Origin of the sequence: Viridibacillus arenosi, assembly GCF_001955655.1 — a bacterium.
Classification (GTDB): Bacteria; Bacillota; Bacilli; order Bacillales_A; family Planococcaceae; genus Viridibacillus; species Viridibacillus arenosi.
Genome location: NZ_MSPW01000012.1, coordinates 57672 through 147873, shown reverse-complemented (window position 1 = coordinate 147873; position 90202 = coordinate 57672). Strand labels below are relative to the sequence as shown.

Genomic DNA, 90202 nt, shown 5'->3' with positions numbered 1-90202 from the left:
TCATATTAGGTGGGATTATGTTTTTAGTAGGACTTGTATTTTTTTGTTTTTGTGTTTATAAACTCCTTAAGAAATTTAACTAACGGGTGCTTTAGTAGAAGCTCTATGAGCTGTTCAGAAAGCTCTTTTTTCTTCTTCAACTAACGGGGCAGTTTAGTTGAAGAGTGTTGTTTAACTTATTGTTCAACAATCGGGCCAGATTATGGAGTGACTTTATTAATTGTTTCGTTAAGATTGTGAAGAAATGTACTTATGCTAACGTGGCAGTTTAGTTGAAGAAGGAAATTATCTGTAATACGGCGAAATTTATATAAAATATATTTGGAGGAGAATAATTTTGAGTAATATCCTAAAAATTAAAGCCTTAAAATTTCCAAACGTCCTTCATTATGAATGGGAAGGAGAAATTCTAGAAAAAACGAATAATTACATACTTGTACTTTGCAAATCAGGAAGAAAATTAATACATCACTCTAAAAATGACGTATATACAATAAATAATACCTCGATAGAGTATTTTTCCTTGAAAGAATGGTATACAGCAGCAATGGAAGTTGAAGAAGGAGTAGTAGTTTCAACATATTGCAACATAGCAATGCCTTCTGTTTTAAATCTCAATGAACTTAGTTTTATAGATTTGGATTTAGATTTAATAAAAAGAAAAAACAAAAACTGGGAAGTTATAGATGAGGATGAATTTGAAGTAAATAGTATTAAATATCAATATCCAGAAGAACTGAAAAATGAAGCATTAAAGGCATTAGAAAGATTAAAACAGAAAGTTGCAAAAGGTAGCTTTCCATTTAATAATGAATTCAATTCATTATTAAATAAATGAAAAATAGTTCAATTTATCTTCAACTAACGGGTGCTTTACTTGAAGATCATTGAGTTGCATATGCAGCTCTTTTTTCTTTATTGAACTAACGGGGCAGTTTAGTTGAACAAGGCATCAATAAATAATGTTAAAGTATTCCTAGGAATGGAGGTATTATATGATTTTCGAAACACTAACAGGACAACTTTCGGTCGTAATTACACTTGCTTTTGGTACGTTGTTAATTGTTCTATATCCCTTAATAAATAAGGAAAATAAGTATTTTGCATGGTTTAGTGTTGTGATGGGAGTAATAGTTTTCTTGCTTTTAATATGGTTTACATTTGGCAATGAGGTAATCAGAGAACAGATTCTAAGATATGGACTTCATTAAAAATCCTATTGAAGTAACGGGTAGCTTTACTTGAAGATCATTGAGTTGCATATGCAGCTCTTTTTTCTTATATAACTAACAGGGCAGGTTAGTTGAAGAAGGATTAATAATTCTTTTCTAATTGGAGATAGTAATTAGAAAAGAGGTGAATTTATCTTAAAAAAAATGTATGTACTGATTTTAATCATATCTTTATTTACTTTGATATCATTTGAAGCTTATGCACAGCCTAAAAATTGTCCTGTATTAAGTGAATTAGAGAAAACATCGCTTAAGGATAAAAAAGAGGTAATAGAAGCGTTAAATACTTTAATACCAAAAACTTATGGAACTGGATTAGATGATTTACCTGACCTATATACTAAGTGGAATGTAGTAACTGCCAAACCTTTTCCTAAAACAGTTGGTAATAAAATAGAAGAAGACTATTTTGGAATGGCTAAAACCTTTTGTGGCAAAGAAATTGCTGAAAAGTCATGGCTTGTACGTTTAGATTTCCCCAAAGCACCTGGAGCTGACTTAGCCCAAGGTCAAATATTTTTAGCTAAAAGTAAGGAAAAAGGATGGTTTGTTTGGTTTCGATACCATTAAACTGCTATTCCTTATTCAACTAACGGGTGCTTTACTTGAAGATCATTGAGTTGCATATGCAGCTCTTTTTTTCTTTCTTGAACTAACGAAGCAGGTTAGTTTAAGAAGGAGTTTACTTCTATTTGTAGAAGTAATATCAAGATATGCAAAGGTAAGGGGGAATAAAGATGACGAAAAGAAGTATCCAAGTATCCCTAAGAAAAGGAAACATAAATGATGCAGAAGCTGTGTTAGAACTACAAAAGGAGGTTCTTTCAGAAGGTGAATTTATGATTTCGGTAATAGAAGAGTATGAACAAACATCGGAGCAACTAAGAAACTGGATCGAGAAAATTTTAGAGAACAATAAAGAAAAGCTAATCGTAGCGGAATGCAGAGGGCAGATTGTTGGTATGATTGTTTTTCGCTCAAAAAGTACTAAAAGGCTTTCTCACACTGGTTCTTTTACGGCAATGGTTAAAAAAGAGTATCGCAATCAGGGCATTGGTAAACTTCTGATAAAAGAACTTTTAAACTGGGCGGAGAATAACACATTAATAGAAAAAGTTAGTTTAGGTGTATTATCAACAAACCAAAGAGCTATCGAATTGTACAAAAGTATGGGATTTGTTGAAGAAGGACGTAAAATTAAAGAAGTTAAGTTCAGTGATGACTTATATGTGGATGATATACTAATGTATAAATTTGTTTAACCTTTTTTTGTTCAACCTTTTTCAAACGGGGTGCTACTATATTTGGTTATATTTTTGTTTGTGAAGAAATGTACTTAAACTAATGGGTGCTTTAGTTCAATAAGGCTCATTAAAATGAACTAACTCTTTTATATAAATCCTATAGATTAACATCATTTTAATCAATATTCTAAAATAAAGAGAGAGGAAGTGTTACCGCCCTCTCTATATTTGATTTAAGAAAGATAACCCCAATACAGTAATAAAAATATAGAATTAGTACAAAGCAATAAAATAATAATTTAGGAGGGTTAATATGAAGAAATTATTTTTAACGGTTGCTTCCATTTTACTTCTTGCAACTACAGGTAACGTAGCAAATGCAAGTGAGTTAAAATCGGAAAATAAACAAAAACTAATAAGTAATATATAGTAACTGGAGCTGTTACAAAAGTAAACTTCTGTTAAGGGGAGCTTTTGAAACAGCTCTGTTGTTCGTGAGAAGAGAAAAAAATATAGTGATCAAGAGTATAAACTAGCCGTTAGCGGTTTTAATAATTCGGGGTTTGATGATTTCTTTGATTAGCAAGAAAGTCATGGATCCCATACGGTTATTGACCATGAAAATTAGCTAGATAATAGTAAAAAGAATGCCTCAGGACTTTTAGAGGTGCAATTTGAAGTCTAACTAAAAAATAATTCCAGCTCGATAAACCCTACTCTATCTAATGGAGTCGGGTTTTGTTCTACGTAGATAAGGAATAGAAAGTGGATGAAGTCAAGAGTGTGTTTTGAATTGTTCAATAAAATGGGTATTATAGGAACAGGACTTCTGAAGAAAGTGTGGGTAGTTTTGTATATAGCCTGATTGTTAGTAGTTCACCGCCCTACACCGCAAATATCAAAGGAGGAAAAACAGTATGAAAATTATTGTTACCAGTTTATTCGTAAAAGATCAAGACAAGGCACTGAAGTTTTATTCTGAAACCTTGGGTTTTGTAAAAAAGCATGACGTTCCCCAAGGGAAATTTAGGTGGATAACGCTTGTTTCTTCTGATGACCAAGACGGAACAGAGATAGTTCTAGAACCTAATGAGAATCCGACCGCCAAAGAATATCAAAAGAATTTATTTGCACAAGGTATCCCAGCAACAATGTTTGGCGTTGCAGATATTCGTAAAGAGTATGAACGATTATTGAAAAACGGCGTGAAGTTTACTATGGAGCCTACAAAAATGGGCGAAGTCACAATAGCTGTCTTCGACGATACATGTGGCAACCTTATTCAGATAATACAGCAGTAACTATATGTAAAGCCTGTCCTAATTTTAGGGCAGGGTTTACGCTTATATCTTCACGAAACTCATTAGTATGATTATGTTAATCTTCAACTATAGTAGCAGGTTAATTAAATCAGGAATGATATAATAGACACTACAAAAGAAGGTGGTCATTCAAATGAAAAACTGGCTTGAACTAACCAATGCAGAGGATGAAAAAGTGTGGAATAAAATATATGACGAATTGAAGTTTGAACCAAGTACTACCAATCTCCCATCTTTTAAAGTACCAACCCCTTTTATTACCTACGATATCTCACTATACTTTGGCAAATATAAAGGTTTGGATGCCTATGATGACTTGGAAGAAAAAGCATTACTTGTTTTTCAAGAATGTACGTCAGTAGATGAATTTATTTATGCACTAGATTGGCAGCATGAATGTTATTGGATAAATCCCTATCTAGAATTTCAAAAAAACGAATTCGATGAATGGACAGTACCGATTTTCCCAAATGGCGATTATTACTTCTTTATTCATAAAGATTTTGAATGGGGATATTTAGGACACCCTTGGGAAAGAACTATAACTGTTTTTGGAAAAGAATTGATAAAGGGTTTTGAAAAACATCGACCAAGAATGTTTCAAAAAATATTAAGGCAGGGATAACGAGACTTTGTTCATCGAGCTAACAGGTGCTATAGTAGAAGTTTATTGAGCCCTTCAGACGGCTCATTTTTTTATTCAACTAAAGGAGCAGGTTAGTTGAAAAGGGTAATGAAGTTTTTAAGCAAAATCTAATTAGGATAGAGTGAATTTAAATGATAAGGGATCAGGATTGTCATAAAAATGTTTATCACTTAATGATGTGTTCGACGACAGAAGAAGACGACGAAATTCTAACCAAACAAAATAATGAAAAAGAAATGGTGAAGCTATGATTCGATATGCTGTAGGAGGCATTATTAAATCGGAAGATACCATCCTGTTAGTGAAAAAAAGAAAAGTAATGGACATGGAAAAACCGATGGAAGTCAAACCTGAATGGGATTTTCCAAAGGGAGGCATAAAAAGAGATGACCTGAATATTCAGGAAGCGTTATTCAGGGAGCTCGATGAGGAAACCGGGACGAGCGATTTTCGGATTATAGACGAACTAGGCACGCTTGAATTTGAATTTCCAGCTGCTATGAAAGAAAAGCTAGGTTTTGAACGGCAAGTCACATATATGTTTATCTTGGAGTTTTTAGGTGATAGGGCTCAGTTGCAACCAAAAACGGAGGAAATTAGTGAAGTTGTGTTTGTAAAGATTGATGAAGTGGATGAACTTCTGAAGCTAGCAGAGACGAAGGAGTTTTTTCTGAATAATTTAGATGAGATAAAATCATGGATTGTTTTGAGGTAGAGAGTGAGTGAGTTAAGAAGAAAGAAACTAAATTAAGGTTATTAGAGAAAGGTATGTGGGGAACTTATGTTTAAGTATGTTGATAATAGTTAGTTATAGCACTATTTAAAATGAGGGATTAGCTAACATAAGTGTTATCATTGCGGGAAAAGATAGATTGGTGCCCAATAGCGAGGCTCCGCGATGCAGGCTTTAGTCAGTCATAGAGTAGAAAGAGTTTTGAATGCCAAAATCATTACATAATACACTATTTATTCTATTAATAATAGTAAGTATGGGATGTATTTCTCATAGTATTGAATGGAATTCTAACAAGATAGATTTTGAATTAATGTACTTAAACTAACAGCTGTTTTGAATAAGAAACTGTATAGAATCGACTAATAAATAAAGGCTCTTTTCTTTATAAATAGGTGCGAATCTTCAGTATTAACCTTACCAAAACAACTATCTTACCACATACATTCCCTACATTTTGAGGAGATGGTTTTGATGACAAATAGTAAGTTTTGTTATAGGATAAATGTAATGGATTCGAAGGGATTAAGTATCAAGGGGGTAAATCTCCAAAAAGAAGGAGGTGCTAAACGATGAATCTACAAACTGTTATGCAGGAGCTTGAAGCCCTCAGCAAGGAACGAACAAAAAAAATGTATATATCTAATGGTGCGCACGAACCTCTATTTGGCGTGGCTACAGGTGCAATGAAGCCAATTGCAAAGAAAATAAAAATAAATCAATCTTTAGCTGAAGAGCTTTATGCCACAGGAAACTACGACGCAATGTACTTTGCAGGCATTATTGCAGATCCTAAAGCAATGACTGAGTCAGATTTTGACCGTTGGATAGATGAGGCATATTTTTATATGTTGTCAGATTATGTTGTAGCAGTAACTTTAGCCGAAGCAGATATTGCACAAGTCGTAGCTGATAAATGGATTGCAAGCGGTGAAGAGCTTAGAATGTCAGCAGGCTGGAGTTGCTACTGTTGGCTTTTAGGGAATCGCTTAGACGTTGAATTTTCGGAAAGTAAGATTGCCAATATGATTGAAATTGTGAAAAATACGATTCATGTTTCACCAGAACGAACGAAATCTGCTATGAATAATTTCCTATATACCGTAGGGGTTTCATATTTGCCCCTCCATGAAATGGCAGTCGAAACTGCAAAGACAGTAGGTCCAGTAGAAGTCAAACGGGACAAGAAAAAAAGTAGTTTCCTACACGCTTTCGAAAGTATTCAAAAGGAAGTAGATAGAGGAAGGCTTGGTTTCAAACGCAAATATGTAAGATGTTAAACAATAATTTTGCATCACGAACAATCTTTAATTTTCAAGGGCGTTAATCCAAGGAGGATTAACGTTTTTTTTGTCGAAATAATTAAAGTAACATAGCAGTTTAGTAAAACAAGGTTTATTTAATTGAAAATAAGGAATTAGGATAATTTTAATAGATTATTTAAAAGTGCGAAAAGGGCAATTATTCATTTGATATATATATTATTGGATTTAGGCATGGCCATTATTTTGGCATTTCCTTATCGGGTTTCAGCCTAAATATCCGATTAGTTAGGAGTGACTATGAATGCGTATCGAAAACGAGAAAATATACCCTGATTGCCCGGTTCTCGCCAGAACAGTAGAGGTTGGAGGAATTACGAAATCGCAGCTTATCCAGAAATTGCAACAACACTCTATTTTGATGAATGAGTATGGAGAGAGGCTAATAGCTGATGAAAAATTTACGACCTCTGATACAAAGTACAGCCTGCAGACTGTTGAACTAACTGTTAGCAACCTTGGCTTTCCTGATGGAGCTAGTACGACTCAGATTTTTAAAAGAGCGAGCGATCTTGGTTTGGAATTGTGTCCACTTGAGTTAGGAGCTCACTTAAGACTCGAGTATCTGGATCAGCCTGAAGGTTATTCGGGGAGCCCTATACAGCGACATCAAGCTCCTTCCGGCTCCATCACAATTGCATCGGAAATACTAAAAGAAGACGATGATTTTCCGAAAGGCTTTTATCTTAGACAAATAAACGGCGTGTTGTGGCTTCGCGGATACCGTGCTGATCATCTGCACATTTGGAATCATGATGATCATTTTATCTTTTGTCAAACAAAAAAGACCTCAAAGAAATGAGGAATGATCAGGGTGAAAAAATTGGTAGCTAACATGGCGAACCACTAATGGACTTATGTTAGAAAAAGTATTCCCCATTTTTATTCAACTAAAGAAGCAGTTTAATTAAAGAAGTTAGAAATTGAATAAAGAAAATAATTTAAAAGCATTCAGGGAAGGGTTCCTTGAATGCTTTTTCACTTTTTTTATATAGTGCGAATTTCCTGTACAGCTCTAATCTGACCATCGATTATCTTGACTTTGATATCGTGGCGATAGATGCCCGATTTTGTCAGCTCATTAGACACCCATTTTTCTACGGGTATTGCTAGTCTTTTTCGTTTGCTGACTTTTCATTTTTTTTGTTGATAGGTCGGCATTCTTTGTCCCCTTATTAGGAGAAGACTGGTTCTTTTTGTTTTCAAGCTGCTGCTTCACTGCCTCTTTTAGGCTGATTTTCTTTTTTGGTGCTTCGGATTGATTATTCTCGGTCATAGGAAATTCCTCCTTTTTAAATATGATAGTCAGTTCAGTATAATCTATTTTCCCTTATTTGTGAAACATTGCCCTTAAACTAACGAGAGCAATAGTAAAAAGGTCAACGGTTTTAAGATACTACTCTTTCCATTGGTTAAACGAATTTCTGATAAACTTCTTTTCTATGCCTCCCACTTAATTGAACATAGATTCAAGTTGTTTCCCTTTTTACGTTTCCCATTAAACTTTGTATGACTTCAATTGGTGCTCCATTATATAATAATAGAGTCGCATAGTTATATCTTAATTAATGTTATTCTTTTTTAAGAAACTAATTTTCAGATCCTAAACCCTGGATGGAGAGTATTTTGACCATAACAAGGTAAGTCATTTCGCCAATTCCCATTTCTATGACGAAGAAATGAGGATAGAGTACTGCATAGCGGCGAAGACCGGCTATTTACATCAAACAGAGCAAATGAAAAAGATCCAAAGAAAAACAATTCATTTTTCTTTGGATTATTTATTTTAGAGTTTTTGTCTGAGTGGTTAACTAGTGGCTGATACTTGTATCAGCTTCATTTTTTAAGCATTTGTTCTTGTGCCAATCTTACCAATTCTTTAACCATATTGCCGCCAATCGGTCCACCTATTTTTCCGGCCTCTTCAGAAGTAAGTTTTCCGTTATATCCCTTATTCAGTGGAATATTTAACTCATCTGCAATTTCGTATTTTACATTATTAGGATTGTTGCTATCTACAACATAACCCATGTCTTTCATAACTCGAGATTTTAATTTGTCTAATTCTTCGCGAGCGTCAGGTACTAATATTTTCTTTTTCGCCACTTTTCTTCACTCCTTTGTAATGTAGTCTTTCCCGTTAGTGAAACATTACTCGTGCAATTCTGTGTTGATTTAGAAACGTTGGGAATGAAAAGGGATTTGAGCGCTACATTTTAACTATCCAATTTTATCAAATTGTTCCAATGACTATGCATTATCCTATCAATATGATTAACTATTTACATAGACATTGTTTTTACTTTGAAAATAATGTCTTTAATAGGAAGAAAAAAATATACAAATACCTAAGAAGGAGAGTGCGTTATGTCAAAAACTACTTTTGCATTAATTGGTACTGGAGTTGTAGGAGAGCGAATTATTAATCAAATTTTGGCGCATCCTAATTGTGAAATCGTGTCTGTATTCGATGAAAATAAAACAAGACTAGAAGAAGTTTCAACAAAATATCAGCTTCCAGTTGCAGAAACATTAGATGAGCTTTTACAATTAGATCCAAACTGGGTTTATATCGGGACGCCCCCAGTAAGTCATGCTCCTTTGGCAGAACAAATAGCTAAACGTGGTTTGAATATTCTTTCCGAAAAGCCTCTTGCTCACGATGCACAAGATAGCGTGAGAATGGTAAATGCAGCTGCAGAAGCAAATGTCAAAACAGCAATGCATTTCCCATTAATGTACAGTCAGGCGATACATAGTCTTAAAGAAGCGATAAATACAGCATCACTTGGCGATATTGTTCGTATTGAATTACATACATACTTCCCACATTGGCCAAGGAAATGGCAACAAAATCCGTGGATTGCCTCTAGAGAACAAGGAGGTTTCATAAGAGAGATATTTCCACATTATTTTCAACTTACGCATCATCTATTTGGTGATTTTTCGATTACTTCTCACGAGACGACATATCCAGCAAATGAGGATTTATGCGAAACAGGTGTGACTGCTTTGGCTAAAACAGATAGTGGAATACCAATTGTATTGAATAGCTTGTCCGGGATTGGGCAAGAAGAACGTCTAGAGTATAAGGTTTTTGGAACAAAAAAAGTGATAACACTCCGCAATTGGTCAGAACTATGGGTTAGTGAAACGGATCAGGAAGAAGTGGTAATTGTTCCAGAATCTCAGCCGGAAAGCCTAATGGACGCGTGTCATAATTCGATCATTGGTAGGGAGTCTCTTATTGTATCGTTTGAAGAAGGTTTGAAAGTACAAGAGTGGATTGATCAGTTGTTAAAATAGGGACGAGATTAAAAAGTAAATAAATATTCAATATTTTTATTGACGATTTTATGAAACAATACTAAGAAAAGCATCACTTCATATGAGGTGGTGCTTTTTCTGACTATTTAAAAGTTAAAGGAATCGATGAATTGAATCGAAAAATGTGATAAGATAATGCTACATGCATATTTAATGAAACACTTTACATTTCGGGTTTATTTTGTACATTTTATCCCGTTTTACTTAGGGAATATGTCAGAATCTCCCCAATGTAGTAGTATAAAGGAGAACTATATAAATGAAGCGACGAGAAGCGCGTGAAAAAGCGATACAAGTACTTTTTCAACTAGAAAATACAGAATTAACAGTTACAGAAGCAATTGAACATATTGTAGGTGAGGAGAGTTCACCATTCTTCGAGCAAATAGTACAAGGTACTGTTTTACACATGGAAGAAATCGATAAGTCATTAGTTGAGAAATTAGAAAATTGGTCATTACCTCGCTTAGCGAAAATTGAACGTACAATTTTACGTTTAGCGGTTTATGAAATTTTATATACACCAGAAACACCTAAGAATGTTGTTTTAAACGAAGCAATTGAGTTGAGTAAAACATATGGTGATGAGAAATCTAGCCGCTTCGTAAACGGCGTATTATCAAAATACGCAAAATAATAAATTCTAAGTTAAATTTGGGAGTGTTACTAATAATGTCAGGTAAGCTAATTAATGGTAAAGAAATCGGAGATTTGATTCGACAATCTATTCAACATGAAGTGAATGATTTACAAGAACACGGTATTACACCAGGACTAGCAGTTATATTAGTAGGGGACAATCCTGCTTCTAAAACATATGTTTCTAACAAACAGAAATCATGCGAACAAATGGGTATTTACTCACAACTTATCGAGTTATCAGCAGATATTTCAGAAGAAACATTATTAAGCGAAATTGACAAACTAAATGCTGATTCTGCAATTGACGGCATTTTAGTTCAATTACCACTTCCAAAACACATTGATGAACAAAACGTCATCGCGGCTATCTCTCCTGAGAAGGATGTAGATGGCTTCCATCCAGAAAGCGTAGGAAAAATGATGCTAGGTCAACCAACATATTTACCTTGTACGCCTTTTGGTGTGATGAAGTTATTAGAATATGCGAATATTGATGTAGCAGGTAAACATGCTGTCATCATTGGACGTAGCCATATTGTAGGTGTTCCAATGGGACAACTACTATTACAAAAAGACGCTACAGTGACTTATTGTCACTCTAAAACTCCTAATTTAGCTGCCATGACAACACAAGCTGATATTTTAGTAGTAGCAACAGGCCGTGCGAAAATGATCGGTGCTGAGCATGTAAAAGAAGGCGCTGTTGTAATTGATGTAGGTATTAACCGCGACGAAAACAATAAACTTTGCGGCGATGTTGATTTTGATTCAGTTATTGATAAAGTATCAGCAATCACTCCTGTACCTAAAGGTGTTGGCCCAATGACGATTACAATGTTGCTATTCAATACATTGCAATCAGCGAAAAAGAAGGTTTCCTCAAGACAAATGAGCTCAAAACAGGTAAAATAGTAACGCAGAAGCTGTTTTTCTGATGAAAGACAGCTTTTTTTATGAAATTAAATTTCTTATAAAACGTTCGGATAAGGAGTCTGAGGCTTTTGACAAGTACACCTTATTTATCTGTCCAAGCATTAACAAAATATATTAAAAAGAAGTTTGATGCTGATCCTCATTTACGTGATGTATTTGTAAAAGGAGAGCTTTCAAATGTCAAAAAACATACGGGTTCTGGCCATATTTATTTCACATTGAAAGATGAAAAAACACAAATTGCAGCAGTCATGTTTGCGAAGAGTGCTAGTCGTCTGAAATTTGTTCCTGAAAATGGCATGAAGGTTTTTATTCGTGGAGATATTAACGTCTATGAAGGTAGTGGACGTTATCAGTTATATGCAGTAGCAATGGAACCGGACGGTGTAGGTAGTTTACATATCGCCTTTGAACAATTACAAGCAAAACTTTTAAAAGAAGGATTGTTTGATGAAAGATATAAAAAAGCGATACCAACATTCCCTCGTAAAATTGGTGTTGTTACAGCACCAACTGGAGCAGCCATAAGAGATATCTGTACAACTATTACGCAGCATTACGCTCTTGCAGATGTTTTGATTTTCCCTGCACTCGTGCAAGGAGAACAAGCAGCGCCTAGTATTGTAAAAGCAATTCAGCAAGCAAACCGTATGGACGAAATTGATGTTTTAATTGTCGGACGTGGTGGAGGTTCCATTGAGGACCTTTGGGCGTTCAATGAAGAAATTGTTGCCAGAGCTATTTTTGAAAGTGACATACCTGTTATTAGTGGTGTCGGACATGAGACAGATACTACGATAGCAGACCATGTTTCGGACTGGCGAGCAGCGACTCCTACAGCCGCTGCGAAAAAGGCTGTACCGAATAGCGAAGATTTAATGAAGCATTTATTGACGCGTAGGTCGCAAATATTTCAACTGACACAATCGCGTATTCGACATGAAAGAAGTCAATTAGAGGGGTTACAGAAATCCTATCCGATTGCATATCCAGACCGTCTATTTCGTCCATTTGTCGAGAAGTTAAGTCGTACAGATGAACAGTTACAAACACAAATGACTAATTATATCAAAGACAAGCAGGCGGTATTGCAACAATTAGCAAATCGTGTACAAATGAATACGCCTCTTCAAGAAGTGAGATATAAACAGCAACACGTTGCGAGATTAAGCACGCAACTTGATAAAAGTGTTGTGCAATCAATCAATAAGCACCAAGATGCATTCAGGTCCATCATTCGTACTTTAGAAGCATTAAATCCTTTAACAATCATGAGCCGTGGATATAGCATCGTTTATCAAGAAGGAAAAGTAATAAAATCAATACAACAAGTAGAAGAGAAACAAAATTTGACTATTCATTTTCCAGATGGTCAGGCGAATGCTGAAATTACGTCCATAACAATGAAAGCGAGGGGAGAAGAATAATGGCTGAAAAGAAACAATCCTTTGCAAAATCAATTGAAGAACTAGAAGAAATCGTTCATCAACTTGAACAAGGGGAAGTACCTTTAGAAGATGCTATAGATTTATATAAAAAAGGGATGAAATTATCCCAGTTTTGCCACGATCAATTACAAAATGCAGAGCAGCAACTGATCTCGATTATGGATGACAATGGCAACGAAAAGCCTTTTAATCCAACAGGGGAAGAGGGACAAGGTAAATGACTGAGCTTCTAAAAGAATTTATGGCAAACAATATTCCGACAGTCGAAAAACGTATGCAAGAACTCGTTGAGAATATTGAAGCCCCAGCAGTATTAAAAGAATCTATGTTGTATTCATTAAACGCAGGCGGTAAAAGAGTAAGACCACTATTTGTGCTTGCAGTTATGGACCATTTCAATGTTCGCAATGATGATGGATTTACGGTAGCTGCTGTCATTGAAATGATTCATACTTATTCATTGATTCATGACGATCTACCAAGCATGGACAATGATGAATACCGCAGAGGCAAACTAACTAATCATAAAGTGTACGGAGATGCATTTGCCACACTTGCAGGAGATGCACTTAATACACTTGCATTTGGTATCCTTGCTCGCATGCAACAAATTCCACCGGTATCACGTTTATTATTAGTAGATAAATTAAGTGAAGCGGCTGGAGCTGAAGGTATGGTTGGAGGACAGATCCTAGATATCGAAGGCGAAACAAAACAGTTAACATTATCAGAACTAGAAAACGTTCATGTCAATAAAACAGGAGCGCTTCTTCGTTTTAGTATTGAGTCAGGTGCCATTATTGCAAATGCCACAAAAGCAGAACGTGCAATCTTAGTGGAATATGCGCATCATATCGGTCTTGCATTCCAAATTCAGGACGATATTTTAGACATTGAAGGTACAACAGAACAATTAGGGAAAACAGCCGGTAAAGACGTTGCCAGCGATAAGAGCACTTACCCCGCACTCCTTACATTAGTAGGCGCTAAAGAAAAGTTGCAAGATCATTACAACCTTGCGATAAAAGCGCTTGAAAAACTGCCCTCAGAAAGCAGTCTACTAAAAGACTTAGCTGATTATATTGTTCATCGTAACAAGTAATGGCCGTTTTAGTTTGTACAATTGATTAACACTGTTATAATGGGTGAAACATTGTACGATGAATATTTTAATGAAAAGGTGTGTGATGGCGATGGATTTAAACAAAATATCTAGTCCATCCTTTTTGAAAGAATTAAATACGAAACAACTTCAAGATTTAAGTGAAGATGTTCGAAAATTTTTAATCCAAAAGCTATCTGTAACAGGTGGTCATATTGGACCGAATCTTGGTGTAGTTGAGTTAACTATTGCTTTGCATCGAGCGTTTAATAGTCCTCAAGATAAGTTTATTTGGGATGTAGGACATCAAGCATATGTCCACAAGATTTTAACAGGCCGTGCAGATCAATTCGATACGCTACGTCAATATAAAGGGTTATGTGGATTCCCAAAACGCATTGAAAGTGAACATGATGTTTGGGAAACAGGACATAGCTCAACCTCGCTGTCAGCAGCGATGGGTATGGCAGCAGCAAGAGATATTAAAGGCGATAAAAACTTTGTTGTACCTATTATTGGTGACGGTGCTTTAACAGGCGGTATGGCATTAGAGGCACTAAATCATATTGGTCATGAGAAAACAAACATGATCGTTATTTTAAATGATAATGAAATGTCAATTGCCCCAAATGTAGGTGCATTGCATAATGTATTAGGTCGCTTACGTACGGCAAATAATTACAACAAAGCAAAAGATGAATTAGAACAGCTATTGAAAAAGATCCCTGCAGTTGGTGGTAAATTAGCTTCCACAGCAGAACGTGTAAAAGATAGCTTGAAATATTTACTCGTGTCAGGTGTATTCTTTGAGGAACTAGGTTTCACTTACCTTGGTCCAATTGACGGTCATAACTTTGAGACATTAGAAGAAACATTACAAAACGCAAAAAGAATGCAAGGTCCTGTTTTAATCCATGTTATTACGAAAAAAGGGAAAGGCTACTTGCCAGCTGAAAACGATACAGTTGGAACTTGGCATGGTACCGGACCTTATAAAATGGAAACTGGCGATCTTGTAAAACCAAAAACAACTGCTCCAGGGTGGTCTAGCTTAATTGCTGAAACTGTTCGTAAATTAGCTCGTGTCGATGAACGAATCGTAGCAATTACACCTGCCATGCCGGTTGGTTCAAAATTAGAAGGTTTTGCTAGTGAATTCCCTAATCGTATGTTTGATGTTGGTATCGCTGAGCAACATGCAGCTACTATGGCTGCAGGTATGGCAGCAGATGGCACGAAGCCGTTTTTAGCGATATACTCTACATTCCTTCAACGTGCTTATGACCAAGTATTACATGATATTTGTCGTCAAAACTTGAATGTGTTTATCGGAATTGACCGTGCTGGTTTAGTAGGTGCTGATGGCGAAACGCATCAAGGTGTCTTTGATATTGCCTTTTTACGTCATATGCCGAATATAGTAATTATGATGCCAAAAGACGAAAATGAAGGCCAACACATGGTGAAAACAGCTATTGACTATAATGAAGGCCCGATCGCTCTTCGTTACCCGCGAGGTAATGGCTTAGGAGTACCTATGGACACTGAGCTTAAAGCTCTTCCAATCGGTAGTTGGGAAGTACTTCGTGAAGGTAAAGATGCAACAATATTAACATTCGGTACGACTATTCCAATGGCACAAGAAGCAGCTGAAGTATTAGCAGATCAAGGCATACAAGTTGAAATCGTCAATGCACGCTTTATTAAACCAATGGATGAGGCAATGTTACATCGTTTAATGCAAAGTAAAAAGCCAATCCTTACAATTGAAGAAGGCGTATTGCAAGGCGGCTTTGGTAGCGCAGTGTTAGAATTTGCGAATGACAATCATTATTCTACAATTCAAATTGATCGAATCGGTATACCTGATATGTTCATTGAACATGGTAGTGTTGATATGTTACTTCAAGAAATTAACTTAACTGCAGAAGAAACTGTATTACGTATTCAAGAATTAGTAAATAAAGACAATAAAGAGCAAGCAGGTTTAAAAGCATAATGACAATAAAAATTCAAAAAGAGCGTGTCGATATTCTTCTTGTTGAAAGAGGACTGTGTGAAACACGCGAAAAGGCAAAACGTACAATCATGGCAGGGCAAGTGTATTCAAATGAAGTACGCCTAGATAAACCGGGTGAGAAAATACCGATGGACTCTGAGCTTACTATTAAAGGATCACAGCTACGCTACGTAAGTCGTGGAGGCTTAAAACTAGAAAAAGCATTAGATATTTTTGATGTTGCTGTACAAGATAAATTAATGTTAGATATCGGTTCATCTACTGGTGGGTTTACTGACTGTGCCCTACAAAATGGTGCGAAGCATTGCTACGCACTAGATGTAGGCTACAATCAGCTTGCATGGAAAATCCGTCAAGACGAACGTGTAACTGTTATGGAACGTACAAATTTCCGTTATGTCACAGCACCTGACTTGGCAGAAGGTTTACCTGAATTTGCAACAATTGACGTATCCTTCATTTCTCTAAAACTGATTTTACCTGTATTAAAAACGTTGTTAGTACCTGGTGGAGATGTTATTGCACTAGTGAAACCTCAGTTTGAAGCAGGGAAAGACAAAGTTGGGAAAAAAGGTGTCGTTCGTGAACCGAAAATACATTTAGAAGTATTAGAATCTATTGCAACATTCGCTGAATCAGTTGGATTTGTGGTAAAAGATGCTTCCTATTCTCCAATTACAGGCGGAGAAGGGAATATTGAGTTTCTATTCCATCTGTACAACCCACACCAAGGAGAAGAGCTGCAATCATTTACAGACTTCAATACCTTGGTGAGTGAGGCACATCAACAACTTAAATGACGCGGCCCATTCTTTTGGGTCGTTTTTTTTCTTGTGATTTTACATAATCGATGTTACGGTTATAAAAAAGAAGAGCATAATTATTCATAGAGGTGAAAAAAATTGAATAAAAGCCAACGCCATATTCGAATACGCGACATGATCGCTAATAATGATATTGAAACACAGGATGATTTGGTCGATTTACTAAAAGAAGCAGGATATCATGTAACGCAAGCGACAATCTCTAGAGATATTAAAGAATTACATTTAATCAAAGTACCTCTTCAAGATGGTCGTTATAAGTACAGTTTGCCAGCAGATCAACGCTTCAATCCAATTCAAAAACTGCATCGTGCTTTAGCAGATGCGTTTGTGAGCATTGATGGTGCTAGTCACTTCTTAGTGATGAAGACTTTACCGGGAAATGCACATGCAATTGGATCATTACTTGACCATTTAGATTGGACTGAAATATTAGGTACTATTTGTGGAGACGACACGATTATGATTTTATGTCGTGAAGATTCTCAACGCGAATCAGTGAAAAATCGCTTACTTGAAATGTTGTAATCCGAGGTGAGTTGTCTTGTTACGAGAACTATCGATTAAAAATTTTGCAATTATTGAAGACTTAACAGTAGGTTTTGTTGAAGGTTTAACGGTTTTAACAGGTGAAACAGGTGCCGGGAAATCAATTATTATTGATGCGGTACAGCTATTAGCTGGTGGTCGAGGTTCTCAGGAATTCATCCGTCACGGTGCAAAAAAAGCCGAACTTGAAGGACTCTTTGCGATTTCTTCTGAAAACCACTCTGCTTATCAGAAATGTGCAGAAGCTGGGATTGAAATTGAAGAGGGAATGGTTATTTTACGCCGTGATTTAAATGACAATGGGAAAAGCGTTTGTCGTGTTAACGGGAAACTTGTTCCACTTTCTCTTTTGCGTGAAATAGGTGCAACATTAATCGATGTTCACGGCCAGCATGAGAGCCAAGAGTTAATGGATGATAAGAGACATATCTCCTTGTTGGATCAGTTTGCAGGTGAAGACATTGATCCATTGAAAGAACGTTATAGTAAGGAATACTCTGCTTATCGTGAATTGAAAAAGGAACTTGCTGCAATTTCTCTTGGTGAACAGCAAGTAGCCCAAAAAATTGATCTTTTTTCATTTCAAATTAAAGAAATTGACGCTTGCCAATTTCGAGCAGGAGAAGAAGAGGAACTAGCTGAGGAACGTCGCAGGTTGATGAACTTCAACAAGATCTATGAACGATCCAACACGGCACACGAAGCCATTCTGGGTGAATCTAGAGGACTTGATTGGATTGGTCAAGCTATGACCGATTTAGAAGAAGTTGCAACATTAGATCAAGATTTTAGAGAGCATTCAGATAATGTATCAGCTGCCTTTTATTCTTTACAAGAAGCAGCATTTCAAATCAAAAACATATTAGATGACCTTGAATTTAACCCAGAGCGTTTGAATGAAGTAGAGCAACGTTTAGCTCTAATCCAATCGATGAAGCGTAAATATGGTGCTACACTTGAGGACATACTAACATATCGTGAAAAAATTGGAGAAGAACTGGAATCTCTAATCAATCGCGACGAAAATATGCAAAAAAACGAACAACAATTAAATGTACTGAAAGAAAAATTACTACAAACAGCAGAGAAATTAACTGCAGTTCGAAAAAAAGCCGGTCGTAAGCTAAGCGATGCCATTATGCAACAACTTCGAGCGTTATATATGGAAAAAGCAGACTTTAGTGTGCATTTTGAACCTATAGCTGCCGATCAATTTGATCATAATGGGTTGGATCGCATTGTATTCTATATTGCAACCAATGTTGGTGAACCACCGAAACCATTAACGAAAATTGCTTCAGGCGGGGAATTATCTCGTATGATGCTGGCATTAAAAACCATCTTTTCTTCAACAAATGGTATTACATCAATTATTTTTGATGAAGTAGATACAGGTGTCAGTGGACGTGTGGCTCAGGCAATTGCTGAAAAAATTTCAGCTATTTCGATGCATTCTCAAGTGCTTTGTATTTCACACTTACCACAAGTTGCAGCAATGGCAGATCATCATTATTATATTAAGAAACAAGAAGAAGCACATCGAACAGTTACGTCACTCACTGAAATTTTCGATAATGCGCGAATCGATGAAATTAGCAGAATGATGTCTGGCGCAGAAGTGACGGACTTAACATTCCAACATGCAAAAGAATTGGTAGAAATAGCTAACGGTCGCAAAAAAGCAATGACCATATAATTAGAAAACTGTCTGTCCCAACCAATTGGACGGGCAGTTTTTTACGTATGTATTGTTTTGAAAAAAACTTCAATGTAAAACCTTCCACCTTCTCCAATCATCCAATTCAACTCAAATATTTACCGTACATAACATGCTAAAACAAAGCCATAGTAAAAGGACGATGAGGAGGTGAAAAATGAAAAATCAAATGCGTTATGTCATGCAGTTTGTCGCATTATTATTTGCCATTTTGCTACTACCATTTGGTGTTTCTGCCAAAAGCTTAATTCCGATGGGACATTCAATAGGTGTAGAACTTCAGCTTCAAAATGTCTATTTAACAAATGATGTGCTCCTGAAAAACGGTACTTGGTTGAAGGCTGGAGATACTATTCAAGCAATTAATTCTCAACAAGTTAAAACGCTTGAAGAAGTTAAATCCCTATTTATCAGTTCTTCAGGTAAATTAATGGATGTGAAGCTAAAGCGTCAGCAAAAAACACAACACATTAAGATCATGAAGGAAGAGCTTGAACCGATGTTATCTTTCTTTAGAGATCAAACTGACGGTATTGGTACATTAACCTTTATTGACCCAGAAACAAAGGAATATGGAGCATTAGGTCATCAAATTATCGACTCGGTTGTTTCAGCACCGCCTAAATTTTCGTCCGGATCAATTTTCTATGCATCCATCGAACAAATAAAAAAGAGTGTACCTGGAGAACCAGGTTATAAAATTTCATCAATTGAACATAATGCTGGACAGTTAGGAAGTATAGCCGAAAATAATGTGTACGGTATATTTGGAAAATGGTCGAATACTTTAGAACAAGGTTTACCTAAACCTATGGAAATCATGCAACCTTCTGAAATAAAAGTCGGAAAAGCACAATTGCTAACGACTATTGAAGGGAAAAAAGTAGAGGCATTTGATGTCAAAATTACCAAAGTTGATGACAAGACAATGCAATTTGAAGTGACAGATGCGCAGTTGAAAAAGAAAACCGGAGGCATTTTACAAGGTATGAGCGGAAGTCCGATTATACAAAACGGACGATTTGTAGGAGCTGTTACACATATGTATATCGAAAGTCCTGAAAAGGGAGCAGCGATTCCTCTAACTGAGATGTTGAAAAGGCAACCATCTTAAAGAAAGGGATTTGCTTTTATAAATCCATTAAAATTACGCTGCACCGGGGAAGCTGGTGCAGCATTTTCTTGAGGAATTTTCAGATTGAAAAGAATATGTGATAAAAAGCATTCTTTTTCTCTGTTACTTTTGTTACAATAAAAGTGACAAATAATCGACAAATTGTTTAGAATGAATGAATACTGTCGAAATACATAGTATCTCTATGTCTACATACTTATTTTTTTAAGAATAAAAGGTATTCATGCAAAAAAGTCGAATTATCCACTTTGTATCAAAAACGAGTTTACTTTAATTCATCTTGTCGGTTTTGATCGTGTTTAACGGAAGCGCAAGCACAAAGGAGGAAATAATAATGCGAAAAGTAAAAGTTGCAATTGCAGATGATAATCGGGAACTAGTTCGTACATTAGAGATGTATCTACAAAATAGCCCAGAGATTGAAGTAATCGGAACTGCCCCTAACGGCAAACTTTGTTTGAAAATGTTAGAGGAACAAGTACCAGATGTTCTATTATTAGATATTATCATGCCTCACCTGGATGGTTTAGCGGTTTTGGAAGTTATGCATGAAAACGAAATTTATAATGATGTTCAAGTGATAATGTTAACGGCATTTGGACAAGAAGATGTTATGAAACAAGCAGTGGACTTAGGGGCATCTTATTTCATGTTAAAACCTTTTGAATTCGATCGCCTTGTTTCAAAAGTTTTACAATGTGCAGGTCATAAAACAGAAAAAACAAAACGTGTAAGCGTTCTGCAAGGGTCACAGCCACAACAAATGGATCAACGTCAACTTGATGCAACGATTACAGGTATTATAAAAGAAATTGGTGTGCCAGCTCATATTAAAGGGTACGCATACTTAAGAGAAGCTATTCAAATGGTATATATGGATGTCGAGTTACTTGGTTCGATTACTAAGATTTTATATCCAGATATAGCGAAAAAATTCGATACAACATCATCACGTGTTGAACGTGCAATTCGTCATGCCATTGAAGTCGCTTGGAACCGAGGAAACTATGAATCTATTTCGAAAATGTTCGGTTATACTGTCCATCACTTAAAGAGCAAACCAACAAATAGCGAATTCATCGCCATGATTGCCGATAAAATTCGTATTGAAACGGTTGCTAGCTGAAAGGGTTAGGACATTGATAACTCCACAGATTGCTCATATTTTAAGTAGTATGTTTACAGGAAATGTGAGCAATAATCAGGGGGTTATGAACAATATATAATATGGGAATTTTCAATGAAAAGAGACACCTCTAAGTTTATTGTGCTCGAACACAATTATCTTGGAGGTGTCTTTTTCGTATGATCAATTTGAGTTATAGGTGGACTTATTTCGGCTGCAAATTGATTATGACTGAAAATAAATATATTCGTATCACTAAATCTGACAAAATTTAATGCGTCTCGAAGATAAATGGAAATCAGTTTAATTTCTGATATAGGAGTGAGTGTTGGCGAATGCTGTTTTATGATGCTGGGATACATTGATTTTAATAAAAAATCAAATTTAAAATAAATCCTAAGAATGGCAATTAACAAAGATGAGAGGAACACGATTTAAAAGACTTCACAGTGTATATGTAAGTGAGTTCCCGGTTAAATGGAGTACTTTCACTCATTTCAGTGCAGGCGCTTATATAGGGCATAAATGAGCGATTTGCAGTTGGAGTAAATGGTAGAAGAATTAGGACGAAAATCATGTAACCGATTGCGAAATACAATATTTGTTCAGTGCGAAAAGCACTATGTTCAGTTAATACTGACTTGCGATTTAACCTTGGACAAATTCAGCCTTGTTAAGGCCGACTTTACAAGTATTACGACTTAGTTGCTTTTTAACAACTACACTGTTATTAATTTCGAAAACTACCTTTTTAAACTCTGACTGTTTGTATAAGTTATAGCAATCTTCCAACGCTGGAACTAATTCTGGTGTTACAACTGCTAAGTCTTTACAGTCTAATCTCAATATATAATTGGAACAATTAATTGAAGCGACATTACGATTGTAGTCACTTCTATTGAATTGAAAAGTAATTGTAGATATATTAATAATTTGTAAAATGATAAGCGAATATTCTAAAAACATGGTACTATTACACTATGTATATCTATTTCCCTAATTATCTACTGGTCTACCTTCGCAACTTTCTTTTGGATATATTATAAATGTATAGAGAGTCTATTTATTTTCCTGATATAATAAAAACCAGGATAGGGTCTATTTATCTAGTATATTAAAACGATTCTAACGAACGTATACCTATAAAATGATTATTATGCTATCAAGCTTAGTTTTGAAAGCGGTTTTTTTTGCTTTATTCTGTAAAAAAACAATTTGAAATCGATAATAAGTATAGACATTTATTATCGATTTGAAGGATGGGGAGAAAATGTGCTGATTTTTGAAAATGATTATATTGTTTTAAAAGAAGAAAATGAAAAAGTATATTTAAAGACCATAGGGGAAGGATTCCCGCTAAAGGAATTCGACAGTATTTTGAAAAAATATCCACGTATTAAACTGTCGAGCTTTGCTATTTTAAGAAAAGTGACTGCCACAGTGACAGAGCAATTTGAGGAAATTGGTATTTGGCTACCACCTATAGAAATTGTGACTTCTCGTGATCGCATGACAGCAACCATGTATGTCCACGAAGATCCGAAAACTGTGTTTACAGATGGTACTAAAATGCAGGAACAAATCAAAGAATTTGCTAATAATATAGGAATAGTGCATGGTTTTGTAGATTTGACTCTAGATACTGTATTAACAGGAAAACCGACTGTAGTTGCAATAGGAACGCCAGCTAAACCAGGGAAAAACGCAAAAATTACATATATAGAACAGGCAGAGAGAAAACCATTAATTCGTGATGATGGTAAAGCGGATTATTTTGATATGAATTTTATCACTGAAATAGAAGCCCATGAATGGTTGGGAGAGAAAATACCAGCAGATTCAGGCGAGCCAGGGAAAAATGTATTTGGTGAAAGTATTCCTGCTTTACCTGGTAAAGACTCGCCAATAAAATATGATCAGAAAACTGTGTATGAAAAAGTTGATGAAGACGGAAAAGTAACCATCTATGCAACTGAGGGTGGAGTTTTGGATGATTCAGATGGATTCTTGTCAGTTCAAAAACATCTACCTGTTCCAAATGATGTTGGAGTCGGAACAGGAAATCTAAATTTCGATGGATCCATTAGTATTAGAGGTACGGTACTTGCGGGCTATTCAGTAGTAGCAACAGGTGATATTTCGATTGATGGTCCCGAAGGAGTTACGAGTCCGAAATTAATCGAATCTCTAAATGGTGATGTTTACATTCGTGGGGGTATCTTTGGTAACGGTGAGTCGGTCGTACGCGCAGGTGGGAATATCTTTGTTAAACATACAAATGAAAGTACGTTGACTGCAAAAGGCGACATTCAAATTGGGTCATACGCACTTGGATCCAATTTAAAAGCGAGTAGTATACTAGTTAATGAGTACAAGGGGAAAATTATTGGTGGACGTGCAGAAGCAACAAGTACTATTACTACTGCGATTTCTGGAAATCGCTTAGAGCGCAAAACGGAATTAGTTATTACAATGCCTGATCGAAAAGAGAGCATGCAAATAGTGAAAGAAAAAGCCGAAGAGATGAAATCTTTAGAAGCTGATATTGTAAATATTAAAGCTCGCATTACGCCATTATTAGATTTCGTCGATAAGATGAATGGTGCTCAGCGAAAGGCATTTGAGGATTCAAAAGTATCGTTACTAGAAAAAGAAAATGAATTAACTAAGATTGATAAAGAGGTGCAAACAATTTTGCAATCATTAAAAAGTATGGGAACGGAAAAGATTCAAATTACGAAGGAAGCTTATCCAGGAACATATATTCAACTTGGTAAAAAATCCACGACATTAAATACGCAGACTTGTGGTAATTTTAAATTGGAGCAAGGCGAAATCAATGCCTAGACCCTTAGTTTTTGCACATCGAGGCGCCTCTGCTTGTGAGATGGAAAATACACTCAATGCATTCAAAAAGGCCGTTGAACTAAATGCAGATGGTATTGAGTTAGATTTGCAAATTACTAGGGATGATGTTCCTGTTGTGACACACGATTTAGATTTACGTCGCGTTACAGGAAGACGCAGGTTAGTAACAAATGTTTCATTAGCAGAAATAAAAAGATTACGCGTAGGTAGACCATTTACTCGTAGATACTCGGGTCAAGAAATGCTGACACTGGATGAGCTAATAGCTTGGGTAGAGAAAAATCCTATCGCATTGAATATCGAATTGAAGGAATCCTTTATTGACAATCCTTTTGTATTAGAAATTGTTATAAATAAATGCGCCCACTTACCAAATGTACATTATTCATCTTTTTTCTTGGAAGTGTTGGAACAAGCTAAGAAAATAAACAAACATATTGAAACTGCACTTATTGCCACGAGAAAGCTCAATTGGCATCAGTTAAAAAACCTTCCATATATCGATGCTATTCATGCTAACAAAACATGGTATTATAAATCTGAATATTTGGATGCATGTGTAATAGCTAAAAAGAAGTGTCGGTTCTATAACATTACTGGTGATGAAGAGTATCTCAAAAATCCACATAAAGCCGTAGTTGGCTGGATTACAGATTTTCCTGGAAGAGTTAGACGTATACAAAAAAAGGACGCTGACCATTAACGGTCAGCGTTCTTTTGATTTGCAAATTTAGCTGAAACTTTCCCTTTTTTGCGATCTCGATGCAATAGAAAACCTGCAAAAAAACCAAATCCAATGACGAAAAGGGCAATACCAATAATGAATTGTAACCAAAGAAATGGTATTGGATCCACAAGCTTAGCAAATAATGTGTCGCGCATTAATTTTATTCCACCTGCAGCCATTAAACCAGGTATAAGTAATACGATAAACGCTGCAAAACGTGCCATATACTTTCACTCCTCTAATCTATACTCATTTTTACCTGTTGGGGAAGCGTTGTCAAGGAAAGAAAGTTCAGATATGATGAACCTACATTGAAATATGCAATAAATTGCACAATATTGTGAAGGGAAGTGAAGTTCCTTGCAAAGAATTCTAATTATAGGTGCAGGTGCTGGAGGTACAGCTATATTGCAACTATTAACCAAGTCTGAGCAACTGAGTACAGTAGCAATTGTAGATATACGTAAAGATGCACCTGGGCTTGAATTAGCTAAGGCAGCTGGCATTGCTACGGGACAGGATTGGCGAGCTGTTTTAACTGATGAAATTGATATGGTGGTGGATGTCACAGGAGAGTCTTCTGTATTTGAAGAATTACTATTGGCATTGCCGAAACGTACAGTACTTATCCCAGGGGCAATTGCTTACTTAATTGTTCAATTGTTGAATGAAAAAGATTTTTACATAAATAAAACACAACATGCAGCATATAAACAGCAAATCATCTTCAATTCAATAGAAGAAGGCATGATTGGCATCGACCCTCAAGGTCAGGTTATCTTCTTTAATAGAAGTGCTGCGCGAATGACAGAGGTTACTGTCAAAGAAGCGGTTGGTAAACACATTAACGATATAATAATAAATAGTGCTTTGCCACGTGTGTTTGAATCAGGTGTAGCAGAAATCAATCAAGAGCTAAAGTTGTCTAATGAGAAGAAAATTGTCACGTCTCGTTTTCCTATGATTGATGGTAGTGGGAATCGAATTGGTGCATTTGCTGTATTCAAAGATATATCAGAGGTCGTCAATTTAGCGGAAGAAATAACAAATTTAAAAGAAATTCAAATGATGTTAGAAGCGATTATTCAATCAAGTGATGATGCCATTTCTGTAGTTGATGAGGAAGGTAGAGGGATACTCGTTAACCCTGCGTATACTAGAATTACAGGATTAAAACCGGAAGAAATTTTAGGGAAACCTGCTACGATAGATATTTCTGAAGGTGAAAGTATGCATTTAAAAGTTTTACAAACAAAAAAGCCTATTCGTGGTGTGAATATGCGACTCGGTCCTAATAAACGCGAAGTTATTGTGAATGTTGCACCTGTTGTCGTAAATGATAGCTTAAAAGGTAGCGTAGGAGTTATACATGATATGACAGAAATGCGGTCCTTAACAAAAGAATTAGATCAAGCGCGCACGATTATACGAAAGCTGGAATCTAAATATACATTTGAAGATATTATTGGCGATTCAGAGGAAATGCGCATTTCACTAGAACAAGCGAAATTAGCTGCAAAAACACCAGTCACGGTATTTTTGCGCGGAGAGTCAGGGACTGGTAAAGAATTGTTTGCTCATGCTATACATTCTGCAAGTGATCGTATATACAATAAGTTCATTAGGGTAAACTGTGCGGCGATTGCTGAGCACTTACTGGAAAGTGAATTATTTGGTTATGAAGAAGGAGCTTTTACTGGAGCGAAACGTGGTGGAAAGCGCGGGTTATTTGAAGAAGCTGATAAAGGAAGTATTTTTCTTGATGAAATTGGAGAAATGTCTTTAAATACTCAGGCAAAACTATTGCGTATTTTTCAAGAAGGTGAAATTGTCAGAGTTGGTGGAACAAAGCCGATTTCGATAAATGTTCGTATTATCGCAGCTACGAATGTGAATATGGAAAAAGCATTGTCAGAAGGTACATTCCGAGAGGATTTATATTATCGATTAAATCGGATGCCTATTCATATCCCGCCATTGCGTCAAAGGAGAGAAGACATCCCTCCTTTAGTAGATCGCCTTCTTGTTAAATTGAATCAAGAATATGGACGTAATATTCATAAAGTGACCTCAAACGCATTAATGCTATTAATAGGACATGATTGGCCAGGAAATGTGAGAGAGCTTGAAAACGTCTTAAGCCGAGCAATGATTTTCATGCAATCAAACGAAACTATTTTAGATGAGAGACATTTACCCAAAACGCTTTTCCATTCCTTACATCAGGAGGTTAACGTTGAAAGGCATTCTTTTGATGGATCACTCGCCGAGCAGTTAGAACAAACAGAGAAACAAATTCTGCAACAAGTATTAACAGATAGCCAAAATAACAAAATGCAAGCTGCAAAAATATTGGGAATATCAATCCGGAGTTTGTATTATAAATTAGAAAAATACAATCTTGCATAAATTTGCGTGCAAAAAACTGCACGGTGTGCAAAATCTTGCATGAATGAAAAAGACAAAATGTTGTCAAATACAGCATTTTGTCTTTTTATATGTTGGCACGCTTTTTGCTAATAATATAGTGACCTAGAAAACTAGGGTAAAAGATGACTAAGTTCTTTTTTAAAAGATTGGTCAACATATCAAAGGGGGCACCACAATGGAAATTTTCAAATACATGGAGAAATATGATTACGAACAATTAGTGTTTTGTCAGGATAAAACTTCAGGACTAAAAGCTATAGTAGCTATACACGACACAACTTTAGGACCAGCACTTGGTGGTACTCGTATGTGGACATATGCTTCAGAGGAAGAAGCGATTGAAGATGCTTTGCGCCTAGCACGTGGCATGACTTATAAAAATGCAGCTGCGGGGTTAAATCTCGGTGGGGGAAAAACAGTAATCATCGGAGATCCTTTAAAAGATAAAAATGAAGAAATGTTCCGTGCGCTAGGAAGATTCGTCCAAGGTTTGAATGGTAGATATATTACAGCAGAAGATGTTGGTACAACTGTAGCAGATATGGATTTAATTCATGAAGAAACAAATTATGTAACAGGTATTTCTCCTGCATTTGGTTCATCGGGGAACCCATCGCCAGTAACTGCATATGGTGTATTTGTGGGTATGAAGGCAGCTGCTAAAGAGGCATTTGGTAGCGAGCACTTAGAAGGTAAGAAAATTGCTGTACAGGGCTTAGGAAACGTAGCATACACACTGTGCAAATATTTACACGAAGAAGGCGCGCAATTAATCGTCACAGATATAAATGAAAGCGCTGTAAAGAGAGTGGTAGAAGACTTTGGTGCAACTGCTGTTGACCCAACAGATATCTATGCTCAAGATGTAGACATTTTTGCACCATGTGCACTTGGTGCTATTATTAATGATGAAACTATTCCGCAACTAAGAGCAAAAGTCATTGCTGGATCAGCTAACAACCAGTTGAAAGACTCAATTCACGGAGATATTATTCATAATGAGGGAATCATTTATGCTCCGGATTATGTTATTAATGCAGGTGGAGTAATCAATGTTGCAGATGAATTGTATGGCTACAACCGTGACCGTGCGATGAAGCGTGTAGAAGGAATTTACGATAATATAGAGAAAGTAATAGATATAGCAAAACGTGATGGAATTCCAACGTATTTAGCTGCTAATCGTTTAGCAGAAGAACGTATTGAGAGAATGGCAAAATCACGTAGCACATTTTTGCAAAATGGAAAGCACATTTTAACTAATCGTTAATAAAAGGGCCGTTCAGAAATAAGGTAGGGGTACTTCATTTCTGAACGGATTTATAATGGGAGAAGAGTTTACGAACTGCAAATAAGTTTGTGAGTTTAATAGGCTGGCATTGGGGAATGTCAACTACGAAATGTTATATTATAATAGAGCTAGTTTTACATGGTGGATGAAAGGAAGTGTTCAAATGGCTAAGGACTATGATGTGGTTATTTTAGGTGGCGGTACAGGTGGCTACGTAGCAGCAATTCGAGCAGCAAAACTTGGATTAAAAACAGCCGTTGTTGAAAAAGGGAAGCTAGGGGGTACATGTTTACATAAAGGTTGTATTCCAAGTAAAGCATTACTTAGAAGTGCGGAAGTCTTTGCGACAACCAAGAATCATGCTTCTTCATTTGGAGTGAATACAGGAGAAGTAACGCTTGATTTTAGTAGAGTGCAGGAAAGAAAAGATTCCATAGTGGCACAATTACATCAAGGTGTGCAAGCATTGATGAAGAAAGGCAAGATCGACGTTTATGAAGGAACTGGTCGAATTCTTGGACCTTCTATCTTCTCGCCCATGCCAGGAACAATTTCGGTTGAACTGGTAAGCGGTGAGGAAAATGAAATGCTTATTCCTCAAAATGTTATTGTGGCTACAGGTTCTAGACCACGTACGTTACCAGGGTTAACAATTGACGGTGAATTCGTCATTACTTCTGATGAAGCGCTTGCGTTAAAAGAGCTTCCAGCATCCATTATAATTGTTGGTGGTGGTGTCATCGGGATTGAATGGGCATCAATGTTAAACGATTTTGGTGTTAAAGTAACTGTTATTGAATATGCAGATCGTATACTACCAACTGAAGATCAAGATATTTCAAAAGAAATGAAAAAGTTATTAGAGAATAAAGGGATTAAATTTGTAACTTCTGCAAAAGTATTAGCAGATACGCTGTCAATTGCAAATAATAAAGTATCAATAGAAGCAGAAGTATTGGGCGAAAATCAAAATTATAATGCAGACAAAATACTTGTTTCGGTTGGCAGACAGGCAAATGTAGAAGGTATAGGACTAGAGAACACAGAGATTGTTGTAGAAAATGGCTTTATCCAAACAAATAATCACTTTCAAACAAAGGAATCACATATATATGCCATTGGGGATGTCATTGGTGGTTTGCAGCTTGCTCATGTTGCTTCCCATGAAGGTATGCATGCTATAGAGCATATTGCAGGAATCACAACTGAAAAAGTAGATGACAAATGGATTTCTCGTTGTATTTACTCAAGTCCTGAGGCAGCAAGTGTTGGTTTAACTGAAGAACAGGCGAAGAAAGAGGGAATTCCTATTAAAGTTGGTAAGTTTCCTTTTAAAGCAATTGGCAAAGCGCTTGTTTACGGTGAATCAGAAGGCTTTGTGAAGATGATAGCGAATAGTGAGACTAACGATCTTGTGGGAGTGCACATGATTGGGCCACATGTAACAGATATGATTGCTGAAGCGGGCCTTGCAATGGTGTTAGATGCAACTCCTTGGGAAATTGCGCATAGTGTACATCCACATCCGACCTTAAGTGAGGTACTTGGAGAAGCAGCATTAGCAGTTGATGGTAATGCAATTCATATGTAAGAAGGAGCTGGGATAAATGGTTAAAAAGGTTGAAAATCGTCATGAAGCAATCGGTTTAACAAACGAAGATGTACTGAAAATGTACGAAACAATGTTACTTGCACGTAGAATCGATGAACGTATGTGGCTATTAAACCGTGCTGGAAAAATTCCGTTTGTGATTTCTTGTCAAGGGCAAGAAGCAGCGCAAGTAGGTGCGGCCTATGCACTTGATAACAAAAAAGATTATATTGCTCCATATTATCGTGATATGGGAGTTGTTCTTCACTTTGGTATGACAACAAAAGAGTTAATGCTATCTGCCTTTGCTAAGGCGGAAGATCCAAACTCAGGTGGACGTCAAATGCCGGGGCACTTCGGTCAAAAGAAAAATCGCATTTTAACAGGATCATCACCTGTTACGACACAAGTCCCTCATGCTGTTGGGGTTGCACTTGCGGGTAAAATGCAAAAGAAAGATTTCATCACATTTGTTACTCTCGGAGAAGGTTCTTCTAACCAAGGAGATTTTCATGAAGGAGCAAACTTTGCAGGAGTACACAAATTACCAGTAATTATTATGGTTGAAAACAATAAATATGCGATTTCAGTACCCGTTGAAAAACAATTAGCGTGTAAAAATGTTTCAGATCGTGCAGTTGGATACGGGATGCCAGGTGTTACTGTAGATGGTAAAGATCCAATTGAAGTATATAAGGTGGTTAAAGAAGCAGCTGACCGTGCTCGTAATGGGGAAGGACCTAGCTTAATTGAAACGGTAACTTATCGCTTAACTGCTCACTCTTCTGATGATGATGATCGTCAATATCGTACGGCAGAAGACTTAGCAGAAGGCCGTGCTACAGATCCAATCATTACATTTGCAAAATACTTGCATGAGCAAGGGATTTTAACAGATGCTCTCGAAATAGAGATCAATGAACGCATTATGACAGAAGTAAACGAAGCGACGGATTATGCAGAGCAAGCTCCATATGCTGCTCCAGAAGATGCGCTAAAATTCGTCTATGCTGAAGATGGAGGGAGTATCTAATGGCAGTTTTATCCTATATTGATGCAATTACTCTTGCGATGAAAGAAGAAATGGAACGCGATGAGCGTGTTTTTATATTAGGTGAAGACGTTGGCCGAAAAGGTGGCGTTTTTAAAGCAACTCAAGGATTATACGATCAGTTTGGCGAAGACCGAGTGTTAGATACACCGCTTGCAGAATCTGCGATTGCGGGTGTCGGAATCGGTGCTGCAATGTACGGTTTAAGACCTATTGCTGAAATGCAATTTGCGGATTTTATTATGCCAGCAGTCAATCAAATTATTTCAGAAGCATCACGTATTCGTTACCGTTCAAACAATGATTGGACTTGTCCGATAGTAATTCGCGCACCATTCGGAGGCGGAATTCACGGTGCTCTTTATCATTCACAATCAGTAGAGGCTGTATTTGCGAATCAGCCTGGTTTGAAAATTGTTATTCCATCTACTCCCTACGATGCGAAAGGTTTGTTAAAAGCAGCTATTCGTGATGAGGATCCTGTGTTATTTTTTGAACATAAACGAGCGTATCGCCTTATTAAAGGTATGGTTCCTGAAGAGGATTATACGATCGAAATAGGTAAGGCGGATGTAAAACGTGAAGGGGAAGATATTACTGTAATTACTTACGGTCTTGCAGTACACTTCGCATTACAAGCAGCTGAACGTTTGGCGCAAGACGGTATTTCTGCTCACATTCTAGATTTGCGCACGATCTATCCATTAGATAAAGAGGCAATTATTGAAGCGGCATCTAAAACAGGAAAAGTGCTACTTGTTACCGAAGACAACAAAGAAGGTAGTATTATTGGCGAAGTGGCAGCAATCATTGCAGAAAACTGCTTATTCGATTTAGATGCACCAATAAAAAGACTTGCTGGACCAGACATACCGGCAATGCCATATGCACCGACGATGGAAAAATATTTCATGATTAATCCAGAAAAAGTTGAAAAGGCAATGCGCGAATTAGCGGCGTTCTGATGTAAAGGGGGAGATATTCATGGCAATTCAAACAATTAAGATGCCTCAACTTGGGGAAAGTGTTACGGAAGGTACAATTGAGAAGTGGTTAGTAAAACCTGGTGATACAGTGCAGAAATACGATTCTTTGGCGGAAGTGAATACGGATAAAGTCACAGCAGATTTGCCGTCATCTTTCTCAGGTGTCATTAAGGAATTAATCGTTGGCGAAGGCAATACACTAGCTGTTGGTGAAAGCGTCTGCACAATTGAAACAGAAGAGGTAATAGAGCAACAACCTACTTCACAACGGGCAGAGCAAATCTCACAGCCAGCATCAGTACCAGCTCCAGCTCCAGCTCCTCAACAAACTATAAATGTGCCAGTAGTGAATCGTGGTGCGGGTAAGGCTCGCTATTCACCAGCTGTATTAAAGCTTGCGCAAGAACATAATATAGATCTTCAATTAGTAGAAGGTACAGGTGCTGAAGGGCGAATAACACGAAAAGACATTCAAAAACTTGTGGATAGTGGAAACATTCCTACAAGTAGTCCAGCAGTGCAACAACCACAGGAGGCAATTGTTGAACAAGTAACGCAGGCTCCTGAACCACAAAAGTCACAACCTGTTCCAGCAGTACAAACAGCTCCAGGTGATATTGAAATCCCTGTAACTAATATTCGAAAAGCAATCGCAAATAATATGTTACGTAGTAAACATGAAGCACCACATGCTTGGATGATGGTTGAAGCAGACGTTACGAACTTGGTTAATTACCGTGACTCCATTAAAACTGAATTCAAACAATCTGAAGGTTACAACATTACGTACTTTGCCTTTTTCGTGAAAGCTATTGCGCAAGCTCTAAAGGAATTCCCGATGATGAATTCAATGTGGGCAGGCGATAAAATTATTCAGAAAAAAGATATTCATATCTCTATTGCAGTCGCAACTGAAGATGCACTTTTTGTTCCGGTGATCAAACACGCCGATGAAAAGTCAATAAAAGGCATTGCTAGAGAGATTAATGATCTTGCAGGAAAAGTTCGTGCTGGTAAATTGAAATCTGAAGATATGCAAGGTGGAACATTTACTGTAAATAATACGGGATCATTTGGCTCGGTGCAGTCTATGGGAATTATTAATTACCCACAAGCAGCGATTATTCAAGTCGAGTCAATTGTTAAACGTCCAGTAATTATGAATGGTGGAATGTTTGCTGCAAGAGATATAGTAAATTTATGTTTATCTTTAGATCATAGAGTTTTAGACGGATTGATTTGCGGGAAATTTCTTGCTAGAGTTAAAGAAATTCTCGAAAATACATCGAAAGACAACACTTCTATTTATTGACAGTAATCTGAAAATCGCAATATTGCGATTTTCAGATTTTTTTATACTTTTGCGATTCGATATACTTGTGTAAAATAGGAATAGAATTACCGAAGGGGGGAAGCTAGTTAGCGTCCACATGAAGAACAATATGAAAGAAATTGAATTCTCACAAGCTAATTACGATCAATGGCAAGAATCTGCTGTTAAGGCTTTAAAAGGTAAACCGTTCGAATCTTTAATTACAAAAACAATCGAGGGTATTTCATTTGAGCCAATTTATACACAAGACCAACTAGTTGAGAAATTAGATGGAAAATTAGCAGAACAAGTTTCGACTATTCGTTCACTAAAAACAGGGGAAGAATGCTTAGCAGCACAACAAACATTTGCAGATTCACCTGAAGCTTTACTTCAAGGGGTTAAAGAATCCTTGGCAAAAGGAAACGATATTATTAATATTGATAGTCGTGTGAATTTTGCATGGGATGAACAAACTTTGAAAGAATTGTCAGTACTTATTACTGAAAATTCATTCAAACTGAATATACAAAACAATCAAGATGCTTTATTACAAGTATTTAACTATATCAACGAAGACCAAAAAGAAGCTGTTAAAGGATTCATATCTAGTACAGATACTATCAATTTAGACGGGTTCCATAACGTACGTACACGCAACGCTAATGTACTAGAAGCTCACTATGATGGTGCGCATGCAGTACAAGAATTGGCTATCGCATTACTACAAGCTGCCGGGTACATGGAAACAGAAGAAGATATCGAATCATTTGCTGAGAAATTCTTTGTTACCTTTGCAGTAGATACTCAGTTCTTCGTTGAAATTGCTAAACTCCGTGCTTTCAGAGTACTTTGGAAAGCGTTTACATCAGCTTATGGTACTAATAAAGACGTACCAGTAGCAATTGTTACTGAAACATCTTTACGTAGCTTCTCTAAATTAGATGTGTACGTGAACCTTTTACGTGCAGGTAATGAAGCGTTTTCAGCCATTCTTGGTGGCGCTGACGTTTGTACAGTACATCCACATGATGTTTTATCTGCTCCAGATGACAAATCTATCCGTATTGCACGAAACGTACAATTAGTTGTTAAAGAAGAAACACATGTAGAACATATCATTGATCCATCTGGTGGTTCATATTTCATCGAGACTTTAACTGCCGAATTAGTTAAAGAAGCATGGGCATTATTTAATGAATTACAAGAAGCAGGCGGATACAATGCTGTAAAATCAAATGGACAATTAGATGCTTTATTAAAAGAAACAATGGATCAGCGTATGAAAGAAGTAGAAACACGTAAAAAATCGCTAATCGGTACGAATATATACGCAAACCCAGCAGATGAAATTGATGAGCGCAATAATCCGTTATTCGCAGATTACAATCGCCTAGCAAAACCATTTGAAGAGCTTTGCTTAAACTATGCTAAAAACCAACCTAAAGTTGCACTACTAACAATAGGTCAATTAAAACAATTCAAACCACGTGCAGATTTCGTCTCTGGCTTCTTTGCAACAGCTGGTATTGTCCCAGAGAAAAGCCCTGAAATTCAATCGGTGGATGGAGCGAAGGATTGGTTATCTACAACAGATGCGAAATTTGTCGTAGTTTGTGGGCAAGATGAAGCGATGAAAGAATATATTCCAGCACTATTAGAAGTTAAGCCAGCACATATCTCACTAGATGTAGCAGGTAAGTTCAAAGAAGAGCAAAATGAGTGGATTGAAGCAGGCTTAAATGGTTTCATCTTCGCAGGTCAAAATATCATCGAAAAATTGACGAGCTTAACAGCAGATGTGAAGGGGGTCCAACTATGAGTAAGCCAAATTTCAAAGAGATAGATATCGATGCCATATTAACAGCTAATCAAGCAGTAAAAGAAGACAAAAATTTCATGACTAATGAAGGCATAGAGATCAAATCTACTTATACTGAGCAAGATTTAGATAACTTAAAACACTTAAAAGACTGGCCAGGTATTGCACCAAATACACGCGGACCATATCCAACGATGTATGTAGGTCGTCCATGGACAGTTCGCCAATATGCAGGTTTTTCTACTGCTGAAGAAAGTAATGCTTTTTACCGCCGTAACTTAGCGATGGGACAAAAAGGTCTGTCAGTAGCATTTGACTTAGCCACTCACCGTGGTTATGACTCAGATCACCCTCGTGTAACAGGGGATGTAGGTAAAGCAGGTGTTGCCATTGACTCTATTGAAGATATGAAAATCTTATTTGATGGTATTCCACTAGATCAAATGTCAGTATCAATGACAATGAATGGTGCAGTATTACCAATTTTAGCTTTTTATATTGTAGCGGCCGAAGAACAAGGTGTAACACCTGAAAAACTTGCTGGGACAATACAAAATGATATTTTAAAAGAGTACATGGTGCGTAATACATATATTTACCCACCAGCTGTTTCTATGAAAATTATTGCCGATATTTTCGAATATACTTCAAACTTCATGCCTAAATTTAATTCAATTTCTATTTCTGGTTACCACTTACAAGAAGCAGGTGCAACAGCAGATATTGAGCTTGGCTACACTTTAGTAGATGGTCTTGAATATGTACGTACTGGTTTAAAAGCAGGAATCGATATCGATTCATTTGCACCGCGCCTGTCGTTCTTTTGGGCAATCGGTATGAATTACTATATGGAAGTGGCTAAAATGCGTGCTGGACGTCGTATTTGGGCTCAAATGATGAGCACATTCAATCCCAAGAACCCAAAAACATTAGCATTACGTACACACTCACAAACTTCTGGATGGTCTTTAACAGAGCAGGATCCTTTTAATAACGTAACTCGAACTTTGATCGAGGCAAATGCATCTTCAATGGGGCATACACAATCATTGCACACAAATGCGCTAGATGAAGCTATCGCACTACCAACGGATTTCTCAGCTCGTATTGCACGTAATACGCAACTATTCTTACAAGAAGAAACGTTAATGACGAAAGTAATCGATCCATGGGGCGGTTCATTCTACGTTGAAAAATTAACAGATGAACTGATGAAAAAAGCATGGGAACATATCGAAGAAATCGAAGAACTAGGTGGCATGGCGAAAGCGATTGAAACAGGCCTTCCGAAAATGAAAATTGAAGAAGCGGCTGCAAAACGACAAGCGAAAATTGACTCTAAAGCTGAAACAATTGTCGGTGTTAACAAATTCCGTCTAACAGAGGAAGAACCAATCGACATTTTGAATATTGATAACACAATCGTGCGTCAAAAACAAATTGACCGTATTAAGGCGATGCGTGACAAACGTGATGATAAAGAAGTACAACGCTTACTTGCACGTATTACAAATGCAACTGAAACAGGCGGTGAAAATTTATTAGCTTGTGCAGTAGATGCAGCACGTGCTCGCGCAACGCTAGGTGAAATTTCGGATGCGATTGAGGTTGTTTCGGGTCGTCATAAGGCAATTATTCGCTCAATTAGTGGCGTTTATAGTGCAAACTTCTCAAATGAAGAAGAGATTCGAGAAGTACAAGATATGGCTGAAGGCTTCTTAGAAAACGAAGGCCGTCGTCCACGTATCCTAATTGCGAAAATGGGACAAGATGGTCATGACCGTGGAGCAAAAGTAATTGCAACAGCATTTGCAGACCTTGGTTTTGATGTTGATATCAGTCCATTATTCCAAACACCAGCTGAAACTGCAGCAATGGCTGTAGAAAATGATGTTCATGTTGTTGGTGTAAGTTCACTTGCAGCTGGTCATAGAACTCTAGTGCCTGAACTGCGAGAAGAGTTAAAGAAAATTGGGCGCGAAGACATTTTAATTGTTGTTGGCGGGGTCATCCCAGCACAAGACTATCAATTCTTATACGATAATGGCGCTTGTGCTATTTTCGGACCAGGTACAGTAATCCCTGTTAGTGCACAAAAAGTAATTGAAGAAATCTATAGAAAATTAGGTTACGAGGAAGTGGTAGAGTAATGGACCACAACAAAGGGATGGACGATGGTGCATTATTTGTAATGGATGGTATCGCCGCATCTCATGATGGAATGGCGCCCTCAGGTCGAAAAAAATTCCGTAAAAAGAATAATGACGATATTAATATCTCAGAGCTCGCGAAGCAAGTTCTGGCTGGTTCTAGACTCCATTTATCAAAAGCCATTACTCTTTTAGAAAGTACGAATAAGTACCATAAAGAGAAGGGCCAAGAATTATTACAAGAACTATTGCCTCATACTGGGAATAGTATTCGTGTTGGTATTACAGGTGTCCCTGGTGCTGGTAAAAGTACATTTATCGAAGCATTTGGTGGCAAATTATGTGATATGGGACATCGAGTGGCTGTACTTGCCATCGATCCGAGTTCTAGCCTGACTGGTGGGAGCATTCTCGGAGATAAAACAAGAATGGAAGAGCTAACGCGAAATCCACGTGCTTTTATCAGGCCTTCTCCATCTGCAGGAACTCTCGGTGGAGTGCATAAAAAATCACGAGAAACAATGCTGTTATGTGAGGCAGCAGGTTATGATATTATTTTGATTGAAACAGTTGGTGTTGGACAAAGTGAAACGATCGTCCGTGGCATGGTAGACTTCTTCCTTTTACTCGTTTTAACAGGGGCTGGAGATGAACTACAAGGCATGAAGAAAGGCATTATGGAACTTGCTGACACAATTGTTGTTCATAAAGCTGATGGTGACAATGTCCGTTCTGCTAAAAAAACAGTTGCTGAATATAAACAATTTATACACTTCCTACAACAAGCGACACCAGGCTGGACGACACAATCTATGGCTGTTTCATCGTATGAAAATAAAGGCTTAGATAAAGTTTGGGATACGATTTTACAGTTTAAAGAGATTGGTGAGGAATCGAATTATTGGTACAATAGGCGAAATGAACAAACAACTGAATGGTTCCGCTCAATGATTACGGATCATTTAATCGATTCTTTTTACGGAGTGCCAGAACGCAAGCAACAAGTAAAAAGCTTAGAAGAGCAGATTCTACTAGGCCGATTAACTGTCACTCAAGGCGTCGATCAATTATTTAATAAAGAATAAATATTAACATTTGTATAAAAAGGAAAGGGCCATCTTTGTTAATCGATGGTCCTTTTTGATTTCTAACTGGTGGAACATTTCAATACTGTACTTATGACTTAAATTGATTTATCATAAAAATATCATTTTTTTAGAAAGTAGGTACATTCATGAAAAGAAAATTGATGTGGGGTGCCTTAGTAGCATTTAGTGTTTGTTTTGTAGGATGTTATTTAGCATTACAAACAAAACCATTATCTGCATCTGCTATTGAAATTCATCAGGCAAGTATTTTTCGTTCAATTGATGATTCACAGTTGAATATTGATGGGTCTGTAAAGAATTCTTTTTATACATACGAAGGTAAGCATATGACAATTATTGATAATAAATTGTATATACAAGTTGAAGGCAAAATTGGTATGAATAACAATCCTAGATTTGAAATTGTTGAAGATAAAGGGGATTGGGCAAGTATTAGCGAAATATATATCTATAAAGAAGATATGAAGGAAGGCACTCTTATTTGGCCAACGAATAATTTGTGCGGAGACCCGGAATACTATCAAAACTTGTGATAGTATCGGAAATCGCTTTGTTTTTGAACAAGTGCTTTGTAATGCATGTATTCACCTGTTATAGTTAAAGAGAATTTGAAAGGAGCGTTACAACATGAATATGGATTATGATTTGTTTATGACAGATATGCTACGCCAAGCGCGTGGAGAAATGGTCTCTAGTGGCTATGAAGAATTAACTACACCTGAGGCAGTAGATGAGGCAATTAAACGCCCTGGTACAACTCTAGTAATGGTAAACTCTGTGTGCGGTTGTGCAGGTGGTATCGCACGCCCAGCAGCAGCGCATGCTGTACATTATGATAAACGACCTACACATTTGGTAACCGTTTTCGCTGGACAAGATAAAGAAGCAACTGCTCAAGCACGTATGCACTTCGGAGAAGATCATTTACCATCATCTCCATCATTTGTTTTACTAAAAGATGGCCAAGCTGTAGCTGAAATTGGACGTCACGAAATTGAAGGACATGATCCAATGTCAGTTATTACTAGTATTCAAGCACTATTTGAAGAATACTGCGAAGAAGTATAATAGAAATAGGCTGTCTCTAATGTCATATTTGACTAGAGATGGCCTTTTTATCGCTTAAAATGACAAGGAGGTTATTCAGTGAAGGGATTTTCAATAGGCTATCGTACGCTGAAAACGGCAATAGGTGCAGCGATTTCAATTGGATTAGCAGAATACTTCGGCTTAGATTTTTTTACCTCTGCAGGCATTTTAACGATTTTAAGTATTCAAACTACGAAAAGAAAGTCACTCCATGAAGTTTATACACGTGTTTTAGCGAGCATTATTGGCATGATGATGGCATTTCTATTTTTTGAAGGTGTCGCATATCATCCGATTGTACTAGGCTGTATGATACTGGTATTCTTGCCGGTTTTAGTAATGTTGAAGATAACCCCCGCTTTTGTCTCCAGTGTCGTTATAATTTTACACATTTTTCATACAGGGAATTTTACAACTGGACTTTTAATGAATGAATTATCATTAATGTTAATTGGATTCGGAACAGGTTTAGCATTGAATATTTATATGCCAGATATAAAACACAGACTAGAGAAATATCGCATACGAATTGAAGAGCTTTATACTGCAATATTTGTTGAGATAGAGAAGTATTTACGCAATGGTGACACCAGTTGGGATGGTAAAGAACTAGTAGAAGCTGTTGAAGTGTTAAACCGAGCAAAATCTTTAGCCTTTCAGGATGTTGAAAATCACTTAACTAGACGAGAAAATTTATACTATATGTATTTTGATATCCGTGAACAACAATTAGAAATAATTGAACGTGTGTTACCTAAAATCACAGATCTTCCGGTCATTGTAGATCAAGCTGAACTTGTAGCGGATTTTCTAGCGGATATGTCACAAAATATTAATTCAGGAAATACAGCTAATAAATATAGGGAAAAGTTGGGGGTAGTGAAAGCAGAGTTTGCAAAATTACCATTACCAACAACTCATGAAGCTTTCGTTGCGATGGCGTCCTTATATCAATTCATCGAGGAAATGGATCTCTACCTTGCTAAAAAGCGAGATTTTAAAGGACTAAGCCCGTCACGTAAGCATTTTAAAAAGAAATCAAATGCTGAAAACTGACTAGTCCCTCAAAAAGTACCCCATTTTTAACGAAAAATGAAAATGTATCAAATTTGAAGTGCATCTTTGAATACTTCAAGTGATACATTTTTGTTTTCATCAGAAGCATGAGTATATACTTTTAAGACCATTTCGGATGATTCACCTAGTTGATTTGCAACAGTCACTACATCAGTTCCACACCAATTCCATCTAAGCGTTGCGATGAATCCAAAAACAATGAAATTTAAGTGTGTTAAAATAAATATAAATGAGTAACCTCTTACGAGAACAACTCGGAGCACTGAATTTACGCATTAACTGCGTATAATTGGTGCTCCTTTTTATTTATATAAAGATGAGATATACATGAAGAGAGCAAGAGGTGCATCTTTAAACCACGCCTACCATTCTTCCTCTCATTTAACCTTTAACATATAAGAATGAAAAAACAGACCGACCGTAGAAGATAAATCCCTAGACTTTTACTTCGGAAATTAGGAATATATCACAGGTTAGAAAATTCACTATGGACTCTATATATTTTTAAATTACGTTGAGGCAAGCGAATGATTCGGACCAAATACGATTGTTTAGGGTTATCGATATAGTTCGTTTGAATGAGTGGAAGTTGATAGATTAGTAATACTGCTAATCAGATTACTATTAATAAACCAGTCTAAAAATAAGCTATATGTAATGACTATAGATATTCCCATTCGTGCTATAATAATCGAAAAAAGTTGGGTGCTTATGGGGAAAAATATAAACAAAGAATTATTAGATGAGCATACTAAGAAGTCTCGCGAATTAATAGACCTAGCTAAGGCAGAATTAGAGTTAATCGATAATAAACAATTAATTGAATTAGAAAAGGTAAGAGAAGTAAAGATTAAACTACAACAAGAAATTACAGAGATTGAAAAAGAGATATTTTAATTAACAAAGTCACATCTAACCGGTGTGGCTTTTTTTCTCTAACACAAACGAATGCCTAGGCGACCAAAACCCCTTAAAGGATGACGTTCGTTTGTCAGTGAGTAAAATAAAAAAGTTGTTTAAAAAATGGTTTGAATATAACTTAATACCATCTTTTTCTATTATTAAGTATAATATACAAAATGATATATGAATATTTGTATAGTTAAGAAAAGGGCAGTTATTAGGAGGAAGGTAAGATGTATTTAGAAAATGAAAGAATTTATTTAAGAAATCTTCAGGTATCAGACGCACCAATAATGCTAGAAAATACAACAGATGAAGAAATACGTTATATGACAGGTACAAAACTTAACTTTACGTTAAATCAGATTAAAGCTCATATAAATAATGTAAATAATGATTCATCACGTTATGATTTTGCCATCTGTTTAAAAAATAATGACCAAATGATCGGCGAATTATCTATCTTTGAAATTGATGAAGAAAATAATAAAGCAGGTTTTAGAATATCAATGAGTTCTATTGAATTAACTGGAAAAGGATATGGGACTGAAGCTATAATAATTGTATTGCGCTTTGTTTTTGAAGAATTGAAATTGAATCGTTTGCAACTAGAGGTATTCAGTCATAATCTGCGAGGAATAAGAGTATATGAAAAAGTTGGATTTGTAAAAGAGGGTGTTTTACGTGAATCTTTATATTATAACGGGACTTACTCGGATGAAGTTATCATGGCTATACTCAGAAAAGATTATGAAAATTTGCCATTAAAATAATCTTTTTTTTAGAAGTTGTGTGTCTTTGTGAAAGTGATCTTAATTTTAAAATATTCTTTCTTTGAAATTTAAACAACTTTATTTTTGGGCCGAAGTGCGTATGGCTAGGTACGGCATGGGCATGCGATTACTAAAATTATAATAGAGATAAGTCTCTGTATATTTAGTAGTCCCCTATAAAAGTGATGAGTGCCCCACATCTCTCGAATGTTATATTGATATAATAGTAAAGATATGAAAGTTAGATTTTTTAAGGTTCGTATATAAAAAAACAGCGTACACCGGTTTAACCTGGTATAACGCTGTTTTTTTAGTTTGTATGGTTGTAGATTACAATAGTAAATTTCAGACGCGCAAAGTAGATTATAACATTGCTAAGCCGAAAGCTAATGTAGAAATAACCATAATAGCAATCATTGCATATACAACAATTTTTTGAAATTTCTTATTACTCATTTCTCGTTCGCTCCTTCTTTTCCTACAAATATTCTATCAAATTTGAAAAATTACACAAGTGCTAGAGTTTTTATTATAAATTATGTACAATTGTGTTATACAACAAAGAAGGAGTTGGGGAGAAGTGGAGAACGTTGACCACATCGGTATTGCAGTACGTAATCTTGATGAACAAATTACATATTACACAGATGTGTTGGGCTTACCTTTGTTAAAAATAGAAGAAGTAGTGACTGAGCAAGTTCGTGTAGCATTTATAGATGCGGGGAATACACATATTGAATTGCTTGAACCGATGAGTGAAGAAAGCGCTATCTTTAAGTTTATTGAAAAAAGAGGAGAAGGTATTCATCACGTTGCTCTAGGGGTAAAGGGTATTGAAGGGAAGATGGCAGATCTTCGCGAACAAGGTGTTCGCCTACTATCAGATGAACCACGTCCAGGCGCTGGTGGCTCAAAAATGGCCTTTATTCATCCAAAGTCATCTAATGGAGTGCTTTACGAGTTATACGATAAAAGTGAGTCGGGGGAGTAATCATCTATGGATATGTTCGATAAAATCAATGAGTTATATGATAGAAAACGTGAAATTGAATTAGGTGGCGGTGATGACCGCATCGTAAAACAACATGAAAAAGGTAAATTAACTGCACGTGAACGTATTAACTTACTAGTAGACGAAGGTACTTTCGTTGAGATTAATCCTTTCGTAAAACATCGAACTACAGACTTTGGTATGGATACAAAAGAAGGACCTGGAGACGGCGTTGTTACAGGTTACGGTAAAGTAAACGGTCGTCCAATCTACCTGTTCTCACAAGACTTTACAGTTTTCGGCGGTGCACTTGGGGAAATGCATGCAATGAAAATTGCGAATGTTATGGATTTAGCGGCTAAAAACGGTACGCCTTTCGTTGGCTTAAACGATTCTGGTGGTGCTCGTATCCAAGAGGGTGTTGTATCTCTTGATGGATATGGTCATATATTCTACCGAAACTCAATCTATTCTGGTGTGATTCCACAAATCTCAGTTATTATGGGACCTTGTGCAGGAGGAGCAGTATATTCACCAGCAATTACTGACTTCGTATTCATGGTAGATAAGACAAGCCAAATGTTCATCACAGGACCAAAAGTAATCGAAACAGTAACAGGGGAGAAAATTTCTTCTGAAGATTTAGGTGGCTCAAAAGTTCATAACTCAATCAGTGGAGCTGCACACTTCCGCGGGCCATCTGAAGAAGAGGTATTACAACAAGTACGTGATTTACTTGCTTACCTACCTCAAAATAATGAACAAAAACCACCAAGTATTGAACCACAAGATAATGACGATTATTTAGAAAATATTATTGAATTAGTTCCAGTAGAAGCAACGCGTCCATACGATATTCGCAAAGTTATTGAAGAAATCGTTGATCCAAGTTCTTTTATGGAAGTACATAAAGAATTTGCGAAAAATGTCGTAGTGGGGCTTGCGCGTATTAAAGGGGACGTAGTAGGTCTAGTATGTAACCAACCAAAAGTAATGGCTGGTGGACTGGATATTGACTCATCAGATAAAGCATCTCGCTTCATCCGTTTCTGTGACTCATTCAATATTCCAATCATCACATTTGAAGACGTTACTGGCTTCTTCCCAGGCATTAAACAAGAGCATGGTGGGATTATCCGTCACGGCGCGAAAATCTTATATGCATACTCAGAAGCAACTGTACCGAAAATTACAGTAATCCTTCGTAAAGCATACGGTGGTGCATACGTAGCACTTAATTCTAAAGCAATTGGTGCTGATATGGTATACGCTTGGCCAAACGCTGAAATTGCCGTTATGGGACCAAATGGAGCAGCGAACATTATCTTCGCTCGCGAAATTGATAACAGCGATGATCCAGAGGCAACACGTGCAGCGAAAATTGAAGAATACCGCGAAAAATTCGCAAATCCATATGTAGCAGCATCTCATGGCTTAGTAGACGATGTAATCGACCCACGTGAAACACGTATCAAACTTATCCAAGCTCTTGATATGATGAAAACGAAAAAAGAAACAAGACCAGCTAAGAAACATGGGAATATTCCACTTTAATGTTGAGGATGTCCGACGTCCTGTCGCAACGGTTGCATGACTAACATCCTGTTAGCCCAAAGCGCTTATTAATACAAGACAAGCAAGAAAAACAGTCAAGACCAACATTTATGAAAAGCACCTCCCATCGTTAGTTAAAACTAACAATAGGAGGTGCTTTTATGACCAGACATAAATTTGGTAATTAATCAGTTGTAGTTAAACATTATTTTTTAAGGAACAGCACCATATACTCTGAATCATAATAATCATTATTGATTTTAAGTGCGCGTTCTTCGAGTCCATATGTTATGAAACCCATTTTAATATAGAGATTTTTCGCTCTATCATTAGTTGTTATCACTTCTAGATTAATTTTTTCTATTGCTTCAATTGACTTTGCATGATTGATTGCCGTTAATAGGAGTGCTTTACCAACGCTTAATCTACGAAATTTAGGACTTACATACATGGCAAAAATATTAGCTCTATGATGAAGTTTTGAAGTGAATTCTTGAACCAAAGTTACAACACCTATTAGTTCTTGATCATTGAAAGCCCCAAATGTGAAAGTTCCTTCGGTCGATAAATTTTTCAACACAGTTTCAACAGGGAATTCTCTTTTAATAGCTTCTTCATAGCTTGAAGAAAATGCTTCTGGGTTATTTTTTAATGCTTCTAATCTCAAAACCCAATAACTTTTTGCATCTGATGATTCTAACAATCTAATATCCATGAGTGCTCCTTTCAAATAGTGAAAATGACAATTAAAGGAAATTGAAAATTTAAATTATCCATTTTTACTTTAAGTAAATTCTCCTCACATCAATAAAAATCCTTCATATTAATAGTTTGAATATACAATTAATATCGCTGCGCATGAAGAAAAATATGTGTAGAGGCCAATATTAATACAAAGTCGCTACATTTAATCTATCAAACTAAATTAGAAATTAGAGAATGCCTAAGTAAATTACAGGAGTTCACTTAAATTCTATGCTAAAATAAGGGAATAAGAAGATAGTAAAATCTAGTTAATAAAGGGGTTCTTTCATAATGACAAGTCGTATCGTAGAAGAATTTTTGGAACTCGTACAAATTGATTCTGAAACATTCCATGAAGAGAAAATTTCACCTGTATTAAAAACTAAATTAGAAGCATTAGGCTTTGAAGTTGAAGAAGATGATGCGGCAAGCCGTAATGGCCATGCTTCAGGTAACTTAATCTGTACCCTACGCGGGACTGTAGATGCACAACCAATTTACTTTACATCACATATGGACACTGTAGTACCTGGTAAAGGAATTAAACCAATCCTCAAAGAAGATGGCTATATCCATTCTGATGGTACTACGATTTTAGGAGCGGATGATAAAGCTGGAATAGCAGCTCTTCTTGAGTTACCAAAACGCTTAAAAGAACAAAATATTACTCATGGTGATATTCAGTACATTATTACTGCTGGCGAAGAGAGTGGTTTAGCAGGAGCGAAAGAGCTAGACCCATCTAAAATCTTTGCTAAATATGGCTTCGCCGTTGATAGTGACTGTAAAGTAGGTGGCATCGTAACTGCAGCACCTTTCCAAGCGAAAGTAGAAGCTGTTATCTATGGTAAAACAGCTCACGCTGGTGTTGCACCTGAGAAAGGAATTTCAGCTATTACAGTTGCAGCAAAATCAATTGCAGCGATGAAATTAGGTCGTTTAGATGCTGAAACAACAGCAAACATTGGTCGCTTTGAAGGTGGACAAGCAACGAATATCGTTTGTGATGAAGTGCATATTTTAGCTGAAGCCCGTTCAATTAATGAAGCGAAATTAGAGGCACAAACTGTCCATATGAAAGAAGTTTTCGAACAAACTGCTGAAAAAATGGGTGGTAAAGCCGAAGTAACTATTAAGCGCATGTACCCAGGTTTTCGTTTCACTGAGGAAGATTTAGTTGTGAAAGTGGCTCAAGAAGCAGTTCGTAAAATTGGTCGTACACCAGAAATTTTGACAAGTGGTGGGGGTAGTGATGCAAATGTGATCGCTGGATTTGGCATTCCTACAGTCAATCTTGCTGTCGGTTATGAAGACATCCACACGACAAAAGAACGTATCCCAGTTGAAGAATTAGAAAAACTTGCGGACTTATTAGTGGAAATTGTAAAATGCGCAGCTGAAGTTAAATAACACATATTACAAGAAGAGGTAGAAGCCAATGTCTAGTAGTAAAGTAGTCGTTTTCCGTTGTGGTCAAGAAGAATATGCGGTTCCTATCGATCACGTCGTATCGATCGAGAAAATGGAACATGTTAATCCCATTCCACACTTACCAAGCTATGTAACGGGTTTAATGAGAATGCGCGGAGAACTAATGCCGATATTAGATTTCGAGCAAATCTTATACAGAGGTCAAGCAACGGGAGATCAAGTGCGAATAGTTGTTTTACAAACAGGTGATTTCCTATTTGGTCTACTCGTTGTCGAAGCAAAAGAAATTCTCGATATTCCAGCTGAACATTTGCAACAAATAGGTCTAGTGAATTATTCCAAAACAAAATATTTCACAGCAGTTGCCAATCTAGAAGAACGAATGATTACAATCGTTTCGCCTACAGTACTGGTTGACTCGCTTGAAGGTATTAAAGAACTCAAAGCCTATATGCAAAAATTAAAAGAAGACGAAAGAGCAGCAAAAGCCTAGTTCGTTAGTAAATAAGGTATCCTTAGTCAAAGACTGAGGATGCTTTTTTATGTGGTTTTAAAGTCTTGTGATCGAATTAGAAATTAACTTAGGATTGCGGCGAAGGGGCAGTACCATTAAATGAAATGGCGTGAAGCTATTAATATGCGAAAAGGAAGAAGTTAGAAGGTATCACTAGATCTTATAAGAACAAAAATACCAACATCTGTTCGTTATTTTTGCTATAATATTTATAATAAAAGAAGCAGGAGAGATGTGTGATGGCAGAGCTGAAACAAAAAGGGAGAATAATTTTTCATATCGATATGAACTGTTTCTATGCCTCTGTAGAGCAATCACATGATCCAACACTTAAAGGTAAAGCAATAGCCATTGCGGGTAACCCGAAGGAGCGACGTGGCATTCTCGTCACTTGTTCGTATGAAGCGCGTGCAAAAGGGGTTTATACGACGATGGCTGTGTGGGAAGCAAAGCGAAAATGTCCTGAGCTCATTTTGTTGCCACCGAATTTTGAACGCTATCGTATTGCTTCAAAAGCGATATTTGACATACTTCGAACATATACCGAACTTGTAGAGCCCGTATCAATCGATGAAGGTTATATTGATGTTACGGAACTTGTAAATGGAAGAGAAGCGATAGAGCTCGCAGAAAGCATTCAAAAACGGATTTTAAATGAACTGGATTTGCCATCATCTATTGGAATTGCACCCAATAAGTTTTTAGCTAAAACAGCTTCTGACATGAAAAAGCCTATGGGTATTACCGTTTTAAGAAAACGTGAACTATCAAATATTTTATGGTCATTACCAGTTATTGAAATGCATGGCGTGGGTGAGAGTACAGCAAAAAAACTAAACGAACTAAAAATCAACACAATTGGTGATCTAGCACAAGCCTCTGAAGCCTTTTTAAAAAGTAACTTAGGAAAAAATGGTGCAAGGTTAAAAGACAGAGCAAATGGTATTGATAACAGGGAAGTCGATCCAAATTCGATTTATGATACCAAGAGCGTAGGTAATTCTACAACTTTGCCAATCGATTTAGTCGAATGGGATGAAGTTCGTAAAACAATCGATGGTCTTTGTGAAAGAGTGGCAAAACGTCTTTCAGCTAAAAATTTAGCAGGCCATACGTTATCCATTCAAATTCGAGATGCAGATTGGCATAACTCAAGTCGTAGCAAAACCTTTTCCAATGCTATTTATAAAAAATCAGATATTCTTGAAATAGCCGTTGATTTGACTAGAAAACATTGGCATGGTGAACCTGTTCGATTACTCGGCGTGACGGTGAGTAATGTGATTGACCGCAAGGAAACAGCAGAGCAGTTATCTATTTTCAACTATGAACAACATGCCAAAGAGGAACCAATTATCCAAGTAGTGGAGCAGCTCCAAAAGAAATTCGGTAAAGAAATCATCTCAAAAGGTATGAAAGAAAAGAAAAAGCCCAATTATGAATCACAAACGAGTTTTAGCAAAGACTTTTTGGAAGATCATAAGGATTAATAAAAAAATCTTTAGGGGGAGCATTATGAATAAGTTAAATGAAGAGTATGGAAGTCTAAAAGTAGTCTGCCCTTACGATTGCGGAAATGCACCTAAAAAGAAGTTACTTCAAGAACTTACTATTGCTATTGCAAAAAATGATCAAAGTTTCATTCTTGAGCATTTGAAGGATGATGTATGTTGGGATATCGTTGGTAATAAGCAGATCCAAGGCAATAATCATGTTGTTGAAATATTGTCAAAAAAGGAGAAAGACAGAGCAACAGAGTTACATATTAATAACATTATTACGCATGGGAGTACTGGTTCTATTAATGGCATTATAATTTTAGAAAGTAAGAAGCGTTATGCTTTCTGTGATATCTATAATTTCACAAGTGCCGGAAAAACCTCAAAGATAAAAGAAATAACTTCTTTTTTAATTGAAGTAAAATAAATTAAATTTAGCTCTCATTAGAAATAATAGTAACAATCATAAACCTAACTAAAGAGTATGTATTGCATATTAAAGGTGTGTATCAATGTCCATTTGGTGATTGATGAGCATCTTTTTTTGTTATACTAGTTATAAGACATTAGCAATACCGAAGCATAAATAGCAAGGAATCATTATGAGGATTCTTCATATGTTGATCATTGTATATTTCGTAAGGAGGACTTCATTTGCATATACAATTTTTAGGTACAGGTGCTGGAATGCCGTCAAAAACACGGAATACAAGTGCACTAGCCGTTAAATTATTAGAAGAACGTGGTACATTTTGGCTGTTTGATTGTGGTGAAGCGACGCAGCATCAAATTTTACATACAACATTAAAGCCAAGAAAATTAGAGAAAATATTTATCACTCATTTACACGGAGATCATATATTTGGGCTCCCTGGCTTACTTAGTTCTCGCTCTTTCCAAGGGGGAGAAGAACTACTTACCATCTATGGACCAGCAGGATTAAAGAATTGGGTAGAATTAACCTTACAGCTGTCACAAACCCATCTTAATTATCCTATTGAATTTGTTGAGGTTACTGAAGGCGTGGTCTTTGAAGATGATGATTTTGTCGTTACAGCAAAACCATTACAGCATGTCATATCTTGCTTTGGCTACCGGATTGAACAAAAGCCTCTACCAGGAACATTGCAAATTGAAAAAGCTATAGCGTTGGGAGTTCCTAAGGGCTCACTATTGGGTCAATTGAAAAATGGCTATGACATTACTTTAGAAGATGGTCGAATAGTGAAAAGTAGTGACGTCACAGATCCACCTAAAGATGGCTTTATCGTTTCGATTTTAGGAGACACACGCTCGTGTGAAAATGCTATTTTACTTAGTGAAAATGCGGATATTGTCGTGCATGAATCAACATTTGATCATGCAACGGAAGCACTAGCTGCCAATTATGGTCACTCCACAAATATGGATGCAGCAAACATAGCTATTAAAGCAGGAGCAAAAAATTTATTGCTAAATCATTTAAGCGCAAGATTTTTCCCTCAAGATATAAAAAACATGTTACAAGAAGTTCATGAAGTGTTTGAAAATGCCTATATCGTAGCCGATTTCGAGGAATATGAGTGGCATCAAGAAAAGTTAGCTCCTTTTAGTCAGTAATAGAATTGAGAAAAAGCTATCCATTTAATTTTGGATAGCTTTTTTACAATGAATATAGAGTAACAACCAAGCTGTTAAATTCATACACAGTTTTATCAAATTCTCATGTTAACCTTCAGTAATTATTAACATATCATTCTCATCGAACTCCCAGTTCTCTCCGTAAGCAACTTCCCAGTAATAGCCGTTTGGGTCTTGGAAATAGCCACTATATCCACCCCAAAAAACTGTTTCAGGTTCTTTCACAATTTTCGCACCAGCTTTTTTTGCTAATACAAATATTTCATCAACCTCTTCTTTTGACTTTCCATTATAAGCAAGGGTAAATCCACTAAAGCCATGGTTGATTGCAGGTGGATTATCTTCATCAATATCTTGTGCTAAGCGATCAATTGGAAATAGTGAAATTTTTGTTCCTCCATTATTAAAGAAAATTACATCTGGATCGGCGTCGTTCCCGTATACAAATGCTTCAAATCCAAGTCCATCGCGATAAAAACGTAATGACTTTAACATATCTTTAACACCCAAAGTAACTAAATTTAAACGATTCATGCTCCAATCCCCTTTAAGATACTCTATTTTTTAAAGCCTTATTGATGTAATTCTATTTAAGTTTCAAATAACCTTCTTTTATTAGATGTTTGACCTTTTTACATATTGAAAAAAGCATGGTTTGAAAAAATTCTTTCAAAACATGCTCAGGACTTTATAGAAATTGACAATCAAAAAATCACTTAGAATAACTACTTAGCGATATTTTTTAGAGCCATATAACTTTCTGGTACTTCTTTTTCCGTTGTCCTCCATCTCCCAAACAACATGAGACAAAGTGCAATTGCTACTACACTTCCAGCAAAAATGAGAGCAACATTATAACTCTTATAATAAGCGGCAAGTTTGCCAGCAATTAATGGGCCAATAATTTGCCCAAGCGCATAGAGGGTCGTTAGAGCAGATACAACACTAGCACTCTTTGCTGGAAATAATTGTCTTGCATAAGACGTGGTCATCGTCACGATTCCAACAAACGTCATACCGAATAAAAATGCCGATGTCATTACACCGAAAATAGTCGGAGAGACGATTGGAAGTAAAATACCAATGACTTGTAAAATATACGCAATCGAAATGATACGAACAGGTGAATATTTTGACATCAACATAATCCAAAGTGGAGCAGATGGAATGGCACCAATACCGACAACAACCCAGCTATAGGATGCATACTCTCTTAAATTAGGAATTTCATGAATTATATCAACTAAAAACGTGCCGGTCACAATATAGCCAAGACCTTCTAATCCGTAAGCAAGTGCCATCCAAGGCATAAATCCTTTCCAAACCTTCTCGGAGACTACTGCTTTCTTATCCTGTTCATGAGCTGTCAGCTTACGCCACAAGAGCATCGTCGTTAATACGAACAACACGGATAACATACCAAGCCCTATCCAAGCACCTTGCCAAGAAAAAGCCGATTCTAAAATAGGGACAAAAATGCCCGAAAGAGCAATTCCTAAACCAATACCGCTAAAAATATAGCCTGACCATTTCGTCAACAAATGACCAGCAAGATAATCCATCAACATACTAGAAGTTAATACAAACATCAAGCCACCTGTAATCCCCGCAATCAAGCGTAAAATCAACCAAATCCATAAACTATCAAGCAACCCCATACCAAAAACAGAAAGTACATTGATGAATGCGCACCATCCGAGGATTCCTTTTGGATGGCGGGTTATAAAACCAGCCCAAAGTGCCCCAATGAAATATCCTACATAATTTGCAGAAGCCAGCATCCCCGCAGTTTCTACAGATAATCCAACATCTTGTCGCATAAATGGCAAAATCGGTGTAAGTGCAAAGCGGCTAATCCCCATCGCCACTACTAAAAACAAAATTCCCCCAATAATCATCCCAGCATGTCTTCGATTCACCAAAGCACCCCCATATGTAGAAAAAAAGACCAAAAACCTTAATAACAGTATAAATTAGTAAAAGTGTTTTGGATATAGATGAAAATGTAAAATGATTGGAGGGCTAAGGGGGAATGAGCGGTTGGAGATGGAGGTTGTGAGTAGTGTTAAAGATAGGGAGAGTAGCGCTAAAGAGAGAGTGAGTAGCGCCAAAAGGAGAGTGAGTAGCGCCAAAGGAGAGCGAGTAGCGCCAAAGGGAGAGTGAGTAGCGCCAAAAGGAGAGTGAGTAGCACCAAAGGGAGAGCGAGTAGCGCCAAAAGGAGAGTGAGTAGCGCCAAAAGGAGAGTGAGTAGCGCCAAAGTAAATACGAGCAACCCAAAAACCAACCAAACACTCCACAATTATCATACTTCTAAGCAAGAAAGCATTAACCGTAACATATGTATAACTATCTAAAGGGGGGATGAAAATGAGGATAAACTGGAAAATTCGATTAAAAAACCCGCAATTTTGGTTTCATATGTTTTTGGCAGTTACATCATCTATAGGGGGATATCTCGGTATTACAGGGGAGGATGTCAGTACTTGGCCAAAATTATTTGATGTCCTACTTCAAGCTATTTCAAATCCTTTTGTTCTTTTTACGGTGATCGTTGCTGTTTATAATTCTGTTATTGATCCGACAACGAGTGGCATAAGTGATAGTAAACAAGCACTTCGATATACAAAAGTGAAGTGTGATGAAAAATAATATTCATGAAAAAAATCGGTACAAGTTGACCACACAAAATAAGATTTATTTAATACATTAAACTGAGGAGGAAATAGAACCTTTAAAGTAACAATACCTCTAATTATTAAAGCATTATTTATAGATGGGAGGGGTACTATGAATGTAACAGAATTTGTTGCTGCGTTAATTGATGATATGATTTGGCCAATTGTCATACTACTAGCTATCCTATTATTTAGAAAGCAAATAGGATTTATACTAACGAATCTCACCAAATTTTCTTTCAACAATATAGAGTTGGATTTTGGAAAAAAACTAGATGTTTTAGAAAAGAAATTAAATAACTCTAACCTAATTGAGAACAAAATTTTTGAACTTGATAGTATGGATTATGAAATTCTCAAAATTGCAAAAGAATCACCAGGCGAGTCGATTTCAATGATCTGGGGAATGGTAGAAAACGAACTAAAAACTACAGTACACCGACTTGGTATCAACCAGTTAAATGATGAAGTAACATTTTCACATGAAGACATTCGCCTATTAAAAGAATATAACTTAATAGATGGAGAAATATTTACAACTTTTAATGAACTTCGAAACATGAAAATTCAGCTATCAAGAGGCCAATTTATAAAAAAAGCACCAACATATACAGATGCTTTAAAATACTACGACCTTTCAAATAAAATCATCATTATCTTTAATGATGTAAATATTTCGGTACTTTTGTCAAAAAAGTAGAAATAGATTAGTAGAATTCCTCCTTGCTTAATATGTAAAAAAGCGCTGATTTAAGCGCTTTTTTATATGAGAATAGTTATTTAATTCAATTTAAAGTCATTCCACCAAAAGGGTTAGGAGTATCAGGAAATCCAAAAAGATCCTATAGCTCAATATGTACAAAATCTTGATGATTCTTTAGTAAATTTAGTCACTACAATGGCTATTGAATTACTTAGTATACTCGCGCTCAACTTTGCAAATCTTTACACTGTAATTTTGATACCAATCGTTTATCCCTTTTTGCTGGGCAATTTGATGTGCTTGATTATTTTTCCAATTGCTGATTGCCTCTAAGCTATCCCAATAGGAAATGGTAATGCCGTAACCTAAAGAATCCCGAACACTTTCTACTCCTAAGAAACCAGGCTGTTTACTAGCTAGTTGATCCATTTTTTCTGCCATAATACCATAGCCTTTATCACCCTCAGTTCTTTGGCTTGAAAAAATAACTGCATAATGCGAACCCTTTGATTCATGAACCATGATCATCAGTCTCCCTCATATATTACATTCTATTTTTAAATAGATTATACTATTGAGATCTAAAAAGAGGAATAAAATTCACACATTGGAACCTATGACACAGCATCATATACGCCTACATACACTATTCAAAAAGGAGATTTTCGCCTAATGAATAGTAATTGTCCTTTAAGTTTAAGTATTGTGACGAAAAAATATTTGAGAGCGTACTATAAGATCTTGGATACGATGATAAAAGATATGACTAGTGTAATACTTACGAAGAGTATTTCAGATAATTTTATTATGCAGATGATCCCACATCATAGAGCAGCAATCGAAATGTCTAAGAATATTTTACGATACACTACAAATCTTGAATTACAAAGTATTGCTACAAATATTATTTCTGAACAAACGAAAAGTATCACGAATATGCAAGCTATACAGAATAAGTGTAGTAAAATAACTAATACAGATTATGAAAATACTTACTATATGAATGAGTTTAAAGTAATTTCAGATATGATGTTTAACGAAATGTGCTCAGCCCAAATTACAAACGACGTAAATGCAAATTTTGTTAGGGAAATGATTCCACATCATGAAGGCGCTGTCCGCATGTCCTATAACGTACTTATGTTCAATATTTGTCCAGAACTAAAGCCAATTCTCTATGCTATCATCAGTTCTCAATGTAAAGGTATCCAACAAATGCAACAACTACTATGGCATCTTGATCGATGTTGAAACTATTGAGATAGTAAATGAAAACGCCATTAAGGTTAATGGCGTTTTTTGATGAGGTTTTTTTTCATATCTTTAATTGTTTTAGAACGAAAAAGTGATAACCATAAAAAGTAACAATATTAGGTGTATTAATCAATTGAATAAGGACAACTTCCTAATTATGTATATAAGAATATTTTACAATATTGAACGAAGAAAGGAGAGATAGAAAGATGTTCTATTATGATCCATATGGCAATAAAGTGGCAATCAATACCTTTTTGAATCCAGTTCAACTTACAAGATTTGTAGGTTTTATGGTGGATATCCAGATGAACAACGGACAACTGTATTGTAATGTTCGATTGGATTCTGTTAGTGAATGGGGAAATGAATTGACAAATCCTAATTTTGGCGGAGTACAAATTACAAGATTTGTTAACGGCATTCCACAACAACTACCCCTGCATTCAAGAGATATACAAACAATTACTCAAGCCGGCCAGTTATGCCAAAATACGCGACCTCCATTTCCACCACAACCACCAAATCCTCCGAGACCACCAAGGCCACCAAGACCGCCATGGTGTAGGTTCGCTCCCCCGGGATTCCCAGGTTGTTAAGAGGGTGAGTAATGAGCTGAAAACAGGGTTTATATGCAAATATAAGCCTGTTTTTTTATTGAAATTAAACTAATAAACAGACAAGTTAATTTTGTAATGGACAAGTAATTTACTATTCTATTGACTATTGGACTAATATTGCTATAAGAGTGAAAAAAATTAGAGTCGATTCTTAATGGAAGTCGACTTTTTTTATATGGTAAAATACAGTAATTGCCGTAGTTGAAGGTAGTGGGATAGTGAATGTACAAAGTCTATAAAATCATATCAACTATTACATTAATCTTTGCAGTAATTATGAGTGTATGATCTATTACTGAATGCATGAAACGTAAATCATTTGGATTTTCATAAGCTGGTTATACAATTTATAAATCAATTGGCATAAAAATAAATTATCTTCATATTAATTTAGAAAAAAACAAGTTATTGGGACAGTGGAATATAAAAATAGAATTTACATGACTGTATTGGTCAATGTTCAATCTGATACGAATACGATAGAAGGTAGTGTTAAAAATATTTTGCCGTTAACAAAAGACAAAGAGTATGAACATTTGTCTGATAGCGGGTATATAGCTCACATAAAATACATGGCGTATTTTTTTATGCAAAACAAAATTTGTGATTTTAATAAGTATCATCAGGAATCCTCTTAAAAATGTTAATTGTTGAATTATATTGTGAAATAGACAGGGGGGAGAAAATTGACTGTAAAACATTGTCCTTTATGTGGTGAGGAAAACAAATGTATGGCAGGAATAGAAGGGCAAAATGAATGCTGGTGTTATATAGAGAAATTTCCTAAAGGGATTTTTGATTTAGTTCCTCAGGAGAGCAAGGGGAAGCAATGTATTTGCAAAAACTGTGTAGATACATATAGAGAAGAAGGTAAGACAAAATAGGAATTCAACTTTGTAAAATCTATAAGCATAGATGGAGGGATCAATTTGAATAAAAAGACTGTGAAAAACAAAATACGTATTGTGATTTTATTATCTATGTTGTTTATTAGTGTTTTGATTTATCCCATTGATAAAAGTTATGCTTGTTCATGTGCTCAGCCGGATCCGCCAAAAGAAGCTTTAAAAAGTAGTTCGGCAGTTTTCTCTGGTAAAGTTATTGAAATTGTTGATAGAAACAAAAATAATGAAATACAATCTTCTGCAGATCCAATTGCTATACTATTTAGCGTAGATAAATCATGGAAAGGTGTTGACCAAACACAAGTCATTGTTTATACAGAAAGGAGTTCAGCCAGTTGTGGCTATGGATTCTCTTTAAAAGAGGAGTATTTAATATATGCATATGAGGACAATGGAGAACTAAGAGTTAACGCTTGTTCAAGAACTGCGCCTTTATCCGGAGCTAAAGAGGATATTCAAGCTTTAGGAAAAGGTCAGACGCCTACTGAACAAGTAACATTAGTTTTGGAAAACATTAAAGGGCAAGAAAAAACACCTTCTGTAAACGTAACAAATAATAAACAAATATATATTGCTTTAATAATGTTAGTACTTTTGATAGCTGTTGTAATCATTAGAAGACGTCGAAAAAAATAACTATGATATTGATACAAAAATAGGTACTTTGAATGCAAAAGAAAAGTCAATTCCTTCACTTAATAGGAATTCGACTTTTTTTATTTTTCATATAGTATTCAAAATAATTATTTTCTAGATAACTTTTCTAATTGTGAAGCTTACATGAGTAATTATAAAAAATCAACTAACTTACTATAATTTTCTATATCGTATAAAATAAAGGTAATATAGTTTTAATGAAATTATAGAATTGAGGGGAAGTTAGATGAAACGAAACTCTATTGAGCAATCTTCAAATAACTATAATGAACAGCTTTTCTCGATTGATGAACAAATTTGTACTTTATTAAAGCAACGCAAGGACCTTTCAATGGATCATCCAGTTTTTCCACCTGATGAAGTGCTTTCAAAATGGGCAACAAAATATGATTTGTATGAAGAATATTTAAGTTCGTTATTTGGAACTGTTAGAATGCATGACTTTTTTAAACCTCAAGTTGAGCCTAGTGGGTTTAGAAAGCATCTACCAGTTTTAAAATCAGTTGAAGTTGATGAAAAATTTTACACTGTCACATTTATAAGACAGTACGAAAATGCCAGTATTGTCCATCTTAATATCGATTGGAATGAAACAATAGATACACGAAAGAATCATCAATTAAATCATAATCATTTTGCATTGTCTATTGGACAAGCTTATGATTGTCGAAATGACAGAGCGTCAGGATCGACTGGGAACTTCATGCATTCATTCATTGTTTCTCCACCAGTACCTGACGATATTTCGGGGATGACTTTAGTGTTTACAGAATACAGCGATATCTTTAATGATAAAGCAACGGGACTGGAGATTGCTATGCATTTGGAGTAGTGCAAATGTATAAAAGAAATAATGTTGTTTAATTCGTTTGGCAAATCCTTAATTTTCGCTTTCGATAGTTAACACAGTTAAGTGTTGTATCAAATTTGAGCAAGATCAACAATTTTTCGGATAACCGATTCAACTTCAGTGGAGTTTTTAATGACAAATAAATGGTCTGCCTCTCCTTTAATCGGTGCGACTACATCATCTTGATTCGTTTCATTGTGCTGTCGACTAAGCACTTCAGCAAAAGTTGATGCGGTTCTTAGTATGGAAGTATCACGCTGACTTTTCGCAACACGATTTTTAAGAACATGTTCAGGAATATCAAAATCCACAAGAATACTCTTAAATCCTTTGTTATGGAATTGTTCGAGTAGCTTCAAACGTCCTTTTTGATTACGATTTGAGTTGCACAAAATAAGATGGCAATTCGTCTCAGTAGTAGCATAATTAACAATGGTTTGTGTCAGAGCGTATTTAATTGTATTCTTTCCTTGTTCCGGTAATATTGTTTGGTAATTCATTTGAAGGAATTCAGCATGCTTATCTTGATCAATGACAACAGAGTTAAACATCTGATTTTCTAAAGCTTTTGCAAATGTAGTTTTACCGCTATGAGTTTTACCAACAGTCATAATTACTAGTCTATTCATAAACGTAACTCCAATCTTAAAAATTCAAGGTAATCTGCACTTTTCTTGAATATTGATATATTAATTGTACAGTAAAAAATGTAAAATATATAACAAATATTGGATTTAACGCAGTTTTTGAAAATAAAGAATAGGGTGGGATAAATAGATGATGAATGAAAGATTTCCTATAGGAGAATTCGTTTGTACAGAACACATTTCAACAGAAGAAATAAAGTCTTGGGAAAATGAAATTCGTACGTTACCAATAAGATTAAAGGATGTAGTCAATCATTTAACTGACGAAGCACTAGAGAATACATATCGAGAAGGTAGTTGGACTATTCGACAAATTGTCCATCACATTGCAGATAGTCATATGAATGCTTATATCCGTTTCAAACTAGCATTAACAGAAGAAACTCCAACAATTAAACCGTATTCTGAAGATAAATGGGCTGAGTTGCCGGATTCAAAATTACCCATCGCCACTTCTTTGAAAATCATTGAATCCTTACATGAGCGTTGGATTTATTTAATTGAAAATTTAACTGATGAACAACTAAAAAGAACATTTATCCATCCTGATTCTGGTGCTGTATCGCTCGAAAAAAACATTGGTATTTATGCATGGCATGGTAATCATCACTTAGCTCATATAAAAAATGCTTTAAAGTAATAAAAAAATTAAATTTTCCTGAAAGATAAAGAATCCATTTTGAACATACTTGTTTTCAAAATGGATTCGTTTTGTTTGCAGTTAATAAATGAGCAGCTGTTTCTTTTTTTAAAACTATACTTTAAATCTACATGGTGACTGAAAGGTAGGGAGGAATAGCATATTACATATGCTATTCAATTTTCCCAGTAATCTTCATTAGGCATTCACCTATATCTCTTCTTTCGCATACCTTACATCTATAGAAAAACTTCCAGTTAGAGAGGAGATTTTTTTGGTGAGCGGAAAAGCGTTACATTATTTTTTTGGGGGAAATACGGCAAGAGGTTTCTTTAGCCTATACGATTCTAATTATGCGGGATTAGAGAAGATCTTCATATTAAAAGGTGGTCCAGGGACTGGGAAGTCGACTTTAATGAAGAATATTGCGAGTGACTGGCAGGAAAAAGGGTATGATGTAGAATTCATCCATTGTGCTTCTGATTCAGATTCTATTGATGGTGTTATTTTTCCTACATTAAAGATAGGGATTGTTGATGGAACGGAACCGCATGTCATAGAACCTAAAGCTCCTGGTGCTATTGAGGAGTATGTGAATCTAGGGAATGCGTGGAATTCACAACAACTTGGCACCAAAACGGATGACATTATTCAATTAATGAAGGAAAAAGAAGAAGCGTATGGGCAAGCTTATCATTCTTATGCAGAAGCGTTAGCCGTTCATGATGAATGGGAAGCAATCTATATTGCCAATATGGATTTTGAAAAGTTAAATGTATTGACTGAGGAGATAAAAGTAACATTTTTTGGGGAAATTCATTTAAATAAGGAAGCAGATGTCCGACATCGTTTTTTAGGAGCAGCTACGCCAATAGGAGCAGTAGATTATGTTCCAAATCTAACTGAGAACATTCGTAAGCGTTACTTTTTAAAAGGCAGACCTGGTTCAGGAAAATCAACTCTTCTGAAGAAATTAGCTTCTACAGCTGAAGAAAGAGGCTTAGATGTTGAGATCTATCACTGCGGATTTGATCCAAATAGTTTGGATATGGTCATCCTCAGAGAACTTGGAATCGCGATTTTTGACAGTACAGCACCTCATGAATATTTTCCATCTCGTGAAGGCGACGAAATAATTGATTTATACAATGTTGCCGTTTTCCCAAGAACGGATGAAATTTATGAAGAGCAAATTTTGGAGATTTCCAAACGATATCGAAATAAAATGAATGAGGGAACAGCAAGTTTAGCTGAAGCAAAAATATCGTACGATAAGTTAGAAGCGATTTATTACGAAGCAGTTGATTTCTCTATTGTTGAAGGTATACAAAAAGAAATTGAAAACACAATAGTTGAGCTATTAAAAGGCTCAACTGTAAATGAGTTTAGGTAACGTATTATAAGAAAGATATGTCTATTAGCGCAAATCTTAATTGTACATCAGATGTATATCTGTTAATAATATTTAAGTTTTTAGTGAAAAAATATATAAGATTAAGTTACTGGAGAAATTCAGTAACTTTTTTTAAAGGCTATTCAAATTTATAAAAGTATAGATTATTAATCCAATGAGAATTTAAACATAATACAATAGCTTACTTTTAAAACGTAAAACAACTTACATAATTAGTTAACTAGAAAAAGGGAGACCGTTACTTTCAAGATTGGCTTGCTACACAACAATCTTAAAAATAGTCTCCCTATAAATACATGTACCATGTTAGTGCATATTTAGATAGTATTTCACAATGTATATTTCAGATATTCGGAGCAACGTTATTTTTCAATAGTCTCCTTAGACGATTTTCTTTGTGATTTTAACTTTCTAATTTCCACTTTAATATTCTGTATAGAATGCTCTGTTAGTTCTACTTTTCCATCTTTCTGAAGCTTTTTCCAGGCTTTGAATTCTTTACGGTATAGGTACTCAGATAATCGATAGATATCCGTATTATGATTTAATGCTTCTTCATATGTGCCTCTTATTTCTTTTTCTACTTCTTTAATTACCTCTCTTCGAATTTCATTAGACGATAAATCTCCATGAAATTCACTAACAGTGACGTTCATTTTTATAGCAATATCGAATTTCACATCATTCTTTCTAACAATTGGTTTTACTTTCAATTTTAATTTATCGACAACTACAGTGAATTCTACTGAATCATTAGAATCTAGTTGGACTGTAACTTCCCCACGTTTCGTTTCTTTTGTCATCCACTGTAATCCACGTATTTTGTCTGCAGGCAGATACCCTTTAAATTCTTTTGGGGAGAGTAATCCTACTCCAGATAAAGAAATGGTATTGGTTTCGTTTTGTTCCGTTTCCCAATTTTTATTGACAGATATAAATGGTATAGCCATTTCGTGATTTGGTTCGTTTAGTCCAATGATTAACTCGCGGAAATTGATGGGTTTTATAAAGGATTCTTGTTCATATGAATTTTCTGGGTCACCCAACTTTGACAATATTAGAGATTTATTTATGATGGGTGTTGCTAACAATAAATCCTTAATCGGATCATTAGTACCGTACATCCAGATTTGATATCTAGTTTCTCTATAACGAAGGAAATTATCTATAATAGGATTTGCTCGCCCATCCTTTAAAGCTTCCTCCGAGAAAATGATAAATGTAAAGAAACCCCAAAAAACTTTTTGATCAATGGAATGATATAATTTGAAAATTGCTTCATCAATCGTTTTCCCTTTGGCATAACCGACTTCGGACTGTACGGGATTATTAGTAGGTTGTTCGGTTTTTGCAGTATTGCTAAAATCAATAATCTGAGTGTAGACTTCGTATTCACCATCCTTGAAATCTACGCCCACCCCGTGCACATATAGCATCCTTTCAGGCTCGTCTACATCCCAACAACCAGAAAGAAAAGTCGAGAGTAAAAGTACAATAATCCAAATTCTCTTATTCATTTTTTTTCTCTTTTGTCCGTGTTTTATCCAGTGGGTCTAACATATTAGGACGCTTAGAATAGTTTTTTGGAGAAAGTCTAAAGAGCGATTTTTTGATTGTCGACCAATTTAAATCTGAGGAAATATTCATGTATGGAACTCCGAATGTTCGAATATTTGTTAAGTAAAATAAGGTGAAGTAAAGAGACATAAAGAAGCCGAATAAACCAAAAAATGCAGTAGCGACTATAAAACAAATACGTAACACACTTACTGCAGTAACAAGGGATTGATTGATTAGCGTAAAAGTTGCAATGGTTGAAATCGCTATAATGACGATCATCGCAGGACTGGTTACACCTGCTCGGATTGCTGCATCTCCAATAATTAATCCACCAACAACACTAATAGTTCCTCCAATGGCAGATGGAAGACGTAAACCCGCCTCTCTGAATAATTCAAACATGAGGAGCATAAGGAGCATTTCTATTGCGGAAGGAAGTGGAAGTCCTGTATTCAATTGTACAATGGTCGCTAGTAATTGAAGTGGCATTTGATTTTGATGAAAAGTAGTTAAAGCGAGCCAAAATGCAGGAAGGAGTAAACCAATTAATATACTAAACACACGAAGTATCCGTTCAAATGAACTGAAAATGATGGTATTTTCATTATCCTCACCCGATTTTAAGAGTAAAAACAAATTCACTGGCGTGATAACAACGTAGGCTACTCCTTCAACTAGTATAAGAAAACGCCCCCTGACAAGGGATTGAATGGCATGATCTGGCCTTCCCGTATAATCAGTCCTTGGAAATAGCATGCCACTTTTAATAATGTGTTCCATTAATAAATCTCCACTAAAAACAATATCAGTATCGACTTTATTTAATTCCTTTTTGATTTCGCTCAATATTTCCTTATTAGCAATATCGTCAAAATAGAGAATGGCTACTGAAGTTTTTGAACGCTCTCCTAGTACAAATTTTTCCACACACAATGAGTTTGTCGGTAATCTCTTTCTAATTAATGCAATATTAACTGAAACATCTTCGATAAAGTTATCCCTTGGTCCTTTTATAACCATTTCCATTCGAGTTTCTTCAGGATTTCGATTAGGCATTTTAGCAATATTACTTGAATATAGGAGAAGTTCATCTTCAAAAAAAAGAAGTAAGTGTCCTGTAAATACGAGTGATATAGCTTCTTCTTTATCTTCAACTTTTATTAAATCAGGAATGATTAATTGAGTTTTTATGGCTTCTTCCAAAGTTTGCTCTATATTGTTAGATAATAATTGTTGCACTCTTTGGATAATAACTTCATTTAAAAGCTGTTGATCTACCATTGCATCACAAGTAATAAATTGTACTTTATGTTGATTGAATGTATATGCTTGAAAATGAACATCCGCAGACTTTTGAAATAACTGCCTCAAGGCATTGATATCTATTGGCTCTTTAGCAGATTCCATCGATTTTCACTACTTTCTAAGTAATTATTTTGCTTGAGCTTTTTTGGCTGCTCTTCCTGAAAAGAAAGCTACAATACCAAGAAAAAGGGAAAGTGTTAAAAAGAAGTAAAAGGTAACAGTTAATAAATAATGCCCCTTTATTTCAAGAAACATACTGTCGCTCAATAGAAATAATGATAAGGAAGCAAAGAAGAAAGCAGGAGATAGTGTTAACCAAATACGCTTTTTCTTTCCGTTCATATTGAAAATATCTACAACGACGTATAGTAATAATCCAACTCTTATAAATGCACCCGTAAGCCATTGATAAATTGAAAGAAAATCAAGATGTTCAATAAAACGACCTATTGATATGAGTCCCCACTCTTCATAAGCAGGATAGGTTTGTTTTGCAGCCTCAGTTGGTCCAAATTCAATGATTGCTCCAACGAGTGGACCAAGTGTTAATCCCATTAAAATTAGAAGCATTACTGTGAAATGATACCACCGAATTTTGCCTTTAATTTGATGTTGAAGGAATAAAACCAGCACTAACTCGATAAATCCGGATGCTGGGTACACCATTCCTTTCAAAATTGGTGGTAATCCATGTTCAAAAAAAGGACGCAATAACTCAGGTTCCTTTACTTGAATGTTCGTAAATGCTACAAAAAAACCAAAAACGACTACTCCAAAAAGTACCATAACATTAATCATAGCAATGGTTTGTAAATTCGATGTGACAAGTAAAATGCATAGAATAGTGTAAACAATCAACATTATTAACATTGGTGTTTTAGGTAGAAAAGTAGTAGTAATCCATTGCAAAGTTTCTCTCATTGTAAAAGCAGCGATAATAATAAGATAAATAGCTATAATATATAACACAATGGAAGAGCCCACTTTGCCTATCTTATTTTTTAGCCAATCTTTTATGGGTTCTTGTTTTGATTTTTTATGAATATAAACTAAGAGAAACAGCCAAGGAAATAGTGCTACTGTCGCTAATATTATAGAAGCCCATCCATCCCTCTCAGCAACTTTTAATAATGACGGAATAATGGTTACATGATTTTTTAAACCGATGACGGTCATCGACAAGAATATGACGTGTAATATACTAATTGAACCGATGTTTTTCACATTGCACCCTCTAACATCTATTGGTATCTGTTAGTTTTGCCAATAATGCAGGAGTTTATAATGTGATTTTGGGAAGTTGTAGAAGTATCTAATATTCAGGAGCTATAGAGTAAAAAATAAAACCGCTTGAATCTATATATTCAAGCGGTTTTAACAGTTTACAAATCTAATCAGGAACTTAATGGCTCTTCGAGAGAATACAATAATTTCTCTATTTTATTTTCGCTGGCTTGTACCCATCTACTTTTATCTTCGATATGACCGTCTTTATCCAAAGGCTTTTGAAATTGACTAATCCCAGCTACGGTAGCTAATGCATTTTCATCACGGTCTAAACCAATATTCACAACATGTTTAATGACATAAGGGGAACCGAATGCAATTAAAGCTTCGTAGTGGTCTAATTCTCCCTCTAATACTATAAAGGGAAGTCTTAAATAGATCGTCTCTCCAGCGTCTCGCCATAAAATGCTATCAAATTGCCCTTGGTCATACTCAAAATTTGAAGAAAAATCACAACCATATTCTTCGAAAATATCACGAATATATCCAAAATGAGTTTTTCTTCCTTCAATGGGGGATTGTAGTTTTATCATTATTATTCACTCCAGTTAAAAAAGAATATTACTATTCTTTACAAAATGAAGAATCTCATACAAAAAAGTAACAGGAGTTGAATAAAGTTGATCAATATAAATTGAAAGAATATGCGAAAAAACATGAGATTAAAACTTTTAGGTACGTGTATTTTCCTTTCTATTCACATATTAATAAACTTATACGAGTTTATTTTTAAATAAATAATCATAGGTATTTCTTTTTGGGACAACATAAGTAAGAAAAAATCTCAAGAGGTGATGATCATGATTATTGAAAGGTCGTCTAAGTGGGAAGAAGACTTCATAAACAAGCTGGAGAGTAATGGTGAATGGGATAGTTGGAAACTCTACAATATGAGTTACGACGTAGTAAAAACAAATCTTATTACTGACTTTTCTGGTCTCCAATCTCCTAAATACTTACCAAACCTAACACCCCTTACTCATCAATTAGAAGCAGCTAAAACAGTCATCGAAAGGATGAATGGAAAAGCGATTCTTGCAGACGAAGTAGGTCTTGGTAAAACGATAGAAGCAGGTCTAATACTGAAAGAATATTTAATAAGAGGGCTTGTCAAAAAAGCATTAATATTAGCTCCAGCTTCTCTTATTAATCAATGGGTCGAGGAATTAAATTATAAATTTTATATTCCTGTAATTGCGTATAAGAAAAATATTCAGTTAGATCAATACGATATAGTAGTTATGAGCATGGATACGGCAAAAAAGAGTCCTCATAGAGAGGCAATATATGCTCAGGATTATGACATGATTATTATTGATGAGGCACATAAACTAAAAAATCATAAAACGAAAATCTACGAGTTTGTCCAAAGTTTAAAGAAGAAGTTTTGTCTATTATTAACTGCTACGCCTATTCAAAACGATGTATTTGAATTGTTTTATCTCATTTCTTTATTAAAGCCTGGACATTTAGGTAATTATGAAATGTTTCAGTCCTCGTTTTCAGCAAGCAAACATAATTTAGAGCACGATGAGTATTTAAGAGAATTAGTTAATCAAGTGATGGTCAGAAATAGAAGGCAGGATACAGGGATTGAATGGACAAATCGACAAGTACAAATTATCCCAATTCAATTTACTGATGAGGAAAGAGAAGTTTACAATTTGATTTTGGATTTAAAAGATGTTTCATCTGCGTTTTCTGGCGCATTTTCAATGATTACTTTACAAAAGGAAATGTGTAGTAGCAAGGAAGCTACTTACTTAACCTTAAATAATATGCGTCAAAATTGTGGTGACCAAGAAGAGGAAGATTACGTTGAAGGAGTCATTCAAAAACTAATGGCATTGGAAGTAAACTCGAAAGCGGAGAAGACTTATGAGATTATTTCCAAGACAACTGACAAGGTTATTATTTTTACCGAATATCGAGCAAGTCAAGCTTATTTGCAGTGGTATTTAAATTCAAAAGGTATTACAAGTGTTCTTTTTAATGGGAAATTCAAGAAAAGTAAACGTGATTACATGAAGCACTTATTCAAGGAACATGCACAAGTCCTCATTGCAACGGAAGCAGGTGGGGAAGGGATAAACCTGCAATTCTGTCATCATGTCATAAACTATGATTTACCATGGAACCCGATGAAGTTAGAGCAACGAATTGGCCGTGTCCATCGTTTAGGACAAGAACATGACGTTCAAATTTATAATCTAGTGACAGATAACACTATTGAAAAAGATATACTGGACATGCTCTACGTTAAAATTGATGTCTTTGAAAAAGTAGTCGGAGAATTAGACGACATTTTATCTGCTTTATAAAAGTACAATTAAAACAAAAAGTAACGGTGGTATATGTTTTTTGCCCGAAAAAGATGCGCCAGGAGAATTCAGAGGAGGGTTTACATGTTCCCACAACAAGTTCATGGGTACTTACGGAATTTTTTTCTAGAGAACGATTGTCATATTGTAAATGAAAGTGACCATTACATCACTGTGCAATTAACGATTGATATGGATAAACGGATTATGAACCGTCCTTTTTATTGGAGATATTTAGAAAGTACGAACGGTGTACCATGTCCAGCTCAATTAACTTTAATTACAGATCAAACAAAGCTTGATGACAATATCAAAGGAGAAGTTGTGCATTTCGGTTCTCCTCGACTCAGTCAATTGTTTCAAGCAACTAAAGAGTTAGGTGCATTTGTACAAATGTTTGAGAATGTAAATCATCTTGAAACAAAAACCATTTTAACCCCATGGCTTGCTGTAAATTATAAAGTGTCATATTACAGCGATCAAACAAAAGAAATGCTGAATTCTTTTGGCTTAAATTTAATGACTGGCCAACTTTTAGATGGCTTTCAAGAATCTTTAAGTGAAGTGGATTTAGTACCAACCATGCCAGACAATGCATTTGAGCTCCCTTATATTATAAAACCAATTCGCGCATTAGAACGATTAAATGTAGCAATAGAAACTATCGTTCAACAAGATGACCATACTTGGGCTGAAGAAGCGAACAAAAGGTGGCAAAAGGCACAACAAGTATTAGAGTACTTTTATGATGGGGTTGAAGATAAGCCGGAAAGTTACGAAATGGAGAAGCAAGCACTAGAAGAACAATACGACCCTAGAATTAAAATCGAAGTAATTAATGGTGGATTGTTTTATTTGAAATGATTATGCAGCTGACTTTAAGTGCTGATAAGAGTTAAATAAGAAAAAACTTGCTTTAAAACTGCAAGTAATATAAATGAAAGTACATTACTAAGAACTTGTAGTAATGTACTTTTTTTGATTAAAGAGAGAAGGATAGGGAATTGAAAAACTAACCCATTTTATTAAGCTCTAAATTTCGAATTTAATGTTCAATTCTTTCGTTGCTTCCAATTATACAAAAGTGTAGAGAAAAGGTTTGCTCCCAAAAACAATAAATTTCCTTGTGCATTAAAAGTTAACACTTGCGTTTCGAAACTCATCTTCTCATAGTATTCATCTTTCGTTAAACCCAATTCCTTTATTTTCTTATCGGTTTCTTTTAAATGTGTAATGTACTTATATTGCATAGGCATTAAAATGAACGATAATAAAATATAAGCGGCAACAATCCATAATGTTATATTTAACCCCATTTTAAAAATCCCCCTTTCATAAATGTTTATTGAAAAAGGTCGGTTTCTCTCCACTTATACATATATATACGCATTCATTCTATTTCTGATGCACTTTATTACTAACTATCCGGTTTTCAGTTGAATTAATTTCAAATAAATTGAAGTATCGTGGTGCTATTAGGCTGTATCACTGCATTTTTGGTCATAGCACTGATAGTATTCTTACTAAGCAATAAGCAGGGCAAACTTACAGAACTAGGTTCCTAAAGAGAGTCTTACAATTTTTAGGAACCTTTAAAATGATGCTTGAAGATGAGAATTTATTGTAGCCACAGTTCATGTGGGAGCCTTTCTAAGGAAATATCTTTCTCAAAGGTTTTGCATAGTATGTTACATGTGCACTATCTTCTTTGAGAAAGGAGTTATGAGTTGGCTAATACTGAGCTCACAGGCCGAATTGTTACCCCTGATGATCCTGACTATGAACAGGCAAGAATAAATAACAACTTAAGCATTCCAAAATTCCCGAGTAAAATCGTATTCTGTCAAAAGACGGCAGACGTATTAAATGCATTGAGGTGGGTAAGAGAAAATAACGAACCATTCCGGATACGAAGTGGTCGACATAGTTATGAGAATTTTTCATTAATCAATAATGGCTTGATCATTGATGTCAGTGAAATGAATAAAATTAAGGTTGACCAGGAAGCAATGACGGCAAAAATAGCTGCCGGTGCTGATTTAGGAAAAGTATATAAAAAACTATGGAAATACGGCCTGACCATACCTGCAGGGACAGAAGGTAGTGTGGGCATCGTTGGCCTGACACTCGGTGGAGGAATAGGTATGTTATCACGCCCATTCGGACTTACTTGTGATAATCTGATTGAAATTGAAATGGTAAGAGCAGATGGACATAAAGGCGCAGAACTGATTAAAGCAAATAAAAATGAAAACAGGGATCTATTTTGGGCTTGTCGCGGGGGAGGAGGGGGTAACTTTGGTATTGTCACGTCCCTTACATTTAAACTGCATCCTATTTCAAATGTATCTCTATTCTCTGTTTCATGGAAGTGGGAGGATCTTGAAGTTGCCTTTGATGCTTGGCAAAAGTGGGCACCCCAAACGGACGAAAAATTAACTTCGCAGATTGAATTAAAATCAAAAGAAGCGGGAGAAATCATTTCTCAAGGCATATTTGTTGGTTCTACCTCCAAGTTAAAGAAATTATTAAAGCCTATTACCTCTGCCGGCTCACCAACAAATGTATGGGTAAAGGAAGTTCCATATATTGAAGCGGTCAGATTCTTTGACGTACCAAGTGGAAACCAACCAGCACTTCGTAAGAGATCAGGTTCCTTTATTAAAAAACCTTTTCCACTTAGAGCAATCAATAGGATGAAGCATTTATTAGCAAACGCTCCAAATAGAAATTCGAGCATTTGGCATCAATCTCTGGGTGGAGCAGTAGGCAAAATCGCTTCATATGATACGGCTTATTTTTATAGGAATGCGATCATTGCTCAAGAGTACCTTACTACATGGGAAAATCCAGAAGAAGAAAAGCAAAATATTAGGTGGGTAGAAGAAGTAAGAAACACATTATCTCCCTTTACAGATGGCGACTATGTAAATTTTCCAGATCTATATATTAAAAATTGGCCGATAACGTACTATGGAAATAATTTTAGACGCCTTCGAGAAGTAAAAACAAAATATGATGCATTCAATGTATTTAATTTCCCTCAAAGTATCCCTCCTTATAAGAGGTGGATATAAAAGAGAGTACACATCAATTAACCCTAAATCTAAGAAATGGCGTCGAAATAACCAATTGGGTAGAGTCGACATTTTGATCTTCCCAATTAAAAACCCCAACTCTATGAGAAGGGGTTTTTAATATATATTATTCTATTATTTTAATAAAAATTGTGCTTTCATTTGTAATTTCCCGCCTTGAAATGTAAAGTTAGCATTTGATATTCCATCTTTACCATAATACATTATCATATAAGTATAATATGGCTCTCCTTTTTGGCCAACCTCGGAAATTAATTCTCCTTTACCACCAACGATTTTCTTTACACTCTTATAAGACATGCCATTTCTAATTTTATTGAATTCTTTTTTTGTTATTGTTACTTTTGATTTCGCGTATGCTACATTTTGTCCATTAATTGAAATGGGTGTAACTACTCCGAATGTTAATACGCTTGCCACTAAAAGACCAATAATAATTTTCTTCATCTAATTACCTTTACATAAGTTATATTTTACTTATTATACATAATTATGCAATATATTAATAGTTATTAATGAAAAAACTGTGTTTTAAAATTTCATCAAATAATACGTTCTCTTTAAAAGTTTTACTTGCTTCTATACTAATAGAAGATTGCGCCAATCCATATGCATAATCCCATTCAGAGTGCTAACAATAAGGAAGATATGTACAAAAGGGAGTGGATCCACATGTTATCATTTCAACCTAATTGTTGGTCAGAGCATGAAGAGCTTGAAGTTGTTTTGCTTTGTTCACCATCTAAGTTAGAGGTACCAAAATTAAAAACTGCTGAGTATGTAGGGTGGAGCTCTTCTGTTAATCATGCAAAAGCACAACAAAATTTCATGGAGTTCAAATATACCTTAGAGAATAGAGGAATTAAGGTCATCGATTATTCAGAGGAGCTATCGCAAGATGAACGAAACTTAAGTGATCAGCTGCTTAATCGTTATTTTGTACGGGATCTTGCATGTGTGTTTGGAGATATCATTTTACCAGGAGAAGCAGGGGTATCGATGAGGCGTCCAGAGTATGTACAAGCACATTCGCTAATGGAAAAATGGTTTCCAAAAACCTTTTTATTACATGAAAATGATAATGTGAGAGCACTAGAATTTGGCGATGTTCTAATTCTTAATCGAGATGCTGTGTTAATAAATATTGGGATGCGGACAAGTAAAGAAAGTGTGGAAAAAATTAAGGGAAAGATTTTTAGTGCTGGTTTTTCTGAAATAGGAATAATTGATTTGCCTCGTAGGTCCGATACGCTTCATTTGGATATGAATTGTAATGTAGCAAACGAGGATTTACTCATAGCAAAGAGCTTCGTGTGCTATTTACCTATAAATGTTTTGACAGAGAATTCATCTCGATTTGAAATGCCAGAACAATTTTTAAAACGTCATGGATTTGAGGTGAACTGGCTAGATAAATATAACACTATTCCTGATATTAATTTTCTTAACATAGATCCAGAAACATTATTAATAAGCAAACAAGCACATAAGCAGATGATCAAAAATCATCCTAAATTGCAAAAGAAGAAAATTATTGAAATTGAGGTAACAGAGTTAGAGAAAGGTGGAGGAGGCATTCGCTGTATGACACTGCCTCTTAGACGGAAATCATTAAAATAATACACTTAGCAATAAATGTATAGGGGTGACCCTGATGGGATCAAAAATAAAGAAAGACCTTATGTCATGGTGGCAGTTATCTCTTCTTGGAGTAGGATGTACGATAGGAACAGGTTTTTTTCTTGGTTCAAGTATAGCCATTGAGAAAAGTGGACCTGCTGTATTAATTCCCTTTATTTTAGCTGCAATCGGAACTTACATCGTTTACGATGCACTATCGAAAATGTCTGTAGTGCATCTTGATAAAGGATCTTTCCAATCATATGCTAAGAAAGCTTTTGGAAGGTGGGCTGGCTTTAGTAATGGATGGGTATATTTACTTTCAGAAATGCTCATTATGGGAAGTCAACTTATGGCGTTAGGGATATTTACGCAGTTTTGGTTTACATCTTTACCTCTTTGGATCGGAACATCCATTTACGCTGTACTAGGGTTATTGGTTATTCTTACAGGCATGAAAGGGTTTGAAAAATTTCAAAACATTTTTGGATTGATGAAAATGGCAGCTATAGTCATGTTCATCATTGTTGCCGTGATCCTTTTGAGCAGAGGGATGACTAGTCAAACGGGTGACGTTAATTTGTTTTTAGATAACTATAAGAACTTCTTTTCAGAGGGCTATAGAGGGATTTGGCTTGCGCTACTCTATACATTTTATGCTTACGGTGGAATTGAAGTAATGGGCCTTTTAGCTATTGATTTAAAAGATTCCAAAGAAGCACCTAAAGCCGGAAAAATTATGATAATTGTACTGACCGTCATCTATATTTTGTCCATTGCTCTTGCTTTGACACTCATTTCTTGGGAAAAATTCAAAGTAGAAGAAAGTCCATTTATTACAGCTCTTGAAAATTTTCAGCTCCCATATGTGATGGACGTCTTCAATGGAATTCTGATAATAGCTGGTTTTTCAACGATGGTTGCCTCATTGTACGGAGTACTGACAATATTAACTTCGCTTGCAGAAGATCATGATGCACCTGCTTTCCTAGCGAAAAAAGGGAAAATGAAAATACCGTTACCTGCATTTCTTTTTTTAGCTGGTGGCTTGCTCATAACCATTATCATTGGCTTTTTGCTGCCAGAGAAGATTTTTGAATACATGATAACAGCTGCTGGTTTGATGCTCCTGTATAATTGGTTATTCATTTTAGTGACTTATACGAAGCTAATGAAAGTGTCGCTATGGGAACGAGTGAAAACAATTATTGGAATGCTGTTGATCGTTATAACAATATCAGGTACGTTAGGTGAAAAAACAAGCAGACTCGGATTATATGTGAGTCTGCTCTTCATAGTCATAATAGGAATTTGTACATTTATAATGGCGAAAAAATGGAGTAGTAAAAAGAGTGGTTGATAAAAGGTACTTATTTAGGGCGAATTCACAATTTGCCTTTTAAACTCATAAAAGGACATTTGGATTCGCTAATATCATCATTGCTTAAAAAATATTGCTTCCATTCAAGGTTGTCTTCTTTTCCATACCATTTTAGATCAGGATGAACTGAAATGCCATCATATGCAACAAGGCGTTTACGTATCAACTTTCTCATTTTGAGTCCATTATCAGTAGAGTTGTTAATTTCATCGAACACCCAACGTGGCTGAAATACTATGAGAAGAGATGGGAAATGACGACTCTTTCGTAATCTATGAGCAGGTGTGGCACAGAAAATAAAATAAGGTTCTCCATCAAAACAAAATGCCCATTTATGATGAGAGGGATCTATTGGCATATCTGTTGGCCAATCTTTTTCATCAAATATTGTCAGCTGATTTAAAATGGACCAAAATAATTTGCGATAGTCCTCCCAGTCATAGTCCTCAATAATTTCCTCTGGTGTTTCCAAGAAAATAGCTAAAGCGGTATTTTTCCCTGAATCGCGTGAACATTTTCCATACGTCCTCAAGCAGTTTGCAAGATCATTTAGAGAACTTAGTTCCCGAGGATCTCCTACAAAACTAAATCTAAGGTAATTCGATAAAAATGCATGTCTTGCTGGGAAACACGGATACGTATTGTCTTCATCTGCAATCATGGAAGAGAAGGATGTAAAAGCTGATTGTTGCCATAATGGAAGTGTTTCAAAATGTACATCTATCCAGCGTTTTTCTAAAAGACCTTTCACTTCAGAAGCCTCCTTCTATACTTAACTACTTTATTAAAGGAGGTACAAATGGGTGACTATCGGTCTGGAGCTATTTGAAAATCAGCAGATATGCTTCATAAACTTTTCTAAAATTGCTAACGGGGTTTATGGAATTATCCCTCAAGAAGATGCTTAGAAATATGTCAATACTGTAGAATAATAGTTGCACTAAGCTATACATATCAGATGTTTTAATAAATACTGCCCCGTATATTCCTAACCTAAAAATAGTATTAAGTAGCTAAGGGGATTAAATAATTTTAAGATAGTTCAATATTCCGAAATGAATAAGAACCACGGTTAATCAAGCTAAACTCTTTCAAGATATTTTAGTTGACTGTTTACCCATGGGGGTATAATATGGTGTTTGTAAGAAAGTTGTCAGCGATTTGCGAAAGTATGAGTATATGAATTTGAACTATGATACAAAGTGAGTAATCGGTTAAAACTTATTGAAGTGAAGTAGTTCAAGTGCTTGCATTTCTTCGAACGTTGGAAGAAGGAAAGAGTTATAAGTAGGTAATCGTACAGCATACGGCAGTACATTCTGGTTTCTAGTGAAAATTTGTGTAATAGTTACAGAGACAGATAATCTTCTGAAATGTATTAAAAGAGCGGATAAAGACAACTCAAAAAAATCAAGTGTTTAAGGAAGCAGTAAATGTAGTCGGGAAAAGTCACTTAGGCTTGCGACTATTTATTTTTTAAAAGAAATAATACCCCTGGTGGTATAAAGGAGTTTGGAATGGAGAAGAAAAGAACGACAATCGTATTATTTAGCGGTGATTATGACAAGGCGATGGCAGCTTATATTATTGCAAATGGGGCAGCCGCATATGATCATGAAGTAACAATCTTCCACACCTTTTGGGGAATTAATGCACTTCGTAAACAAGAAGGTGTAAAAGTGAAGAAAGGTTTCCTTGAAAAAATGTTTGGCAAAATGATGCCACGAGGTGCAGAACAACTCGGTTTATCAAAAATGCAAATGATGGGTATGGGTCCAAAAATGATTAAGCACGTTATGAACAAACATAATGCCTTAACATTGACGCAATTGATTAATATGGCACTGGAACAAGATATTAAATTAGTATCCTGTACGATGACAATGGATCTACTCGGACTTCAACAAGAGGAATTAATAGATGGAATACATTATGCAGGCGTTGCAGCGTACCTAGCAGATGCTGAAGACGGCAATGTTAACTTATTCATCTAAAATATATTTTTTTATTATAAATAATACCCCTATGGGTATGGAGGTGTAAGAGATGTTAAAAGCAGACATAAAATTAGATGCTAAAGGCCTTGCTTGCCCTATGCCAATCGTCAAAACGAAAAAAGCAATGGCTGACTTAGTAGATGGTGAAATTCTTGAGGTACAAGCAACAGATAAAGGATCAAAGGCAGATTTAGCTGCATGGGCAAGAAATATTGGACATCAGTATATTGGTACTATTGAAGAGAATGAAATCTTATATCACTATATTCGTAAATGTTCAAATGACATAAATGTGGAAAAAATATTTGAATATACCATTTCAAATGAAGAAATCACAGAGCGACCTGGAGTAATCCTAGATGTTCGTGAAGAAGTTGAATACGCATTCGGTCACATAGAAGGTGCAATATCGATTCCATTTGGAGAGCTTGATGCACGGTTAAAAGAATTAGATATGGATAATGAAATTTATGTGATTTGCCGAACAGGTAAACGTAGTAATATGGCTGCACAAAAGTTAGCAAACGCTGGATTTGATAAAGTGTACAACGTACTACCTGGGATGACAGCATGGACAGGTGAATTAACAAAAAATATATAATTTGTGGAGGGAAAATCAATGTCAAACAAAGTAGCTATTATCGCAAGTAATGGTAGTCTTTTCGATGCTTATAAAGTATTTAATATTGCAACAGCTGCAGCTGCTTCTGAGAAAGAAGTCACGATTTTTTTTACATTTGAAGGCTTAAATTTAATTCATAAACAAGCAATGCAAGCTTTATCAATGCCAGAAGGAAAAGAGTTCATGGCTGAAGGTTTTGCAAAAGCAAACGTTCCGACAATTCCTCAATTAGTGGAAATGGCACAAGAGTTAGGTGTGAAATTCATAGGGTGTCAAATGACAATGGATGTTATGGGCTTAAAAATCGTAGATTTCGTTGAGGGGATTGAAGTGGGTGGAGCTGTTACATTCTTAGAATTTGCAAAAGATGCTTCTCCAACATTAACATTTTAGATTAATGTATTAAATACTACTTGTAATCCGTGCAGTAGGAGCACTTTCTACTGCATAAAAAATCGGAAAAATAATACCTGTGGGGGTAAGTTGGATATGACAGTAAATACATGTACTGCAGCAGACGTTGCACGTAAGGTTATCGAAAAGAAGGAATTATTCATTTTAGATGTACGAAATTCAGATGCATTTGAAGATTGGAAAATTGAAGGTCAGAAATTTGAGTACTTAAATATACCTTATTTCGAGCTACTTGATGGTGTGGAAGAAATCCTTCCAAAAATTCCAACGGATAAAGATGTATTAATCGTTTGTGCAAAAGAAGGTTCATCAATTATGATCGCTGAAATGCTTTCAGACGAAGGACTTGACGTTTGTTATCTTGTAGGAGGTATGAAATCTTGGAGTATGTACTTAGAGCCAATTAAAGTAGGTGAACTTCCGAACTGCGGTGAAATATACCAATTTGTTCGTCTGGGTAAAGGATGTCTTTCATACATGGTGGTTACTGATGGAGAAGCAGCTTTAATTGATGCGGTACGTTTTACAGAAGTATTTACAAACTTTGCTCATGAAAAAGGTGTTGAAATAAAACATGTTTTTGATACACATTTACATGCTGATCATATTTCAGGTGGTCGTACCATAGCAACTGCGACTGGCGCTAAGTATTACTTACCAAAAGCGGATGCTACAGAAGTTGTTTTCGAGTATACAGAACTTGCAGACGGTTTAACAGTAAAACTAGGTAGCTCAAAAATTGATGTTGGTGCGCTATATTCACCAGGTCATACAATTGGATCAACTTCTTTAGTAGTCGACGGTCAATATTTATTTACTGGTGATATTTTATTTATCGATTCAATTGGCCGTCCTGACCTAGCTGGCCTTGCAGAGGACTGGGTAGGTGACTTACGTGAAACGCTTTATAGACGTTACCGTGATTTAGCAGAGGACCTAATCGTTCATCCTTCGCACTTTATGAACATTGATGAATTAAATGAAGATGGTACAGTCGCTAAACGCTTAGGTGATTTATTTGTAGAAAACCACGGTTTGAATATCGAAGAAGAAGATGAATTTCGTACGCTTGTAACCGAGAATTTACCACCACAGCCAAACGCATACCAAGAAATTCGACGAGTGAACATGGGTAAAATCACACCAGATAATGAGGCACAAACGGAGATGGAAATTGGACCAAACCGTTGTGCTGTAAGATGATTTTTTGAACTTAGAAATAGAAGATAGAAATGTCATGTATATGTTTGCATATTACTTACATGCAATTTTAATAAGGAAAGGTAAAGATCTTTTCCAACAAAAATAATAAAACGAATTGAAAAGGAGAAACAAAGATGAATATCATAAAAACTTTAGACGTAAAAGGGTTAGCCTGTCCAATGCCAATAGTAAAAACTAAAAAAGCAATCGATACTATTGCTTCTGGCGAAGTACTAGAAGTATTGGTAACGGATAAAGGCGCATTGAATGATTTTACAGCTTGGGCAAAATCTGGAGGTCACAATATTGTAGAACAGAAAGAAGATGCAGGTGTATTAAGCTTCTTCATAGAAAAAGCATAAAAGAATAAATGGGCGAGTACTCGAGCAATCGATGCTCGCTTTTTTAGATAGGAAGAAGGAGAAAAAATGAGTTTTTCATTAGTAATTGTCTTATTTCTCATTGGTTTTGTAGGTTCATTTATTTCTGGAATGCTTGGTATTGGTGGCGCTATTATTAAATTTCCGATGCTGTTATATATTCCAGCATTACTTAGTTTAACAAGTTTTACTTCACACGAAGTTGCGGGTATTAGTGCAGTTGAAATACTGGTGACATCTATTGCTGGTGTATGGGCGTATCGTAAAGGCGGGTATTTAAATAAATCATTGATCTTTATAATGGGCATAGCAGTATTAGCAGGTAGCTTACTTGGTAGCTTAGTGTCGAAAGAGCTATCTGCGGAAAGTATTAACGTTGTGTACGGAATGTTTGCATTACTTGCAGCAATTTTGATGTTTATTCCTCGAAAACAAATTCCTGATGTGCAAGTGCATCAAGTGCAGTTTAATAAATCTCTTGCTGCTGGCTTAGCGTTTATCGTTGGCATAGGTTCCGGTATTGTCGGAGCAGGAGGTGGTTTCATTTTAGTACCTATCATGCTTGTCATTTTAAAAATCCCGACCCGTATAACAATCGCCTCTAGTTTAGCAATTACGTTTATTTCTTCCATAGGTGGATCAATTGGGAAAATTACAACTGGACAAGTAGAATGGGGGCCAGTGTTAGTGCTGGTAACGGCAAGTTTGATTGCAGCGCCAATTGGAGCCAAGGTCGGTAAATCAATGAATACAAAATTATTACAGATGATTCTAGCAGTGCTCATTGGTGCAACTGCTATAAAAATCTGGGTGGACATATTAATGTAGAAGAAGTTGTAGATGCAGGATATGCAAATATATCCTGCATTTTAATATTGAATGTAAGAAATAGATGATAACTAAGGTGTAAGAATGGTTATTTTTATGACTTTTTATTGCTTATATCAACAATTAGAGCAAAGTCTTTTAGCTAATTTGCTGTATCCGAACAGCTTTATAGGAGAGGTAGATGGAAATACTTTGTTTGTTGGTACTTTTTAATTCTTGTATAATGTAAAGTGAACTTGACTTTCAATAAATTGTAAATTAATATAAATGTAAAGGTAACTTTACTAAGAAGATGGAGATAAAATGAAAAATAACATTAAAGCATTTCGGGTAAAACATCATTACACGCAAGATGATCTTGCGGAAAAATTAGAGGTATCTAGACAGACAATTATTTCTTTGGAGAAGGAACGATACAATCCTTCAATTACTTTAGCCTTTAAGATCTCTCGACTATTCAACTGTTCAATTGAAGATGTTTTTATTTATGAGGAGGAATAAGAATGGAAAGAATGTGGATTGGGATTGGAATGATTACTTTTATAGTGGCAACTGTATTATTATCATTCGTAGGACCCCATATGTACTTGAGAAAGAAGAAAATTGTTGATGAGCGGTTTAATCGTATCCATCATCTAGGTCGTTCATATTCATGGTTTGCGTCAACAGGGATTATTGTCATTGTATGGCTATTAGCGCTTATTGTCTTTGATTCATTACTGTCCTTTTTCTTAATTACAGCAATATTTGTAGGTCACATGGTATCCTACATCATTGGAGCAGCAGTTGCCCAAAGTCAAAATTAGTATCATTTAATTTATATTTATATTTAACTCTATTTATGGTATATTTTAACATCTCTAGTTACGTTATTTATGTTATCTAGTAGAATGTGTGGTGATAATTCTTTTAAAGAGAAGTGAAATAAATTCGTCTACTTAGTATTTACTTATTTCTAATTTTAATTATCTAAATAATCACTTTATTATAGAGGGTTCAAAGGAAATATGCTTATTCTAAAGTGCATCCAAGTGATTTAATCTACTTGGATTTTATTAAATGTATATTCTCACTCTAGTAAACGCCAAATGGCAACTAATTAATCTCTAATAAAAACTGTATTTATAATAGGGGGAAACGTCTTTTCGTTAATTATGTACTGACATTATGGATCCCCATTGTAATAGGATATGCTATTTTCGTATTATGAAAGTTAAATAAAATAATTTTAAGAGCTGTCCTATGTAAATCCATAGGGCGGCTTTTTTCTATTCATTTACTTTTCAAAAGTTAAATTTGTTTTGTTCTTTTTACTCTAAAAGTCGAATAAACTCTTAGCAAGCTCATATATATTAATATTCAAGGAATTAGGCGTTTTATTAGATTTTAGATGAAAAATAGTAATTACAAGAACTATATTTTGATGAATGATTCAATAAAAAATAGGTTTTACTGTTGGTTTCATTAAATAAACTATTAACGACATTAGTTTAGTCAACACAATCATATTGGAGGAGCGGAGCAATTGCTTGTAGATATTCATAATCATATTTTACCTGGACTTGATGATGGCCCTAAGTCAATAGAAGAGGCCTTGTTACTTGCCACAGATGCAGTAGAAAATGGGATAACACACATAATTGCCACCCCTCATCATCATGACGGTAAATACATGAACGCATCCTCTGTAGTTGAAGAGGCTGTGTTCAATTTTAATAAGGAACTTTATGAAAGATCCATTCCATTGGAAATTCTACCAGGTCAAGAAACGCATATATACAATAGCTTGATATCTGATTTAAATAAGGATCTATTAACACTAGCTAATAGTGGCAAATATATATTAATAGAACTACCGATAAACCATATTCCTACCTATACTTTTGATATCCTTTTCCAAATACAGTTAAAAGGTTATATTCCCATAATAGTTCATCCTGAAAGGAATATGGTATTTAGAAAAGACAAGCAGAAGCTATATGACATAGTGAATAAAGGATCTCTCGTACAAGTAACAGCTTCAAGTTTGATCGGGGTAAATGGTAGAGCTATAAAAAGATACATTAAGTATTTGGTTAAACATAATATAGTCCATTTTATATCTTCAGATTCACATCATCATATAAAGCGACCATTTTTATTGAAAGCTGCATATCAATACGTAAGAGAAAAATTCTCCGAGGGACTTGTTTCTTATTATAGTGAAAATGCAAAGCACGTTATAAATGGCACTAGTTTTCAACCTAAACGTCCAATCAGTTTCAAAAAAGGTCGAGATTAATGTACTGAATAACTTTCAAAAAGAAAGGTAAAAAAGGAGGGAACAACTCTTATGGAAGAAACGATTAGTCTGCACGATATATTCAAAACTTTAAAGAAAAGACTTTTACTCATTATCACTACATTCGTATTAGCAATTTCGATTGCAGGGGGAGTTAGTTACTTCTTGTTAACACCGGTGTACGAAGCGTCTACACAAATTCTGATTAGTCAAAAGGAGATTGAGAATAAGCAATTTATCGCACAGGACGTCCAGACGAACCTTCAATTAATTAATACTTATAGTGTCATTATAAAAAGTCCTGTTATTCTTTCAAAAGTAGTTGATAATCTTAACCTGAATACAAGGTTAGAGGTACTCAATAACAATATTAACGTTAGTAGTGAGCAAGACTCGCAAGTTATTAATATCAGTGTTCAAGATCCTGATTTGCAAAAAGCAGTCGAAATAGCAAATATGACTGCAGAAGTATTTCAGAAAGACATCCCTACACTTATGAATGTAGATAACGTTAAAATACTCTCACCTGCAGTTGATGAAAAAAATGTTAAACCGATTCGACCTAACCCAATTCTTAATATGGCTATTGCAGCTCTTATTGGATTAATGATTGGAGTAGGAATAGCATTTCTTATTGAATACTTAGATAAAACTATCAAAACAGAGCAGGATGTTAGTGAATTATTAGAGTTACAGATACTTGGTCTCATTAGCCCAATTTCCCAAAAGAAATTCAAAAAATCAAAAAAAAATAACAAGAAAAGAGGGGAGTTGGATGTTTAAAAAGAAGCGGAAGGAACTTCGAAGAAAACTTGTAACTAGTACTGACCCAAGATCAATCGTTTCAGAGCAATTTAGAATGATCCGAGAGAATATCAAATTTTCCATGAAGGACAAGCAACTAAATACATTGCTTTTCACTTCAGCTGCAAAAGGCGAGGGTAAGTCAACAATCGCAGCAAATACTGCTATTGCATTTGCACAAGAGGGTAAGAAGGTACTTCTTGTAGATGCAGATTTGAGAAAACCTACTATACATCATACGTTTAATAAGCTACTCTCTCCGGGATTTACCAACTTGCTAATGATTCAATGGAAGATTCAAGATGTGGTTAAAGAATCTGGCATTAAGGGGTTAGATATAATCACTTGCGGACCAATTCCCTCGAATCCTGCTGAACTCCTTGGATCTAATTCGATGGACGGTTTTATTAGAGAGGCGAAAGATAAATATGACATTGTAATCTTCGATGCCCCACCAGTTCTTTCCGTAGCAGACGCACAAATTTTATCTGAAAAGTGTGATGGTACGATTCTAGTGATCAGTTCGGGGACAACAGAGAAAAGATTTGCTATAAAAGCTAAGGAAGTTCTTCAAGCATCCAAAGCAAACATGGTTGGAACAGTTCTTAACAATTTTAAACTTGAAAAGAATCATTATTATTACCAGTATTATTAGGGAATAGAGTAGATAACTTAGTGCGGATTTTCAAATTGAGTAATGGAAGGAGAAGATGATGAAACGAAGAGTTTTACATATTCTAAGCTCTGATGGACTTGCTGGTGCTGAAAATGTAGCCATCTGTATTATTAATAATTTATCTGAATTCTCCGAATCTGTTTACTCTTCACCAATGGGGAGTATTGAAAAAATACTGGATAGTAGAGGGATAACTTATTTACCTATGAATAAGTTATCAATTATGCAAATAAGAAAAGTAATGAAAAAATGGAAGCCTGATATAATCCATGCACATGATTTCACTGCGACGCTTTTAAGTTTAGTAGCAACCTTTAATACGCCTGTAGTATCACATATTCATCAATTTCCAGAATGGTTGAAAAGCGTAAATAAATTATCAATTCTATTTTTCTTAGCATGTATAAAAATCAAAAAAATAATAGTAGTTACACCTGCAATTAAAGAATCTACATTTTTGTCTCGAATATATAATGAAAAATCAATTGTCATAAAAAATATTGTAGATGTAAATTGGATAGCAGAAAAAGCTTCTCTACCTACTGAGAAAAGTTATGACGTAGCATTTGTAGGAAGATTGGAAGATGTGAAGGATCCAATTCGATTTATTAATATTATCTCAGAATTAGTTAAAGAGTTCCCAATCGTTTCTGTAGTTATTATGGGGGAAGGAAGGCTAGAAGGACAATGTAGAGATTTAATAAAAAAATTAGATTTAGAGAAGAATATTGATCTAATAGGATTTATGAATAATCCATATCCTGTATTACAAAACTCTAAAATTCTAGTAATGACATCTAAATCTGAAGGATTACCAATGGTCGCGATTGAAGCGTTGTCTATGGGCAAGCCTATAGTAGTTCCTAACCTTGAAGGAATAGAGAGCATTGTTAATAGTAATTGTGGAGTTATTTGCAATGAAGATCAAGAATTTATTACTGCGATATTGAAACTTTTACTATCAGAGAAAGAATATGAAGAGATGTCTTTAAGTGCTTCTAAAAAAGCGGAAGAAATGTTTAATATGGCAGACTATAAGAATCAGTTGCAGCAGGTGTATAGTAGTGTCCTTTGAACATCAAAAAGAAAATGCTACCCATACCTTTAAAAAAACTGGTCCATTCTTCCGTCGAAGTTTAGGGTATTTAGACTTATATATCATCGGATTTTGTATTCTAAGTGATAAGTTATTAAATATTAATTTACTGGTTTATTGCTTAGGTATTTATTTGGCTTTCCGTATATTATTCATATCACCAGACCATGCATTTGCAGTATTAATCTCGTTAGTACCAAACTTAGCGGTAATGTTTATCCCAATTCCAGGTTTATCTGTGCCAATAATAAATGTCTTAATTGGTATTGCTCTTTTTAAAGTATTGATTTCAAATTTTAAGAAGCCCATTAATAAGAGTTATCTTTTTATTATTGGATTGTTTATTGCCTATGAATGGAGTCATATTTTTTATTATGATATCAAATCGATTATTTTGCTATTTAGTTGGAGTTTTGCAATTTTATATGTTTCTTTATATTTCTTTTATTCTCTGAAGTCATATAATCATAAAGTTGTAATTATATATTCTATCGCGGGTGTATTGATTTCTATATTCTATGGGACGTTAGATTTTTTTGAGAATTACGGAACTCTGATGTCGAATAATGCGACTATTAGATTTAAAGGAGGAGCTGGAGATCCAAATTATTTTTCAATGTATGTAATGATTTCGTTGTTTCTACTTTTATATCTCGTAAAACGTGAGACAAATAAGTTTTTTAAATTCCTTTATCCATTGTTATTTGTCTTTTTAGTTGCGTTCGGTGTACTCAGCTTATCGAGAATGTTTTTATTAGTTATTTCACTGTTATTAGTGTTACTACTTATTAAGATTATTTTTAGATTGAAAAAAAATAAAAAGATATTGTTTTTTATTATGTCGGTAATTGGTTTTCTTGTTTTGTTTTCTATTTTCTTTATTTCGGAATTTACATCCATCTTAAATTTACTACTTTCAAGATTTACAGATTTTATTGATGATCCATCTGCTCTTACTAGTAATAGAAATGTACTAGCTGAACAATATATTGAATTATTAATGTCGGATACAAAAGACATGATTTTCGGAATGGGAATTCAAGATTATCACCTCAGATCAGGTATTCAACTTCAAGCGCATAATATCATTTTAGAACTTCTTGTAGTATGGGGATTAGTAGGATTTTTAGTTTTTATCTTGTTTATAGCAACATTTTTGAAATTTAGCAATGTTAGCAGATTTAATGTGAAAAACGATTTTATTAGTTGGCTACCTATTATTTGTATGGGGATCAGTTATTTGTCTCTAAATGCAATGTCTAACGAAAGTTTTTTCCTGTTACTACTTTTCGCTATAAAAAACCTTCAGGAATTTGATTCACTGGAGCACGATTTGATGATGAACGAGTATGGATAATAATAAATATAGCATGGCAACATAAATAAAAAGAAAAGAAGGACAAATCATAGAAACTATAAAAAAAACAGCTGTTCTTTTGATGGTCATTACAATTCTATCAAAAGTTACCGGATTTCTACGGGATATCACACTATCCTACTTTTATGGTGCTACTTCAACGAGTGATGCATATATTATTTCCATTACGATTACATCTGTATTATTTAGTCTTATTATTTCAGGGATATCCACTGCATATATTCCTATGTTTAAACGAATCGAACATAGTGAAGGGCAGCGATCTGCGACATACTTTACAAATAACCTCATCAACATTGTATTGATAGTTACAACTGCGGTCATAGTAATTGGTCTTCTTTTTTCTGACGTGTTGGTGAAATTATTTGCTTTAGGATTTGATGGAGAAACATTAAGAATTGCTGTTCTTTTTACTCGAATAGGTTTAGTAGGCATATATTTTACTAGTGTAACTCAGATTTTCAGTGGTTATCTACAGTTGTATGGAAAATTCACAGTACCAGCTATGGTTGGGCTGCCTTTTAATTTTATTATTATCATTTCAATTATAGTAAGTACTCAAACGAATATTATTGCATTAGCGATTGGCAGTGTTCTAGCTGCGTTTATTCAACTAATATTCTTATTCCCCTCATTAAAGAAGACAAATTATAGATACGTTCCAATTGTGCAGTTCAACGACGAGAAAATAAAGAAAATGGCAGTTATTGTTTTCCCTATTATGATAGGAATATCTATTGACCAAATCAACTTGATGGTTGATAAAACTCTTGCTTCTACTTTAGTGGAGGGGGGAGTTTCTGCTTTGACATATGCTAGTCGATTAAATGATTTTGTACAAGGTATATTTGTTCTGTCATTCGTGACTGTCATGTTTCCACTCATCTCAAAAATGGCTGTACAAAAAAATAAAGAAGACTTCAAACAATCAATTAGTGAGGTTATTTCGGTTGTCATTTTGATCGTAGTTCCTGCTAGTGTCGGAATAATGATTTTGGCAGAGCCTATTATAAGGTTACTTTTTGGACATGGACATTTTGACGAACGTGCAATAGAAATGACAACTCATGCACTCTTCTTCTATTCAATAGGTATGATAGGGTATGGTATCCGCGAAATTTTAAATCGCACTTTTTATTCTCTACAGGATACAAAAACCCCTATGTACAATGCTTCTATGGCCGTTATATTGAACATTATATTAAGTATTATTTTATCTTACTTTATGGGAATCAGTGGGATCGCTTTAGCTACGAGTATTTCTGCACTTTTCTGCTCAACATTGTTAGTTATCAAGCTTCGAAAAAAAATTGGAGCGTTCGGTTTGAAAGGGAATTTCATCACCTTTATGAAAGTAACATTTGCTTCCAGTGTAATGGGTGGGGGAGTATATATTTTTAACAACTATATACTAACAGATTGGAATGTTTTTTTGAAAATGAGTGTAGTCATCCTGATAGGTAGCAGTATCTATTTCCTATTAATTACACTATTAAAGGTGAAAGAGTCAAAACTACTTGTAAATTTCCTTGTGGATAAAATTCGTCCAAAACAAACCTAACCCGAATGGAGGATAATTTGGAGCTCATTCAGATTACTACGTATATGGACTTGGGAAGATATGAGAAAGAATGGTCTGCTATTTTAGAAGAAAATGATAATACGAATCCATTTATCGAATTTGAATTTGTTTATAATTGGTGGAGATTTTTAGGGAAGGAAGAAAAAGTAGAAATATATGCAGTAAAAGAAAATAATCGCACGATTGCATTTTTTCCATTTCAATCAGAAAAAACTTGGTATGGATATATTCTTCGTTTTTTAGCACTTGGAGATGCGAATTATATGGATATTATTGCAAGGGAAAGAGATATAGACCGAGTCATCATGTTTGTATTTGATGCTTTAATAAAGAAGAAAAAGAGCGTAGTTTTTTATCTACACGGATTATTAGAAAGTGTAGAAACACATAGTAAACTTTCGAATTATTTGAAAGCTAGAAATATGAAGGAACGATATTCTCGTATTGTCACTCCTTATATTGATTTGGATAATATTTCGTATGAAGAGTACATGAAACCTCGTCATAAGTTGCATGGATTAGATCGAAGGGAAAAAAGGTTGAGGGCACTTGGTGATGTTCAACTACAAATTTCACCTGCGACGGAGATCAATCAAGTATTTAAGGTGCATCAAAAGCGATGGGAAAAGAAAAATGATACGAGTGGGTTTTCTAGTAATCGAAAACAAGCTTTCTTTAAATACTTAGCTGAACAGAATGATGGGAAGTTGAGTGTACGCTTATCTACATTAACATTACAAAATGAAATGGTTGCTTTTACGTATGGTTTTGCATGTAGAGGAAGGTATTTGGGATATGTATTAGGACATGATTCAGATTTTGATGTATACGGTCCTGGTAGAATTTTAGTAAAAGAGAAGATTAAACGAAACATGGACGATGGATTTCATAAACTCGATATGAGCATCGGATATGAACCATATAAGCTGGAATGGAATACAAATTTTGATTATACGAGAAAAACAGTTTTCTCTACAAATACGTTTAGGGCTAGTATGTTTCGGAATTTTCTTTGGCTAAAAGAAAAAGCGTTTTCTAAGATTAGAAAACACTATTCTGTTGTTATTTTTCGACGAAACACAATTGGTAAGTTGAAATATTACCTTCGAAATAAAGAGAAATTTCGTTTCTGGAAAGATATTTGGAAGAATAGACTGCAACCTTTTGTATATGAGCAAAAACAATATTTAATAGCAAAGTTGACAGTTAACGAAATGAGATTAAACAGTCATTTTGAACAAATAACGCCTGAAATGGCACTTTCAATGAAGGATGATAGAAAAGAAATACTTCAAAAAATATATAATGGATATAAAGGTTATTACTCAACTGACGTCAATAAAGTATTTTGGGTAAATGAAAATGTCATTAGACTAGACGATATTGAAGTCGTTGAAAACTTAAAGAAAAAAAGCATTTATATTAGAGATTGGGAGAATGAAAACTTAAAGCAAATTCTTTCATTTGTTCAGGCTAAATATCGTCCAAAGTACATTTTTGTACATGTAAATAAGCGTGATAAAAAAAGTATTCAATTACTCCAATCAAATGAATTTGATATCACTGAAAGGCTTTCTTACTCAAGAGTTTTAGGGAAGAGAAAAGTGAAAAAAGAAGTAGAAATTTAAAAGAGAAGGTGCCTTTTATTATTCTATTAGAGAGAAAGTTTTTTAATATAAAAATGCATAGTTATTATTTTTTGAATGAGATCGTTTCAACTGGAAAGTTAACAGATATAGAAGGGTTTACACATTCTTTAGTCCCTAAAAAGCAACTACAGCAGTTTGAAACACTTTATATCGATTTAACTAAAAGTGAACAAGAATTATTTGAGAACTTGCATCGAACAAATAGAAAGCAGATAAAAAAAGCAGAGGGTTACCATTTTCAAATAGAAGTGCTAGAAGAACCGTCAATAATGGATATTAAAGCATTTCAGAAGTTTTATAATCTTTTTTCAGCATTTGTAAACACATACTCATGTAATTCCTTTCATGTAAATACGATGAATAAGCTAAAAGACAAGAATGCACTTGTAATCACGAAAGTTTTGAATGAAGCAAATGAAGTGCTTTGTTATCGAGTATATATTTCGGATGATAATATAGCTTTTTGTTTATATTCTGCCTCTCATTTTCGGATGAAAGAAAAAACTGAAGAAAAAAGATTATTAAGTGAAGCAAATAGATATTTGATTTGGAGAAATATATTATATTTTAAATCAAGAAACCACACAATTTTTGATATGGGTGGACTTACAAAGAATCCAAATATTCGTAGTTTCAAAATGGAATTCGGTGGAGAAATAGCTCATGTTTATTCTGGCTATGAAGCAAATTCAAAAATCGGTCAATTCATACTTTGGTTACGTGCAAAAAAAATCAAGAAAGGATGAAGAGCTGGGGGCACTTATAATTTCATTAGATTTTGAGCTGAATTGGGGAGTACATGATGTTTTTACTATTGAAAATTACGGGGAAAATATTTTAGGTGCACGATTAGCAATACCTAAAATTCTTCAGTTATTTCAGAAGTATGATATTCATGCTACTTGGGCTATTGTTGGAATGCTTTATTGTAAAGATAAACAGGAACTCTTAAGTTTCTTGGAAAGTATAGAAATTCCATATGAAAATGAAACTTTATCAGCTAAATATAACCTTTCGAATGTAGGTGCAAATGAACAAGAGGATTTATATCATTATGGAGATTCACTAATTAATATGATTAAAAAAATTCCAAACCAAGAGATTGGAACGCATACTTTCAGTCATTATTATTGTCTTGAAAAGGGGCAGCGAATCGAACATTTTGAAAAGGATTTGCAGGCAATGGTTGAATTGAATGAAGGAGTTACATCGTTAGTATTTCCGAGAAATCAAGTTAATTTAGATTATTTACAGCTATGTGATGAATATGGCATAACTGCTTATCGAGGAAATGAAAATAGCTGGATTTACGGCCCGTACATTAAAGAAATGAATACCACTATAAAGCGAATGCTCCGATTAGCTGATCATTATATAAATATTACAGGTCATAATAGCTACAAGTTAGAGAAAGTAAGCACTCACCCGATTATCAATGTACCATCTAGCCGGTTTTTAAGACCATATAGCAGTAAATTGAGAATATTAGAGAGACTTCGTT

Annotated in this window: 91 protein-coding genes (1 of these 91 running past the window's edge); 74 read left to right on the top strand and 17 right to left on the bottom strand. The window is 35.3% G+C overall.

Annotation, left to right across the window (positions count from 1 at the left end; genetic code table 11):
- The first annotated feature begins 337 nt into the window (after nucleotides 1–337).
- From BK137_RS18490 to BK137_RS18450, 8 genes are all read left to right on the top strand, one after another.
- Nucleotides 338–838, top strand: coding sequence for a DUF402 domain-containing protein (locus BK137_RS18490; protein ID WP_235175732.1), 501 nt, complete (start codon nucleotides 338–340; stop codon nucleotides 836–838).
- 538 nt (nucleotides 839–1376) lie between these two features.
- Complete coding sequence (locus BK137_RS18480; protein WP_235175731.1) at nucleotides 1377–1802, top strand: hypothetical protein; 426 nt, start codon at nucleotides 1377–1379, stop codon at nucleotides 1800–1802.
- 167 nt (nucleotides 1803–1969) lie between these two features.
- A complete protein-coding gene (locus tag BK137_RS18475; protein WP_038184983.1) occupies nucleotides 1970–2494 on the top strand; it encodes a GNAT family N-acetyltransferase in 525 nt (174 codons plus the stop codon).
- A gap of 899 nt (nucleotides 2495–3393) precedes the next feature.
- Nucleotides 3394–3777 (top strand): VOC family protein, encoded by a 384-nt coding sequence (locus BK137_RS18470; RefSeq protein ID WP_038184979.1) that lies wholly within the window; start codon nucleotides 3394–3396, stop codon nucleotides 3775–3777.
- Between the two features lie 154 nt (nucleotides 3778–3931).
- A complete protein-coding gene (locus tag BK137_RS18465) occupies nucleotides 3932–4423 on the top strand; it encodes a DUF2716 domain-containing protein (protein WP_038184976.1) in 492 nt (163 codons plus the stop codon).
- A gap of 268 nt (nucleotides 4424–4691) precedes the next feature.
- A complete protein-coding gene (locus BK137_RS18460) occupies nucleotides 4692–5159 on the top strand; it encodes an NUDIX domain-containing protein (RefSeq protein WP_038184974.1) in 468 nt (155 codons plus the stop codon).
- Nucleotides 5160–5749: 590 nt separating this feature from the next.
- Nucleotides 5750–6457: a DNA alkylation repair protein gene (locus tag BK137_RS18455; protein ID WP_038184970.1), complete on the top strand. Its 708-nt coding sequence runs from the start codon at nucleotides 5750–5752 to the stop codon at nucleotides 6455–6457.
- Between the two features lie 286 nt (nucleotides 6458–6743).
- Nucleotides 6744–7301: a hypothetical protein gene (locus tag BK137_RS18450; RefSeq protein ID WP_038184966.1), complete on the top strand. Its 558-nt coding sequence runs from the start codon at nucleotides 6744–6746 to the stop codon at nucleotides 7299–7301.
- A gap of 279 nt (nucleotides 7302–7580) precedes the next feature.
- Here the strand turns inward: BK137_RS18450 and BK137_RS18445 are convergent, their stop codons facing one another.
- Together BK137_RS18445 and BK137_RS18435 are read right to left on the bottom strand one after the other, a co-directional pair.
- Nucleotides 7581–7775, bottom strand: a complete 195-nt coding sequence (locus tag BK137_RS18445; protein WP_038184963.1) for a hypothetical protein — start codon at nucleotides 7773–7775, stop codon at nucleotides 7581–7583.
- Between the two features lie 560 nt (nucleotides 7776–8335).
- Nucleotides 8336–8605, bottom strand: a complete 270-nt coding sequence (locus BK137_RS18435) for an alpha/beta-type small acid-soluble spore protein (RefSeq protein ID WP_038184960.1) — start codon at nucleotides 8603–8605, stop codon at nucleotides 8336–8338.
- Between the two features lie 261 nt (nucleotides 8606–8866).
- On the opposite strand from BK137_RS18435, the gene BK137_RS18430 reads away from it, so the two are divergent.
- From BK137_RS18430 to BK137_RS18360, 14 genes are all read left to right on the top strand, one after another.
- Nucleotides 8867–9805 (top strand): Gfo/Idh/MocA family protein, encoded by a 939-nt coding sequence (locus BK137_RS18430; protein WP_038184957.1) that lies wholly within the window; start codon nucleotides 8867–8869, stop codon nucleotides 9803–9805.
- 280 nt (nucleotides 9806–10085) lie between these two features.
- Complete coding sequence (nusB, locus tag BK137_RS18425; protein WP_038184952.1) at nucleotides 10086–10463, top strand: transcription antitermination factor NusB; 378 nt, start codon at nucleotides 10086–10088, stop codon at nucleotides 10461–10463.
- Between the two features lie 35 nt (nucleotides 10464–10498).
- On the top strand, nucleotides 10499–11380 hold the full coding sequence (gene folD / locus BK137_RS18420; protein WP_038184949.1) for a bifunctional methylenetetrahydrofolate dehydrogenase/methenyltetrahydrofolate cyclohydrolase FolD: 882 nt from the start codon (nucleotides 10499–10501) through the stop codon (nucleotides 11378–11380).
- An 89-nt stretch (nucleotides 11381–11469) separates the two neighbouring features.
- Nucleotides 11470–12828 (top strand): exodeoxyribonuclease VII large subunit, encoded by a 1359-nt coding sequence (xseA, locus tag BK137_RS18415; RefSeq protein ID WP_038184946.1) that lies wholly within the window; start codon nucleotides 11470–11472, stop codon nucleotides 12826–12828.
- On the top strand, nucleotides 12828–13070 hold the full coding sequence (locus tag BK137_RS18410) for an exodeoxyribonuclease VII small subunit (RefSeq protein ID WP_038184943.1): 243 nt from the start codon (nucleotides 12828–12830) through the stop codon (nucleotides 13068–13070). The genes xseA and BK137_RS18410 overlap by 1 nt, the downstream gene beginning before the upstream one ends.
- Nucleotides 13067–13951, top strand: coding sequence for a polyprenyl synthetase family protein (locus BK137_RS18405; protein ID WP_038184940.1), 885 nt, complete (start codon nucleotides 13067–13069; stop codon nucleotides 13949–13951). Before BK137_RS18410 ends, BK137_RS18405 begins: the two co-directional genes overlap by 4 nt.
- A gap of 91 nt (nucleotides 13952–14042) precedes the next feature.
- Nucleotides 14043–15950 carry a 1-deoxy-D-xylulose-5-phosphate synthase gene (dxs, locus tag BK137_RS18400; RefSeq protein ID WP_038184937.1) on the top strand — a complete coding sequence of 636 codons (1908 nt, stop codon included), beginning with the start codon at nucleotides 14043–14045 and terminating at the stop codon, nucleotides 15948–15950.
- The gene (locus tag BK137_RS18395) at nucleotides 15950–16771 is read left to right on the top strand and encodes a TlyA family RNA methyltransferase (RefSeq protein WP_038184932.1); all 822 of its coding nucleotides are present in this window, start codon (nucleotides 15950–15952) and stop codon (nucleotides 16769–16771) included. Before dxs ends, BK137_RS18395 begins: the two co-directional genes overlap by 1 nt.
- Nucleotides 16772–16873: 102 nt before the next feature.
- Nucleotides 16874–17323 (top strand): transcriptional regulator AhrC/ArgR, encoded by a 450-nt coding sequence (gene ahrC, locus BK137_RS18390; protein ID WP_038184930.1) that lies wholly within the window; start codon nucleotides 16874–16876, stop codon nucleotides 17321–17323.
- A gap of 16 nt (nucleotides 17324–17339) precedes the next feature.
- Nucleotides 17340–19040 (top strand): DNA repair protein RecN, encoded by a 1701-nt coding sequence (gene recN / locus BK137_RS18385; RefSeq protein ID WP_038184927.1) that lies wholly within the window; start codon nucleotides 17340–17342, stop codon nucleotides 19038–19040.
- Nucleotides 19041–19218: 178 nt separating this feature from the next.
- Nucleotides 19219–20175 carry a SpoIVB peptidase S55 domain-containing protein gene (locus BK137_RS18380; RefSeq protein WP_038184923.1) on the top strand — a complete coding sequence of 319 codons (957 nt, stop codon included), beginning with the start codon at nucleotides 19219–19221 and terminating at the stop codon, nucleotides 20173–20175.
- Nucleotides 20176–20530: 355 nt separating this feature from the next.
- Nucleotides 20531–21322 carry a sporulation transcription factor Spo0A gene (gene spo0A / locus BK137_RS18375; protein ID WP_038184908.1) on the top strand — a complete coding sequence of 264 codons (792 nt, stop codon included), beginning with the start codon at nucleotides 20531–20533 and terminating at the stop codon, nucleotides 21320–21322.
- Nucleotides 21323–22594: 1272 nt separating this feature from the next.
- Nucleotides 22595–24169, top strand: a complete 1575-nt coding sequence (locus tag BK137_RS18365; protein WP_038184906.1) for a flagellar assembly protein A — start codon at nucleotides 22595–22597, stop codon at nucleotides 24167–24169.
- Nucleotides 24162–24893, top strand: a complete 732-nt coding sequence (locus BK137_RS18360) for a glycerophosphodiester phosphodiesterase (protein ID WP_038184904.1) — start codon at nucleotides 24162–24164, stop codon at nucleotides 24891–24893. The genes BK137_RS18365 and BK137_RS18360 overlap by 8 nt, the downstream gene beginning before the upstream one ends.
- On the opposite strand, the gene BK137_RS18355 is transcribed toward BK137_RS18360, so the two are convergent.
- Nucleotides 24890–25141, bottom strand: coding sequence for a DUF2627 domain-containing protein (locus tag BK137_RS18355; RefSeq protein ID WP_038184901.1), 252 nt, complete (start codon nucleotides 25139–25141; stop codon nucleotides 24890–24892). The genes BK137_RS18360 and BK137_RS18355 overlap by 4 nt on opposite strands.
- A 136-nt stretch (nucleotides 25142–25277) precedes the next feature.
- On the opposite strand from BK137_RS18355, the gene BK137_RS18350 reads away from it, so the two are divergent.
- The 12 genes from BK137_RS18350 to BK137_RS18295 all read left to right on the top strand — a co-directional run bounded on the left by BK137_RS18350 (nucleotide 25278) and on the right by BK137_RS18295 (nucleotide 40804).
- Complete coding sequence (locus tag BK137_RS18350; protein WP_038184898.1) at nucleotides 25278–27326, top strand: sigma-54 interaction domain-containing protein; 2049 nt, start codon at nucleotides 25278–25280, stop codon at nucleotides 27324–27326.
- A gap of 196 nt (nucleotides 27327–27522) precedes the next feature.
- On the top strand, nucleotides 27523–28617 hold the full coding sequence (bcd, locus tag BK137_RS18345) for a branched-chain amino acid dehydrogenase (RefSeq protein WP_038184894.1): 1095 nt from the start codon (nucleotides 27523–27525) through the stop codon (nucleotides 28615–28617).
- A gap of 184 nt (nucleotides 28618–28801) precedes the next feature.
- Nucleotides 28802–30229: a dihydrolipoyl dehydrogenase gene (gene lpdA, locus BK137_RS18340; protein WP_038184889.1), complete on the top strand. Its 1428-nt coding sequence runs from the start codon at nucleotides 28802–28804 to the stop codon at nucleotides 30227–30229.
- A gap of 16 nt (nucleotides 30230–30245) precedes the next feature.
- Nucleotides 30246–31262 (top strand): thiamine pyrophosphate-dependent dehydrogenase E1 component subunit alpha, encoded by a 1017-nt coding sequence (locus BK137_RS18335; protein ID WP_038184878.1) that lies wholly within the window; start codon nucleotides 30246–30248, stop codon nucleotides 31260–31262.
- Nucleotides 31262–32245, top strand: a complete 984-nt coding sequence (locus BK137_RS18330; RefSeq protein ID WP_038184875.1) for an alpha-ketoacid dehydrogenase subunit beta — start codon at nucleotides 31262–31264, stop codon at nucleotides 32243–32245. The genes BK137_RS18335 and BK137_RS18330 overlap by 1 nt, the downstream gene beginning before the upstream one ends.
- A 19-nt stretch (nucleotides 32246–32264) precedes the next feature.
- The gene (locus BK137_RS18325) at nucleotides 32265–33578 is read left to right on the top strand and encodes a dihydrolipoamide acetyltransferase family protein (protein ID WP_038184872.1); all 1314 of its coding nucleotides are present in this window, start codon (nucleotides 32265–32267) and stop codon (nucleotides 33576–33578) included.
- A 130-nt stretch (nucleotides 33579–33708) separates the two neighbouring features.
- Nucleotides 33709–35400: a methylmalonyl-CoA mutase family protein gene (locus BK137_RS18320; RefSeq protein WP_235175730.1), complete on the top strand. Its 1692-nt coding sequence runs from the start codon at nucleotides 33709–33711 to the stop codon at nucleotides 35398–35400.
- Nucleotides 35397–37550, top strand: a complete 2154-nt coding sequence (gene scpA, locus BK137_RS18315; protein ID WP_038184866.1) for a methylmalonyl-CoA mutase — start codon at nucleotides 35397–35399, stop codon at nucleotides 37548–37550. The genes BK137_RS18320 and scpA overlap by 4 nt, the downstream gene beginning before the upstream one ends.
- Entirely contained in the window at nucleotides 37550–38635 is a 1086-nt protein-coding gene (meaB, locus tag BK137_RS18310; RefSeq protein WP_038184863.1) for a methylmalonyl Co-A mutase-associated GTPase MeaB, read from the top strand. Before scpA ends, meaB begins: the two co-directional genes overlap by 1 nt.
- A 149-nt stretch (nucleotides 38636–38784) precedes the next feature.
- Nucleotides 38785–39192 (top strand): hypothetical protein, encoded by a 408-nt coding sequence (locus BK137_RS18305; RefSeq protein ID WP_038184861.1) that lies wholly within the window; start codon nucleotides 38785–38787, stop codon nucleotides 39190–39192.
- A gap of 94 nt (nucleotides 39193–39286) precedes the next feature.
- Nucleotides 39287–39727 carry a BrxA/BrxB family bacilliredoxin gene (locus BK137_RS18300; protein ID WP_038184858.1) on the top strand — a complete coding sequence of 147 codons (441 nt, stop codon included), beginning with the start codon at nucleotides 39287–39289 and terminating at the stop codon, nucleotides 39725–39727.
- A gap of 78 nt (nucleotides 39728–39805) precedes the next feature.
- A complete protein-coding gene (locus BK137_RS18295) occupies nucleotides 39806–40804 on the top strand; it encodes an aromatic acid exporter family protein (RefSeq protein ID WP_038184856.1) in 999 nt (332 codons plus the stop codon).
- Between the two features lie 47 nt (nucleotides 40805–40851).
- Here the strand turns inward: BK137_RS18295 and BK137_RS18290 are convergent, their stop codons facing one another.
- Nucleotides 40852–41088, bottom strand: coding sequence for a hypothetical protein (locus tag BK137_RS18290; protein ID WP_038184853.1), 237 nt, complete (start codon nucleotides 41086–41088; stop codon nucleotides 40852–40854).
- A gap of 394 nt (nucleotides 41089–41482) precedes the next feature.
- Between BK137_RS18290 and BK137_RS18285 the strand changes: the two genes are divergently transcribed.
- Complete coding sequence (locus tag BK137_RS18285) at nucleotides 41483–41722, top strand: hypothetical protein (protein WP_038184843.1); 240 nt, start codon at nucleotides 41483–41485, stop codon at nucleotides 41720–41722.
- 239 nt (nucleotides 41723–41961) lie between these two features.
- On the top strand, nucleotides 41962–42501 hold the full coding sequence (locus BK137_RS18280; protein ID WP_038184841.1) for a GNAT family N-acetyltransferase: 540 nt from the start codon (nucleotides 41962–41964) through the stop codon (nucleotides 42499–42501).
- A 363-nt stretch (nucleotides 42502–42864) separates the two neighbouring features.
- On the opposite strand, the gene prli42 is transcribed toward BK137_RS18280, so the two are convergent.
- Nucleotides 42865–42957, bottom strand: a complete 93-nt coding sequence (gene prli42, locus BK137_RS22430) for a stressosome-associated protein Prli42 (RefSeq protein ID WP_155981185.1) — start codon at nucleotides 42955–42957, stop codon at nucleotides 42865–42867.
- 124 nt (nucleotides 42958–43081) lie between these two features.
- Here prli42 and mce point away from each other — a divergent pair, with 124 nt between their 5' ends.
- Both mce and BK137_RS18270 read left to right on the top strand, forming a co-directional pair.
- Nucleotides 43082–43492 (top strand): methylmalonyl-CoA epimerase, encoded by a 411-nt coding sequence (gene mce, locus BK137_RS18275; RefSeq protein ID WP_038184839.1) that lies wholly within the window; start codon nucleotides 43082–43084, stop codon nucleotides 43490–43492.
- Nucleotides 43493–43498: 6 nt separating this feature from the next.
- Complete coding sequence (locus BK137_RS18270) at nucleotides 43499–45046, top strand: acyl-CoA carboxylase subunit beta (RefSeq protein ID WP_038184838.1); 1548 nt, start codon at nucleotides 43499–43501, stop codon at nucleotides 45044–45046.
- Nucleotides 45047–45251: 205 nt separating this feature from the next.
- On the opposite strand, the gene BK137_RS18265 is transcribed toward BK137_RS18270, so the two are convergent.
- The gene (locus BK137_RS18265) at nucleotides 45252–45761 is read right to left on the bottom strand and encodes a GNAT family N-acetyltransferase (RefSeq protein ID WP_038184837.1); all 510 of its coding nucleotides are present in this window, start codon (nucleotides 45759–45761) and stop codon (nucleotides 45252–45254) included.
- 320 nt (nucleotides 45762–46081) lie between these two features.
- On the opposite strand from BK137_RS18265, the gene BK137_RS18260 reads away from it, so the two are divergent.
- The 5 genes from BK137_RS18260 to rnz all read left to right on the top strand — a co-directional run bounded on the left by BK137_RS18260 (nucleotide 46082) and on the right by rnz (nucleotide 50833).
- Nucleotides 46082–47200: a M20/M25/M40 family metallo-hydrolase gene (locus BK137_RS18260; protein ID WP_038184836.1), complete on the top strand. Its 1119-nt coding sequence runs from the start codon at nucleotides 46082–46084 to the stop codon at nucleotides 47198–47200.
- 28 nt (nucleotides 47201–47228) lie between these two features.
- On the top strand, nucleotides 47229–47714 hold the full coding sequence (locus BK137_RS18255; protein WP_038184834.1) for a chemotaxis protein CheW: 486 nt from the start codon (nucleotides 47229–47231) through the stop codon (nucleotides 47712–47714).
- 260 nt (nucleotides 47715–47974) lie between these two features.
- On the top strand, nucleotides 47975–49225 hold the full coding sequence (locus tag BK137_RS18250; protein WP_038184832.1) for a DNA polymerase IV: 1251 nt from the start codon (nucleotides 47975–47977) through the stop codon (nucleotides 49223–49225).
- 25 nt (nucleotides 49226–49250) lie between these two features.
- Nucleotides 49251–49661, top strand: a complete 411-nt coding sequence (locus tag BK137_RS18245; RefSeq protein WP_038184830.1) for a hypothetical protein — start codon at nucleotides 49251–49253, stop codon at nucleotides 49659–49661.
- Between the two features lie 227 nt (nucleotides 49662–49888).
- The gene (gene rnz / locus BK137_RS18240; RefSeq protein WP_038184827.1) at nucleotides 49889–50833 is read left to right on the top strand and encodes a ribonuclease Z; all 945 of its coding nucleotides are present in this window, start codon (nucleotides 49889–49891) and stop codon (nucleotides 50831–50833) included.
- 108 nt (nucleotides 50834–50941) lie between these two features.
- Here rnz and BK137_RS18235 read toward each other — a convergent pair whose 3' ends face one another.
- Together BK137_RS18235 and BK137_RS18230 are read right to left on the bottom strand one after the other, a co-directional pair.
- On the bottom strand, nucleotides 50942–51388 hold the full coding sequence (locus BK137_RS18235) for a VOC family protein (protein WP_038184824.1): 447 nt from the start codon (nucleotides 51386–51388) through the stop codon (nucleotides 50942–50944).
- Between the two features lie 191 nt (nucleotides 51389–51579).
- On the bottom strand, nucleotides 51580–52773 hold the full coding sequence (locus BK137_RS18230; RefSeq protein ID WP_038184821.1) for a YbfB/YjiJ family MFS transporter: 1194 nt from the start codon (nucleotides 52771–52773) through the stop codon (nucleotides 51580–51582).
- A gap of 448 nt (nucleotides 52774–53221) precedes the next feature.
- On the opposite strand from BK137_RS18230, the gene BK137_RS18225 reads away from it, so the two are divergent.
- Nucleotides 53222–53503, top strand: coding sequence for a phage holin (locus BK137_RS18225; RefSeq protein ID WP_038184818.1), 282 nt, complete (start codon nucleotides 53222–53224; stop codon nucleotides 53501–53503).
- 138 nt (nucleotides 53504–53641) lie between these two features.
- Nucleotides 53642–54229: a hypothetical protein gene (locus tag BK137_RS18220; RefSeq protein WP_038184816.1), complete on the top strand. Its 588-nt coding sequence runs from the start codon at nucleotides 53642–53644 to the stop codon at nucleotides 54227–54229.
- A 210-nt stretch (nucleotides 54230–54439) separates the two neighbouring features.
- On the opposite strand, the gene BK137_RS18215 is transcribed toward BK137_RS18220, so the two are convergent.
- Entirely contained in the window at nucleotides 54440–54754 is a 315-nt protein-coding gene (locus BK137_RS18215; RefSeq protein WP_081730084.1) for an antibiotic biosynthesis monooxygenase family protein, read from the bottom strand.
- A gap of 150 nt (nucleotides 54755–54904) precedes the next feature.
- On the opposite strand from BK137_RS18215, the gene BK137_RS18210 reads away from it, so the two are divergent.
- The 5 genes from BK137_RS18210 to BK137_RS18190 all read left to right on the top strand — a co-directional run bounded on the left by BK137_RS18210 (nucleotide 54905) and on the right by BK137_RS18190 (nucleotide 58500).
- Nucleotides 54905–55483 (top strand): DUF305 domain-containing protein, encoded by a 579-nt coding sequence (locus BK137_RS18210; protein WP_038184811.1) that lies wholly within the window; start codon nucleotides 54905–54907, stop codon nucleotides 55481–55483.
- Between the two features lie 212 nt (nucleotides 55484–55695).
- Nucleotides 55696–56085, top strand: a complete 390-nt coding sequence (locus BK137_RS18205; RefSeq protein WP_038184808.1) for a hypothetical protein — start codon at nucleotides 55696–55698, stop codon at nucleotides 56083–56085.
- Nucleotides 56086–56792: 707 nt separating this feature from the next.
- A complete protein-coding gene (locus BK137_RS18200; protein ID WP_038184806.1) occupies nucleotides 56793–56990 on the top strand; it encodes a cysteine-rich CWC family protein in 198 nt (65 codons plus the stop codon).
- A gap of 45 nt (nucleotides 56991–57035) precedes the next feature.
- Nucleotides 57036–57647 carry a hypothetical protein gene (locus BK137_RS18195; RefSeq protein WP_235175729.1) on the top strand — a complete coding sequence of 204 codons (612 nt, stop codon included), beginning with the start codon at nucleotides 57036–57038 and terminating at the stop codon, nucleotides 57645–57647.
- Between the two features lie 247 nt (nucleotides 57648–57894).
- Nucleotides 57895–58500, top strand: coding sequence for a hypothetical protein (locus tag BK137_RS18190; RefSeq protein WP_038184802.1), 606 nt, complete (start codon nucleotides 57895–57897; stop codon nucleotides 58498–58500).
- A gap of 89 nt (nucleotides 58501–58589) precedes the next feature.
- Here BK137_RS18190 and BK137_RS18185 read toward each other — a convergent pair whose 3' ends face one another.
- Nucleotides 58590–59147: an AAA family ATPase gene (locus BK137_RS18185; RefSeq protein WP_038184800.1), complete on the bottom strand. Its 558-nt coding sequence runs from the start codon at nucleotides 59145–59147 to the stop codon at nucleotides 58590–58592.
- Nucleotides 59148–59298: 151 nt separating this feature from the next.
- On the opposite strand from BK137_RS18185, the gene BK137_RS18180 reads away from it, so the two are divergent.
- Nucleotides 59299–59805, top strand: a complete 507-nt coding sequence (locus BK137_RS18180; RefSeq protein WP_179078289.1) for a YfiT family bacillithiol transferase — start codon at nucleotides 59299–59301, stop codon at nucleotides 59803–59805.
- A 277-nt stretch (nucleotides 59806–60082) separates the two neighbouring features.
- A complete protein-coding gene (locus tag BK137_RS18175; RefSeq protein ID WP_038184792.1) occupies nucleotides 60083–61198 on the top strand; it encodes a PRK06851 family protein in 1116 nt (371 codons plus the stop codon).
- Nucleotides 61199–61581: 383 nt separating this feature from the next.
- Here the strand turns inward: BK137_RS18175 and BK137_RS18170 are convergent, their stop codons facing one another.
- From BK137_RS18170 to BK137_RS18155, 4 genes are all read right to left on the bottom strand, one after another.
- Nucleotides 61582–62736, bottom strand: coding sequence for a Ger(x)C family spore germination protein (locus BK137_RS18170; protein WP_038184789.1), 1155 nt, complete (start codon nucleotides 62734–62736; stop codon nucleotides 61582–61584).
- Nucleotides 62729–64186, bottom strand: a complete 1458-nt coding sequence (locus BK137_RS18165) for a spore germination protein (protein WP_038184786.1) — start codon at nucleotides 64184–64186, stop codon at nucleotides 62729–62731. Before BK137_RS18165 ends, BK137_RS18170 begins: the two co-directional genes overlap by 8 nt.
- A 24-nt stretch (nucleotides 64187–64210) precedes the next feature.
- Complete coding sequence (locus BK137_RS18160; RefSeq protein WP_038184783.1) at nucleotides 64211–65308, bottom strand: endospore germination permease; 1098 nt, start codon at nucleotides 65306–65308, stop codon at nucleotides 64211–64213.
- 170 nt (nucleotides 65309–65478) lie between these two features.
- Nucleotides 65479–65904, bottom strand: coding sequence for a YugN family protein (locus BK137_RS18155; protein WP_038184781.1), 426 nt, complete (start codon nucleotides 65902–65904; stop codon nucleotides 65479–65481).
- 261 nt (nucleotides 65905–66165) lie between these two features.
- Between BK137_RS18155 and BK137_RS18150 the strand changes: the two genes are divergently transcribed.
- A complete protein-coding gene (locus BK137_RS18150) occupies nucleotides 66166–67692 on the top strand; it encodes a DEAD/DEAH box helicase (protein ID WP_038184778.1) in 1527 nt (508 codons plus the stop codon).
- Nucleotides 67693–67776: 84 nt separating this feature from the next.
- On the top strand, nucleotides 67777–68556 hold the full coding sequence (locus tag BK137_RS18145; RefSeq protein ID WP_038184774.1) for a YqhG family protein: 780 nt from the start codon (nucleotides 67777–67779) through the stop codon (nucleotides 68554–68556).
- Nucleotides 68557–68744: 188 nt separating this feature from the next.
- On the opposite strand, the gene BK137_RS18140 is transcribed toward BK137_RS18145, so the two are convergent.
- Nucleotides 68745–69008 carry a DUF3949 domain-containing protein gene (locus BK137_RS18140; protein WP_038184771.1) on the bottom strand — a complete coding sequence of 88 codons (264 nt, stop codon included), beginning with the start codon at nucleotides 69006–69008 and terminating at the stop codon, nucleotides 68745–68747.
- 411 nt (nucleotides 69009–69419) lie between these two features.
- Between BK137_RS18140 and BK137_RS18135 the strand changes: the two genes are divergently transcribed.
- Entirely contained in the window at nucleotides 69420–70769 is a 1350-nt protein-coding gene (locus tag BK137_RS18135; protein ID WP_038184768.1) for an FAD-binding oxidoreductase, read from the top strand.
- 135 nt (nucleotides 70770–70904) lie between these two features.
- Here BK137_RS18135 and BK137_RS18130 read toward each other — a convergent pair whose 3' ends face one another.
- Nucleotides 70905–71237: a DUF3862 domain-containing protein gene (locus tag BK137_RS18130; RefSeq protein ID WP_143691085.1), complete on the bottom strand. Its 333-nt coding sequence runs from the start codon at nucleotides 71235–71237 to the stop codon at nucleotides 70905–70907.
- Nucleotides 71238–71462: 225 nt separating this feature from the next.
- Here BK137_RS18130 and BK137_RS18125 point away from each other — a divergent pair, with 225 nt between their 5' ends.
- Both BK137_RS18125 and BK137_RS18120 read left to right on the top strand, forming a co-directional pair.
- A complete protein-coding gene (locus BK137_RS18125; RefSeq protein ID WP_038184765.1) occupies nucleotides 71463–72410 on the top strand; it encodes an arginine deiminase family protein in 948 nt (315 codons plus the stop codon).
- Between the two features lie 34 nt (nucleotides 72411–72444).
- Nucleotides 72445–73770, top strand: a complete 1326-nt coding sequence (locus BK137_RS18120) for an amino acid permease (protein WP_038184762.1) — start codon at nucleotides 72445–72447, stop codon at nucleotides 73768–73770.
- Nucleotides 73771–73795: 25 nt separating this feature from the next.
- Here BK137_RS18120 and BK137_RS18115 read toward each other — a convergent pair whose 3' ends face one another.
- Complete coding sequence (locus tag BK137_RS18115; RefSeq protein WP_038184759.1) at nucleotides 73796–74542, bottom strand: YqcI/YcgG family protein; 747 nt, start codon at nucleotides 74540–74542, stop codon at nucleotides 73796–73798.
- Between the two features lie 766 nt (nucleotides 74543–75308).
- On the opposite strand from BK137_RS18115, the gene BK137_RS18110 reads away from it, so the two are divergent.
- From BK137_RS18110 to BK137_RS18030, 17 genes are all read left to right on the top strand, one after another.
- Nucleotides 75309–75785, top strand: coding sequence for a DsrE/DsrF/DrsH-like family protein (locus tag BK137_RS18110; protein ID WP_038184756.1), 477 nt, complete (start codon nucleotides 75309–75311; stop codon nucleotides 75783–75785).
- A 52-nt stretch (nucleotides 75786–75837) separates the two neighbouring features.
- On the top strand, nucleotides 75838–76389 hold the full coding sequence (locus BK137_RS18105) for a sulfurtransferase TusA family protein (protein ID WP_038184753.1): 552 nt from the start codon (nucleotides 75838–75840) through the stop codon (nucleotides 76387–76389).
- Between the two features lie 18 nt (nucleotides 76390–76407).
- The gene (locus BK137_RS18100; RefSeq protein WP_038184750.1) at nucleotides 76408–76803 is read left to right on the top strand and encodes a DsrE/DsrF/DrsH-like family protein; all 396 of its coding nucleotides are present in this window, start codon (nucleotides 76408–76410) and stop codon (nucleotides 76801–76803) included.
- Nucleotides 76804–76899: 96 nt separating this feature from the next.
- Nucleotides 76900–78027 carry an MBL fold metallo-hydrolase gene (locus BK137_RS18095; RefSeq protein ID WP_038184749.1) on the top strand — a complete coding sequence of 376 codons (1128 nt, stop codon included), beginning with the start codon at nucleotides 76900–76902 and terminating at the stop codon, nucleotides 78025–78027.
- 134 nt (nucleotides 78028–78161) lie between these two features.
- On the top strand, nucleotides 78162–78389 hold the full coding sequence (locus tag BK137_RS18090; protein WP_038184741.1) for a sulfurtransferase TusA family protein: 228 nt from the start codon (nucleotides 78162–78164) through the stop codon (nucleotides 78387–78389).
- 66 nt (nucleotides 78390–78455) lie between these two features.
- On the top strand, nucleotides 78456–79235 hold the full coding sequence (locus BK137_RS18085; RefSeq protein ID WP_038184739.1) for a sulfite exporter TauE/SafE family protein: 780 nt from the start codon (nucleotides 78456–78458) through the stop codon (nucleotides 79233–79235).
- Nucleotides 79236–79538: 303 nt separating this feature from the next.
- Nucleotides 79539–79736 (top strand): helix-turn-helix transcriptional regulator, encoded by a 198-nt coding sequence (locus tag BK137_RS18080; RefSeq protein WP_038184737.1) that lies wholly within the window; start codon nucleotides 79539–79541, stop codon nucleotides 79734–79736.
- Between the two features lie 2 nt (nucleotides 79737–79738).
- The gene (locus tag BK137_RS18075; RefSeq protein ID WP_038184735.1) at nucleotides 79739–80041 is read left to right on the top strand and encodes a hypothetical protein; all 303 of its coding nucleotides are present in this window, start codon (nucleotides 79739–79741) and stop codon (nucleotides 80039–80041) included.
- A gap of 719 nt (nucleotides 80042–80760) precedes the next feature.
- Nucleotides 80761–81516, top strand: coding sequence for a tyrosine-protein phosphatase (locus BK137_RS18070; protein ID WP_051448705.1), 756 nt, complete (start codon nucleotides 80761–80763; stop codon nucleotides 81514–81516).
- 51 nt (nucleotides 81517–81567) lie between these two features.
- Nucleotides 81568–82299 (top strand): YveK family protein, encoded by a 732-nt coding sequence (locus BK137_RS18065; protein WP_038184731.1) that lies wholly within the window; start codon nucleotides 81568–81570, stop codon nucleotides 82297–82299.
- Nucleotides 82292–82975, top strand: coding sequence for a CpsD/CapB family tyrosine-protein kinase (locus tag BK137_RS18060; RefSeq protein ID WP_038184728.1), 684 nt, complete (start codon nucleotides 82292–82294; stop codon nucleotides 82973–82975). The genes BK137_RS18065 and BK137_RS18060 overlap by 8 nt, the downstream gene beginning before the upstream one ends.
- Nucleotides 82976–83033: 58 nt before the next feature.
- On the top strand, nucleotides 83034–84071 hold the full coding sequence (locus tag BK137_RS18055; protein WP_038184726.1) for a glycosyltransferase: 1038 nt from the start codon (nucleotides 83034–83036) through the stop codon (nucleotides 84069–84071).
- Nucleotides 84061–85449, top strand: coding sequence for an O-antigen ligase family protein (locus tag BK137_RS18050; RefSeq protein WP_038184722.1), 1389 nt, complete (start codon nucleotides 84061–84063; stop codon nucleotides 85447–85449). Before BK137_RS18055 ends, BK137_RS18050 begins: the two co-directional genes overlap by 11 nt.
- Before the next feature lie 25 nt (nucleotides 85450–85474).
- On the top strand, nucleotides 85475–87031 hold the full coding sequence (murJ, locus tag BK137_RS18045; protein ID WP_327192127.1) for a murein biosynthesis integral membrane protein MurJ: 1557 nt from the start codon (nucleotides 85475–85477) through the stop codon (nucleotides 87029–87031).
- Nucleotides 87032–87048: 17 nt separating this feature from the next.
- Complete coding sequence (locus tag BK137_RS18040; protein ID WP_038184716.1) at nucleotides 87049–88680, top strand: GNAT family N-acetyltransferase; 1632 nt, start codon at nucleotides 87049–87051, stop codon at nucleotides 88678–88680.
- A 71-nt stretch (nucleotides 88681–88751) separates the two neighbouring features.
- On the top strand, nucleotides 88752–89447 hold the full coding sequence (locus BK137_RS18035) for a hypothetical protein (protein ID WP_143691084.1): 696 nt from the start codon (nucleotides 88752–88754) through the stop codon (nucleotides 89445–89447).
- Nucleotides 89365–90202, top strand: the 5' portion of a protein-coding gene (locus tag BK137_RS18030; protein WP_235175728.1) for a polysaccharide deacetylase family protein. The gene runs 218 nt beyond the window's last position; 838 of the gene's 1056 nt are visible here — the first part of the coding sequence; the start codon lies at nucleotides 89365–89367; its stop codon lies off the right edge, out of view. Before BK137_RS18035 ends, BK137_RS18030 begins: the two co-directional genes overlap by 83 nt.

Excerpts from the sequence above, each read along its gene's own strand:
- BK137_RS18125 (WP_038184765.1), top strand. The coding sequence starts at position 71,463 with ATGTTATCATTTCAACCTAATTGTTGGTCAGAGCATGAAGAGCTTGAA.
- prli42 (WP_155981185.1), bottom strand. The coding sequence starts at position 42,957 with ATGAGTAATAAGAAATTTCAAAAAATTGTTGTATATGCAATGATTGCT.
- nusB (WP_038184952.1), top strand. The coding sequence starts at position 10,086 with ATGAAGCGACGAGAAGCGCGTGAAAAAGCGATACAAGTACTTTTTCAA.
- BK137_RS18095 (WP_038184749.1), top strand. The coding sequence starts at position 76,900 with ATGACAGTAAATACATGTACTGCAGCAGACGTTGCACGTAAGGTTATC.
- BK137_RS18465 (WP_038184976.1), top strand. The coding sequence starts at position 3,932 with ATGAAAAACTGGCTTGAACTAACCAATGCAGAGGATGAAAAAGTGTGG.
- BK137_RS18470 (WP_038184979.1), top strand. The coding sequence starts at position 3,394 with ATGAAAATTATTGTTACCAGTTTATTCGTAAAAGATCAAGACAAGGCA.
- BK137_RS18245 (WP_038184830.1), top strand. The coding sequence starts at position 49,251 with ATGAATAAGTTAAATGAAGAGTATGGAAGTCTAAAAGTAGTCTGCCCT.
- BK137_RS18085 (WP_038184739.1), top strand. The coding sequence starts at position 78,456 with ATGAGTTTTTCATTAGTAATTGTCTTATTTCTCATTGGTTTTGTAGGT.
- dxs (WP_038184937.1), top strand. The coding sequence starts at position 14,043 with ATGGATTTAAACAAAATATCTAGTCCATCCTTTTTGAAAGAATTAAAT.
- BK137_RS18220 (WP_038184816.1), top strand. The coding sequence starts at position 53,642 with ATGAATGTAACAGAATTTGTTGCTGCGTTAATTGATGATATGATTTGG.
- BK137_RS18130 (WP_143691085.1), bottom strand. The coding sequence starts at position 71,237 with ATGAAGAAAATTATTATTGGTCTTTTAGTGGCAAGCGTATTAACATTC.
- BK137_RS18285 (WP_038184843.1), top strand. The coding sequence starts at position 41,483 with ATGACTATAGATATTCCCATTCGTGCTATAATAATCGAAAAAAGTTGG.
- BK137_RS18225 (WP_038184818.1), top strand. The coding sequence starts at position 53,222 with ATGAGGATAAACTGGAAAATTCGATTAAAAAACCCGCAATTTTGGTTT.
- BK137_RS18180 (WP_179078289.1), top strand. The coding sequence starts at position 59,299 with ATGAATGAAAGATTTCCTATAGGAGAATTCGTTTGTACAGAACACATT.
- BK137_RS18450 (WP_038184966.1), top strand. The coding sequence starts at position 6,744 with ATGCGTATCGAAAACGAGAAAATATACCCTGATTGCCCGGTTCTCGCC.
- BK137_RS18410 (WP_038184943.1), top strand. The coding sequence starts at position 12,828 with ATGGCTGAAAAGAAACAATCCTTTGCAAAATCAATTGAAGAACTAGAA.
- BK137_RS18250 (WP_038184832.1), top strand. The coding sequence starts at position 47,975 with ATGGCAGAGCTGAAACAAAAAGGGAGAATAATTTTTCATATCGATATG.
- BK137_RS18300 (WP_038184858.1), top strand. The coding sequence starts at position 39,287 with ATGAATATGGATTATGATTTGTTTATGACAGATATGCTACGCCAAGCG.
- BK137_RS18120 (WP_038184762.1), top strand. The coding sequence starts at position 72,445 with ATGGGATCAAAAATAAAGAAAGACCTTATGTCATGGTGGCAGTTATCT.
- BK137_RS18455 (WP_038184970.1), top strand. The coding sequence starts at position 5,750 with ATGAATCTACAAACTGTTATGCAGGAGCTTGAAGCCCTCAGCAAGGAA.
- BK137_RS18150 (WP_038184778.1), top strand. The coding sequence starts at position 66,166 with ATGATCATGATTATTGAAAGGTCGTCTAAGTGGGAAGAAGACTTCATA.
- BK137_RS18055 (WP_038184726.1), top strand. The coding sequence starts at position 83,034 with ATGAAACGAAGAGTTTTACATATTCTAAGCTCTGATGGACTTGCTGGT.
- BK137_RS18475 (WP_038184983.1), top strand. The coding sequence starts at position 1,970 with ATGACGAAAAGAAGTATCCAAGTATCCCTAAGAAAAGGAAACATAAAT.
- BK137_RS18405 (WP_038184940.1), top strand. The coding sequence starts at position 13,067 with ATGACTGAGCTTCTAAAAGAATTTATGGCAAACAATATTCCGACAGTC.
- BK137_RS18260 (WP_038184836.1), top strand. The coding sequence starts at position 46,082 with ATGACAAGTCGTATCGTAGAAGAATTTTTGGAACTCGTACAAATTGAT.
- BK137_RS18100 (WP_038184750.1), top strand. The coding sequence starts at position 76,408 with ATGTCAAACAAAGTAGCTATTATCGCAAGTAATGGTAGTCTTTTCGAT.
- BK137_RS18215 (WP_081730084.1), bottom strand. The coding sequence starts at position 54,754 with ATGGTTCATGAATCAAAGGGTTCGCATTATGCAGTTATTTTTTCAAGC.
- BK137_RS18080 (WP_038184737.1), top strand. The coding sequence starts at position 79,539 with ATGAAAAATAACATTAAAGCATTTCGGGTAAAACATCATTACACGCAA.
- BK137_RS18480 (WP_235175731.1), top strand. The coding sequence starts at position 1,377 with ATGTATGTACTGATTTTAATCATATCTTTATTTACTTTGATATCATTT.
- BK137_RS18140 (WP_038184771.1), bottom strand. The coding sequence starts at position 69,008 with ATGGGGTTAAATATAACATTATGGATTGTTGCCGCTTATATTTTATTA.
- scpA (WP_038184866.1), top strand. The coding sequence starts at position 35,397 with ATGAGTAAGCCAAATTTCAAAGAGATAGATATCGATGCCATATTAACA.
- BK137_RS18190 (WP_038184802.1), top strand. The coding sequence starts at position 57,895 with ATGAAACGAAACTCTATTGAGCAATCTTCAAATAACTATAATGAACAG.
- BK137_RS18270 (WP_038184838.1), top strand. The coding sequence starts at position 43,499 with ATGGATATGTTCGATAAAATCAATGAGTTATATGATAGAAAACGTGAA.
- folD (WP_038184949.1), top strand. The coding sequence starts at position 10,499 with ATGTCAGGTAAGCTAATTAATGGTAAAGAAATCGGAGATTTGATTCGA.
- bcd (WP_038184894.1), top strand. The coding sequence starts at position 27,523 with ATGGAAATTTTCAAATACATGGAGAAATATGATTACGAACAATTAGTG.
- BK137_RS18330 (WP_038184875.1), top strand. The coding sequence starts at position 31,262 with ATGGCAGTTTTATCCTATATTGATGCAATTACTCTTGCGATGAAAGAA.
- lpdA (WP_038184889.1), top strand. The coding sequence starts at position 28,802 with ATGGCTAAGGACTATGATGTGGTTATTTTAGGTGGCGGTACAGGTGGC.
- BK137_RS18210 (WP_038184811.1), top strand. The coding sequence starts at position 54,905 with ATGAATAGTAATTGTCCTTTAAGTTTAAGTATTGTGACGAAAAAATAT.
- spo0A (WP_038184908.1), top strand. The coding sequence starts at position 20,531 with ATGCGAAAAGTAAAAGTTGCAATTGCAGATGATAATCGGGAACTAGTT.
- BK137_RS18110 (WP_038184756.1), top strand. The coding sequence starts at position 75,309 with ATGGAGAAGAAAAGAACGACAATCGTATTATTTAGCGGTGATTATGAC.
- BK137_RS18185 (WP_038184800.1), bottom strand. The coding sequence starts at position 59,147 with ATGAATAGACTAGTAATTATGACTGTTGGTAAAACTCATAGCGGTAAA.
- BK137_RS18360 (WP_038184904.1), top strand. The coding sequence starts at position 24,162 with ATGCCTAGACCCTTAGTTTTTGCACATCGAGGCGCCTCTGCTTGTGAG.
- BK137_RS18090 (WP_038184741.1), top strand. The coding sequence starts at position 78,162 with ATGAATATCATAAAAACTTTAGACGTAAAAGGGTTAGCCTGTCCAATG.
- BK137_RS18065 (WP_038184731.1), top strand. The coding sequence starts at position 81,568 with ATGGAAGAAACGATTAGTCTGCACGATATATTCAAAACTTTAAAGAAA.
- BK137_RS18255 (WP_038184834.1), top strand. The coding sequence starts at position 47,229 with ATGTCTAGTAGTAAAGTAGTCGTTTTCCGTTGTGGTCAAGAAGAATAT.
- BK137_RS18060 (WP_038184728.1), top strand. The coding sequence starts at position 82,292 with ATGTTTAAAAAGAAGCGGAAGGAACTTCGAAGAAAACTTGTAACTAGT.
- BK137_RS18105 (WP_038184753.1), top strand. The coding sequence starts at position 75,838 with ATGTTAAAAGCAGACATAAAATTAGATGCTAAAGGCCTTGCTTGCCCT.
- BK137_RS18460 (WP_038184974.1), top strand. The coding sequence starts at position 4,692 with ATGATTCGATATGCTGTAGGAGGCATTATTAAATCGGAAGATACCATC.
- BK137_RS18280 (WP_038184841.1), top strand. The coding sequence starts at position 41,962 with ATGTATTTAGAAAATGAAAGAATTTATTTAAGAAATCTTCAGGTATCA.
- BK137_RS18165 (WP_038184786.1), bottom strand. The coding sequence starts at position 64,186 with ATGGAATCTGCTAAAGAGCCAATAGATATCAATGCCTTGAGGCAGTTA.
- BK137_RS18155 (WP_038184781.1), bottom strand. The coding sequence starts at position 65,904 with ATGATAAAACTACAATCCCCCATTGAAGGAAGAAAAACTCATTTTGGA.
- BK137_RS18075 (WP_038184735.1), top strand. The coding sequence starts at position 79,739 with ATGGAAAGAATGTGGATTGGGATTGGAATGATTACTTTTATAGTGGCA.
- BK137_RS18325 (WP_038184872.1), top strand. The coding sequence starts at position 32,265 with ATGGCAATTCAAACAATTAAGATGCCTCAACTTGGGGAAAGTGTTACG.
- BK137_RS18205 (WP_038184808.1), top strand. The coding sequence starts at position 55,696 with ATGTTCTATTATGATCCATATGGCAATAAAGTGGCAATCAATACCTTT.
- BK137_RS18395 (WP_038184932.1), top strand. The coding sequence starts at position 15,950 with ATGACAATAAAAATTCAAAAAGAGCGTGTCGATATTCTTCTTGTTGAA.
- BK137_RS18170 (WP_038184789.1), bottom strand. The coding sequence starts at position 62,736 with ATGAATAAGAGAATTTGGATTATTGTACTTTTACTCTCGACTTTTCTT.
- BK137_RS18445 (WP_038184963.1), bottom strand. The coding sequence starts at position 7,775 with ATGACCGAGAATAATCAATCCGAAGCACCAAAAAAGAAAATCAGCCTA.
- BK137_RS18380 (WP_038184923.1), top strand. The coding sequence starts at position 19,219 with ATGAAAAATCAAATGCGTTATGTCATGCAGTTTGTCGCATTATTATTT.
- BK137_RS18430 (WP_038184957.1), top strand. The coding sequence starts at position 8,867 with ATGTCAAAAACTACTTTTGCATTAATTGGTACTGGAGTTGTAGGAGAG.
- BK137_RS18335 (WP_038184878.1), top strand. The coding sequence starts at position 30,246 with ATGGTTAAAAAGGTTGAAAATCGTCATGAAGCAATCGGTTTAACAAAC.
- BK137_RS18355 (WP_038184901.1), bottom strand. The coding sequence starts at position 25,141 with ATGGCACGTTTTGCAGCGTTTATCGTATTACTTATACCTGGTTTAATG.
- BK137_RS18305 (WP_038184861.1), top strand. The coding sequence starts at position 38,785 with ATGAAAAGAAAATTGATGTGGGGTGCCTTAGTAGCATTTAGTGTTTGT.
- BK137_RS18320 (WP_235175730.1), top strand. The coding sequence starts at position 33,709 with ATGAAAGAAATTGAATTCTCACAAGCTAATTACGATCAATGGCAAGAA.
- meaB (WP_038184863.1), top strand. The coding sequence starts at position 37,550 with ATGGACCACAACAAAGGGATGGACGATGGTGCATTATTTGTAATGGAT.
- BK137_RS18265 (WP_038184837.1), bottom strand. The coding sequence starts at position 45,761 with ATGGATATTAGATTGTTAGAATCATCAGATGCAAAAAGTTATTGGGTT.
- BK137_RS18145 (WP_038184774.1), top strand. The coding sequence starts at position 67,777 with ATGTTCCCACAACAAGTTCATGGGTACTTACGGAATTTTTTTCTAGAG.
- BK137_RS18235 (WP_038184824.1), bottom strand. The coding sequence starts at position 51,388 with ATGAATCGTTTAAATTTAGTTACTTTGGGTGTTAAAGATATGTTAAAG.